The sequence below is a fragment of the Variovorax sp. 01N429 genome, from assembly GCF_056399425.1.
In genome coordinates this window covers 54513-165011 of record NZ_JBFTRG010000010.1, presented here as the reverse complement: position 1 = coordinate 165011, position 110499 = coordinate 54513, and the positions used below count along the sequence as shown (strand labels likewise).

At 64.1% G+C, this 110499-nt stretch carries 111 protein-coding genes (2 of these 111 running past the window's edge); 64 read left to right on the top strand and 47 right to left on the bottom strand.

Going from position 1 to position 110499, the window contains the following annotated elements; translation table 11 throughout:
- From AC1DSF_RS18980 to AC1DSF_RS18920, 13 genes are all read right to left on the bottom strand, one after another.
- Positions 1 to 768: the 5' portion of a LysR substrate-binding domain-containing protein gene (locus AC1DSF_RS18980; protein WP_478143557.1), read on the bottom strand. It extends 69 nt beyond the left edge of the window; only the first 768 of its 837 coding nucleotides appear in the window; it begins with the start codon at positions 766 to 768; its stop codon lies off the left edge, out of view.
- Between the two features lie 110 nt (positions 769 to 878).
- Positions 879 to 1616 (bottom strand): ABC transporter ATP-binding protein, encoded by a 738-nt coding sequence (locus tag AC1DSF_RS18975; protein ID WP_478124165.1) that lies wholly within the window; start codon positions 1614 to 1616, stop codon positions 879 to 881.
- Positions 1594 to 2346 carry an ABC transporter ATP-binding protein gene (locus AC1DSF_RS18970; RefSeq protein WP_478124164.1) on the bottom strand — a complete coding sequence of 251 codons (753 nt, stop codon included), beginning with the start codon at positions 2344 to 2346 and terminating at the stop codon, positions 1594 to 1596. The genes AC1DSF_RS18975 and AC1DSF_RS18970 overlap by 23 nt, the downstream gene beginning before the upstream one ends.
- Positions 2343 to 3278: a branched-chain amino acid ABC transporter permease gene (locus AC1DSF_RS18965; protein ID WP_478124163.1), complete on the bottom strand. Its 936-nt coding sequence runs from the start codon at positions 3276 to 3278 to the stop codon at positions 2343 to 2345. Before AC1DSF_RS18965 ends, AC1DSF_RS18970 begins: the two co-directional genes overlap by 4 nt.
- Positions 3279 to 3352: 74 nt before the next feature.
- Entirely contained in the window at positions 3353 to 4222 is an 870-nt protein-coding gene (locus AC1DSF_RS18960) for a branched-chain amino acid ABC transporter permease (protein WP_478183237.1), read from the bottom strand.
- Positions 4223 to 4237: 15 nt separating this feature from the next.
- The gene (locus AC1DSF_RS18955; protein ID WP_478124161.1) at positions 4238 to 5557 is read right to left on the bottom strand and encodes an ABC transporter substrate-binding protein; all 1320 of its coding nucleotides are present in this window, start codon (positions 5555 to 5557) and stop codon (positions 4238 to 4240) included.
- A complete protein-coding gene (locus tag AC1DSF_RS18950) occupies positions 5508 to 6149 on the bottom strand; it encodes an isochorismatase family protein (RefSeq protein WP_478124160.1) in 642 nt (213 codons plus the stop codon). The genes AC1DSF_RS18955 and AC1DSF_RS18950 overlap by 50 nt, the downstream gene beginning before the upstream one ends.
- The gene (locus AC1DSF_RS18945) at positions 6146 to 7189 is read right to left on the bottom strand and encodes a 2,5-dihydroxypyridine 5,6-dioxygenase NicX family protein (protein ID WP_478183236.1); all 1044 of its coding nucleotides are present in this window, start codon (positions 7187 to 7189) and stop codon (positions 6146 to 6148) included. The genes AC1DSF_RS18950 and AC1DSF_RS18945 overlap by 4 nt, the downstream gene beginning before the upstream one ends.
- 23 nt (positions 7190 to 7212) lie before the next feature.
- On the bottom strand, positions 7213 to 8208 hold the full coding sequence (locus tag AC1DSF_RS18940) for an amidohydrolase family protein (protein ID WP_478124158.1): 996 nt from the start codon (positions 8206 to 8208) through the stop codon (positions 7213 to 7215).
- Between the two features lie 17 nt (positions 8209 to 8225).
- Positions 8226 to 8741: an aromatic-ring-hydroxylating dioxygenase subunit beta gene (locus AC1DSF_RS18935; RefSeq protein WP_478124157.1), complete on the bottom strand. Its 516-nt coding sequence runs from the start codon at positions 8739 to 8741 to the stop codon at positions 8226 to 8228.
- On the bottom strand, positions 8738 to 10048 hold the full coding sequence (locus AC1DSF_RS18930; RefSeq protein ID WP_478124156.1) for an aromatic ring-hydroxylating oxygenase subunit alpha: 1311 nt from the start codon (positions 10046 to 10048) through the stop codon (positions 8738 to 8740). Before AC1DSF_RS18930 ends, AC1DSF_RS18935 begins: the two co-directional genes overlap by 4 nt.
- 27 nt (positions 10049 to 10075) lie before the next feature.
- On the bottom strand, positions 10076 to 11329 hold the full coding sequence (locus AC1DSF_RS18925) for an NAD(P)/FAD-dependent oxidoreductase (RefSeq protein ID WP_478124155.1): 1254 nt from the start codon (positions 11327 to 11329) through the stop codon (positions 10076 to 10078).
- Entirely contained in the window at positions 11326 to 11643 is a 318-nt protein-coding gene (locus AC1DSF_RS18920) for a non-heme iron oxygenase ferredoxin subunit (protein WP_478124154.1), read from the bottom strand. The genes AC1DSF_RS18925 and AC1DSF_RS18920 overlap by 4 nt, the downstream gene beginning before the upstream one ends.
- A 388-nt stretch (positions 11644 to 12031) precedes the next feature.
- Here AC1DSF_RS18920 and AC1DSF_RS18915 point away from each other — a divergent pair, with 388 nt between their 5' ends.
- The 5 genes from AC1DSF_RS18915 to AC1DSF_RS18895 all read left to right on the top strand — a co-directional run bounded on the left by AC1DSF_RS18915 (position 12032) and on the right by AC1DSF_RS18895 (position 17922).
- Positions 12032 to 14413: a xanthine dehydrogenase family protein molybdopterin-binding subunit gene (locus AC1DSF_RS18915; RefSeq protein ID WP_478124153.1), complete on the top strand. Its 2382-nt coding sequence runs from the start codon at positions 12032 to 12034 to the stop codon at positions 14411 to 14413.
- A complete protein-coding gene (locus AC1DSF_RS18910; protein WP_478124152.1) occupies positions 14410 to 15261 on the top strand; it encodes an FAD binding domain-containing protein in 852 nt (283 codons plus the stop codon). The genes AC1DSF_RS18915 and AC1DSF_RS18910 overlap by 4 nt, the downstream gene beginning before the upstream one ends.
- Before the next feature lie 5 nt (positions 15262 to 15266).
- A complete protein-coding gene (locus AC1DSF_RS18905; RefSeq protein WP_478124151.1) occupies positions 15267 to 16484 on the top strand; it encodes a xanthine dehydrogenase family Fe-S subunit in 1218 nt (405 codons plus the stop codon).
- A 17-nt stretch (positions 16485 to 16501) separates the two neighbouring features.
- Positions 16502 to 17308: an alpha/beta fold hydrolase gene (locus AC1DSF_RS18900; protein WP_478124150.1), complete on the top strand. Its 807-nt coding sequence runs from the start codon at positions 16502 to 16504 to the stop codon at positions 17306 to 17308.
- A gap of 83 nt (positions 17309 to 17391) precedes the next feature.
- Positions 17392 to 17922: a MarR family winged helix-turn-helix transcriptional regulator gene (locus tag AC1DSF_RS18895; RefSeq protein ID WP_478124149.1), complete on the top strand. Its 531-nt coding sequence runs from the start codon at positions 17392 to 17394 to the stop codon at positions 17920 to 17922.
- 429 nt (positions 17923 to 18351) lie between these two features.
- Here the strand turns inward: AC1DSF_RS18895 and AC1DSF_RS18890 are convergent, their stop codons facing one another.
- Positions 18352 to 19290 carry a LysR substrate-binding domain-containing protein gene (locus AC1DSF_RS18890; RefSeq protein WP_478124148.1) on the bottom strand — a complete coding sequence of 313 codons (939 nt, stop codon included), beginning with the start codon at positions 19288 to 19290 and terminating at the stop codon, positions 18352 to 18354.
- 100 nt (positions 19291 to 19390) lie between these two features.
- Between AC1DSF_RS18890 and AC1DSF_RS18885 the strand changes: the two genes are divergently transcribed.
- From AC1DSF_RS18885 to AC1DSF_RS18875, 3 genes are all read left to right on the top strand, one after another.
- Positions 19391 to 20557 (top strand): mandelate racemase/muconate lactonizing enzyme family protein, encoded by a 1167-nt coding sequence (locus AC1DSF_RS18885; RefSeq protein WP_478124147.1) that lies wholly within the window; start codon positions 19391 to 19393, stop codon positions 20555 to 20557.
- 50 nt (positions 20558 to 20607) lie between these two features.
- Positions 20608 to 21582, top strand: a complete 975-nt coding sequence (locus AC1DSF_RS18880) for a tripartite tricarboxylate transporter substrate-binding protein (protein WP_478124693.1) — start codon at positions 20608 to 20610, stop codon at positions 21580 to 21582.
- A gap of 490 nt (positions 21583 to 22072) precedes the next feature.
- Positions 22073 to 22654 (top strand): YdeI/OmpD-associated family protein, encoded by a 582-nt coding sequence (locus tag AC1DSF_RS18875; RefSeq protein ID WP_478124146.1) that lies wholly within the window; start codon positions 22073 to 22075, stop codon positions 22652 to 22654.
- A 33-nt stretch (positions 22655 to 22687) separates the two neighbouring features.
- Here AC1DSF_RS18875 and AC1DSF_RS18870 read toward each other — a convergent pair whose 3' ends face one another.
- Positions 22688 to 23596 carry a LysR family transcriptional regulator gene (locus AC1DSF_RS18870; protein ID WP_478124145.1) on the bottom strand — a complete coding sequence of 303 codons (909 nt, stop codon included), beginning with the start codon at positions 23594 to 23596 and terminating at the stop codon, positions 22688 to 22690.
- Between the two features lie 377 nt (positions 23597 to 23973).
- Here AC1DSF_RS18870 and AC1DSF_RS18865 point away from each other — a divergent pair, with 377 nt between their 5' ends.
- From AC1DSF_RS18865 to AC1DSF_RS18840, 6 genes are all read left to right on the top strand, one after another.
- Positions 23974 to 24627, top strand: a complete 654-nt coding sequence (locus AC1DSF_RS18865; protein WP_478124144.1) for a hydrolase — start codon at positions 23974 to 23976, stop codon at positions 24625 to 24627.
- Positions 24628 to 24644: 17 nt separating this feature from the next.
- Positions 24645 to 24917 (top strand): DUF1427 family protein, encoded by a 273-nt coding sequence (locus tag AC1DSF_RS18860; RefSeq protein ID WP_478124143.1) that lies wholly within the window; start codon positions 24645 to 24647, stop codon positions 24915 to 24917.
- 107 nt (positions 24918 to 25024) lie between these two features.
- On the top strand, positions 25025 to 26917 hold the full coding sequence (locus tag AC1DSF_RS18855; RefSeq protein WP_478124692.1) for an amidohydrolase: 1893 nt from the start codon (positions 25025 to 25027) through the stop codon (positions 26915 to 26917).
- A 1-nt stretch (position 26918) separates the two neighbouring features.
- Positions 26919 to 27314 (top strand): DoxX family protein, encoded by a 396-nt coding sequence (locus AC1DSF_RS18850; RefSeq protein ID WP_478124142.1) that lies wholly within the window; start codon positions 26919 to 26921, stop codon positions 27312 to 27314.
- Positions 27307 to 28932, top strand: coding sequence for an MFS transporter (locus AC1DSF_RS18845; protein WP_478124141.1), 1626 nt, complete (start codon positions 27307 to 27309; stop codon positions 28930 to 28932). The genes AC1DSF_RS18850 and AC1DSF_RS18845 overlap by 8 nt, the downstream gene beginning before the upstream one ends.
- Before the next feature lie 33 nt (positions 28933 to 28965).
- On the top strand, positions 28966 to 29787 hold the full coding sequence (locus tag AC1DSF_RS18840; RefSeq protein WP_478124140.1) for an alpha/beta fold hydrolase: 822 nt from the start codon (positions 28966 to 28968) through the stop codon (positions 29785 to 29787).
- A 31-nt stretch (positions 29788 to 29818) separates the two neighbouring features.
- Here the strand turns inward: AC1DSF_RS18840 and AC1DSF_RS18835 are convergent, their stop codons facing one another.
- Genes AC1DSF_RS18835 through AC1DSF_RS18825 form a run of 3 tightly spaced genes read right to left on the bottom strand, consistent with a single transcriptional unit; the run spans position 29819 to position 31917 of the window.
- Positions 29819 to 30535, bottom strand: coding sequence for a YoaK family protein (locus AC1DSF_RS18835; protein ID WP_478124691.1), 717 nt, complete (start codon positions 30533 to 30535; stop codon positions 29819 to 29821).
- Positions 30536 to 30549: 14 nt separating this feature from the next.
- Positions 30550 to 30918, bottom strand: a complete 369-nt coding sequence (locus AC1DSF_RS18830; protein ID WP_478124139.1) for a nuclear transport factor 2 family protein — start codon at positions 30916 to 30918, stop codon at positions 30550 to 30552.
- Between the two features lie 48 nt (positions 30919 to 30966).
- Positions 30967 to 31917: an AraC family transcriptional regulator gene (locus AC1DSF_RS18825; RefSeq protein ID WP_478124690.1), complete on the bottom strand. Its 951-nt coding sequence runs from the start codon at positions 31915 to 31917 to the stop codon at positions 30967 to 30969.
- A gap of 116 nt (positions 31918 to 32033) precedes the next feature.
- Between AC1DSF_RS18825 and AC1DSF_RS18820 the strand changes: the two genes are divergently transcribed.
- The 5 genes from AC1DSF_RS18820 to AC1DSF_RS18800 all read left to right on the top strand — a co-directional run bounded on the left by AC1DSF_RS18820 (position 32034) and on the right by AC1DSF_RS18800 (position 37480).
- A complete protein-coding gene (locus tag AC1DSF_RS18820) occupies positions 32034 to 33266 on the top strand; it encodes an MFS transporter (RefSeq protein ID WP_478124138.1) in 1233 nt (410 codons plus the stop codon).
- 13 nt (positions 33267 to 33279) lie between these two features.
- Complete coding sequence (locus tag AC1DSF_RS18815; protein WP_478124137.1) at positions 33280 to 34314, top strand: NADP-dependent oxidoreductase; 1035 nt, start codon at positions 33280 to 33282, stop codon at positions 34312 to 34314.
- Positions 34315 to 34455: 141 nt separating this feature from the next.
- Positions 34456 to 35442: a tripartite tricarboxylate transporter substrate binding protein gene (locus AC1DSF_RS18810; RefSeq protein ID WP_478124689.1), complete on the top strand. Its 987-nt coding sequence runs from the start codon at positions 34456 to 34458 to the stop codon at positions 35440 to 35442.
- 28 nt (positions 35443 to 35470) lie between these two features.
- Positions 35471 to 35944 carry a tripartite tricarboxylate transporter TctB family protein gene (locus AC1DSF_RS18805; RefSeq protein WP_478124136.1) on the top strand — a complete coding sequence of 158 codons (474 nt, stop codon included), beginning with the start codon at positions 35471 to 35473 and terminating at the stop codon, positions 35942 to 35944.
- A gap of 36 nt (positions 35945 to 35980) precedes the next feature.
- Entirely contained in the window at positions 35981 to 37480 is a 1500-nt protein-coding gene (locus AC1DSF_RS18800; protein WP_478124135.1) for a tripartite tricarboxylate transporter permease, read from the top strand.
- Between the two features lie 19 nt (positions 37481 to 37499).
- Here AC1DSF_RS18800 and AC1DSF_RS18795 read toward each other — a convergent pair whose 3' ends face one another.
- Positions 37500 to 38444, bottom strand: a complete 945-nt coding sequence (locus AC1DSF_RS18795) for an AraC family transcriptional regulator (RefSeq protein ID WP_478124134.1) — start codon at positions 38442 to 38444, stop codon at positions 37500 to 37502.
- A gap of 162 nt (positions 38445 to 38606) precedes the next feature.
- Here AC1DSF_RS18795 and AC1DSF_RS18790 point away from each other — a divergent pair, with 162 nt between their 5' ends.
- The 11 genes from AC1DSF_RS18790 (at position 38607) to AC1DSF_RS18740 (ending at position 49079) form a co-directional block, all read left to right on the top strand.
- Complete coding sequence (locus tag AC1DSF_RS18790; RefSeq protein WP_478183235.1) at positions 38607 to 39455, top strand: phytanoyl-CoA dioxygenase family protein; 849 nt, start codon at positions 38607 to 38609, stop codon at positions 39453 to 39455.
- Complete coding sequence (locus tag AC1DSF_RS18785; protein ID WP_478183234.1) at positions 39452 to 41026, top strand: class I adenylate-forming enzyme family protein; 1575 nt, start codon at positions 39452 to 39454, stop codon at positions 41024 to 41026. Before AC1DSF_RS18790 ends, AC1DSF_RS18785 begins: the two co-directional genes overlap by 4 nt.
- Complete coding sequence (locus tag AC1DSF_RS18780; protein ID WP_478183233.1) at positions 41023 to 41955, top strand: phytanoyl-CoA dioxygenase family protein; 933 nt, start codon at positions 41023 to 41025, stop codon at positions 41953 to 41955. Before AC1DSF_RS18785 ends, AC1DSF_RS18780 begins: the two co-directional genes overlap by 4 nt.
- A gap of 8 nt (positions 41956 to 41963) precedes the next feature.
- Positions 41964 to 43175, top strand: a complete 1212-nt coding sequence (locus AC1DSF_RS18775; RefSeq protein ID WP_478183232.1) for a serine hydrolase domain-containing protein — start codon at positions 41964 to 41966, stop codon at positions 43173 to 43175.
- A 51-nt stretch (positions 43176 to 43226) separates the two neighbouring features.
- Complete coding sequence (locus AC1DSF_RS18770) at positions 43227 to 44492, top strand: ABC transporter substrate-binding protein (RefSeq protein WP_478124129.1); 1266 nt, start codon at positions 43227 to 43229, stop codon at positions 44490 to 44492.
- The gene (locus tag AC1DSF_RS18765) at positions 44465 to 45454 is read left to right on the top strand and encodes a branched-chain amino acid ABC transporter permease (protein WP_478183231.1); all 990 of its coding nucleotides are present in this window, start codon (positions 44465 to 44467) and stop codon (positions 45452 to 45454) included. Before AC1DSF_RS18770 ends, AC1DSF_RS18765 begins: the two co-directional genes overlap by 28 nt.
- On the top strand, positions 45454 to 46455 hold the full coding sequence (locus tag AC1DSF_RS18760) for a branched-chain amino acid ABC transporter permease (protein ID WP_478183230.1): 1002 nt from the start codon (positions 45454 to 45456) through the stop codon (positions 46453 to 46455). The genes AC1DSF_RS18765 and AC1DSF_RS18760 overlap by 1 nt, the downstream gene beginning before the upstream one ends.
- Positions 46452 to 47171: an ABC transporter ATP-binding protein gene (locus AC1DSF_RS18755; RefSeq protein ID WP_478124126.1), complete on the top strand. Its 720-nt coding sequence runs from the start codon at positions 46452 to 46454 to the stop codon at positions 47169 to 47171. Before AC1DSF_RS18760 ends, AC1DSF_RS18755 begins: the two co-directional genes overlap by 4 nt.
- Entirely contained in the window at positions 47168 to 47875 is a 708-nt protein-coding gene (locus tag AC1DSF_RS18750; RefSeq protein WP_478124125.1) for an ABC transporter ATP-binding protein, read from the top strand. Before AC1DSF_RS18755 ends, AC1DSF_RS18750 begins: the two co-directional genes overlap by 4 nt.
- A gap of 145 nt (positions 47876 to 48020) precedes the next feature.
- Positions 48021 to 48806: a COG4705 family protein gene (locus AC1DSF_RS18745; protein WP_478124124.1), complete on the top strand. Its 786-nt coding sequence runs from the start codon at positions 48021 to 48023 to the stop codon at positions 48804 to 48806.
- 126 nt (positions 48807 to 48932) lie between these two features.
- Positions 48933 to 49079 (top strand): hypothetical protein, encoded by a 147-nt coding sequence (locus tag AC1DSF_RS18740; RefSeq protein WP_478124123.1) that lies wholly within the window; start codon positions 48933 to 48935, stop codon positions 49077 to 49079.
- A gap of 26 nt (positions 49080 to 49105) precedes the next feature.
- On the opposite strand, the gene pdeM is transcribed toward AC1DSF_RS18740, so the two are convergent.
- The 3 genes from pdeM to AC1DSF_RS18725 all read right to left on the bottom strand — a co-directional run bounded on the left by pdeM (position 49106) and on the right by AC1DSF_RS18725 (position 53003).
- Positions 49106 to 49789 (bottom strand): ligase-associated DNA damage response endonuclease PdeM, encoded by a 684-nt coding sequence (gene pdeM, locus AC1DSF_RS18735; RefSeq protein ID WP_478124122.1) that lies wholly within the window; start codon positions 49787 to 49789, stop codon positions 49106 to 49108.
- A 15-nt stretch (positions 49790 to 49804) separates the two neighbouring features.
- Positions 49805 to 52468 (bottom strand): ligase-associated DNA damage response DEXH box helicase, encoded by a 2664-nt coding sequence (locus AC1DSF_RS18730; RefSeq protein WP_478124121.1) that lies wholly within the window; start codon positions 52466 to 52468, stop codon positions 49805 to 49807.
- A gap of 142 nt (positions 52469 to 52610) precedes the next feature.
- Entirely contained in the window at positions 52611 to 53003 is a 393-nt protein-coding gene (locus AC1DSF_RS18725) for a hypothetical protein (RefSeq protein ID WP_478124120.1), read from the bottom strand.
- Between the two features lie 93 nt (positions 53004 to 53096).
- On the opposite strand from AC1DSF_RS18725, the gene AC1DSF_RS18720 reads away from it, so the two are divergent.
- Together AC1DSF_RS18720 and AC1DSF_RS18715 are read left to right on the top strand one after the other, a co-directional pair.
- Positions 53097 to 53540, top strand: coding sequence for a DUF1801 domain-containing protein (locus AC1DSF_RS18720; RefSeq protein WP_478124119.1), 444 nt, complete (start codon positions 53097 to 53099; stop codon positions 53538 to 53540).
- Positions 53541 to 53654: 114 nt separating this feature from the next.
- Entirely contained in the window at positions 53655 to 55124 is a 1470-nt protein-coding gene (locus AC1DSF_RS18715) for a catalase (protein ID WP_478183229.1), read from the top strand.
- 22 nt (positions 55125 to 55146) lie between these two features.
- Here AC1DSF_RS18715 and AC1DSF_RS18710 read toward each other — a convergent pair whose 3' ends face one another.
- The 4 genes from AC1DSF_RS18710 to AC1DSF_RS18695 form a co-directional block, all read right to left on the bottom strand.
- On the bottom strand, positions 55147 to 55536 hold the full coding sequence (locus tag AC1DSF_RS18710; protein ID WP_478183228.1) for a nuclear transport factor 2 family protein: 390 nt from the start codon (positions 55534 to 55536) through the stop codon (positions 55147 to 55149).
- A gap of 100 nt (positions 55537 to 55636) precedes the next feature.
- Entirely contained in the window at positions 55637 to 55822 is a 186-nt protein-coding gene (locus AC1DSF_RS18705; protein ID WP_478124116.1) for a hypothetical protein, read from the bottom strand.
- Between the two features lie 141 nt (positions 55823 to 55963).
- Positions 55964 to 56542: a DedA family protein gene (locus tag AC1DSF_RS18700; protein WP_478124115.1), complete on the bottom strand. Its 579-nt coding sequence runs from the start codon at positions 56540 to 56542 to the stop codon at positions 55964 to 55966.
- 78 nt (positions 56543 to 56620) lie between these two features.
- The gene (locus AC1DSF_RS18695; protein WP_478124114.1) at positions 56621 to 57340 is read right to left on the bottom strand and encodes an adenylate/guanylate cyclase domain-containing protein; all 720 of its coding nucleotides are present in this window, start codon (positions 57338 to 57340) and stop codon (positions 56621 to 56623) included.
- A 227-nt stretch (positions 57341 to 57567) separates the two neighbouring features.
- Between AC1DSF_RS18695 and AC1DSF_RS18690 the strand changes: the two genes are divergently transcribed.
- From AC1DSF_RS18690 to AC1DSF_RS18665, 6 genes are all read left to right on the top strand, one after another.
- Positions 57568 to 58251, top strand: a complete 684-nt coding sequence (locus AC1DSF_RS18690) for a response regulator (RefSeq protein ID WP_478124113.1) — start codon at positions 57568 to 57570, stop codon at positions 58249 to 58251.
- Positions 58251 to 60023, top strand: a complete 1773-nt coding sequence (locus tag AC1DSF_RS18685) for a sensor histidine kinase (protein WP_478183227.1) — start codon at positions 58251 to 58253, stop codon at positions 60021 to 60023. Before AC1DSF_RS18690 ends, AC1DSF_RS18685 begins: the two co-directional genes overlap by 1 nt.
- Before the next feature lie 44 nt (positions 60024 to 60067).
- Positions 60068 to 65605 (top strand): GMC family oxidoreductase N-terminal domain-containing protein, encoded by a 5538-nt coding sequence (locus AC1DSF_RS18680; RefSeq protein WP_478183226.1) that lies wholly within the window; start codon positions 60068 to 60070, stop codon positions 65603 to 65605.
- Positions 65499 to 66092 (top strand): SLOG cluster 4 domain-containing protein, encoded by a 594-nt coding sequence (locus AC1DSF_RS18675; RefSeq protein WP_478183225.1) that lies wholly within the window; start codon positions 65499 to 65501, stop codon positions 66090 to 66092. Before AC1DSF_RS18680 ends, AC1DSF_RS18675 begins: the two co-directional genes overlap by 107 nt.
- 125 nt (positions 66093 to 66217) lie before the next feature.
- Positions 66218 to 66622: a DUF3224 domain-containing protein gene (locus AC1DSF_RS18670; RefSeq protein WP_478124109.1), complete on the top strand. Its 405-nt coding sequence runs from the start codon at positions 66218 to 66220 to the stop codon at positions 66620 to 66622.
- Positions 66623 to 66691: 69 nt separating this feature from the next.
- Entirely contained in the window at positions 66692 to 67033 is a 342-nt protein-coding gene (locus AC1DSF_RS18665) for a hypothetical protein (protein WP_478183224.1), read from the top strand.
- Between the two features lie 9 nt (positions 67034 to 67042).
- Here the strand turns inward: AC1DSF_RS18665 and AC1DSF_RS18660 are convergent, their stop codons facing one another.
- Positions 67043 to 68494, bottom strand: coding sequence for a SulP family inorganic anion transporter (locus AC1DSF_RS18660; protein WP_478124107.1), 1452 nt, complete (start codon positions 68492 to 68494; stop codon positions 67043 to 67045).
- Positions 68495 to 68621: 127 nt separating this feature from the next.
- On the opposite strand from AC1DSF_RS18660, the gene AC1DSF_RS18655 reads away from it, so the two are divergent.
- Positions 68622 to 68903 (top strand): hypothetical protein, encoded by a 282-nt coding sequence (locus AC1DSF_RS18655; RefSeq protein WP_478124106.1) that lies wholly within the window; start codon positions 68622 to 68624, stop codon positions 68901 to 68903.
- 14 nt (positions 68904 to 68917) lie between these two features.
- On the opposite strand, the gene AC1DSF_RS18650 is transcribed toward AC1DSF_RS18655, so the two are convergent.
- Entirely contained in the window at positions 68918 to 69316 is a 399-nt protein-coding gene (locus AC1DSF_RS18650; RefSeq protein WP_478124105.1) for a VOC family protein, read from the bottom strand.
- 116 nt (positions 69317 to 69432) lie between these two features.
- Here AC1DSF_RS18650 and AC1DSF_RS18645 point away from each other — a divergent pair, with 116 nt between their 5' ends.
- From AC1DSF_RS18645 to AC1DSF_RS18625, 5 genes are all read left to right on the top strand, one after another.
- Positions 69433 to 69669, top strand: coding sequence for a hypothetical protein (locus AC1DSF_RS18645; RefSeq protein ID WP_478124104.1), 237 nt, complete (start codon positions 69433 to 69435; stop codon positions 69667 to 69669).
- Between the two features lie 182 nt (positions 69670 to 69851).
- Complete coding sequence (locus tag AC1DSF_RS18640) at positions 69852 to 70481, top strand: hypothetical protein (RefSeq protein ID WP_478124103.1); 630 nt, start codon at positions 69852 to 69854, stop codon at positions 70479 to 70481.
- Positions 70482 to 70613: 132 nt separating this feature from the next.
- A complete protein-coding gene (locus AC1DSF_RS18635; protein WP_478183223.1) occupies positions 70614 to 70796 on the top strand; it encodes a hypothetical protein in 183 nt (60 codons plus the stop codon).
- Positions 70739 to 71482, top strand: a complete 744-nt coding sequence (locus AC1DSF_RS18630) for a murein hydrolase activator EnvC family protein (RefSeq protein WP_478183222.1) — start codon at positions 70739 to 70741, stop codon at positions 71480 to 71482. The genes AC1DSF_RS18635 and AC1DSF_RS18630 overlap by 58 nt, the downstream gene beginning before the upstream one ends.
- A 374-nt stretch (positions 71483 to 71856) precedes the next feature.
- A complete protein-coding gene (locus tag AC1DSF_RS18625; protein WP_478124100.1) occupies positions 71857 to 72084 on the top strand; it encodes a hypothetical protein in 228 nt (75 codons plus the stop codon).
- Between the two features lie 10 nt (positions 72085 to 72094).
- On the opposite strand, the gene AC1DSF_RS18620 is transcribed toward AC1DSF_RS18625, so the two are convergent.
- Positions 72095 to 73066, bottom strand: coding sequence for a LysR family transcriptional regulator (locus tag AC1DSF_RS18620; protein WP_478124099.1), 972 nt, complete (start codon positions 73064 to 73066; stop codon positions 72095 to 72097).
- A gap of 90 nt (positions 73067 to 73156) precedes the next feature.
- On the opposite strand from AC1DSF_RS18620, the gene AC1DSF_RS18615 reads away from it, so the two are divergent.
- The 4 genes from AC1DSF_RS18615 to AC1DSF_RS18600 are packed head-to-tail and all read left to right on the top strand — an operon-like array spanning position 73157 to position 78464.
- Positions 73157 to 74365 (top strand): CoA transferase, encoded by a 1209-nt coding sequence (locus AC1DSF_RS18615; protein WP_478124098.1) that lies wholly within the window; start codon positions 73157 to 73159, stop codon positions 74363 to 74365.
- Positions 74366 to 74390: 25 nt separating this feature from the next.
- Positions 74391 to 75683 (top strand): DUF1254 domain-containing protein, encoded by a 1293-nt coding sequence (locus tag AC1DSF_RS18610; RefSeq protein WP_478183221.1) that lies wholly within the window; start codon positions 74391 to 74393, stop codon positions 75681 to 75683.
- 46 nt (positions 75684 to 75729) lie between these two features.
- On the top strand, positions 75730 to 76707 hold the full coding sequence (locus tag AC1DSF_RS18605) for a Bug family tripartite tricarboxylate transporter substrate binding protein (RefSeq protein ID WP_478183220.1): 978 nt from the start codon (positions 75730 to 75732) through the stop codon (positions 76705 to 76707).
- An 8-nt stretch (positions 76708 to 76715) separates the two neighbouring features.
- A complete protein-coding gene (locus tag AC1DSF_RS18600) occupies positions 76716 to 78464 on the top strand; it encodes a carboxylesterase/lipase family protein (protein ID WP_478183219.1) in 1749 nt (582 codons plus the stop codon).
- Here the strand turns inward: AC1DSF_RS18600 and AC1DSF_RS18595 are convergent.
- Complete coding sequence (locus AC1DSF_RS18595) at positions 78458 to 78940, bottom strand: hypothetical protein (RefSeq protein ID WP_478183218.1); 483 nt, start codon at positions 78938 to 78940, stop codon at positions 78458 to 78460. The genes AC1DSF_RS18600 and AC1DSF_RS18595 overlap by 7 nt on opposite strands.
- Positions 78941 to 78956: 16 nt before the next feature.
- Between AC1DSF_RS18595 and AC1DSF_RS18590 the strand changes: the two genes are divergently transcribed.
- A complete protein-coding gene (locus AC1DSF_RS18590; protein WP_478143514.1) occupies positions 78957 to 79226 on the top strand; it encodes a solute carrier family 23 protein in 270 nt (89 codons plus the stop codon).
- Complete coding sequence (locus AC1DSF_RS18585) at positions 79223 to 79756, top strand: nucleoside deaminase (RefSeq protein WP_478183217.1); 534 nt, start codon at positions 79223 to 79225, stop codon at positions 79754 to 79756. The genes AC1DSF_RS18590 and AC1DSF_RS18585 overlap by 4 nt, the downstream gene beginning before the upstream one ends.
- Positions 79757 to 79801: 45 nt before the next feature.
- On the opposite strand, the gene AC1DSF_RS18580 is transcribed toward AC1DSF_RS18585, so the two are convergent.
- On the bottom strand, positions 79802 to 80017 hold the full coding sequence (locus tag AC1DSF_RS18580) for a hypothetical protein (protein ID WP_478124087.1): 216 nt from the start codon (positions 80015 to 80017) through the stop codon (positions 79802 to 79804).
- A 267-nt stretch (positions 80018 to 80284) separates the two neighbouring features.
- Here AC1DSF_RS18580 and AC1DSF_RS18575 point away from each other — a divergent pair, with 267 nt between their 5' ends.
- Together AC1DSF_RS18575 and AC1DSF_RS18570 are read left to right on the top strand one after the other, a co-directional pair.
- Entirely contained in the window at positions 80285 to 80971 is a 687-nt protein-coding gene (locus AC1DSF_RS18575) for a DUF2628 domain-containing protein (protein ID WP_478124086.1), read from the top strand.
- Positions 80972 to 81162: 191 nt separating this feature from the next.
- Positions 81163 to 82383, top strand: a complete 1221-nt coding sequence (locus AC1DSF_RS18570) for a cytochrome P450 (RefSeq protein ID WP_478183216.1) — start codon at positions 81163 to 81165, stop codon at positions 82381 to 82383.
- Between the two features lie 15 nt (positions 82384 to 82398).
- Here AC1DSF_RS18570 and AC1DSF_RS18565 read toward each other — a convergent pair whose 3' ends face one another.
- Complete coding sequence (locus AC1DSF_RS18565) at positions 82399 to 83085, bottom strand: TetR-like C-terminal domain-containing protein (RefSeq protein ID WP_478183215.1); 687 nt, start codon at positions 83083 to 83085, stop codon at positions 82399 to 82401.
- Between the two features lie 118 nt (positions 83086 to 83203).
- Between AC1DSF_RS18565 and AC1DSF_RS18560 the strand changes: the two genes are divergently transcribed.
- The 3 genes from AC1DSF_RS18560 to AC1DSF_RS18550 all read left to right on the top strand — a co-directional run bounded on the left by AC1DSF_RS18560 (position 83204) and on the right by AC1DSF_RS18550 (position 86762).
- Positions 83204 to 84643 (top strand): carotenoid oxygenase family protein, encoded by a 1440-nt coding sequence (locus tag AC1DSF_RS18560; RefSeq protein WP_478183214.1) that lies wholly within the window; start codon positions 83204 to 83206, stop codon positions 84641 to 84643.
- Positions 84644 to 84669: 26 nt separating this feature from the next.
- Positions 84670 to 85230: a hypothetical protein gene (locus AC1DSF_RS18555; RefSeq protein ID WP_478124082.1), complete on the top strand. Its 561-nt coding sequence runs from the start codon at positions 84670 to 84672 to the stop codon at positions 85228 to 85230.
- Positions 85231 to 85328: 98 nt separating this feature from the next.
- Positions 85329 to 86762 carry a cytochrome P450 gene (locus AC1DSF_RS18550; protein WP_478183213.1) on the top strand — a complete coding sequence of 478 codons (1434 nt, stop codon included), beginning with the start codon at positions 85329 to 85331 and terminating at the stop codon, positions 86760 to 86762.
- 21 nt (positions 86763 to 86783) lie between these two features.
- Here AC1DSF_RS18550 and AC1DSF_RS18545 read toward each other — a convergent pair whose 3' ends face one another.
- Positions 86784 to 87254, bottom strand: coding sequence for a MarR family winged helix-turn-helix transcriptional regulator (locus AC1DSF_RS18545; RefSeq protein ID WP_478124080.1), 471 nt, complete (start codon positions 87252 to 87254; stop codon positions 86784 to 86786).
- A 113-nt stretch (positions 87255 to 87367) separates the two neighbouring features.
- On the opposite strand from AC1DSF_RS18545, the gene AC1DSF_RS18540 reads away from it, so the two are divergent.
- Positions 87368 to 88567, top strand: coding sequence for a 3-hydroxybenzoate 6-monooxygenase (locus AC1DSF_RS18540; protein ID WP_478124079.1), 1200 nt, complete (start codon positions 87368 to 87370; stop codon positions 88565 to 88567).
- A 15-nt stretch (positions 88568 to 88582) separates the two neighbouring features.
- Here the strand turns inward: AC1DSF_RS18540 and AC1DSF_RS18535 are convergent, their stop codons facing one another.
- From AC1DSF_RS18535 to aspA, 4 genes are all read right to left on the bottom strand, one after another.
- Complete coding sequence (locus AC1DSF_RS18535) at positions 88583 to 89245, bottom strand: ATPase (protein ID WP_478124078.1); 663 nt, start codon at positions 89243 to 89245, stop codon at positions 88583 to 88585.
- Between the two features lie 21 nt (positions 89246 to 89266).
- Entirely contained in the window at positions 89267 to 89638 is a 372-nt protein-coding gene (locus AC1DSF_RS18530; protein WP_478124077.1) for a hypothetical protein, read from the bottom strand.
- Positions 89639 to 89745: 107 nt separating this feature from the next.
- Positions 89746 to 91185 carry an MFS transporter gene (locus AC1DSF_RS18525; RefSeq protein WP_478183212.1) on the bottom strand — a complete coding sequence of 480 codons (1440 nt, stop codon included), beginning with the start codon at positions 91183 to 91185 and terminating at the stop codon, positions 89746 to 89748.
- A 30-nt stretch (positions 91186 to 91215) separates the two neighbouring features.
- On the bottom strand, positions 91216 to 92637 hold the full coding sequence (gene aspA / locus AC1DSF_RS18520; protein ID WP_478124075.1) for an aspartate ammonia-lyase: 1422 nt from the start codon (positions 92635 to 92637) through the stop codon (positions 91216 to 91218).
- 147 nt (positions 92638 to 92784) lie between these two features.
- Here aspA and AC1DSF_RS18515 point away from each other — a divergent pair, with 147 nt between their 5' ends.
- Positions 92785 to 93480 carry a nitroreductase gene (locus AC1DSF_RS18515; protein ID WP_478124074.1) on the top strand — a complete coding sequence of 232 codons (696 nt, stop codon included), beginning with the start codon at positions 92785 to 92787 and terminating at the stop codon, positions 93478 to 93480.
- A gap of 21 nt (positions 93481 to 93501) precedes the next feature.
- Here the strand turns inward: AC1DSF_RS18515 and AC1DSF_RS18510 are convergent, their stop codons facing one another.
- The 3 genes from AC1DSF_RS18510 to AC1DSF_RS18500 all read right to left on the bottom strand — a co-directional run bounded on the left by AC1DSF_RS18510 (position 93502) and on the right by AC1DSF_RS18500 (position 96635).
- Complete coding sequence (locus tag AC1DSF_RS18510; protein WP_478124073.1) at positions 93502 to 94419, bottom strand: ornithine cyclodeaminase family protein; 918 nt, start codon at positions 94417 to 94419, stop codon at positions 93502 to 93504.
- A gap of 63 nt (positions 94420 to 94482) precedes the next feature.
- The gene (locus tag AC1DSF_RS18505; protein WP_478124072.1) at positions 94483 to 95133 is read right to left on the bottom strand and encodes a M23 family metallopeptidase; all 651 of its coding nucleotides are present in this window, start codon (positions 95131 to 95133) and stop codon (positions 94483 to 94485) included.
- A 317-nt stretch (positions 95134 to 95450) separates the two neighbouring features.
- Positions 95451 to 96635, bottom strand: a complete 1185-nt coding sequence (locus AC1DSF_RS18500; protein ID WP_478124071.1) for a glycoside hydrolase 100 family protein — start codon at positions 96633 to 96635, stop codon at positions 95451 to 95453.
- A 214-nt stretch (positions 96636 to 96849) separates the two neighbouring features.
- Between AC1DSF_RS18500 and AC1DSF_RS18495 the strand changes: the two genes are divergently transcribed.
- The gene (locus AC1DSF_RS18495) at positions 96850 to 97947 is read left to right on the top strand and encodes a lipocalin family protein (RefSeq protein ID WP_478183211.1); all 1098 of its coding nucleotides are present in this window, start codon (positions 96850 to 96852) and stop codon (positions 97945 to 97947) included.
- Positions 97948 to 97956: 9 nt separating this feature from the next.
- Here the strand turns inward: AC1DSF_RS18495 and AC1DSF_RS18490 are convergent, their stop codons facing one another.
- Positions 97957 to 98742 (bottom strand): AraC family transcriptional regulator, encoded by a 786-nt coding sequence (locus AC1DSF_RS18490; RefSeq protein ID WP_478124069.1) that lies wholly within the window; start codon positions 98740 to 98742, stop codon positions 97957 to 97959.
- 112 nt (positions 98743 to 98854) lie between these two features.
- Between AC1DSF_RS18490 and AC1DSF_RS18485 the strand changes: the two genes are divergently transcribed.
- On the top strand, positions 98855 to 100102 hold the full coding sequence (locus tag AC1DSF_RS18485) for an MFS transporter (protein ID WP_478124068.1): 1248 nt from the start codon (positions 98855 to 98857) through the stop codon (positions 100100 to 100102).
- A gap of 5 nt (positions 100103 to 100107) precedes the next feature.
- On the opposite strand, the gene AC1DSF_RS18480 is transcribed toward AC1DSF_RS18485, so the two are convergent.
- Together AC1DSF_RS18480 and AC1DSF_RS18475 are read right to left on the bottom strand one after the other, a co-directional pair.
- Positions 100108 to 101424: a sulfatase family protein gene (locus AC1DSF_RS18480; protein ID WP_478183210.1), complete on the bottom strand. Its 1317-nt coding sequence runs from the start codon at positions 101422 to 101424 to the stop codon at positions 100108 to 100110.
- Positions 101425 to 101452: 28 nt separating this feature from the next.
- Entirely contained in the window at positions 101453 to 102439 is a 987-nt protein-coding gene (locus AC1DSF_RS18475; RefSeq protein WP_478183209.1) for a Bug family tripartite tricarboxylate transporter substrate binding protein, read from the bottom strand.
- Positions 102440 to 102565: 126 nt separating this feature from the next.
- On the opposite strand from AC1DSF_RS18475, the gene AC1DSF_RS18470 reads away from it, so the two are divergent.
- The gene (locus tag AC1DSF_RS18470) at positions 102566 to 103075 is read left to right on the top strand and encodes a MarR family winged helix-turn-helix transcriptional regulator (protein ID WP_478124065.1); all 510 of its coding nucleotides are present in this window, start codon (positions 102566 to 102568) and stop codon (positions 103073 to 103075) included.
- A 35-nt stretch (positions 103076 to 103110) separates the two neighbouring features.
- Here the strand turns inward: AC1DSF_RS18470 and AC1DSF_RS18465 are convergent, their stop codons facing one another.
- On the bottom strand, positions 103111 to 104115 hold the full coding sequence (locus AC1DSF_RS18465) for a Bug family tripartite tricarboxylate transporter substrate binding protein (RefSeq protein ID WP_478124064.1): 1005 nt from the start codon (positions 104113 to 104115) through the stop codon (positions 103111 to 103113).
- Between the two features lie 160 nt (positions 104116 to 104275).
- Between AC1DSF_RS18465 and pcaQ the strand changes: the two genes are divergently transcribed.
- Genes pcaQ through AC1DSF_RS18445 form a run of 4 tightly spaced genes read left to right on the top strand, consistent with a single transcriptional unit; the run spans position 104276 to position 108172 of the window.
- Positions 104276 to 105217: a pca operon transcription factor PcaQ gene (gene pcaQ / locus AC1DSF_RS18460; protein WP_478124063.1), complete on the top strand. Its 942-nt coding sequence runs from the start codon at positions 104276 to 104278 to the stop codon at positions 105215 to 105217.
- 41 nt (positions 105218 to 105258) lie between these two features.
- Positions 105259 to 106662, top strand: a complete 1404-nt coding sequence (locus tag AC1DSF_RS18455; protein WP_478183208.1) for a sensor histidine kinase — start codon at positions 105259 to 105261, stop codon at positions 106660 to 106662.
- Complete coding sequence (locus AC1DSF_RS18450) at positions 106659 to 107243, top strand: GAF domain-containing protein (RefSeq protein ID WP_478183207.1); 585 nt, start codon at positions 106659 to 106661, stop codon at positions 107241 to 107243. Before AC1DSF_RS18455 ends, AC1DSF_RS18450 begins: the two co-directional genes overlap by 4 nt.
- Positions 107240 to 108172, top strand: coding sequence for a nucleoside hydrolase (locus AC1DSF_RS18445; protein ID WP_478183206.1), 933 nt, complete (start codon positions 107240 to 107242; stop codon positions 108170 to 108172). Before AC1DSF_RS18450 ends, AC1DSF_RS18445 begins: the two co-directional genes overlap by 4 nt.
- On the opposite strand, the gene AC1DSF_RS18440 is transcribed toward AC1DSF_RS18445, so the two are convergent.
- The 3 genes in view from AC1DSF_RS18440 to AC1DSF_RS18430 are tightly spaced (at most 18 nt apart) and all read right to left on the bottom strand, a layout consistent with a single transcriptional unit that may run on beyond the window.
- Positions 108173 to 108868: a phosphoribosyltransferase gene (locus tag AC1DSF_RS18440; protein WP_478183205.1), complete on the bottom strand. Its 696-nt coding sequence runs from the start codon at positions 108866 to 108868 to the stop codon at positions 108173 to 108175.
- 18 nt (positions 108869 to 108886) lie between these two features.
- Complete coding sequence (locus AC1DSF_RS18435) at positions 108887 to 109720, bottom strand: ATP-binding cassette domain-containing protein (RefSeq protein ID WP_478183204.1); 834 nt, start codon at positions 109718 to 109720, stop codon at positions 108887 to 108889.
- Positions 109717 to 110499 carry the 3' portion of an ABC transporter ATP-binding protein gene (locus AC1DSF_RS18430; protein ID WP_478183203.1) on the bottom strand. It continues 237 nt past the right edge of the window, so the window shows 783 of its 1020 coding nt (coding positions 238-1020); its start codon lies beyond the right edge, outside the window — the gene reads right to left on this strand; its stop codon occupies positions 109717 to 109719. The genes AC1DSF_RS18435 and AC1DSF_RS18430 overlap by 4 nt, the downstream gene beginning before the upstream one ends.

The window sequence follows — 110499 nt, the reverse complement described above, 5'->3', positions numbered from 1 at the left end:
GACCAAGTAGTAACCTGACTCCGTTCTGGCAACGTGATCCACGGCCACGACGAGCCGACCACTGCGGATGTCGTCGTCAACGTAAGCTCGCTGGGCGATGGCAACGCCCAACCCGTCAGCCGCAGCCTGGTAGCACAACGCCGCATTCGCCAAAGTGATTCCATGCAGGCGCGGGGGATCTACCAGGTGAGCGGAACTGAACCATAGCGACCAGGCTTCTGGCCGCATCATCGAGTGCAGCAGGTTGGCTTCCAGCAGGTCTTGTGGTGTCTGCAAATGCCTGGTCAGGTTTGGTGCGCAGACAGGAAGAAATTCGTCGTCGAAGAGGTGGTCCAACTCAACATCGGTCCACTCTCCCATGCCATGCCGGATCGCGCAGTCTGCACCCTCGAGCCGGATATCGTCGGCCATTGCGATCGTTGCGATCTCGAGATCAATGTCGGGATGCTGCGCGTAGAAGCCGCGCAAGCGAGGTACCAACCATCGGATAGCGAGGCTTGGCGTCACTTTCAGGCGCAGCCGCTTGTCCGGTTGGTGGTCGGCCACATCATTTAGCGCATCGTTCAGGCGATCGAAAGCATCCGAGACGCGGTGGGCGAGTCGTTCGCCCACCGCAGTGAGTTGGATCTCCCGGCCAGACTTCTGAAACAGCTGCGCCCCGAGCCCGACTTCCAACTGCTTGATCTGCTGGCTAACTGCACCGGGCGTCACATGAAGCACCCGAGCGGCGCGCGTGACACCTTTGGCGCGACACACTGCATCGAACACCCGCAGCGGGCCTATTAGCGCACGGAGGCTTTGCATTGCGACCAAACTGGAGGCTGAGCGAACTCAGCTCTCCCTCTTGCCGCATAAACGCAGAAGCACAGGCATCGTCTTCAGCACTTCTGGATTCCGATGGTGCGATTCAACAGCGCCTCTTCGCCGCGCAGCGCCGCCGCTGAGCCGGAGTAGGCGGCGACGCCGCGTTCCAGCACGATCACGTTACTGGAAAATTCGAGAACGACATCCACGTGCTGCTCCACGAGGACACAGCCGACGCCGAGCTGATCGCTCATTCGAACGATGGCATCCATCAACTCCTCTCTCACCATGGGTGCCAGCCCTTCCAACGGCTCGTCGAGCAACAGGATGCGCGGCTGTCCGACGAGTGCTCGTGCCACCGAGAGCATTTGCTGCTCACCGCCCGACAACTGCGTGCCTCCGTTGCGTCGCCGCTCCTTGAGCCGCGGAAACAGTTCGTAGATCGGCGGTAGGGCAACGCTCGCCGAACGTCCCTGCAAGCCTGACAGCAGGTTCTCCTCAACCGTCAGTGAGGGGAAGATGTCGCGGCTCTGCGGTACGTAGCCGAGGCCGGCTCGCGCGCGCGCATACGTGCTTGCGTCGCTGATGTCATCGGCGCCGAAATGAATGCGCCCCGTCATCAGGTCGGCAAGGCCCACCGCCGTCGCAAGCGTCGTGGTCTTGCCGGCGCCATTGCGCCCAATCAGACCAAGGCGCTCGCCTTCGCGTACGCCAAAGCTGAGATGCTCGACGACCGGCAGGCCGCCATAGCCTGCCGTCACGTCGTCAAACCGGAGTTCAATAGCGGGCTTAGGCATGACCGTCTCGTCCAAAGTAGATCTGTTTGACTTGTTCGTTGGCGGCGACTTCCTGAGGCGATCCCTCGACCATCACCGCACCGGCGACCAGGACGATGATGTGCGAAGCGAACCGGAACACCAGGTCCATGTCGTGCTCGATGAGCAGGACAGACAGTTCCTTCGGCAGGCTATCGATGGCGTCCATGATGCGGCCGCCCTCTCCTTGTGGTACGCCTGCGCCCGGCTCATCAAGGAGCAACACCCGGGGCCTCATCGCGAGTGCCAGAGCGATCTCTGCAAGCCGCTGCTCGCCAAGTGCCAGTTGCCCCACCACCCGATTGGCATAGGGGTGCAGCCCCAGCATGCCGAGGGTCTCGTAGACCTCTTCGTGAACTCGTGCGGAACGCGCTGGCGAGGGCCACCACTGCATGGAGGCCTGGTGTCGCTGCAACACGGCGACCTTGACGTTGTCCGCCACGGTCAGCTCTTTGAACAGGCGGCTGATCTGAAAGGTGCGAACGATGCCGCTGCGCACGCGTGCGTACTGCGGCAGCTGAACGATCGATCGGCCGTCCAGCTGGATGTCGCCGGACTGTGGGCGCATCGCCCCGCTCAGCAGGTTGACCAAAGTCGTCTTTCCGGCGCCGTTCGGACCGATCAATGCGGTGCGGGCTCCCTCGGGGAGGGATAGCGTGACGTTCTGCGTGACGGCCAGGCCGCCAAAGGAGTGACAGAGATTCCGGGTTTGCAGTCGATGGGTCATTTGGCACGCCCGCTGCCGCCAAGCCACTTGGCATACATCACGGCCCGGTCCAAAAGGCCGATCAAGCCCTCGGGCAAAACGACGAGTACGACGATCAGCATCGACCCGATGAAGAACAGCCAGTGATAGGGGTTCAACGTCGATGCGATGTGGTGGATGGTCATGTACGCGACGGTGCCGAGAACGGCTCCCGACAGACGGCGCGTGCCACCCAGAACGATCATGACCACGACACCCGCCGACGTCGTGAAATCCAGCATGAAGAGATTGGCCACTTTGCTGGTCTGTGCTGTCAAGGCGCCAGCGAGCCCCGCCACAATGCCGCCAACGGTGTAGACGGCCAGCAGGTGCAAATAGACGCGGCCTCCCAGCGCCTGAACCCGTCCGGGGTCCTGCCGGATCGCGCGGGCCGTCAGACCGAACGGCGATTCCACCACGTTGCGCACGATGAAGTACACCAGCACCAGCGCACCCAAGGCATAGAAATAGCCAGTGTGACCAAGGAAGTTGAATTCCCAAACGCCGAACAACGGGCCGATGTTGAAGCCCGCAAGACCATCGTCACCGCCGGTGAGCCATCTCGCCCAGTTGGCCAGCTCAAGTAGAAGTTGGGCTACTGCAATGGTCAGCATGACCAGGGTGAGCTTTGTCGACCGCAGCATCACGGCACCACTCAACAACGCGATCACGCCACCACCCAGACCGCCAAGCAACAAGCCGAGAATGGGATCCGCCGTCAAATACAGGGCAGTCCAACCGGCTACGTAAGCGCCGCTGCCGTACAGCGCGGCCTGACCCAAGGTCGCGATGCCGGCCTGGCCGAGCACGAGACTCAACGACAGCGCAAAGATGGACATGGTCGCCATGTTGGTCAGCAACCCGAGATCCTGCGGGAACAGCACGAATCCCAGCAGCCCCACCAGCATCAGCATCAGCTCTACGCGGAGGTGCATCCACGGTCGGGCGCTCGACGATGCGGACACCCTCATTGGCGCACTGATTGCGCTCATGCGTGTCTCCCGAACAGCCCTTGCGGCCGCACCAGCAAGACGATGATCATCGTCAGGAAAAACGCAGCCGATGCGAGCTGCGGAACCATGTATTTCATGGAGGTCTCCACAATACCAAGCAGCAACGCTGCGAAGAATGAGCCAAACAGATTTCCGTTACCTCCGACGGCGACAACCGCCAGGAGGATCACCAGATATTTGGAGGCGTAGGTCGGCTCCATCGGAAGCAATTCCGCACCGGCGATGCCCCCCAGCGCAGCGAGCGCTGCACCAATTGCAAAAGTTGCTGCGTAGATCTTGGTCGTGTCGATGCCGATGGCGCGTGCGATGGGCGCGTTGTCGACTGCGGCGCGCACCCGAATACCAAAGGATGATCTGTCCACAGCCAGCCAGAGAACGATGACGACAACCAGTCCGCAAGCGACGACGATGAGCCGGTGCCGAGGGATGGAGCGAAAACCAAGGTCCACCGTGCCGTTGAATGCTTCTGGTAGCGCGACGGGGGTCACTGAGGATCCAAACAACAGGTTCACAGCGGCAGTCGCGACAAACATCAGCCCGATCGTCACCAGCATCTGATCAAGATCGTCGCGCCGGTAGAAGCGGCGCAGCAGGATGCGCTCGAACAGCACCGCCACGAGCCCGACCAGGGCGATCGCAAGCACAAAGCTCAACCAGATGGGCAAGCCCAGGCGCTGCGGAATACTGGCCGCGAGAAATCCGCCAAGCATCGCGAAGGCGCCATGCGCCAGATTCACAACCCGCATCAGACCCATGGTCATCGACAGGCCCACTGTGATCATGAACAAGATCATCGCGTACGCGATCCCGTCGACCAAGATGCTGCTAATGAGCGCAAGAGACATGCTGCAGCCTCTTCCTTACTTGGACACGTTCTGAGTGCGTCCGTAGTCGGGTTGCATCTCAAAGGTTCGGAATTCCCGATTCACGTATCTTCCAGACCGATCCTTTTCGACCACGCGCATATAGACGTTCTGTACAAATTCGCGAGAGACCGGGTCGATCTTCACCGGGCCACGCGGGCTTTCCCAAGAAAAGCCCTTTGCGCTGGCAAGGGCCTTGGTGCCATCCCTCTTCCCGTCCGTCGCCTTGACCATGTGATAGATCACATGCAGTCCGTCAAACGCGTTCGCAAGCTGAACGGTCGGAATGGCCTTGGGATCAACTTCGCTCAGGGTCTTGACGACAGCATCGTTCAGAGCCGAATTGTGTGATGCCGAATAGAACATGCCAGTCTCGATGCCGAGCAGATCCGGGCCGATCGCTCGCAGTTGATCCTCATCGGTCTCGGCAGTACCGAGAAAGCGCACGCCAGCCGCCCTTAATCCGGCCTCGTTGTATGCCTTGACCATTGCGTAGGTCGCGGGACCGCCGGGGGCAAAGACGTAGAGCGCATCGGGCTTGAGTGCCTTCACGCGCTGCATCAGGGGGCCGAAGTCAGTCGTCTTCAGCGGAGCGCGGATGCCCTCAAGCAACTTGCCTCCACCGCTGACGAACGCTGTCGTGAAGGCCTTCTCGGCATCGAGACCGGGACCAAAATCGCTGACCAGGGTGACGACGCTTTTGACATTTTTCTCCAGCGCATACTTGGCCACTGGGACCGCCATCTGCGGCAAGGTGTACGAGGTGCGCAACAGGTAGTCCGACTTGTCGAGAAGCGACGATGTGGATGCGTTGAAGATCACGACCGGCACCTTGGCCTCTTGCGCGAGCGCAGCGACGGCCAATGTGTCCGGCGTGAAATAGAGGCCGGCGATGTACTGGGCGCCTTCCTTGATGACAAGCTCCTGCGCCAGTGCCTTGGCTTGTGCGGGGTTGATCTCCGGAAGGTCGCGGTAGATGACCTCGATCGTGTGCCCTCCCGCTGTTGTGCCGTTGAGTTTCTGGTACGCCTTCGTCGCACCCTCCCAAGTTTGACCTACTGCAGAGAACGGTCCGGACATTGGTGCGATGACACCAACCTTGATGACGTCGGCGCGGCTTTGAAACGCGATCGCCGCAAGTGAGACCGCCAGTGCGGCAACGAGTTTGATGGTCATTTGATTCTCCAGGTGGTGGGGTTGCTGGCACGCTGTGCGTTGGGGCTGTGACGGAAGTGAAGGACGGAACTTTTGAGTGAGTGGATGGGTGTCAGTCCGACATGCGGTGTTCTTTCGCAGCGGTTGCTCCCAGGGCCACATCGCAGGGCATCAAGGTCGCGTACTTCTGGTTCATGTCGAAAAGATTGGCTTCGTGCGCCTGCAGCGAGCGGTCGCCCACGCAGTCGGTGACAACGAGGGGACGGAAACCGTGGCACATGGCGTCAACCACGCTGGCGCGAACACAGCCGCTGGTCGTGCATCCCGCAATGAGCAAGGTCTGCACGCCACGTTGATTGAGCCAAGCCGCCAGTGAAGTGCCGAAGAAGGCCGAGGGGTTGGTCTTGCGCAGCACCAGCTCGCCGCCGATGGGCTGAAGCTGCGGCACGATCTGGCTTTCCGGCGCGTCCTCGCGCAGGGCGAGGATGGGTGGCACTTTGAGCGCGAAGATGTTGGCGTCGGCTCCATCGTCCTGGTACACGACCCGTGTGTGCACGACCGGCCATTTGCGCGTGCGTGCTGCCGCCAGAAGGCCGCGCGTGCATTCGATGGCCGGTTCGATGTTGCCGCCTCCGAAGGTGAGCGGATCAGCGAATCCATTGACGAAGTCGATGATCAGCAGGCCGTACGGCGCTTTGGGCGCGAGGGTATTGCCGAAGCCCTGCTTCTGGTAGATGTCTTGATCGGGACTCATTGAAAAGCCTCGTCAATGACCTTGCCAGCTCGAACCACGACGATGTCATCGAGCTTCACCGTGCAGTTGCGCAACGGAATGTCGAGGTGACAAGGCGTCGTGCGAGGGCCTCCGGCCTCATTGTTTGGTCCCAGGGAGAAAAGGAAATTGCCTTCGAACGCACGCGCATCCTGGCCGGATGTCGCCTCGCGATCCATCAGCGATAGCGTGTGCCAGTAGCAACGTGGCTGCATCCCCCAGCCGATGTGCGCGATCGCGTAGGCTTCTGGGTCTTTGTAGGCCTCCATGAACTCGCGCAACATGGCCGCGTCAACGTCACCCTCGATGCTGCGCACGAAACCTTCGCGCAGATTCAATGTGATCTTGTTCGAGACGTAGTTCTTCTGCGGCAGCAGAATATCGCCGCGATCAATCACGATGGTGCCGTCGCTACCGCCCTCGTTGGCGAAGGTAAAGAGGAACCCGCTCGGCCAGTGATCCCAGCGCCCCGGTTCCTCGCAAAATCCGTACTCGCTGATGGTCGGGAAATCGCCGAGTTGGAAGGTCACATCTGTGCCGGCCGGCGACGTCACGTGCATCTTCCTCGCTTTTTTAAGCAGCTTCGATGCCTCCAGGACCCGCTTGCGATCGGCCTCGGTGGGCACCGCCCGCACCAGTACCTCGGGCGGTTCCACGGCCAGGAGAATCTTCGTTCCAGACTCGAGAATCTCCATCTGTTCGGGCGAGAAAAGCAGCAGCATCAAGTCGAGGACGAGGTCGCTATTCTTCATCGCCGCGAGTGCGACTGGGTTATTGGTAAGGGGTGTTTCGCCCAGGTAGTTCATCAGGTCGCGGCTGGGGGCTTTCTCCGCATTGATGGGCTGCAGCTCGATTTTGGTGACGACCGCGCCGGCGGCCTGAGCTGCAATCGTTGCCGTCTGAAGTGTCTGCGGATGGGTGTGAGGGCCGCACAGGATGGAGACCTTCTGTCCACGCTCCACCTTGCTGAGCTTCAGAACCTCGTCCCAAGCCTTGACCATTTGATAATCGCTGACTGGCATTTTTCGTCCTTTTGAGTGAAGTGTCAGAACTGCAGGAGCGCAAGCTCTTCCGGGCTGCCTAGCTTGAAGAGCCGGCGAGCATTGCCATGGCACACCTGGGCACGGGTTTTTTCGTCCAGCGGCGCCTCCTCGATGAACTTGCAGGCCTCGGCGGTTGACTCGTAGGGGTAGTCCACCGAAAAGAGCACAGCCTTTGCCCCGAGCTCGCCAATCGCACCCAGCAGTGACGGTGCGGAGCACACGCCAGACGTGGTGATCAGAATGTTGCTGCCGATGTACTCGCTGGGTTTGCGCGCCAACTTGATGCCCGATGGATACGCGGCGAATCGGCTGTCCATGCGCCAACGCTGGTACGGCAGGGCTTCCCCCATGTGGCCCAGCAGCAGGGTCAGGCGCGGGAATCGGTCGAACACCCCGCCGAACAGCAGGCGCAACGCATGACCCGCCGTTTCGACGCCCCATCCCCAGGTGGCTCCTTGGAGCACCGGCATGCCTTCCAGCAGAGCCGGTGGTTGACTGAACGCGTTGGGATGCAGATAGATGGGCACGCCGAGCGCCTGCGCGCGCTCCCAGAACACATCGAACTCGCCGCCTTCGTAGTAGCGACCCAATGTGTGGCCGTTGATCATCGCGCCTTTGAAGCCATGTTCGGCGACGGTGCGTTCCAGCTCTTTGGCTGCGGCCAGGGGATCTTGCAGTGCCACGTGCGCAAAGGCGCCGAAGCGTCCCGGATGGCGTGCCACGCGCTCAACGAGGAACTCGTTGTTCTCGCGCGCACGGCGGATGGCGATGGCGCGATCCACCTCAGCCTGCACACCAGGCATCGTTTGCGACAGCACGACGTACTCGATGTTTCCTGCATCCATCTCCGCAAGGCGCTGGTCGTCGAAGTCGGTCAGCTTGGAGTCGAGCTTTGCGACGAATTCGGTTGGCAGCGCTCGTGTGTACTTGGCAGAGTACTCGTCGAAGCCGGGCGCAGAGAAGTGCTCCTCCAGCGCGATTTTTGGGGTTTGGTTCATAGTCGTCCTAAGTGGCCTCAGACTGGATATGCCAAGGCGGTGTCAAGAATTTCCGTGTCGTGCACCACTTCGCGGCTTGCAATAAGTAGCCGGTCGCCTTCTCGCACGAAATGGTCGTGATAGACGCCAGCCAAATGCACTGTGGAAGGGCCCTCGACCAGGGTCTGCATCAAGATGAAGGGCGTTTGGGAGCTGATCGTCTTTCCTGCCTCCTGCAGTACTCGCGTGATCCCCAATACATGCAGCATGTGCCGTGGCGCGAACATCTGCGAGTGCGCGACGGCAAGGGCGCGGTCGATGATCATGTTGTGCCCCTCGCAGTAAACGAGTCCCACGGGCATGTTCAGAAGTGCGTTCTGGCGCGAAGTAATGCGATACGTCGCTTCCTTGCTGAAAAAGTCGGGCCACCGTTCGACGTCGTTCGCGTCCAGGGCGGCGCAGTACTCGGCATTGAAGGACTCGATCTCGGCGCGCAGCTCGGCCGCGCGTTGAGGCGAAATCGCGGACGTGGCGTAGGCGAGTCGCTCCTTCATGCTGCTTGCTCCGCAACACGGATGCCCATGACGCCCCGGTAGTATTGGTAGAGCGAGCGGATGCAGGACTCTGAGATGAGATTGCGTGCCGTGCCTTGATGGCCCGCATCGAGCTTGACGACGTTGTTGTCCGTGGACGAGTTGCGCAGGCCTTCCTGCACGAACTTCAATGCCTCGTTGTCCTCAAGGCCCAGGAAGCCGGAAGGGCCCATCAAGTTCCCCTGGCGAAGGCGGTGCCGCGTCATTTCCGCGGTGTCATCTTCATAGCCGAACATGGTCCACTGCATCACCATGCTGTTCGGACCGTTCGGGATGATCTGGCGCACACCCATCGTGTTCATCTGGCGTTGAACGATCAGGTTCGGCCACATGGTCATCATGTTGGCGGACCAGGGCGACTTGAACTCTCGCACGTAGTCCAGGAATCGTTCGTCGCGCAGCCTGAGCTTGTCGCTGAACGATCGCATCTCCGCCTTGTCGTCAGCGGCAACAGTGGCATAGATCTCGTCCGGCTTGGCCGAAGCCATGAAGCCGTGGCGGCCATGCTCCTTGTCTGCAAACACGATCGATTTGATGCCCGGCACCAGCAGGCCAAACACCACGAGAAACGAATGGAGCAGCGTTGCGTGGTACGGATCCTTGAGGTTCTCGTGGTACATCTTCCAGTTGCACGGAAGCTCGTTGCGGCAATAGCCCAGGATCTTGAGTTTCTTGCCCGAGAAGGGGACGTCGAACTCCTCGACGATCTCCTTGGTCATGTACTCTTCCAGAGGGGGCGTCTTGTCGGAGTAGGTTGCGAACACCACGCCGTTGCGTGTGGCCACGCGCAACTGGCGGGTGCCGTGGTCGGCGTTCTTGAAGTCCGCGGGCATGCCGCCTACCTTGTTGATGCCGCGCTTGAACGGAACGCCCTGCAGGTTTCCCTTGAGGTCGTATGACCATTGGTGATATGGGCAGACAAATTCCTTCGTATTCCCCTGGCTGGAGCGGCAGAACTCGGCGCCGCGATGGGCACAGCGATTTTCGAAGACGGAGATCGTGTTGTCCTCCGCACGAACGATCACCACGGCCGTGGCGCCGACATAGCCACGCTTGTAGTCGCCCGGGTTTGGAATCTCCGCTTCCAAGGCCACAAAGTTCCACGTGTCCCCCCGAAAGATGCGTTCGATCTCCTGGTCATAGATGGCTTGACTGGTGTAGACCCAGTCCGGAATGTTGTTCAGGGCGTCCGCTGGCCAGACACACTGCTCCAAGGGCGGATTCTTTCGGGCATTCGTAATGCCGATGACCGCCTGCGATTGATACATGGAATCTCCTGAGGCTTTGAAGGTTGGTTAAACGGTCGCCGCGGCGTCGGCTTGCATCTGCTTGGCCCATGCGCGCAGATTGATGGCGTCCAGCTGAAAGTCCTCCAACTGCACGGGCCGCCCACGTTCGAAAAGAGGGCGAATGGCTCGCAAATCAGAGCCTGCATTGATGGCCACGCCGTGTAGCGGAACAGAACCCCGATGGCCAATCCACAGCGCCTTGTCATTGGACGGGTCACCGCGGCGCACATATTCAAGATCGGGAGCCGGCAGGCCAAGCACCTGAATGTTGTGCTTTCCCTGATCGGTCCAGAACCACGGTATGGCCGGCACCGGAAGAGGAGCGCCGAGCATGGCGGCGGCGGCAGTGCGCGCCTGCTCATTCGCGTTCTGCCATGATTCCAGGCGCGTTGGCGCAGCCTGGCCAGGGCGCTGTTGACTGGTGCAGTCCCCGCACGCGAACACGTGTTCGTTGCTGGTGCGGCAAGCCGCGTCCACCAGAATGCCGCCGCCTGCCGCGACCTGGAGGCCCGCATTGCGAGCTAGAGCGTCATTGGGCGAAAGGCCGATTGCGACGATCACCTCATCAACTTCCAGATCGGCGACGTCGGTGATCAAGCGCATGCGACCGCTTGACAGTGACTGGACGTCGCGGAGGGAGACTCCGAGCAGGATCCGTGCGCCTGCATCTTGCATGCCAGATTCCAGCCATGCCGACGCCTCGGGTGGTAGAAAGCGATCGAGCAAGGACGTTGCGCGCTCGAGAACTGAAACCTCGGCTCCTGCCGAGAGTGCGGAATTGGCAACTTCGAGCCCCAGGAAGCCGCCGCCCAGAATTGCGATTTGCGGCTTGACCTGAAGGGCCGCTCGCAGCCTCCGCGCGTCATCAAGGGTGCGGATGTAGTGCACGCGGGGATTGGCGGGCGGGGCGGATGCAAGTGTGTTTGCCTCACCGCCTGTGGCGATCAGACACATCTCGTACTCGAGCACCTGACCGTCGGCAAGACGTACATGCTGCTGCCGAAGATCCAATGCAACGGCGTCACTGCTGCTCAGCAGGTCGATATTGCTGCGCGTCCAGGAATCTTCCGCCAGTACATCGAGCCTGGGCTCTTCAGCAGCCACCAACACGGCCTTGGACAATGGCGGGCGCTCATACGGTCTGTGGCGCTCCCGACCCAGCATCGTGATCCGGCCTCGGTAGCCCTGCTCGCGCAGAGCGTGTGCCGCGACGGCCGCCGATTGACCCGCACCAACGATAACAACGCCGGGCGACATCATTTGCCGACCGGTGACAACACATAGATGTCGTCGCCATCTCGTTTTACGGCATGCGTGCGCAGGTCCACGGTGACCGGCGCACACATCGCCTTGCCTGTACGAACATCGAAGCGGCCTTGATGCAACGGGCATTCAACACAGCCGTCTTCCACGAAACCTTCTGACAGCAGAGCAGTGGCATGCGTGCACATGCTGTCGGTGGCGAAGAACTCATCTTCGATTCGGTACAGCGCGACGCCGTAGCCGGCGACGTTGACGGTCTTAGCTTCGTCGTTCATCAGCTCCTCCGCCGAGGCAACCTTGATCCAATCCATGACTCCATCCTGTGACTTCGGGCATCCAAACAAATACTCAGTGAACTGTCATATTAGTCCGCTTGATGTTTATGTTCAAGTGCGGGTTTGTACTTGATAGGGTCGCACCAGGTTGGGCACGGAGATCGTTAATTCGGAGCCATGATGGGGCATTTATCGCTGGAAGAATGCACCTCAACAGGTGGCTATCTATGTTCGGGTTTGCGCTGATGAACTTCGTCTTCCAATATCCATCTGCCAGTCATATACTTGTGACAGTACACGTCGTATTGATGGCGCGGCGGTGCGCTGAACGCAGTCTCGGACTTCGCACCACAAAGGCTGCGCCAGGCGGTTGCACAACCAGTGCGAGCCCGGGCGGACAAGGTAGTTAAGTAAAAGGAAACGCATGGACCAAGCAGACATTCCGGCGAGACTGCTAAAGCGCGAAGGCATTGGAGCCCGATTGCCTCGCAAGGAGGACGCCCGTCATATGGTGGGCAAAGGCAATTTCGTTGGTGACTTCGTATTGCCCGGCCTTCAGGAAGTTGCGTTCTTGCGCAGCCCTTTGGCGCACGCGACCATTACTGGAGTTGAGATTCCTGAAGAGCTTGCCGGGAAGGTGTTCCTGCGCGAGATGATGACCGATGCGGCAGATATCGGCTCGCCTTCTTCGCTGCCCACATACCAATACTCAGCGTTGCCGCCGCTGGCCTCGGGCAAGGTTCGCCACGTGGGGGAGGCCATCGCCATGGCTGTCGCTCCGACTCGTGCAGTGGCGGAAGACCTGCTCGAAGAGGTGCAGGTCTCGTATGACGAACTGCCCGTCTACCATAGTGCTGAGTCCTCGCTCGCTGCCACGGGGGAATTCCTGCACCCTGGGTGGAAAGACAATGTGTTTCTCACACTGCAGGCCAATCGTGACTTCGATGAGCTTTCCGCGAAGGCTGAGGTGAAAGTCAGCCGCACGGTCGAGCTGTCACGTCAGTGCATCGTGCCTCTAGAGGGAAAGTCGGTTTTGGCCTACTGGGATTTCCAGACCGATCAGCTCGTGGTCGTCAGCGCGACTCAAGTTCCGCATTTGCTGCGCGTGGGGATTGCTCAGCACCTTTCGATGGATGAAGGGGCTGTGCGCGTCGTGTCCCCTGACGTCGGCGGCGCGTTTGGCTACAAAGGTCAGCTCTACCCTGAGGATCTGTGCATAGCCTGGCTGGCCAAGACCTATCGGACGCCATTCCGCTATCTCGAAGACCGACGTGAGCATCTGATAGTCGGTGCCAACACGCGGCAGCATCACTATCAGCTCACGGCCTATGCTGACCGAACGGGAAAGCTCCTGGCGTTGGACGCTGTCATCACCATCGATGGCGGCGCATATTCCTACTATCCTTTCTTTGTCGGTCTGGAGCCTGGCCAGGCAATCGGCAACCTGCCTGGGCCGTACGCCTTTCGCGGCTATCGGTGCGAGACCCTGTGCGTTGCAACCAACAAGCCAGGGTTCATGGCCTATCGGGGAGTGGCTCGCACCGGCGTGTGCTTCGCGATCGAACTTCTCATGGATGCCGTGGCGCGTGAAGTTGGGCGCGAGCCTTGGGAGGTCCGGATGGACAACTTGGTCCCGGCCGCCGCGATGCCTTACGTCAATGTGGCCAACAAGCACTTCGACAGCGGCGACTTTCCAGCGAGTCTGCGCCGCGCCGTGGAGATGATCGGACTCACAGCTGTCCGTAAGCGCCAAGCTCGAGGAGAGCCGGACGGTCGTCGGATCGGGTTCGGTACGGCAACCTATACCGAGCAATCTGCCCACGGCACGACGGTGTTCGCCAACTGGGGTTTGCCGGTGGTGCCAGGTTTCGATCAGGCGCTTGTCAGGATGACCGCGGATGGCGGGCTCGAAGTGCGCGTCGGCGTGCACTCGCATGGCCAGGGCATGGAAACCAGCTTCGCGCAGATCGCCAATGACGTACTCGGAATTCCTGTTGCGAGAATTCGGGTTGTGCATGGCGATACAGCGCTCACCCCCTTCTCGTCCGGGACCTACGCCTCTCGGGCCACGGTCATGTCAGGGGGGGCTATCTCGACCGCCTGCAAGGAACTTTTGCCTCGGATTCAGTCAATCGCAGGCTATCTCATGGGCGTGGACCCGCACACGGTCGCATTGATCGAGGGGCGTGCTATCGCAGGGGAAAAGTCGATTCCCCTGTCTGAAGTGGGTGGCGCGTGGTACCTCACGCCACAGGACTTGCCGGCCAACGTTCATCTCGGTGGCCTGGAAGTCTCACGTGCGTACAAGCCCAAGGTCGACACCGGTACCTTCACGTACGCGACCCACGCTGTGGTTGTTGCGGTCGACACGCAGACGGGTGAGGTGGAGATCCTCGACTATGTAGTGGTTGAAGATTGCGGCACGATGGTCAATCCGATGATCGTGGAGGGGCAGACTATCGGCGGCATCGCACAGGGTATTGGTACTGCGATGTACGAAGAGAGTCCTTACGACGACCAAGGCCAGCCGTTGGCTTCCACGCTGGCTGACTACATCTTGCCTGGCGCCACGGAAGTGCCGCGCATCCGTATCGAGCACTTCGAGACACCGTCGCCACACACCGAGTTCGGTGCCAAGGGCGTGGGAGAAGGTGGCGCAATTGCACCACCGGCTGTGATCTTCAATGCCGTGAACGACGCGTTGCGAGGCACTGGTGCTGCCGAGGTGCTGATGACGCCTTTGACGCCGCGTCGCTTGCTCAAGGCCCTCGAAAGCTCGAAGCTGGAACAGGAGCGCGTCAAGTGAAGGCGCCGAAATTTGCATATACACGCATCCTCGACGTGGATGAGGCGCTGGCGGTGCTGGCCAAGGGAGGCGGCACTGCGAAGGCGATGAGCGGAAGCCAGTCCCTTGGTCCAATGCTCAACCTGAGATTGGCGCGGCCGGCGCAAGTGGTCGACGTCGCAAACATCCCCAGTCTGCGCGCTGTCAGTCGCAAGGCTGAATGGGTTGAGATCGGCGCTGCCGTGACGCACGCCGAGATCGAGGATGGCATACACCAGGCGTTGGCTGGGCATCCGATGCGTCAAGTCGCGAGCGGGATCGCCTACCGCGCGATTCGTACCCGCGGCACCGTCGGAGGTAGCTTGGCGCATGCCGATCCTGCGGCTGACTGGGTGGTTACGCTCGCGGCACTTGGTGCGCGCATCGTGGCTAGGTCGCCGCGCGGTGAGCGCACGATCGAGGCCGACGCGCTCATGCTCGGCGCCTATACAACCGTGCTTGAGTCCGACGAGTTAATTGTGGCCATCAACGTGCCTTCCGAGACGCCGACGACGCACTGGGGGTATCACAAGGTCTGCCGCAAGCCTGGCGAATTCGCTGAAGCCAGCGCGGCGGTTTACTTCGATGTCTCGCGCAAGTGTGCGCGAATTGTTCTCGGCGCCGCGGACGGTCCGCCCATTCTGCTGAATGAATTGGCGGCTGAGATTGCCAGCAAGGGCGCCGGCGCTGCGCGGCGTGAACTGCTGCAAGAGGCCGTCAGCGTCGCGCTCCCCGAACGCGACGCCATCGATCTGAAGCTTTTCACAGCCTGTGTGGAACGCGCACTCGAGCAGTCCGGCGTTTTCGCCGACCTAAAACAAGCGGAGTAAAAGACTTGGACCCGATTTCTATTCAAGTAAATGGCCGCAGCTTCAGCCGGGAGGCGGAGCCAAGGATGCATCTTGGCGACTTCCTGCGGAACGAACTGCGCCTGACCGGGACTCATCTCGGCTGCGAGCATGGGGTCTGCGGCGCATGCACAGTGCTTGTCAACGGCCAGCCCACGCGTTCGTGCATCACTTTCGCGGTGGCATGTGAAGGCCAAGAGGTCACCACCATCGAGGGCTACGACGATGATGCCGTGATGCAACTGCTTCGGCCGGCGTTCACGCGCCACCACGCGCTGCAGTGCGGCTTCTGCACACCTGGAATGCTCACGACGGCGCGCGACATCGTGCTTCGCTTGCCCGACGCTGACGAAGCGCGCGTACGGCTCGAGCTATCTGGGAACTTGTGCCGTTGCACCGGATACCAGGGGATTGTGGATGCCATCCTGGACGTATTACAACAGCAGCGCGACGCTCCCGACGTGCGATTTGAAAAACTGCGGGAAAGACTGAGCTCGTCACCAGCTGTTGCGATGAGTCGAATCTCTACGCCAGGACAGACCGAACAGTCCTCTCGCTCCCCAAGCAAACCAACAAGCGCGGATTCGATCGCTCCTGCGGAGATGGCGGAAGTCGACCCGGTGGCGATGGCTAGGGCTAAGGCCAAGGGCAACGCGATCCAAGTCTATTTCGATGTACCTTATCCGGTGAATCGGGTGTGGGAATTCATGGGCGACCTGCCGGCGGTTGCGTCCTGCTTGCCCGGTGCGACCATCGACTCGCACGAAGGCGAGAGGGTCAAGGGCACGATCGCCATCAAGTTCGGCCCGATGTCGGCGGCTTTCGCTGGCGCAGCGCGGCTGGAGCGTGACGACGCTGAAAAGCGGGCCGTCCTTCGCGGTGCCGGCCAAGACAGTCTGAGCAAGTCGCGCACGCAAGGAGACATTACTTATCGGCTGGAAGCACTGTCGGCCGATAACACCCGTGTGCACGTAGACATGATTTATGCACTGCAGGGCCCACTCGCCCAATTCTCCCGCTCCGGACTGGTAAAGGATTTCGTGCGCCGCATGGTCGCGGATTTCGGCAAGCAGATCACGCGAAGGCTGGGCGGGCAAACGGTTGCTTCCAACGAACCACAGCCCACGGTCTCGATCGCCGGGATGATGTGGAGCGTGCTTTGGAATCGCGTACGTGGCTGGTTTGGAAAGAACCCGCAGGTCTAGCTCGGCTCGGAGTCGCGATGAGTTCCTTTCTCTATGGCTATCACGTACGCGCTAACGGGGTGCGCCTGCACCTCTTGCGCTATGGAGGGCAGGGCCCTCGCTTACTCCTGTTGCCCGGCATCACCAGCCCAGCCATTACGTGGGGCTTCGTCGCCGAGCGATTGGCTCGGCACTTCGACGTCCATGTCCTTGACTTCCGGGGCCGCGGCTTGTCCTTCAGCGCACCTGGGATGGTCGCAAGTCTTGATGCAATGTCGGCCGACGTGCTCGATCTGCTGGATGTTCTGGGATGGTCATCCGTGACGCTGCTGGGTCACTCGATGGGCGCCCGAGTTGCGATTCGCGCCACCGCGCGCGACCCACAGCGCATAGCCAAGCTGCTGCTTGTGGACCCCCCAGTGTCAGGCCCTGGTCGCCGGGCCTATCCAGTACCTCTGTCCTGGTACATAGAGTCTATTCATCTGGCCGTCCAAGGCATAACGGCCGAAGAGTTGCGCCTCTACGCCCCAACCTGGACAGATGAACAACTGCAACTGCGCGCCGAATGGCTCCATACGTGCAATGAGGATGCGATCGTCCAAGCGCATGTTGGCTTCCACGAGGACGATATCCACGCCGATCTGTCCAAGCTGCATAGGCCCGGACTTCTAATGGCTGCGGGGCGTGGAGGAGTGATGCTCCCGGAAGACTTGGCTGAGATCAAAGCGCTAGCGCCTGGCTTGGAGCAATGTACGGCCTCCAGCGCTGGCCACATGATCCCGTGGGATGACGAGGAAGACTTTTATAGCCTTCTTGGCGGGTACCTGAATGTCGACTTGCTGTAGCGCAAGTTGAGGCGAAGTTGATCTCCTATTCACAAGCGAGGGAGTCGATACACTCACCGGATGACACTATCGGCGACCTAGAGATGACGACAAAGCGTGCTCCCGCTCGGAAAAAGACAGGCCGCTCAACTGATGTAGCCAAGCCCTCAGGCCCCGAGCCTTTTAATCCGCTGCGCCAAGTAATGTGGCGTCGTCCGGGTTTCCTGATCCGTCGGCTGACTCAGATCGGCCAGGCGATTTTCTTCGATTTGTGCAAGTCCGAAAGCATCACGCCGCTTCAGGTCGGTATGCTGACGGCGCTTTCGATGAACCCTTGGCTTGATCAGAAAGCAATTGGTCGAGAGCTTGCCCTGGACCGCACGACCACTGCAGAAGTGCTGAAGCGTTTGAGCGACAAAGGATTGGTTGAGACTCGAGTAAATCCAGACGATCGTCGCTCAAGACTTTCAGTGATCACCAAAGAGGGCTTAAAGCTGATCAACGATTTGCAAGAAAGCATATACCTTTCTCAAGAACTGTTGGTCGAGCCTCTTCCTCCAGAGGATCGCGCCGTTTTCATGAAACTGCTTAGTCAGCTTGTGGATGCTCATGAACGAATGGACAAACGGAGCTAAACCGTCTGATGCAGATTTTCGCTTTAGTCGGGATCTGCAAAGAGTCATCATCAAGACGGTAACTGTGCGCTGCCCGCAAGGATTGCGACGGCGATTGTGCTTTCAGCAAGCGCCGCTGCTGATGTTTCGCAGGTGATGGGCGCCGCAGCGCTGGCGGCACTGGGCGGGGCTTCCGCAGCAGGGCCAGGCGACGCGGGGAGGGTGCCAATGGCCCTGATGGCGCCATGACTGCCCCCGCCACCACATCCACTGAGAAGGGATGCGGCCAACGCGATGGCCAAGATGTGTCCTTTATGCATTGCTGTCTCCGTTTGACCTATCACGGAGACCATTGCTAACTGGCCCGCATCGCGCCAATGCCGGTTTTTATGCATTTGATGCTTTCAAAGACCACACGTTGCCATCAGTTCCAACAGTGCCGGCACGCCGCTATCGGCCAGCGCCGGGACTCCCGAGCGGCGTCGCACCAGCCTTGACTGCCGCAGCCCAAAGCGCCTCTCCTGCAGCACCCGCAGGCTGTCTCGCGCGATAAAGGCATATCTGCAGTTGAACGTCAAAGCTATCGTCCTGAGTCGCTTTCACCAGCCGATGCGCTTCCAGGTCTTCTTCGATCAAGGTCCGGGGCAGCCACGCAATCCCACGGCCGTCCAACGCCATGGTCCGAAGAACCGAGGCCAGATGAGCAGTGAAGACGACCTGAACTTTCAACGCCGCCAGTTTCGGGCCAAGAACGGCGCGCTTGATCTGTCCAATGCCCGACTCCACGCTGTATTGCAGGATTGGCACCACTTGATTGGCGCCTGTCTCAAGCCAATGAAGCGGCTTGCCACTTGCATCAGGCGCACACACCGGCAGAAGCTGATCGTTTCCAACCACCATCGACGTGTATGCGTCCGACTGCAATGAACCGTGGGTCGTGGGGTGCGCGTGGCTCAGCACGAACTGAACCTTGCCTTGATGCAGCAGCGCTTCGCACTTCGGCAGTACGTCGGACATGAGTTGCACCGGCCCCAATGTGGCGTGGGCTTCAAGGGTTCGCAACCAGCGCGGCAGGAACGTGAATGAAAGCGCGTGTGTGGCAGCCAGCCGCAAGGTCGCAGAGTGCATCTGCGCAACTGCCTTTGCCTCTTCGGGCAGCGAAGCTACGCGCTCCAGCAGCTTCTCGGCCACTTCGCCGAACCATTCGCCCGCGACAGTCAGCTTCGCGGGTTGCGAAGTGCGATCGAAGAGATCGACGCCGAGCCAGGTCTCCAGGGCCCTGATTCGCCTGCTGAATGCCGGCTGCGTGACATTACGCTCATCCGCGGCGCGGGAGAAGTTGCCCGAGGTTGCCAGCACCTTGAAATCTTCAAACCATACGAAATTCATCGGCAGTGCTTTCAGAGCATCAGAGGCAAGAAAAAGAGCATTGTTCAAACGGGCGGCAGGCCGTCAATATCACGCTTTTGCATACACATCAGGAGTCAGAGTGAAGATTGTCGAGATCCGAGAGAAGACGATGCCGATCAGTTCGCCGATTCGAAACGCGTACATCGACTTTAGCAAGATGACGCTGAGCCTCGTCGCAGTCGTCACCGACGTGATCCGCAATGGCAAGCCAGTGGTCGGCTATGGCTTCAATTCAAACGGCCGCTACGGCCAAGGCAAGCTGATGCGCGAGCGCTTCATCCCTCGGATCATGGAAGCGGATCCTTCTTCGTTGATCGATGCGACGGGCGACAACCTCGACCCGCACAAGATCTGGAACACCATGTTCACCAACGAGAAGCCCGGCGGCCATGGGGAGCGATCGGTCGCCATCGGCACGATCGACATGGCCGTCTGGGACGCTGTCGCGAAGATTGAAGGGAAACCGCTTTTCCAGCTCCTTGCGGACCGATACGGCAACGGCAAGCCCAACCGCAAGATCTTCGTCTATGCCGCGGGCGGCTACTACTATCCGGGGCAGGACCACAAGAAGCTGCAGGACGAGATGCGCAGCTACGTCGACCGCGGCTACACGGTCGTGAAGAAGAAGATCGGTGGCGCCTCCCTCGACGAGGACCTGCGTCGCATCGACTCCATCATGGAAGTGCTGCAAGACGGGCAGAAGCTCTGCGTCGACGCCAACGGCCGCTTCGACCTGGAGACGGCGATCGCCTACGCCAAGGCCCTGTCGCAATACGACCTCTTCTGGTATGAGGAGCCGGGCGATCCGCTCGATTTCGAGCTGCAAGCCGCCCTGCGCAATTTCTACAAGAACCCGATGGCCACCGGCGAGGACCTGTTCTCCATGCAGGATGCGCGCAATCTGATCCGCTACGGCGGCATGCGCCCGGATCGCGACTGGCTGCAGTTCGATTGCGCCCTCAGCTATGGACTGGTGGAGTACCTGCGCACGCTCAACATGCTCAAGGAGCACGGCTGGTCGGCAAGCCGCTGCATCCCGCACGGCGGCCACCAGATGTCGCTCAACATTGCCGCGGGCCTTGGCCTGGGGGGCAACGAGTCGTACCCCGATCTTTTCCAGCCCTTCGGTGGCTTCCCGGACGGCGTGAAGGTGGAAAACAGCTTCGTCACGCTGCCCGACCTCCCCGGCATCGGCTTTGAAGGCAAGGCCGATCTGTATCGCGAGATGCAGGCCCTGTCGGCCTGAAGTTCAACAAAAAATACAGGAGACAAGACATGATCAATTCAACGCGTTCAATGCGCTCAATGCGCTTCATTGCCGGCGTGGCATTGGCCAGCGCCGCTTCCGTGGCCCTCGCTGAATTTCCGGACAAGCCGATCACGCTGGTTGTGCCGTTCGCCGCGGGCGGCCCGACCGACAAGATCGCTCGCGACCTTGCCGAGGCGCTCCGCAAGCCGCTGGGCCAGACCATCGTCGTCGACAACGTCATCGGCGCGGGCGGCACGATCGGTTCGGCCAAGGTAGCCAGAGCCACTCCGGATGGCTACACCCTGCTGGTCAACCACATCGGCATGGCGACTGCGCCTGCCCTGTACCGGAAGCTGAGCTACAAGGTGCCCGACGATTTCGAGACGCTGGGCCTCGTCAACGAAGCGCCCTCGGTGGTGATTGGCAAGCCCTCGCTCCCGGCCAACAACTTTGCCGAGCTTCGTCAATGGATTGCAGCGAACGGGAACAAGGTGAACATCGCCAATGCGGGACTGGGATCCGCATCGCACCTTTGCGGCCTGATGTTCCAGAACGCGCTGAAGACCACCATGACGACGGTCCCCTACAAGGGAACGGCTCCCGCCATGACCGACCTGATCGGCGGCCAGGTCGACCTCATGTGCGAGCAAGCCGTCAACGCGGTGCCGCAGATCGAAGGCAAGAAGGTCAAGACCTATGGCGTGACGAGCCTGCAGCGCTTGCCGCTGCCGGCTCTCAAGGACACCGCGACGCTTTCGGAATCGGGCCTCAAGGACTTCGATGTGCAAGTCTGGCATGGGCTCTACGCACCCAAGGGAACGCCGCCGGCCGTGGTCGCCAAGCTGAACACTGCGCTCCGCGCCGCGTTGAAAGACCCTGAGTTGATCAAGCGCGAGGAGGCGCTTGGCCTGACCGTTGTGACCGACGACCGGCTCGAGCCGGCAAATCACAGGAAGTTCTTGGAAGCGGAGAAGAACCGCTGGGCGAAGGTGATCAAGGACGCTGGCGAATACGCGGACTGAATCCGACAAGAGCGAACCCTCGTTTGCTCTACACGGCAGGTGGACGTCTTGGCGTCCACCATCGCGCGGCTTTGGCATCGTACGAGCTTGGTTCAATTTCAATCGCCGAAGGCCGTCTTCGATGAGCCGCCAAGCCATTTCGTCTCCAGTGCTTTTCGCAAGACTGACGTCGAAGATCCGCCTGCGGCATCTTCAGCTGCTGGTCGCGGTCGATGAGTTCAAGAGTCTGCGGCGACGCGCGCGCTCGCGAGGTGGAAGCACTTCTGGACGGAGAGCTTTTCGACCGCCACCATCGAGGTATGTCACGGATCCGCAGACTACTGGACCCATTATTGGAAGTCATATGCGAAGAACGAATGAGGTATTCGCTATTTGAATGCGGCTTTCCGAAACCGGGATTCGAGTGCGGTTCCAGCCTAGGAGTTAAGAATGACACCTCTTCCCAAACTCTCCTCCGTCAGTGCGACACGTACACTTCCCGAGATAACCGATGAAACCTCCAGTGCAGCCCGATCCATGTCGATTTGCAACTCAACGCGCCTTCGAGTCTTGGCTGCGGAAGAACTGTTCGACATCCGACGGCATTTGGCTGCTCATTGCGAAAGCGGGTGCCGAGAAGGCGACCGTCACTTACCCGGAGGCACTGGAAGTGGCGCTTTGCTTCGGCTGGATCGACGGGCAGAAGAAGTCTGTTGACGCACAGCACTGGCTGCAGCGCTTCTCACCGCGACGTGCGCGGAGTTTGTGGTCGAAAGTCAACCGCGCGAAAGCGGAGGCGTTGATCGAATCGGGTCGAATGCAGCCCACTGGAATGGCCGAGATCGATCGAGCGAGAGCCGACGGGCGATGGGACGCAGCCTACGCCGGCGCGCGAACGGCGGTGGTGCCGCCTGATCTGCAGACTGCACTCGACGCCCAGCCCGAAGCACTGGGTTTCTTCACCCAATTGGACAGCGCGAACCGCTATGCAGTGCTGTGGCGGATCGAGACTGCCAAGAAGCCCGAGACACGTTCCCGTCGGATCGAAAAGCTCGTGGCGATGCTGGCACGAGGCGAGAAGATCCACGGCTAGAGCGCGTCCCGCAGTCCCGCAGGCACCTTGGCATCACACTGATTTCGGCAACAAGGCGGGCACCAACTGCCGGTTGAGCTGCTTCACCCACCATTTGAGGGCCTCCCCCATCACGCCGTTCTTCCAGCCGAGCCAGAACGCTTCCGGCGGGCGCGGTTCCTCGGTCTGCAGCTCGACCAGCGTGCCTCGTGCCAGTTCGCCGCCGATGCAGGCGCGCGGCAGAAAACCATGTCCGAGCCCGGCGACCTGGCAGGCCACCTTGGCGGCCATCGAGGGCACGGCGATCCGTGGCTGTCCCGCGAGCAGTCCGACCGTGCGTTCGGACAGCGTTCGCGCGCTGTCGCTAACCACGATGGCGTTGTGCTCCAGAAGGTCGCCGCGCCCCAGTGGCCGCTTGACGCGCGTCAGGGCATGGGTGGGCGCGACACAGAAGGCGAAGTCGAGGCTGCCCACCATCACTGCCTCGTAGCCGCCGCCCGCAGGCCCTTCGCCCGCGGCGATGACCACGTCGGCACGGCCCTCGCGCAGTGCCTCCCAACTGCCGGTGAGCGCCTCGCAGCCGATGCGCAGCCGCGTGCCGCAGCGCAGGGCCTCGAAGGCGCGCACATCATCGATGAGCGCCACTGTCGGGATCAGCGAGTCGTGCACCAGCCGCAGCTCCGATTCGAACCCGGTGGCGATCTGCCGCATGCGCGACTCGAGCTCGCTCGCAGCTCCCAGCAGCCAGCGCCCCTCCTTGAGCATTTCGCTGCCGGCGGCGGTCAGCGTCACGCGTGGGCCGTTGCGCTCGAACAGTTGCATACCGAGTTGATCTTCGAGCTTGCCGACCGCATAGGAAATCGTGGAGGGCACCTTGTTCAGGCGCACGGCGGCGGCCGCGAACGAGCCGTGGCGGTCGATGGCGTCGACCACCTCGATGGCTTCCAGGCTGAGCTTGAGCACGCGGGGGTTCCTTGGCGATGAACAGGTTTGTCGGGCGATGTTCGAAAAATTCGCTCATAGAGGCCTAAAAGTTTCGCCGAAGGGCCACGCCTCCGGCCCGAAGATTCATTCCGTCGCTCGGAAGTCCTTCGGGCGGCAAGAGTGAATTCAATCGAACTCGAACATCGCAAAGGAGCGAATCATGCCGGAAATCCGCCGCGGTGGCCTCCGCACTTGGGCGCACCGGCACATGAAACTGTCTGCCCTTCGAGGGTCGGCAAACGTCCAAAACATCTGATTAATCGACAAGACAGGCACCCCTCTCCGAAACGAGGATGCATGCCCCACCAGCAAGCCCCATCCCTTCCTTTCTCACCCAACCCAACACGAGTCACTGCATGTCCATCCAAGCCACCCCGACCGCCGGCGCCAAGCTCCTCACCCCCAGGGACCACATGCTGGTCATGATCGACTTCCAGTCGCAGATGGCCTTTGCCACGCATTCGATCGACGCGGTCAACCTGCGCAACAACGCGGCGCTGGTCGCGAATGCCGCTGCCGGCTTCGGCGTGCCGACCATCCTCACCACCGTGGCCGAGAAGAGTTTCTCGGGCCCGATGTTCAGCGAAATCACCGATGCCTTCCCGGGTCAGAAGATGCTCGACCGCACATCGATGAACACCTGGGAAGACGCGGCCGTCATCGCACGCGTCAACGAAATCGGCAAGCCGCGCATCGTGCTGTCGGGCCTGTGGACCGGCGTGTGCATCGTCGGGCCTGCGCTGTCGGCCATCGACCAGGGCTTCGAGGTGTTCGTGATCGCCGACGCGTGCGGCGACGTGTCCGCCGAGGCGCACAACCGCGCGATCGACCGCATGGTGCAGGCTGGGGCGCGGCCCATGACCTCGCTGCAGTACCTGCTCGAACTGCAGCGCGACTGGGCCCGCACCGACACTTACGAGCTGACCACCGGCATCGCGAGGAAGTTCGGCGGCGCCTACGGCCTGGGCGTGACCTACGCCAAGACCATGTTCGGCGCGCACGAAGGCTGAGCGCGTTGGTGATCAAGATGAAGCCCTACGTTCTGTCGCTTGCGCTCGGCCTGCTGGTCGGCGTGATCTATGCGCTGTTCCAGGTGCGCTCGCCGGCCCCGCCGGTCATTGCGCTTGTCGGACTTCTGGGGATCCTGCTCGGCGAGCAGATCCCGCCGCTCATCAAAAGCGTGCTCAAGCCCGACGCGGTGACCACCTCGTGGCTGCACCACCAGGTCAAGCCGCATGTGTTCGGTGAGCTGCCGCAATCCGAGAAGGCGGCCCCGGCCGCCACGGCACGCAAGACGTGATGAGCGATTCTTTCGACGAACAACGCCGCCGGCTGTGCCTGGGCACACTCGGCGCTGCCATTGCTGGAACGGCGATGGCCCTACCCGATGCTTCAAGGAAATCCGACATGGCGGGAGATGACACACCCGATCTGATTCTTCACAACGGACGCTTCACCACGCTGGACCGGGCCAACCCCATGGCCAGCGCCGTGGCCATCAAGAACGGGCGCTTCCTGCGCGTCGGCCGCCGTGAAGACGTGCTGCCGCTGGCTGCCAGCGGAACCCGCGTGATCGATCTGCAAGGCAAGACCGTGTTGCCGGGCCTCATCGACAACCACCTGCACATCATCCGCGGCGGACTCAACTACAACTTCGAGTTGCGCTGGGACGGGGTGCGCAGCCTGGCGGACGCCATGGGCATGCTCCGGCGCCAGGTTGCGATCACGCCGGCGCCGCAATGGGTGCGCGTGGTGGGCGGCTTCACCGAACACCAGTTCGCCGAGAAGCGCCTGCCGACCATTGGCGAGCTCAACGCGGTGGCGCCCGACACGCCCGTGTTCATCCTGCATCTGTACGACCGCGCGCTGCTCAACGGTGCAGCGTTGCGCGCCGTGGGCTACACCAAGGACACGCCGGCGCCGCCCGGCGGCGAGATCGTCCGCGACAGCACAGGCAACCCCACGGGCCTGCTACTCGCAAAGCCCAATGCGTCCATCCTCTACGCCACGCTGGCCAAGGGACCGAAGCTGCCGCTGGACTATCAGGTCAACTCGACCCGCCACTTTATGCGCGAGCTCAACCGGCTGGGCGTGACCGGCGCCATCGATGCGGGCGGCGGCTTCCAGAACTACCCCGAGGACTACCAGGTGATCCAGCAGCTGGCCGATGCCGGCCAACTCACCATCCGTCTGGCCTACAACCTGTTCACGCAGAAGCCCAAACAGGAAAAGCAGGACTTCCTGAACTGGACGGCCACCTCCAGGTACAAGCAGGGCGACGACTACTTTCGGCACAACGGCGCGGGCGAGATGCTCGTGTTCTCCGCGGCGGATTTCGAGGACTTCCGCCAGCCGCGTCCCGACATGGCGCCCGAGATGGAAGGCGAGCTCGAGGAGGTCGTGCGCGTGCTCGCGCAGAACCGCTGGCCATGGCGCCTGCACGCCACCTATGACGAGACCATCGACCGCGCACTCGATGTATTTGAGAAGGTCAACCAGGACACGCCCCTGGCGGGCCTGAACTGGTTCTTCGACCATTGCGAGACCATCTCCGAGAAGTCGATCGATCGCATTGCGGCACTCGGCGGCGGCATCGCCGTTCAGCATCGCATGGCCTACCAGGGCGAGTACTTCGTCGAGCGCTACGGCGCTGGCGCGGCCGAGGCCACGCCGCCGGTCAAGCGCATGCTGGAGAAGGGCGTGAACGTTTCGGCTGGCACCGACGCGACGCGCGTGGCCTCGTACAACCCGTGGGTGTCGCTGTCGTGGCTGGTCACGGGCCGCACCGTGGGCGGCATGCAGCTCTACCCGCAGCGCAATTGCGTGGACCGCGAGACCGCGCTGCGCATGTGGACGGAAAAGGTGACCTGGTTCTCCAACGAGGTCGGCAAGAAGGGCCGCATCGAAGCCGGCCAACTGGCTGACCTGATCGTGCCCGACCGGGACTACTTCGCGTGCGCTGAATCGGACATTGCAGACACCACGGCGCTGCTGACCATGGTGGGCGGCAAGATCGTCTACGGCGCCGGCCCGTTCGCCTCACTCGACGAAGGCACACCGCCCGCAGCCATGCCCGACTGGTCGCCCGCACGCACCTTCGGCGGCTATGCAGGTTGGGCCGACACGAAGGAGGGCGCACCGATGCAGAAGGTGCTGCGCAAGGCTGCAGCGGACTGCGGCTGCGCCAACAACTGCAACGTGCACGGGCACCGGCACGCCACCGCATGGAGCAGCAAGCTGCCGATTGCCGACCTGAAGAGCTTCTGGGGCGCGCTCGGTTGCGCCTGCTGGGCGGTCTGAGATGCGCTGGACCTTTTCACCCGCGCTGCGCTGGATCGCGTTGCTGCTGCTGTGCGCTGCCTACCTGCAGGGCGGCTTCAACAAGGCCACCGACTTCGCGTCCGCCGTTGCCGAGATGAACCACTTCGGCGTGTCTCCCGCGGCGCCGATGGCCATGGCCGTCATCGTGCTGGAACTGGGTGCCTCGGCCCTCATCCTGACGGGCTTCTACCGCTGGCTGGGCGCCCTGGCGCTGGGCGCGTTCACGCTGTTCGCCACGTTCGTGGCGCTGCGCTTCTGGGAAATGCCGCAACCCGAACGCTTCATGGCCGCGAACTCGTTCTTCGAGCACCTCGGGCTGGTCGGCGGCTTCCTGCTGGTGGCGTGGCATGACTTGAAGGCGCGCGCGAATGGCTGAGATCACCGACTCCCCGACTCCTGCAGTCTCTGCAGAACCCGCAGGTTCCGCGAAGGCTGCGAGCGGCTTTGCGCCGCTGCGCCAGCCGGTGTTCGCCGTGCTGTGGACCGCCACCGTGCTCGGCAACATCGGCAGCTTCATGCGCGACGTGGCCAGTTCCTGGCTCGTGACCGATCTTTCGGCCAGCCCCACCGCGGTGGCGTTGATCCAGACGGCGGCCACGCTGCCGATCTTCTTGCTCGCCATTCCGGCGGGCGTGCTCTCGGACATCCTCGACCGCCGCCGCTTCCTGATCTTCGTGCAGCTGGTGCTCGCGAGCGTCAGCGGCACGCTGCTGGTGCTCTCGCACACGGGCTCGCTCACTGTCCAGTACCTGATCGCGCTGACCTTCGTGGGCGGCATCGGTGCGGCGCTGATGGGGCCGACGTGGCAGTCGATCGTGCCCGAACTGGTGCCCAGGTCCGACCTGAAGAGCGCGGTGGCATTGAATTCACTGGGCATCAATATCGCGCGATCGATCGGGCCTGCCGCGGGCGGGCTGATCCTTGCGAGCTTCGGCGCAGCCCTGACCTACGGCGCCGATGTGCTGAGCTATGTCTTCGTCATTGCCGCGCTGATCTGGTGGAAGCGCCCGGCCGCGGTGGACAGCGGGCTGTCGGAGAACTTCCTGGGCGCCTTCCGGGCCGGCTTGCGCTACACGCGCGCCAGCAAGGAACTGCACCGCGTGATGCTGCGTGCGGCGGTGTTCTTCCTGTTCGCGAGTTCGGTTTGGGCGCTGCTGCCGCTCGTGGCGCGTCAGATGCTGGGCGGAACGGCCGGCTTCTACGGCGTGCTTCTGGGGGCGGTGGGCGCAGGCGCCATCGCAGGCGCGCTCGTCATGCCGCGCCTGCGCGCGCTGCTCGACGCCGATGGCCTGGTGCTGCTGGCGTCGGTCATCACTGCCAGCGTTATGGCTGCGCTGGTGTTCGCGCCGCCGAAGTGGCTGGCCTTGCTGCTGCTGTTGCTGCTGGGCCTGGGCTGGATCATTGCGCTGACCACGCTCAACGGCGTGGCGCAGGCGATCCTGCCGAACTGGGTGCGCGGTCGCGGACTGGCGGTGTACCTCACCGTGTTCAATGGCGCGATGGCGGCTGGCAGCCTCGGCTGGGGCCTTGTGGCGCAGGCGATCGGGGTGCCGTACACACTCGTGGCGGGCGCTGCCGGCCTCCTGGTCGTGGCGCTGCTGTTCCATCGTGCGAGGCTGCCTGCGGGCGAGTCGGACCTGCAGGCATCCAACCACTGGCCCGAGCCGCTGGTGACCGAGCCCGTCGCGAACGACCGTGGCCCGGTGATGGTGCAGATCGAGTACCGCATCCGCAAGGAAGACCGCCCCGCATTCCTCGACGCGATGAAGCGCCTGTCCCTGGAGCGCCGCCGCGACGGTGCCTATGCCTGGGGGGTGACCGAGCACACAGGCGACGCCGAGCGCGTGATGGAGTGGTTCCTGGTGGAATCATGGGCCGAGCACCTGCGGCAGCATCACCGCGTCTCGCACGCCGATGCCGATCTGCAGAGCGAGGCTGTGCGTTTCCACATCGGGCCCGAGAAGCCGGTGGCGCATCATTTTCTTTCGCTCTGATCCTTCGTTCCCCTTCACTTCACAGAAAAATCCATGACCACTCTCACCTTGCGCGACGGCACCGAGCTCTACTACAAGGACTGGGGCTCGGGCCAGCCCATCGTCTTCAGCCACGGCTGGCCCCTGAGCGCCGACATGTGGGATGCCCAGATGCTGTTCTTCGCGGAGCGCGGCTACCGCACCATTGCCTTCGACCGCCGCGGCTTTGGCCGCTCGAGTCAGCCCTGGACCGGCTATGACTACGACACCTTCGCCGACGATATTGCCGAGCTGATCGAGAAGCTCGACCTGAAGGATGTGGTCCTCGCGGGCTTTTCGATGGGCGGCGGCGATGTCGCTCGCTACATCGCACGCAAGGGCTCGGCACGCATCGCCAAGCTTGCGCTCATCAGCGCCGTGACGCCGCTGTTCATGAAGACTGCCGACCATCCCGTGGGCCCCGATGCCTCGCTGTTCGCCGGCATCCGCGCCGGGCTGGCCGCCGATCGTCCGCAGTTCCTGGACGACTTCAGCACGCTGTTCTACGGCACCAACCGCCCTGGCGCGAAGGTGTCGCAGGGCGTGTTCAAGCAAACGCTGCAAATCGCGCTGCAGGCTTCGATCAAGGCCACCATCGACTGCGTGACGGCGTTCTCTGAGACCGACTTCCGCCCCGACATGGCAAAGATCGACGTGCCCACGCTCGTGATTCACGGCGACGATGATCAGGTGGTGCCGGTCGAGGCGACGGGAAAGCTCGCAGCGGAAATGATCAAGGGCGCCCAGCTCAAGGTCTACGCTGGTGCGCCGCACGCCACCTGCAATACCCACGCCGATCAGGTCAATGCCGACCTGCTGGCGTTCATCCAGGGCTGACGCTGCTTGCGCCCGTAAGGGCGCGCCGGCTCTACAGGTGAGGCACCGAAATCGGCGGCGCCGCTGCCGCCTCGCCCTCGTGCGTGCCGCGTTGCAGCAGCACCGAACATGCGGCGAGCACAGGCGGCACCGCAAAGCACCACACGTTCCACCGCATGAAGATGAGCGCGGCTGCCGCGCAGCCCGCGGCGAACCAGGCCACCGCCGCGGCCATGCGCCGCATGCGAGCTTGCGCGGCGGCGGCTTCTTCCGGTGGCTTCCCGCCGCGCAGCAGGTCGGCCAGATCGATCATCACCTGTGTCGTCGTGCCGGTCATCAGCGTCGTGGGGGGCGCGCTGCCGAAGTGGATGCGGTGCACGGCGTTCTGGATCGCCATGGCTGATACCAGCACAAGGCCAGCGAGCATCGCCATCGCGCTGTCGCCATCCGGGAAAGGGCCGAAGCGAATCGCGAGCACACCGCCCACCAGCAGCAGGGCCGTTTTGAGCACCAGCATCGTGCGCAGCACGGGGAGCCCCAGCCCCGGGAGGCCATAGCTCAGCCAGCGCGCGAGCACCACCACAGCGCAGAACACGGGCAAGGCCAGCAGCTTGGTGAGGGCGCCCGAGCTTCCATGCACAAATGCCGCGCCGATGGTCACGAAGTTGCCCGTCACATGGGCCGTGAACAGGCCATGCAGCGCGAGGAAGCCGGCCGTGTCCACGAAGCCGCCGTTGAGGCTCATGAGTTGGGGCAGGGTGGGTTTCATCAGCACGAGACGCTCTACTTGGGGATTCTCTGCGCGGGGTCGTAGAAGAAGGTTTCCTCGACGATGCGTTCGTCCTGCCAGCGCTGCCATGCGACTTCCTCCATGTGGGTGCGCGTGCCATCGAGCCAGTCGAACTCGAAGATCCAGCGAATGGCCACGTGGTCGCCGCTCACCATCACGGGTCTGACGCAGTGGGAGTGAATGGCCTTCGCTTTCTTGAGAATCGCGCGTTCGTTGGCGATTGCCTGATCGCGGCCGACACGCGGCGCGGACTGGTTTTCGTACATCACGACGTCGGGAGCATAGAAGGCCTCGACGGCCTCCGCGTGGGTGTTGGCCTCGACGAGTGCGACGAAGCGTTCAATGGTGTCTGGCGTAGGCATCGGCAGGTCTTTCGATGAAGAAGGGTAAGAGCGAAAAGCTGAAGGCGGCTAGAGCCCGCGTGCCGCGCTCGGGGAGTGCCCGACGATGCGCTTGAACGCGCGGCTGAACGATGCCTCCGAGTCATAGCCCAGCCGATCGGCCGCCACGGCCACGCGCACCCCGTCGTTGGCAATCCAGCGGCGGGCTTGCGCCATCTTCAGCTTGGCGACGTACTTTGCCGGACTCTCGCCTACCGTGGCGCTGAACGCTTCGGCAAAGCTCGAGCGTGACGCGCCCATCAGCTTGGCGAGCACCGGCACGCTCCAGTCGCGTGCGGGATCGGCATGGATGGCGGCCAGCACCTGGCCGACCTTGGGGCACTGCACGGCGGCGATCCACCCCGTGGAGTCGCTGCATTCGCACTCGACCCATGCGCGGATGATGGTGGCGGCCAGCACGTCCGCCATGCGCGCGAGGATGCCGCAGGCGCCAATGCGGTCCAGCGCGATCTCGCGCTCCATGGCGTTCAGCAGCACGGGCACCGTGGGATCCTTCTTGGCAAGGTCGCCCGCGCGCATGACGTCCGGCATCATCGCCAGCAGTGGGTGCAGCGGGTCCAGGTTGAAGCGCATGGCGCCGCAGAACATCACGTCGGCGGGCGCTGCGTCGTTGCGTTCGTCGGCTCCGCGCACCAGGTAGATGTTGTCGGAAACGGGCACGCGCCCCAGCGAATCGATGTCCAACGCGGGCACCTGCGGGTCGCTGGCCAGCACATGGGCGCTGCCTCTGGGCAGCAGCACCGCGTCGCCCGGGTTGAGCTGCAGCCAGCCAGTCGACGCGGTGTGCAGCCAGCAGGCGCCGTGCGCGACGAAGTGAAACCGCGCATCGCGCTGCGCCGGGAATGCGATGGCCCAGGGCGCGTGCATCAGGCAGCGTCCGTATTCCACACCGTCCAGGCGCAGGTCCAGCAGGATGCGCGTGAGCATGTCGAGGCTTCCGGTGGAGTCGGATCGGTCCATCGGCGCATCACGCGATGAGTTGGAGAAATCGTCAAGCATTTCGGATATTCAGGTATGGGATCGCCGGGATGGTATTCCTACACTTTCTGGTCTGCTTCCAACAACCGAATGACCTTGTGCCCTCTTCATCTTGCTCAGAATGCATCGCAGCCGGCGCGCAAGCGCCAGGGCTTCTTGCCACCTCTCCCAACACCGAAGCGTCGGCTCGTTGGCCCGCAGTGGCTTCGCTCGCGCTCGGCGTGTTCGGGCTCGTCACCGCAGAGTTCTTGCCCGCGAGCCTGCTGACGGCCATCGCGAATGACCTTGGGGTAAGCAACGGTGCCGCGGGCCAGGCGGTCACCGCCACCGCGCTGGTCGGTGCCGTGGCCGCACCTGCCATCCCGTTGCTCACCCGCCGCTTCGATCGCAAGTCGGTGCTGCTGGCGTTGATGGTGCTGCTGGTGATCTCCAACGTCCTGGCGGTCACGGCGCACAGTCTGCCTGCGCTGCTGGTCGCGCGCGTGCTGCTCGGCGTGGCGCTCGGCGGTTTTTGGTCGATGGCCGCGGCGCTTGCGATGCGGCTGGTTCCCGAGAACCTCTTTGCGCGTGCGATGTCGCTGGTGCTCACTGGCGTCTCCGTGGCCACTGTCAGCGCCGCGCCAATCGGTGCGTGGATGGGCGCGATGTGGGGCTGGCGCAGCGCGTTCATGGCTGCAGGCGTGGTCAGTGTGCTGACGCTCCTCGTGCAGGTCCTCACGGTGCCGTCGCTGCCTCCACGCGACAACCCGAACCTGCGCGTGCTGGGCCAGTTGCTGCAGCGCTCCGGCGTGCGCGTTGCGCTGCTGGCCGTGCTGCTGGTGATCTCCGGCCACTTCGCGGGCTTCACCTACATCCGCCCCTTGATGGAGAACGTCACGCATCTGTCGGTCAGCGCGATCTCCGGCGTTCTGCTGGCCTATGGCATCGGCGGCTTCTTCGGCAACTTTGCGGGCGGCTTCATCGCCGAACGCAGCGAACGCCGGGCGATTGTGTCGGGTGCGGCGCTGATCGTGGCGATGGCCGCGAGCTTGTGGGTGGCCGGCGATTCGTTTGTCGTCACGGCAGGCGCCATTGCGCTGTGGGGCTTCGCGTTTGGCGCGTTCCCCGTGGGATTCCAGACCTGGATCGTGCGTGTCGCGCCGGACCAGGCCGAGGGTGCGGGCGGCTTGCTGGTGGCAGCGTTCCAGATCGCCATTGCGATCGGCGCGATCGGCGGCGGCATGCTGGTCGACCATGTCGGAGCGCTCGGTGGGCCGATCTTTGCAGTCGTGGCTGTCGCTTTGGGTCTGCTGCTGACGCTGCGTTTTGGACCTCGGCCGGCGATCGCTTGATGTCGCACTCGGCATGTCATCCATGAATTCAATCAACCGTCGCATCACGCTGGCTGCTCATCCAAGCGGCCTGCCGACACCGCAAGACTTTCGCATTCAAAGAGAGGCTGTACCGAAACCAGCCGAGGGCCAAGTGCTGCTGCGGACGCTCTACCTTTCCGTCGACCCCTACATGCGCAACCTGATGGAGGCCGTTGGGCCCGGCTACGCGCCGCCCGTCGCGCTCGGCGCCACCATGGTCGGCGGCACAGTCAGCCGCGTGGTGGCGTCGCGCAACGCAAAGATGCCGGTGGGTGAACTGGTGCTGGCGAATGCCGGCTGGCAAGACTATGCGCTGTCCGATGGCAGCGACCTGCTGACCCTAGGCGACATGGCGCAGCCTTCGCTCGCGCTGGGCGGACTCGGCATGACGGGCTTCACGGCCTATGTGGGCCTGCTCGATATCGGCAAGCCCAAGGCGGGCGAGACGGTGGCCGTGGCGGCGGCGACCGGTGCCGTTGGGGCTGTGGTCGGGCAACTGGCCAGGTTGAAAGGCGCGCGCGTGGTCGGCATCGCGGGCGGCGCGGACAAGTGCCGCGCCGCGGTGGAGGTGCTTGGCTTCGATGCCTGCGTCGATCGGCATGACCCGCGCTTCGCAGAGCTGCTGACCCTGGCATGCCCTGACGGCATCGATGTGTACTTCGAGAACGTCGGCGGAGCGGTGTTCGACGCCGTCTTGCCGTTGCTGAACATCGGCGCGCGCGTGCCCGTATGCGGCTTCATCTCGCACTACAACGATGCCGACAAGCCGACGGGCCCTGATCGCCTGCCGGGCCTGATGTCCAAGCTGCTGGCCCGGCGCATCCACATGCAGGGCTTCATCATCCTCGACCACTACGGCGAGCGCTTCGACGCATTCCGGCGCGAGATGGGCGGCTGGATCGCCGCCGGCCGCGTGAAGTTGCAGGAAGACGTCGTCGACGGACTGGAGCAGGCACCCGACGCACTCATACGGCTGCTGCAGGGCGGAAACTTCGGCAAGGTGGTCGTGCGCGTTGCCCAGGATTGACCTTGCCTCATTTCCGGGGGCCCGCGATCCTGACCACAGGCTGATCACGGCCGCAAGGCGTAATTCGCCCTAGTGCTCTTTGGGGAAAACAGTGCGAGAAATGGGTTGCCTAGGCTCAAAAAGGAGACACCCAAGATGACGATGCACGTCCGTTCTCGCCGTTCCCTTGTCCTGCATGCGCTTGCCGCTGGAATGATCGTGCTGGCTTCCGGCACGTCCGCGCTGGCCCAGACCTATCCGACCCGGCCGATCACGCTCATCGTGCCTTGGGGCGCTGGTGGCGGCACGGATGCCACGGCTCGCATCGTCGCGAGCCTGCTCGAGAAGGAGCTGAACCAGCCGGTGACCGTGGTGAACCGCACCGGCGGAAGCGGCGTGGTGGGCCATGCCGCCATTGCCTCGGCACCGCCGGACGGCTACACGATCGGACTCGCAACGGTCGAAATCGGCATGATGCACTGGCAAGGCTTGACCGAGCTTTCGGGTGCGTCGTACACGCCCATCGGGCTGGTCAACGCCGATCCGTCGGCGATCGAGGTCCGTGCCGACGCACCCTACAAGAGCGTGACTGACCTGCTCGCGGCCATCAAGGCGAATCCGGGCAAGCTCAAGGCATCCGGGACAGGGCAGGGCGGCATCTGGCATCTCGCGATTGCCGGCCTGCTGCGCGACCAGAAGATCGACCCGGCGGCCGTTGCATGGGTACCCAGCAATGGCGCGGCGCCCGGCCTTCAGGACATGGTGGCCGGCGGCATCGACATCGCGCCGGTCTCCCTACCCGAAGCGCGGCCGCTGATCGACGCGGGCAAGGTCAAGAGCCTGGCCATCATGAGCGACAAGCCGTCGGCGCTGTACCCCAACATCCCGACGCTGAAGTCCGTCACGGGCAGCGACTGGACGATGGCCGCCTGGCGCGGCATCGTCGCTCCCAAGGGCATCCCGCCGGAGGTGCGCGATCGCCTGGGCGCCGCGGTGAAGAAAGTCGCCGCCAGCAAGGAGTATGGGGACTTCATGGCTTCGCGCGGATTTGGCGTCGTCTACGCGGATCCCGAGGCTTTCGGAAAATACATGGCCAAGTCGGACGCCGAACTCGGCGCGACCATGAAGGCCGTCGGTATCGCGAAATGATGCGCCCTGGCCTCTGCCCGGTGACGTCATGAAATTGAACGACGCGGTTTTCGGCTGCGTCCTGCTGGCGCTGGGGATCGCGGTACTTCTGGTGGTGCAGAGCTATCCACCCATCCCCGGCCAGCAGGTCGGACCGGCGCTGTTCCCGGGGCTGATCGCTTTCGCCCTGTGCGTGTGCGGCGCGGCGTTGACCATCAGTGGCTGGCGCAGGCGCCATGACACTGGCTGGTTCAAGCCCGGGGATTGGGTGAAGTCGCCCAGGCATGTGGTGGCGTTCTGCGCAGTCATCGGCAGCGTGCTGTTCTACATGGTGGCCGTCGACAAGCTCGGCTTCCTGATCACGGCCACCTTGCTGCTGACGGCTGTCATGTCGGCATTGCGCGTTCCGCCGTGGCGCTCGTTGCTGGTGGCGGTCATTGCGACGCTGCTCATCCACGCCGCGTTCTACAAACTGCTTCGCGTTCCGCTGCCATGGGGCCTGCTCACGCCCTACGCCTGGTAGGCCGCCCGCAACAACGCCACCGAGGATCGAACACGCATGTCGACAGCTCTCGCGCAGGCTTTTGCCATGGTGTTCGACCCGTACACCGTGCTGGTCATGATCGCTGCATCGCTGTACGGGCTCTTCGTGGGCGCGGTGCCGGGGCTCTCCGCGACCATGGCCGTGGCCTTGCTGGTGCCGGTCACTTTCTTCATGGCGCCGATTCCTGCCATTGCCGCGATGGTGACGTCCACCGCGATGGCCATCTTCTCCGGCGACATTCCCGGTTGCCTGCTTCGCATCCCCGGAACGCCTGCCTCGGCGGCTTATACCGATGAGGCTTTCGCCATGACCCGCAAGGGCCAGGCCGAAGTCGCTCTTGGTGCGGGTCTGGTGTTCTCGGCCGTCGGCGGTCTCTTCGGCACCGCGGTGCTGATCGTGGCGTCGCCTGCGCTGGCCGACTTCGCACTCAACTTCAGTTCCTTCGAGTACTTCTGGCTCGTGTTGCTGGGCCTGACCTGCGCCGTGTTCATCACGTCGGACCGGCCGCTCAAAGGCGTCGTGACGCTCTTGCTCGGCTTGCTCGTGGCGTGCGTGGGCTTGGGCAACCCGGCTGGCTTTCCGCGCTTCACTTTCGGCAACGCCGAGATGACTGGCGGCATCGGCATGATCCCGATGATGATCGGCATGTTCGCGATTTCGGAGGTGATCCGCTATGCCGTCGACACGCTGCCGCCGGCCGAGTTGGTGGTCGAGAAGGTCGGCAGTGTCCTGGCGGGCCAATGGGCGCTGGCAAAGAAATACCCGCTTCAGATCTTGCGCGGCAGTGCGCTGGGCACGGTCGTCGGCGCATTGCCTGGTGCCGGTGCCGACATCGCGGCCTGGATGTCCTATGCGATGAGCAAGAAGTTGTCCAAGGAGCCGGAGAAGTTCGGCACTGGCCACGTCGAGGGCATCGTCGAATCGGGCTCTGCGAACAACAGCGCCTTGGCGGGTGCGTGGATCCCGGCATTGGTGTTCGGCATTCCGGGAGACTCCATCACGGCGATCGTGATCGGTGTGCTCTACATGAAAAACCTCAACCCCGGGCCGACCCTCTTCACCACGAACCCGCAGAATATCTATGCGGTGTTCATACTTTTCATCGTGGCCAACCTCATCATGATCCCGCTCGGGATCCTGTGCATCAAGGTGTCCAAGCGCATCCTTCGGGTGCCGCGCAACCTGCTGATGCCGCTCATCCTGATCTTCTGCATCGTCGGCGCGTTTGCCATCAACAATTCGCTCTTCGACATCGGCGTGATGCTGGTCGCCGGCATCGTTGCCTACTTGCTCGAGGAGAACGATTTCCCGATCGCTCCGGCCATTCTGGGCGTGGTGCTGGGCGGCATGCTCGAAGAGAACTTCATCACGTCAATGATCAAGTCCGACGGCAATCTCCTGGGCTTCGTCTCGCGTCCGATCGCTGCTTCGCTGGCAGTCTTGTCGGTGCTGATCTGGGTTGTTCCGGTGCTTCGAGGACTGCGGCGCAAGCGTTCAGTCCAGGCTGCGGCCTGACAGGAACGTACGCCTACTATCAAATGCACCCGCGGGCCTGGCTAGGCGTCTGGCCAAAGCGGGCGCGATAGGCCCGATTGAAGGTGGAGACTTCGTCGAAGCCCCAGTCGGCGGCAATGTCCGCGATGGGCCGCTTCGGTTGTTCCTTGAGCACTCGATGGCATTCATCGAGGCGGCATTGCCGCAGGTAGCCGCTGAAGGTGTGACCGAACTCGCCGAGGATCTTGAAGAGATAGCTGCGCGAAATGCCGAGTTCGGCGCACGCCGCGTCCGGCGTGAGGCTGCGGTCGGACAGGCGGTTTCTCATCAGCGCGAGGATGCGGTCGCGCATCTCGCACCGGAGCCTGTCGGCGCGGGTGTCCGGTTTTTCCGACACTTGTGCGCGGGACAACAGGTCGCTGCAGTGCCCCACCATCAGTGACTGCACCTGCAGCAGGTCCTGCGAGGGCAGTTCGTGCACCAGCCGCATGTAGTTGGCCAGAATGCGCCCCGTGCCGCCGTCGCCCGTCAGCACGGGCGACACAAGGCGCCCACGACGGCCGAGTCGCGGCCGCAAGAGCGCGTCATCGATCTCGATGCAGAACATGCTGAAGCTCGAGCGGAAGTCGACTTCCCATGTGGACGCGCAGTCGACCACGTAGATGTCGCCGGGTCCGGCCCGCAGCGCGCGGCCATCTTGTCGGACCACCACCTCGCCGGCGCGCATCAGGTTCACGAAGAAGGGCGCGCTTTGCTGGCGCGCGAGGCCGCTGCTCGAGAGCCGGACTTCATGCGCTTCGGCCGTGATGGTCGAACTGCGCAACTCAGGAAGCATGAGGCCGTCGATGCGGCCCTTGAAGCCGGGCGCTTCGGCGCGTTCGGGCTCGAGGGGTACGTAGGCGTCGCAGATGGCATCGCGCCAGTAGGCGAATTGCTCGCCAGGCCGGACGATCTGAGTGCTGCGGTGATAGGACGAGTCGTTCATGGGTCAACTGAAGGAGCGCGCCGATCATGCCAGCACCTGCGCTCATCGTCACGCATGGGCTGTGGACGCTTTGCACGTTCGCCGTGGACGCTGCGCTCTGGCTCTCGCGGCCGGCCCGGGCAACGATAGGCACCCTGTTCGACAACGATGGAGACAACGCCGATGGCGACATCCGAGCAAATGGACGAGTGGCTCGCCTCATTCGAGCGTGAGGGCTTCGTCGTGCTGCCCGAGATCATTCCGAGATCCCGTGTGCTCGCCCTCACCGAGGCCTTGCTCCGGGTGGAGGCCGAGCACGGCTTCGGCTATGCCAAGACTTCATTCGAAGGGCTCAAGACCGTCCGCATCAACAACCTGCTGGTGCACGACGAACTGTTCTGGACGGTGCCGCTGCAGCCCGAAGTGCTCGGGCTGGCCGAGCGGCTGCTCGACCGCGAGTTGCTGCTGTCGTCGCTGTGCTCGCTGACGCTCGGCCCCGGCCAGGAGGCACAGCCCCTGCACGAGGACACGCAGCAGATCCCGCTGCCGCGCCCGCGCGCACCGCTGGCCATCAACGCCATCTGGGCACTGAGCAATTTCACATCGGACAACGGTGCCACGCACATCGTGCCCGGCAGCCACAAGCAGCCCAGTTCGCCGCCCTACGGTGCCGAGATCGAGACGGTGCAGGCGACCATGGAGGCAGGCAGCGTCATGCTGTTCGACAGCGCGCTCTGGCACAAGGGCGGCGCCAACACCACGTCGATGCGGCGCTATGCGCTCTCGTGCTATTACTGCGCGGGCTGGCTGCGCCAGCAGGAAAACCTGCAGCTGGGCATACCCGCAGACGTGGCGCGGCGTCTCCCGCGTCGGCTGCAGGAGCTGTGCGGCTACAGCATCTACAAGGGCCAGTACGGGCACATCGACAACAAGGACCCGATCACCCTCCTGGGCAACGAAAGCGGCCGGCGCACGGTGTGGGAAGCCAGCGACCTCAAGAAGCGGCGCGAGGCCGGCCCGGACTGCAAATGACGCGAATCGATGGAGAGACGGCCGGCTTGCCGTCTGTGCCGGAATCGGTCGTGCACTTGCTGCGCGATGCCGCCGCCGAAGCGCCTGAGCGCCCGGCGCTCAGCTTCGAGGGCGTGCGCCTGAACTATGGGCAGTACGCCGGACTCGTGGGCGCGGTCGCGCGACGGCTCGGCGCGCGGGTGCGGCCCGGCGACCGGGTCGCGCTGGTCATGCGCAATTCGCTCGACCTCGCGGTCGCCACGTTTGCGGTGCATGCGTTGCGCGCGCAAGTGGTGCCGCTGAATCCAGGCTACAGCGTGCGCGAGATCGCCCACATGCTCGGAGACGCGGACCCTTGCATGGTGCTGTTCGACCAGAGCGTGACGATCGACCTGCAGGCACTGCGGCCGGCGCTGCCCCGCGAGGCCCTGTGGTGCACGGGAGACGGCAGCGGCTTCGTCGCACTGCAGGCAGAGGCCTGCGCGCTGCCGGCCAAGCTTCCCACGCACCAGGACTTGGCCACCCTGCAGTACACCGGCGGGACGACCGGGCTGCCCAAGGGCGTGAACATCCTGCATCGGCAGCTCGCCTTCAACATCGCGCAGCGCGAAGCGTGGCTGCCGACCCGGCGGGGCGCCGAGATCGTGCTGTGCACCATGCCGCTGTTTCATGTGTCCGCGGTGTCGATGTCGCTGCACCTGTGCCTGTACGCGCGCGGCGAATTGCTGATCCATCGCCGCTTCAACGCCAAGGCGGCGCTGCAGGCGATCGCGGACCATCGCGTCACGCTGATGTCCGCAGCACCCACGATCTTCTACGACATCCTCAAGCAGCCCGGCCTGCCGCGCGAGGCGCTGGCCAGCCTGCGGGCTTGCTTCTCGGGCGCCGCACCTTTGCCGCGCGAGACGCTGATGCGCTTCGAGCAGGCGACCGGCTGCGCAATCTACGAGGGCTATGGCATGAGCGAGGCCGGCCCCTGCCTGGCCTTCAACCCGATGCACCGCGAACGCCGGCCGGGTTCGGTAGGCCTGCCGGTGCCCGCCTGCGAGCTTGAAGTGGTCGACGTGGAAGACGGCGCGACGCCGTTGCCGTCGGGGCAAGCCGGAGAGATCCGCGTCCGCGGGCCACAGGTGATGGCCGGCTATCGCAACCTGCCCGAGCTGACGGCCCGCACGCTGCGCGATGGCTGGCTCTATACCGGCGACGTCGCACTGAGGGACGACGAGGGCTACGTCTACATCCAGGGCCGCAAGCACGACACCATCAACGTCGCAGGCTTCAAGGTCTACCCGATCGAAGTCGAGCAGGTGCTGCTGTCGCAGCCCGAGGTGGGCGAGGCGGCCGCGTTCGGCGCACCCGACGAGCGCATGGGCCAGGTGGTGCATGCCTGGGTGACGCCGGCTCCCGGCCATCGGCCCGACGTGGAGCGTCTGCTCGAACACTGCGCCGTGCAGCTCGCGGCCTACAAGGTACCGCGCCGCGTCGGCATCGTCGAGCGGCTGCCGCGCACCAGCGTCGGCAAGCTGGCGCGCAACACCCTCGAACCCGTCGCGATCTCCCCCCTTCCTTCCAGGACTCAAAGGACACCATGAAGACCGAACTGAATCTGCAGGCCCTGCAAACCCAACTCGCCGAAGAAGGCTACGCCGTGATCGAGAACGTGCTCGATGCCGCGCAGCTCGCGCAAGCGCGCGAACGCGTGGCCGAGGTGATGGCCCATGAGCTTGCAAATCCGCTGGCTCCCGACAGCGAACAGCACGACGACGACGCGGAGATCCTCGCCTACTACAAGAAGCACTACACGGTGAGCGACGCCGAGGCGCAGCGCATGGTGGCGCGCATCCACCAGTACCGCTGCGACAACGCCGACACGCGCTGGCCCGTGCCGATCCACAGGGTGTCTAAGAACTTCCTGCACCTGCCCACGCTGTTCGACAACGACCAGTCGCAACGGGTGTGGAACCTGCTCGACAAGGCGCCCGACCTGATCCCTCTCATCGAGCACCCGGTAGTGCTGCCGATGGTGCGCCACGTCATGGGGCAGGACTGCAATCTGCATGACTTCCAATCCACCAGCATCGGGCCGCGCACCGGCGGCGGGGCCTGGCACGTCGATGCGCCGCTGGGCCAGATCGCCGAGCCGCTGCCCGAGTTTCCGCTGACGCTGCAGAACGTTTGGATGCTCGACGACTTCACCGCCGAAAACGGCGCCACCCGTGTAATGCCGCGCAGCCACAAGCTGCGCAAGTCGCCGCCCTGGGGCAGCGATCCGCTCGAAGGCGAAGTGACCCTCACGGCGCCGGCAGGCTCGGTGGCGATCTGGCTGTCGAACACCTGGCACCGCTCCGGGCCGAACCACACCGATGGCCAGCGCCGCGCGATCCTTTGCAACTACAACGTCTCGTGGCTGCGCCTGTTCGCCGACTTCACCAGCACGCTGCCGCCTGAAGTGGTGCCCACGCTGTCGAACGACGCGCGCTACCTGCTCGGCTTCGGCGCCCGCGCGCCGCTCACGCGCTGATCCGCACCATGTCCGACTTGAAAGCCTTGCCGCCCAGCGCCGGCCATTGCGCACCTGCGTTCGACGCGGTGCGCGCGGCCTTCGAGCACAACCTGGTCCACGGTGGCGAACTCGGCGCGTCGCTCGCCATCGAGATCGACGGCGAGTGCGTTGTCGACCTCTGGGGCGGCTGGGCCGATGCCGAAGGCGGCACGCCGTGGCAGCGCGACACGATGAGCGTGGTGTTCTCGAACACCAAGCCGGCGACCGCGCTGTGCATTCATCTGCTGGCCGAGGCCGGCGAGCTCGACCTCGACCAGCCGGTCGTGCGCTACTGGCCGGCTTTCGCCGGCGCCGGCAAGGAATCGATCACCACGCGCATGCTGCTCGACCATTCCGCGGGACTGCCGGCGCTGCGCGAGCGCCTGCCTGATGGAGCGGCCTTCGATTGGGAATTCATGGTCGAACGGCTCGAACGGGAGGCGCCATTCTGGGCCCCAGGCACGCGCGTGGGCTATCACGCGCTGACCTATGGCTGGCTGCTCGGTGAACTGGTGCGGCGCATCGGCGGCTGCTCGCTTGGCACGTTCTTCCATCGGCACGTGGCGCAGCCGCTCGGCCTGGACTTCTGGATCGGGCTGCCGTCGAGCGAGGAGTCGCGAGTCGCTACCATTGCGCCGCCCGCGCCGATTTCGGTGCCCGGCAACGCGTTCGAACGCGCGCTGATGCAGGAGCCGCAAAGCCCCACCGCGCTGTACATGAAGAACACCGGCGGTTGGCGCCCGAGCGGCTTCAACAGCCGGGCCGGCCACGCGGCCGAAATCGGCGCGGCCGGTGGAATCACCCACGCACGAAGCCTGGCGCGCTTGTACGGCACGCTGGCTTGCGGCGGTCAGCGGGGCGGCTTCCGGCTGCTCCGGGAAGACACGCTGGCCAAGGCCACGGCGGTGTCTTCCGCCACGCACGACGATGCCTGCCTGCGGGTGCCGACGCGCTTCGCGGCCGGCTTCATGCGCCAGATGGACAACCGGGCACGGGGACTGGACAGCGCCTGCTTCGGCCGCGACGCGTTCGGCCACGTCGGTGCGGGCGGCTCGCTGGCCTTCGCCTCGCCATCGCGCCGGCTGGGCTTCGGCTACACGATGAACCGGATGGGCCCGGGCGTGCTGCTCAATGCGCGCGCGGACCGGCTGGTTCAAGCGGTCTATGAAGTCCTGGATGGGGCGCCGAGCGACCGTTGAGTTTTCGAGACGCCATCCGGCACTTTCTTTTTCTACAAGGAGACAGACACCATGAACAACCACCGCCGTCGTCATCTGAAAGCCGGCCTTGCCGGCGCACTGGTCGCCAGCAGCCTGCTCGGCGCCAGCCTCGTCCACGCCGCCGATCCAGTGAAGATCGGCTATCTCATTCCTTTGTCAGGCAGCGCCGCGGCATCGATCGGCAAGGACATGTCGCGTGCCACGCACCTGGCCGTCAAGCACATCAACGAAAGCGGCGGCATCAAGTCGATGGGCGGTGCGCCGCTCGAATTGATCGAGGTCGACACGCGCGGCGATGCCAAGGTGGCCATCACCGAGGTCGAGCGCCTGATCACGCGCGAGAAGACGCCCGTGCTGCTGGGCGCCTTCCAGAGCGGCGTGACCTTCCCGGCGACCGCAGTGGCCGAGAAGTACCGCACGCCGTGGGTGGTCGACCTCGCGGCCAAGGCCGACATCACCGAGCGTGGCTTCAAGTACGTGTTTCGTCCGACGCAGGTGCCGGCCTCGTCCAACGCTGAAAGCATGGCCGACTTCGTTTCGTTCGCTGGCAAGGCCACCGGCAAGCCGGCCAAGACGGTCGCCATGGTCTACGAGAACACGGACTGGGGCCAGGACATGGCCAACACGCTCCGCGCCAAGTTCAAGGCGGCCGGCATCGAGGTCGTGCTCGACGAAGGCTACCCGCCGAACTCACCGGACCTGCGTCCGCTGGTGCTCAAGATCAAGGGCAAGAAGCCGGACGTGGTGACGGTCACCGCCTACTCGGCCGACGCCGTGCAACTGCACAAGCTGCTGGCGCAAATGCAGGTGGGCGCGATGGCCTACGTCGGCAGCGCGGGCGGGCAGATCGACAGCAACTTCATTCCGCTGGTGGGCAAGGGCATCGCGAGCCAGGTGTTCACCACCAATGGCTGGGCCGGCTACGAGTCTTCGATCACGACGCCTTTCGCGAAGAAGTTCTGGGATGAGTTCGTGGCTGCGAACAAGGTCGAGCCCAACGAGCTCTCGGTGAGCGCCTACGTCGCCACCTGGGTGATCAAGGATGCGCTGGAACGCGCCGGCAAGGCCGACCCCGAGGCCATCCGCAATGCGCTCGCGAAGACGCGGATCGAAGGCACGGATCTCACGAAGCTGGTCGGCTATGACATCGTCATCGACGAGAAGGGCCAGAACCCGAAGAAGCGCTATGTGATGCAGCAGATCACGCCGGCCGGCGAGTACCGCACCATCTGGCCGGAGAACCTGGCGTCCAAGACCTACCGCATGGTGTGGCCGGCGAACGCATCCGCGCCCTGAACGCCGCGCGCGCCGCGTGCGCCGCGACCGGCCGCCCCGCAAAGGCGGCCGGCTTTCATTTCTTCCGCAAGGAGCACTTCTTGTCGAGCACCTATCTACAGGCCCTGCTGAGCGGTATCGCCAGCGGGGCCATCTACGGCCTCATCGCGCTGGGCCTGAGCCTGCAGTTCGGCGTGATGAAGATCATCAATTTCGCGCACGGCTCCTTCCTGATGATGGCCATGTACGTGTCGTACGCGCTGGCGACCCAGGCCGGGCTGCACCCGCTGGTCACCGCGCCGCTGACCGCGGTGGTGTTGTTCGTGGTCGGCTACGCGTGCCAGCGCTGGCTCATTGATGCGATCTACCGCAAGGAGATCGCACGCGAACCCATCGGCGTGCTGATCTTCACCACCGGGCTGTGGATCTTCATGGACTACGGGTTTCTCGCGCTGGTGGGCCCCGACAGCCGCTCGGTCGACAGTCCGTGGGCCAACGAGGTCTTGGTCATCGGCGACTTGATCTTTACCTACCCGCAAGTGGCCGGCCTGGTGTTTGGCGCGTTGATCACGGGCGGGCTGGTCGCGTTCCTGCGCTACACGCGCACCGGCCGCGCGATCCGCGCCACGGGTCAGGATCGCGAGGCAGCCGGGGTGCTGGGCATCGACAGCGCCCGTGTCTACCAGCTGTCCTTCGCCATCGGCCTGGGCGTGCTCGGCGTTGCCGGCGCGCTCCTGCTGCCGCTTTATCCGGCGAACCCCTTCGTCGGCGACACCTTCGGCATGCGGGCGTTCGTCATCGTGGTGCTTGGTGGCATCGGCTCGGTGGCTGGCGCCTTCTGGGGCGGCATCATCGTCGGCGTGCTCGAATCGGTGGGCAGCCAGTTGATTCCGGTGACTTACGCCGAAGCGCTGATCTTCCTGTTGTTCCTCGGCGTGATGTACTTCCGCCCGAGCGGGCTCTTCGGTGTGGAGAACGAATGATGAGCACCCGCACTTTCCCTGCCGGCGCGAGGGTGGCGCTCATTGCCGCCGCGGTCGTCGTGCCGCTCCTGGCCGACAGCCAATACCTGCTGTCGATCGCCGTCCTCACGCTGCTGTACGCCTATCTTGCACTGTCGTGGAACATCCTGGGCGGCATTGCCGGTCAGCTTTCGCTCGGCCACTCGGCCTACTTCGGCATCGGCGCCTACACGTCGACCTGGCTGTTCGTGCACCTCGGGCTCAGCCCCTGGCTCGGCATGTGGGCCGGCGCCGCCATCGCCGTCGTCGCCGCCGTGGTGGTGGGTCTGTCATGCATGCAACTGCGCGGCGCCTACTTTGCGCTGGCGACCATCGCCACCGCGATGGTGCTCAAGACGCTGGTCGAGAACGCCGACAGCCTGCTGGGCGGGCCACGCGGCATGGAAGTGACCCTGCTGCGCGACGCGCCGCTGTATTTCCAGCACACACGCAAGGAGTTCTACTACGTGATCGCCCTGGTCTTCACGGTAGCCGCCTGGTTCATCAATCGCCAGATCCTGCGCAGCCGCTTCGGCTATTACCTCGCAGCGGTGCGCAACGACCAGGAAGCGGCGCTGGCTCTGGGCGTGCCCATCTTGCGCTACAAGATGCTGGCCGCGATGCTGAGTGCCGCGCTGACCGCGCTGGGGGGCACCTTCTACGCCCAGTTCGTGCTCTACATCAGCCCCGACAAGGTGTTCGGCGCCAACCTCGGCGTGGTCATCGCGGTGGTCTGCATCATCGGCGGACGCGGCACGCTGTGGGGACCAATCATCGGTGCGCTGCTCTTGCTGCCGGGCGAGGAACTCGCGCGCACCGTCTCGGGTGGCCTCGTCGGCGTCGACATGATGCTGTATGGCCTGCTGCTGATGCTGGTGATCCGCTGGGAGCCGCGCGGGCTGATGGCGATCTTCGAGCGCTGGTGCGAGCGCAGGCGCGCGACTCGGGCCGCGGCCCTCGGCGCCGCGGAGGGCGCACCATGAAGCTGCTCGAATTCCGCGGTGTCGGCAAGAGCTTCGGCGGCCTGCGGGCCTCCGACAACGTCAGCTTTTCGGTCGATGAAGGCGAGATCGTCGGCCTGATCGGTCCGAACGGCGCCGGCAAGACCACCCTGTTCGCCATGGCCTCCGGCTTCCTCGCGCCCACGGACGGCGAGATCTGGTTCGCTGACAGGCGGGTCGATGGCCAGAGCGCCGCGTACATCTGCGCCGCTGGGCTGGTGCGCACCTTTCAGATCGTCAAGCCTTTCGGCGAGATGACGGTTCTCGAGAACGCCATGATCGGCGCCTTCCTGCGCTATCCGCGCCGCGACGAAGCGGCGGAGGTGGCAACGAAGGTGCTGCGCCGCGTCGGCCTCGGTGGACGCGAGCAGCAGGTCGCCCGCACGCTCACGCTGTCGGGACGCAAGCGGCTGGAGGTCGCGAAGGCACTCGCCACGCAGCCTCGGCTCCTGCTGCTCGACGAAGTGATGGCCGGCCTCACCGGCGTGGAAACGGCGGAGATGGTGTCGCTGGTGCTGGACCTGCGCCGCACCGGCGTCAGCGTGCTGGTCATCGAGCACAACATGAAGGCGGTCATGCAGATGTCGGACCGCATCGTGGTCGTGCATCACGGCCGCAAGATCTCGGAGGGCGAGCCGAATGCGGTGGCGAACGACCCTGAAGTGGTGAAGGCGTATCTCGGGGAGGCTCACGCATGATGCTGGAAGTCAAGGGACTGGACGCCGGCTACGGCGACGTTCAGGTGCTGCGCGGCGTGGACATGAACGTCAGCGAAGGCGAGATCGTCTGCATGGTCGGCGCCAATGGGGCCGGCAAGACCACGCTGATCCGCACGGTGATGGGCACGCTGCCGGCCTTCGCCGGCGAGGTGCGCTTTTGCGGCGAACGCATCAGCGGCAAGCCATCGCACCAGATCGCGCGGTTGGGCATGGCGCAAGTCATGGAAGGCCGGCGGCTCTTCGGACACATGGAGGTCGAGGACAACCTGCGCGTCGGCGGCGATGTGCTGCGCGACGAGCGCCGCAGCCGCGACAACCTCGAGTGGGTCTACTCGCTCTTCCCGCGCCTGCGCGAGCGGCGGCGCCAGCGGGCGCGCTCCTTCAGCGGCGGCGAGCAGCAGATGCTGGCCATCGGCCGCGCGCTCATGACGTCACCCAGGCTCCTGCTGCTCGACGAACCCTCGATCGGCCTCGCGCCCATCATGGTCAAGGACATCTTCGAGAAGTTGCCGCATATCAATGCCCGCGGCATCACGATCCTGCTGGTCGAGCAGGACGTGCACCGTTCGCTCAGCCTGGCGCAGCGCGGCTATGTGCTGGAGCATGGCGAGGTCGTGATGTCGGGACCCGGCAGCACGCTCCTGGCGGACGAGGGGTTGCGTCGGGCGTACCTGGGGCTTTGAGGGCGACGCGCCGGTGGAGATTCCTCTCAGGGGCTCAGCACCTGACGCCTTGAAGGGAGTCTGTCTGGCAGCAGCCATCCCGCAGGCATTCAGATTGGGATCAGGTCCGAGCGATATCGTCGAACCCACTTCCAAGGAGAATGCGATGCAGGATGCGACTGCGGCAAGCTCACATGTGGACTTCCGGCTGAGCAAAGTCCCGGCAGTCACACTGGGCTTCTGGATCATCAAGATCGCCGCGACCACGCTGGGCGAGACTGGCGGCGACTGGGTAACCATGTCACTCAAGCTCGGCTACCTCGTGGGATGCGTGGTCTTTACGGCAATCTTCGTGGGGCTTGTCGCTGCCCAGGTCAAGGTCAAGCGCTTTCATCCGGCACTGTACTGGGCGACCATCGTCGGCACGACGACCCTGGGCACGACGATTGCGGATTTTGCGGACCGCTCGATGGGTCTCGGCTACCCGGGCGGCGTGGCCCTGCTTGCCTGCCTCCTGCTTGTGAGTTTGGGCGCCTGGTATTGGTCCGAGCGCACGGTTTCGGTCGAGAGCATCACCACGCCGAAAGCCGAATGGTTCTACTGGGTCACGATCCTGTTTTCGCAGACGCTCGGCACCGCACTGGGCGATTGGACGGCCGGCGCCGACCGGGGCGGCCTCGGGCTCGGCTACGAGATCGGCGCGCTGATTTTTGGCGGAGGTCTGGCGGTTGTCGCCGCTCTCTATTTTTGGACGCGGATCTCGCGCACGCTGCTGTTCTGGGCTGCGTTCGTGCTCACGCGGCCTCTTGGAGCGACGCTCGGTGATTTCCTGGACAAACCGATCAAGGAAGGCGGCTTGCACCTGAACCGCCTCTACGCATCTTTGCTGCTGCTGGTTTTCATGGCTCTCTGCGTGCGATTCGTTCCCCAACGGGCTGCTGTCCGGACGTGAGTTCGTCAGATAGGCCCGGTCGCACATCCGTCCCTCTGGCTGGCTGACACGCGCCGCGCTTTGCGGCTCCCACAGTGGCTCGATGCAGCAGGCAGCTTCGCCGCTGCGCATTTCAAGGAGTCGTCGATGAACGCAACTGCCCCCAGCGGCCCGGCGCCTGCGAAGCCGCCGCCTCCCAAGGTCCCGGACGCTGACATGGAGAACGAGGAAACGGACAGCAGCGACGACGAAGAAGGCGGTGAGAAGGAACAGGGTGGGAAGGACGGGGGCTGATCGGGCAGTTGCTTCCCGTGGCCACCTCATCGGATGGTCTGTGCCGGAACGGCCCAGACTGCTCCGCCGCCGACGGCGTAAAAACTGCGCTCCGGTGCAGGCTCGATCATCCATCCACCGGTGAATTCGCCGAACGCCGGGAGCACGGCTTGCCTGCCTTCGGCCAAGAAGCAGGGCAGCTTCACGCTGTCCCGCCCGCGCCCCTGCAATCGGCAGACCGGATGCACATGCCCCGCCAGCACGAAGTGAGTCGGATGCTGTTGAGGATGATGGCAGCAGGCAAAGGGCCCGAGCAGCCATGGCTCGTCGACGATCTCGATGTCGAGCGAAGGGGGCGGGTCCCCGGCGCGGCTGTCATGGTTGCCGCGCACCAGCGTCATCGCCGCTGAGCGGCGCCGCGTCCGCCATTCGGCCAGCGCATCCAGCAGACGCGCGGTTCGCGCCTCCCGCGCGTGCAGGAAGTCGCCAAGGAAAACAACGGCCGACGCTTCGAGGCCGCCAATGAGCGCGTCGAGCCGATCGAGGTTGCCTCCTGTCGTGCCTGAAGGCACGGGCTGGCCGAGCGCGCGGAAAGCGGCGGCCTTGCCCAGATGCAGGTCCGCCACAAAAAGCGTGCGCCGTGCCGGCCACCACAGCGCGCGCTCCGGCAGAAGATGCAGTCGCTCATTGGCCCAGATGACTTGGCATGAGGGCAGTGTGCTGGAAGCCATGTCAGGTTAGGTTCTCTAGTTTGCGCGTCTTCTTCGCTCTGGCGAGCGGCGCGGCTTGCCGCCTTCGCCTTCGCTGGTGGTCGGCGACATCGCATCGACGGCATCTACACCGAACTGCAGATTGGCGGACACCGCTTGCACATTGCTCACCTCCGAACGCGCTTCATCGCCCGCCGCCTTTTCCAGTTGCGCCACCATGCGCGCGATGCGGTCCGCGACGTTTTCGTTCGACAGCTTCTCGCGGAACAGTTCGACCATCAGCGGGAAGGCGAACGGCGTCGGCCTTGCAAGCGGCCGCAGCACCAGCCGCTGCGCCGCCATGCGCCGCAGGCTCGCCTGCATGCGGTTGATCTCGAGTTCCTGGGACAGCAGTTCCTGCTCCGCCTGTGCGAGCAGCCGATTGGCCGGGTCGTACTTGCGGAAGACCTCGTAGAAGAGCGACGACGAGGCCTGCAGTTGCCTATTGCTGCGCCGCTCGCCGGGATAGCCCTGGTAGATCAGTCCGGAAACGCGAGCGATCTCGCGAAAGCGTCGGCGCGCGAGTTCCGTTGCGTTGAGGCTCGCGAGCACTTCGTGCAGCAGCGCGATCCGTTCGCCTTCGTCGGCGCCATGCAAGGCGATGGCTTCGCGGGCTTGCGCGTCATGTCCCGGCTGCAGGAGCCCGGGCAGCAGCGTGGGCCAGTCCACGGGTTCGGCGCTGAGCAGTTCCAGGCCATAGTCGTTGACTGCGATCGAGAAGGTGCCCGGTGCATGCTGCGCGGCGCGCCAGGCGATGAGGTTCGCCAAGCCCATGTGTACCGGACGGCCCGCGAAGGGGTAGAGAAACAGGTGCGTGCCTTCGCGCGTCACGAGAGTCTCCGCCAGCAGCGTTTGCGGCGTGGGCAGCGCCGACCATTTCTGCTGCAGCTCGAGGAGCGGGCGGACACGCTGCATCTCGGACGATTCATAGCGTCCCTCGCCTGCCAGCGCCAGCTGCTGGACCATCGCGTCAGCCAGTGTGCTGCTCAGGGGCATGCGTCCGCCGTTCCAGCGTGGCACGACCGGACGGCGCCCGCTGGCTCGGCGTACCAGTGCAGTCATGTCGTGCACGCGCACCAGTTCCAGCATTCGGCCGCCAAAGAGAAAGCAATCACCCGGCTTCATGCGCGCGATGAAGCTTTCCTCGACACTGCCCAACTTTGCGCCTCTCAGGTACTGCACAGTCATGCTGGAATCGCTCACGATGGTGCCGATGTTCGAGCGATGGCGGCGCGCGAGTCGCGCATCGGGGACGCGCCAGATGCCGTCATCGCCCGGCAGTGCGCGCCGATAGTCCGGATACGCCGCCAGAGAGGCGCCTCCCTGCGAGACGAAATCCAGGCACCACTGCCAGTTCTCGCGTGAAAGGTCGGCATAGGCCACCGTGTCGCGGACTTCGTCATAGAGCGCATCCGCTGCGAAGCCGCCGCCCAGCGCGACCGTCACCAGGTGCTGCACCAGCACGTCGAGCGGCTGAATGGGTGAATGCCGATGTTCGATGTGCCCTTGCGCGATGGCGGCGCGCGCGGCCGCGCCTTCCACGATCTCGATGCTGTGCGTGGGCACCAGCGTGACGCGCGAAGGGCGGCCGGGCGCGTGCCCTGAGCGACCCGCCCGCTGAAGAAGGCGAGCGACACCCTTGGCCGAGCCGATCTGCAGCACACGCTCGACCGGAAGAAAGTCCACTCCGAGGTCGAGGCTCGACGTGCACACCACCGCGCGCAGCGAGCCGGCCTTGAGTCCGAGTTCGACCCATTCGCGCACCGCGCGATCGAGGGAGCCATGGTGCAGCGCAATCTCGCCGGCCCACTCGGGGCGTGTCTCCAGCAGGGCCTGATACCAGATCTCCGCCTGCGAGCGCGTGTTGGTGAAGACAAGGGTCGTTCGGCTTGTGGCGATCTCGTCGGCCACTTGCGGCAGCATCGTGATGCCGAGGTGTCCGGCCCAAGGAAATCGATCGGCGTGCGCGGGCAACAACGAGTCGACGACCAGGGTCTTCGGCACGTCGCCCTGCACCAGCACGCCCTGGCGCCCGCCGAGCAGTGTTCGCATGGCTTCTTCGAGGTTCCCCAGCGTCGCGGACATGCCCCACACCTGCAAGCCTGCATTCCAGCGCCGCAATCGCGCGAGCGCGAGTTGCACTTGCACGCCCCGCTTGTTGCCCAACAGCTCGTGCCACTCATCGACGACCACGAGACGCAGCGAACCGAGCGTTTGCTCGGCATCGGCACGCGACAGCATCAACGACAGGCTCTCGGGTGTCGTGACGAGGACGCTGGGAAGCCGTCGGTCTTGCGCGGCGCGCTCGGCTGAAGGCGTATCGCCGCTGCGCGCCCCGGCGCTCCAGGGTTGCATCGAAGGCGCGAGGGCTTCGAGCGACTGCCGAAGCGAACGCAGGGTGTCCGCTGCGAGCGCCCGCATCGGCGTGAGCCAGAGCACGCGCAAAGGGGCCGGCGGGCGGATGCGAGGACCGGCTTGGGTGGGTGCTTCTTCGGCCAGGGCCAGCAAGGCGCCGAGCCACACCGCGTAAGTCTTTCCCGCGCCGGTGGTCGCATGCAGCAGGCCCGAGTGCCCATCGGCGATCGCCTGCCACACGGTGCGCTGGAAGCCGAAGGGCACCCATCCCAGCTCGGAGAACCAGGCTTCTATGGCCTCCCTCATGAGAATTGGGCGGGGCGCTTCGGATCGTTCATGGCTATTTCCTCGTGCCGGTTGCGAGTCGAAATGCCAGTCTCCCGTCACCTCCGGGAATTTGGGCAGTCCTGCGCTCCGCCTTCACGTAGGCGGAGCGCCGAACCAACAACTAACGTCTTACGGTCGACATGACGGTGGCGCGGCACCGTGGCTGCTCGGCAGGCGCCAGCAGGCGGCAGTTGTCGAGCGCGCGCTGCTGCATGTCGCTGAGCCGCGGTTGATTGCGCCGCGGCGGCGAGTTGTTCCAGTGATTTGGCGGAGGGCTGTGCCAGTTGGGATTGTTGGGCGCGCGATGCCAGTTCTGGTTGTGGTTCCACCGCTGGCCGGGGCCGCCGCGCTGCCAGCCTCGTTCCCACATGCATCGATCGAAATTCACGCCGCGGCGGTCGCAGGCCCTGAGATCTCGATCGAACTGGGGGCTGTTGTGCCATTGAGCCATTGCGGATCCGGACGCCGTCAGTCCCGTGATCGCCAGGAGCATTGCCGAGATCAGTTTGTTCATGGCCCGCAATATTGCACTCGCTTGCGCATTGCGCAAGGCGAACGTCTTGGGGCTATCCTCCGTTGCCGTGCGAATGAAAACCAAGGCAAATGCATGAAAAAGTCGGAAGCCACCCAAGGCCAGCCACCATCACCGTCACCGTCATCATCAGCATCCGAGCTCATCTCGACCAAGATCGCCGAACTCGGCGGCTGGCGTGGGGCGACGTTGGGCAGGATGCGCGAGCTGATCAAGGAAGCAGACCCCGAAGTCCTCGAAGAGGTGAAGTGGATGGGGACGCCGGTCTGGTCGCACGACGGCATCATCTGCACGGGTGAGTCCTACAAGGACAAGATCAAACTGACCTTTGCCAAGGGTGCTTCATTGAAGGACCCGGCCGGTCTCTTCAATTCGAGTCTCGACGGCAACGTGCGACGCGCCATCGACATCCTCGAAGGAGAGGCAGTCGATGCGTCGGCGTTCAAGGCGCTCGTTCGCGAAGCTATCGCCCACAATCAGGCGAGCAAGGCCAAATCGTCGAAGAAGGTCAAGCCCTGACCGAAGACCGACGTTCGGCAAATCACCCTCCGAACGACGCAGTTGCGCTTTGGCCGTGAAGGTGCCAGATTTGCTGCCCTTGTGCGTACAACCAATGACACCCGAGAGGAAACCATGAGCGACTCCAGCGACGCCCCCAAGAAAACCCCACTGACCACTGCCTTCGGCGCCCCCGTAGTCGACAACCAGAACAGCATGACCGCTGGCCCGCGCGGCCCGCTGCTGATGCAGGATGTCTGGCTGATCGAAAAGCTCGCCAACCTGAACCGCGAGATCATTCCCGAGCGCCGCATGCATGCCAAGGGCTCCGGCGCTTTCGGCACCTTTACGGTGACGAAAGACATCACTGCGTATACCCGCGCCAAGCTCTTCGGCACCGTCGGCAAGAAAACCGAGATGTTCGCCCGCTTCACGACGGTGGCCGGCGAGCGCGGCGCGGCCGATGCCGAGCGCGACATCCGCGGCTTCGCCCTCAAGTTCTACACGGAAGAAGGCAACTGGGACATGGTGGGCAACAACACGCCCGTGTTCTTCCTGCGGGACCCGCGAAAGTTTCCGGATCTCAACAAGGCCGTCAAGCGCGATCCCAAGACCAACATGCGCAGCGCGACCAACAACTGGGACTTCTGGACGCTGCTGCCCGAAGCGCTGCACCAGGTCACCATCGTGATGAGCGACCGGGGCATTCCGGCGAGCTACCGCCACATGCACGGCTTCGGCTCGCACACCTACAGCTTCGTCAACGCCAAGAACGAGCGCTTCTGGGTCAAGTTCCATTTCAAGACCCAGCAGGGCATCAAGAACCTCACCGATGCGGAAGCCGCCGCCATCGTTGGTGGCGATCGGGAGAGCCATCAGCGCGACCTGTTCGACGCCATCGGCCGCGGAGATTTTCCGAAGTGGACGATGTATGTCCAGGTCATGCCCGAGGCCGACGCCGAGAAGGTGCCCTACCACCCATTCGATCTCACCAAGGTCTGGCCGAAGAAGGACTATCCATTGATCGAAGTGGGTGTCGTGGAGCTCAATCGGAATCCCGAGAACTTCTTCGCCGACGTGGAGCAGAGCGCCTTCGCGCCGAACAACCTGGTGCCTGGCATCGGCGTGTCTCCGGACAAGATGCTGCAGGCGCGGCTGTTTGCCTACTCCGACGCGCAACGCTACCGGCTGGGCGTGAACCACCACCAGATCCCCGTGAACGCAGCGCGCTGCCCGGTGCACAGCAACCACCGGGACGGGGCGGGGCGTGTGGATGGCAACTATGGCGGACTGCCGCACTACGAGCCGAACAGCTTCAATCAGTGGCAGGAGCAGCCCGACTACCGCGAGCCGCCGCTGAAGATCCGGGGCGATGGAGACTTCTGGAACTTCCGCGAAGACGACGCCGACTACTACAAGCAGCCGGGCGACCTGTTCCGCCTGATGGCGCCCGCGCAGCGGCAAGTGCTGTTCGACAACACGGCCCGCGCCATGGGCGATGCGCCGGACTTCATCAAGCGCCGCCACATCGCCAACTGCACCAAGGCCGATCCTGCGTACGGTGCAGGCGTCGCCAGGGCGCTGAACCTGCCTCCCGCGGATTGAGGGTGGGGCCGCAGACCGTGCATCACCGATTCGCCTGAAGCATGGCCCTCATCTTCTGGTGAATCAGGTTCACGGCTTTCAGGGGGCGCAGCATCACCTTGAACTCGGTGATCCTGCCTTCCTCGTTCCACTTGATCATGTCGACGCCATTGACGCTGATGCCGTCCAACTCGACCTGGAATTCGAGCACGGCGTCGCGCTCGCCCGTGAGCTCCCGAACATAGCGAAAAGACGGATTGAAGAAGACGCTGAAGGCGGCGGCGAGATAGGCCTTGGTGATGGCTTTGCCGACCTGAGGGGTGTGGACGACGGGCGAATAGAAGACCGCGTCGTCGGCAAGAAGTGCGTCAAGGCCCCGAACATCGCGCTCCGTGACGAGCCGGTGCCAGGTTTCGATCGGGCTGGATGACATTGCTTGGGCTCCCAAAAAGTCGCCCGACTCTGCCTCGGCCCGCGTTGAAAGACAAGCCCGCGCGCGACCCCGCTTTCTTGCCTTGTCTTTCCTGCCTTGTTTACTGGGCCGAAGCGACGGACGCCACGCCGCCCGTCAGCCACGCGAATGCGTTGGGGCTTGCGCTCACGGCCGTGGCCGCCTCGGCCAGGCGTAGCTCACCCTTTGCGGCTTCGCCAGTGACGATTCCGGCCGCAGATGCCAAAGTCACTGCGCCGGCCAAGATGAAGTTCCATGTCGTTTTCATTGCTGCCTCTGTGTGAAGAGGAGTTTGGGGCAAATTACCCGGGCAGAACCGGTGCAAAAAGAACTGCAGTGTTCGTTCGGGGGAAACAATGGCGCACTTGCGCCGCCCGGTGCGGTACTTCTCCGCCGCTACGACGGGCGTTCAGGCGTTGGGCGGCTTGCTGGCTGTGCGGCGCGCGTGCCAGCGGTGCGCCAGGGCGATCAATACGGCAAGCGTGACGATCACCGCCAGCGCAATCACCTCGTAGCGCGCCAGGTCGACGACGAGCCACTTCAATGTGTGCCCGAACATGTATCCGAGGCCGGGAATGATGAAAGCCCAGATTGCCGCCCCGATGAGGTTGAACATCAGAAAGCGTCGTGCCGGCACATCGCTCATTCCGATGGCGATCGGGCCAGCGATCCGCACCCCGTACATGAAGCGGATGCCGACGATCAGCCAGGCATGGTGCCGCAGCAACAAGCGGTTGATCCGTTCGGCATTGGGCGCCATGCGCGGCAGGCGCCGCAAAAGCGCATCGCCGTAGCGCCAACCCACGAAGAAAAAGATCTGATCGCCCAGCGTCCCACCGAAAAAGGCGACCGCCATGACCCACGGCAGCGACAGATGCCCCTGATGCGCGGCGAACCCCGCCAGGATCAGAATGGTTTCACCCTCCAGCAAGCTCCCAGCCAGCACGGCGACATAGCCGTAGTCAGCGAGCAAGTGGTGCAGAGACATCGATGTTGGCAATCATTCGTTTCCGCATCATCCCGCCAAATGCACCACGTTGAAAGGGCGGCTTGCAATGCATGGCAATCAGCCGTGCAGCCGCAGACCGTCGCCGGGCTGAGCCGGCCGGTCGCCGCAGACCCGGTACAGCCGCCATGGCTCGCACAGCCCCTTGAGCGCATGGCACTCGCCGCCGGAAAAGCACAGGCCCGAGCCCATCACCAGGTCGCGCACCGTCCCCGACACCATGATTTCCCCAGCGGCCGCTCCGGCCGCGATCCGCGCCGCCACATGGACGGCAAGCCCGGCGACCTTGTTGCCCAGGCGCTCGCATTCGCCGGTGTGCAGTCCGACACGAATTTCGATGCCGAGCGCATGTAGCGCGCTTCGAACGGCGAGGGCGCAACGCACCGCGCGCGTGGGCGTGTCGAAACTGGCGAAGAAGCCGTCGCCGGCCGTGTCCAGCTCGCTGCCGCGCCAGGTGGCGAGTTGCGCACGCACGATCGTGTGATGGCGCTCCAGCAGCCGCGACCAGGCCTCGTCGCCCAGTCGCTCGGCATGCCCGGAAGAATCCACGATGTCGGTGAACATGAGCGTCAGCAGGGCGCGGTCGCCCTCCATCGCTTCGCTGCTCGGCTTGCGCACGGAAAAGAGCAGCGCCTCGACTTCCTCCAGCAGATGCGCGAAGCGCTGCGGCGAAAGACCCAAGGGCAGGGCCTCGTCGCCCAGCAGCGGCCGGGGCGCGAAGAGCCGCCGCGCATTGGCGGCGTGCGGCCGCGCAACGGGTGCTTCGATGCTGAGGTTCATGCTCGGCTCCTTGTTGTTGGGGATGCGACGCAGGGGTCGGTCGGTGCAATGCAGTGTCTGCCGGCGGGGTGCCGCGTTCAATTGCGCGCCCGGGCTAGTCGAGGCCGAAAGCCGCTAAGCGCGCTGACTAGGCCGTTGGTATAGGCGCCAATCGCTGGTCTTTGGACTACCCTTCGGGCCGGAATGCGGGAGATCGCGTTCCAGCGTCGCAAGACAACGAGGTGCCCATGCGAGTCCTGCTTGTCGATGACCACGAGATCGTTTGGAACGGCACGCGCCGCCTGCTCGAGCAGCTCGCCGCGGAGATCGAGCCCGGCCAGCCCTTTGCCTTCGAGGCCAGCCGCGATGTCGAGAGCGCATGCCAGCACACCGCAGCCGACTTCGACCTGGTGCTGCTCGACTATCACCTGCCCACTCTCTCGGGCCCGGACGCGCTGCGTGCGGTCAAGGCGCATTTCGAGGCCACACCCGTGTGCATGCAGTCGGCCGAGAGCTCGCCGCAGCGCGTGCGCGAGGTGATCGACGCCGGCGCGGCCGGCTTCATTCCCAAGTCATACCGGCTCGCCGACATGGAGGCCGCGCTGCGGGTCGTGCTGCGCCATCGCATCTATCTGCCTGCCGAGTTCGTGCTCAGCGATGACGTGACCCGTGCGCGCGAGCCCGACGAGCTGCCGCGCGAGGACCTGGCGCGCTTTCTGCGCAACGAGCTCTCGCCGCGCCAGCGCCAGGTGCTGGCCCTGGCCATTCGCGGCACGCCGGTGAAGCTGATCGCGCGCCAGCTGGCCATCGCCGAAGGCACGGTGAAAGTGCACCTGTCCATGGTCTATCGGGCGCTCGGGGCGCGCAATCGCACCGATGCGCTGTGCCGCGTCTTCGACGCCCAGGCCGCGGCCACGCTGGACCTTCAATGATGAAGAACCCGAATGCCAACGCCGAGGCCGCCGCCCTGATGGATGGCGCATCGATCGAACTCGACGAGCGCCGGCTCCAGGTCGTGGCCGATCAGGCAGTGGGCCTGCGCTGGCAGATCCTGCTGACAGCGACCATCGTGGCGGCCATCGTCTGGCAGTCGGTGCCGACCGCGGTCGTGCTGGCTTGGTTCGCCGCCGTCATCGGCAGCCGCGAGCTGCGAGCGTCGGCACTCGCGCACATGGCAAGCGACCGGCAACAGCCCATTGCCGCGCGACTGCACGCGACCGTGCTGTGGAATGTGCTGATCGGCGCATGCAACGGTTCGGCCGCCTTGTTCATGAGCTGGCTCGATCCATCGCTCGACGCGGTGCTCACGATGATCCTGGTGTCCTGGGGCGCCGGCGCGGTCTCCACCAGCGCCACCATCAGGCCCGCCTTCCTCGCCTATGCCAGCCTCCTCTTTGTGCCAACGGCGCTGATGTGGGCGTTGTCGGGAACCCGGCTCGGCCTGGGCATCGCGGCGCTGGTGCTGATGTTCTTTGGCGTGCAGTCCCGCTTTGCCAGGCGCAACCTGGAGACCTTCGAGGAGTCATTCCGCATCCGCCTCGAGAACGAGGCACTGGCCACCAGTCTGGAGTTCGAGCGGGCGCAACTGGCGGTCGCTCGGGATGCCGCGGTGAAGGCGAACCAGGACAAGAGCCGCTTCCTCGCCGCCGCGAGCCACGACCTGCGCCAGCCACTTCAAGCTATGGCACTGAACGTCGGCGCGCTGCGGCACCTGTCGATGAGCGGGGAGGCCCGGCAAGTCTCGGAAGTGGTCGACACCAGTCTTGAGCAGCTTTGCTCCATGCTCGATGCCCTGCTGGACGTCTCCAAGCTGGACGCCGGCGTGGTCGTGGCGCAGCCGCGCCGCGTGCAGCTCGATCGCCTGGTGGCCGCGGTGATGGGCGGCTTCGGCGCCGCGGCGGCCGGGCGCCAGCTGCAGCTCGACTGGCACTGCCCGCCCGAGCTGGCCGTGCATTCCGATCCGGACCTGCTGCGCCGGATCCTCGCCAACCTCGTCGACAACGCCATCAAGTTCACGCCGGCCGGTGGACGGGTCGAGCTGCAGGTGCTGCCGCATGAAGGCGATGTGGAGCTCACGGTGCGCGACACGGGCCCCGGCATCGCGCCCGAGCATCACCAGCTGATCTTCGAAGACCTGGTGCGGCTCGGCGCGGACGGCCCCGCAACCGTGAGCGGCCATGGCCTCGGCTTGGGGATCGTGCGCCGCATGGCGGACCTGATGAAGCTGCCCATCACCGTGGAGTCTTCACCCGGTGCCGGCGCCACCTTCTCGTTGCGGTTGCCGCTCGCCGATACGGCGCAGGTGGCGGCCCTGGTCTCGGAGCCCGCCTGGAGCCTGGCCGGCCGGCGCGTGCTGGTGCTGGACGACGATTCGATGGTGCGCGGCGCCTATGTCAATGCGTTGGCCGCCATGGGCTGCCGCGCGCTCGCCGCGGCCACGCTCGACGACGCGCTGGCTCAGCTCTCGGGCGCCAGCTGCGATGCCGCGGTGGTCGACTTTCGCCTAGGCGGCGGCGTCGAAGGCCTTGAGGCCGTCGAGCGCCTGCGCGGGCTCGAACCCTCGCTACCCGTCGTGATGGTGAGCGCCGACAAGGACGACGCCGTGGTCGGCGCCGCGCGCCGGCACGCGTTGGCCTTGCTGCGCAAGCCGGTGGACGCGCCCACGCTGGGCCGCACCATCAGTGCGGCCATCGCCGCCCGGTAGAGCAAGAAGAAAAACCGGCGGGCTTCCCCGCCATGGAGGTTGCGATGAACGAGCAAGCGAACGACCGCTGGTTGTCCACCGGCGCCGAGGTGCTGGTCGACGAGATCGCGCAAGATCCCGATGGCTGGCATTGTGAGGTCCTGATCGTCGGCAGCGGCTACGGGGGCGCGGTGGCCGCGGCGCGTCTGGCGGGCGCAAAGCGGGCGGCTGGCGGACCCGCGATCAAGGTCTACGTGCTCGAGCGCGGCAACGAATACCTTCCGGGCGAGTTCCCCGCCACCTTCGGCGAAATCCCCGGGCACGTGCGCTTCAGCAAGCAGGACGGCAAGCCAGCGCGCGGCCGGCCCACGGGCCTCTTCGACCTGCGCCTGGGCAAGGTCGCCGTGGTGCTGGGCAACGGGCTGGGCGGCGGCTCGCTCATCAATGCCGCGGTCATGGAGAGGGCGACCGCGGATGCCTTCACCGACAAGCGCTGGCCCGAGGCGCTGCGTGTGCCCGACGCGCTCAAATCCGACTACGGCCATGCGAGCGCCATGCTGATGCCCGAGCAGATCCCGGGCAGTGTCGCCAAGCTCGATTCATTGATGGAGGCGGGGCGCGCCATGCACGCCAACACCGCGCGCAAGGCTTGGCTCGCCGTGGCTTTCAAGGACGGCACCAGCCCCGCGGGCGTCGACACGCGAGCCTGCATCAAGTGCGGCGACTGCGTGAGCGGCTGCAACTTTCGGGCGAAGAAATCGCTGGACGCGAACTACCTGGCCATGGCGCAGGCCAATGGCGCCAGGCTGTTTTGCGGTGCCACGGTGCACCGCCTGCGCACCGTTGATGACGGCATTGATGACGGCTACGCAGTCGACTTCTTCCTGACCGACCCTGACAAGGCGCGTGCCGACCGCAAGCGCTGCTACACAGTGCGCGCGCGCCGGGTCATCCTGGCGGCCGGCTCGCTCGGCTCGACCGAGATCCTGCTGCGCTCGCAAGGCGACGAACTGTCCGTTGGCGGCATCGAGAACCTGGGCCACCGCTTTTCCACCAACGGCGACCTGATCGCGGTGGCCCATCGCCAGAAGCCCCTGGCGCACGCCTGCGCGAGGGAAGGCGACGCGCCGGATCGGCGCAACGTCGGTCCGACCATCACGGGGCTGCTGCGCAAGAAGGGCCGAGTCGGCCGGCCGGTGGTGATCGAGGAGTTCGGCATTCCAGCCGCGCTGCGCCGCGCGTTCGCCGAAGTGGTGACTTGCAGCGAAGCCCTGCACGGGCTGTTGGAGGACGACTCGCGCCTCCACAGCGAGAACGATGCCATGGACGATCCGCTGGCGGTCAGCGACGCCGCACTCGAGTACACCGCGGTGTACGGAATGATGGGCGACGACGGTGCCGACGGCCTGATCGAGTTCAAGCCTGGCGACGCCGACACGCCCCTGAGCGATGGGCAGGTGGGTATCTCATGGCTCGGCGTCGGCGACCTGCCCGTCTTCGCGCAGCAGATGGACGCCCTGCACCATGCGCACGGCGGGCTCTTCGGGCTCGGCGGCCTGGGCGGCCGGGTGCTGCCCAATCCGCTGTGGCAGCCGCTGCCCGACGTCGGTCCGCTGGGTGCCAAGATCGGTGCTGCTACCGTGCATCCGCTGGGTGGCTGCCCGATGGCCGACGCCGTCGACGCTGGCGTGGTCGACTCGTATGGACGCGTCTTCGCCAAGGCGGGTCTGCTGCCCGGCCTGGCGGTGCTGGACGGCTCGATCATTCCGGTGGCTTTGGGCATCAACCCGGCGCTGACCATCGCGGCGCTCGCCGAGCGCTCCATTCCCATGCTGTCGAAGGACTGGGGCCTGGTCCTGCGCGGCAGTTCCAGGCTGCAAAGCGTGCCGCGCCCGGTGCGGCGCGACCGAAGGCATGCGGCCGCACCCTTGCCCACCCAGTTGATCATTCGCGAGTGCCTGCGAGGGGACATTCACGTCAATGGCAAGCCCTTTGCGCTGGAAGCCGTGGCCGAGTTCGCGCCCTTCGCCGCGTCGGACCTGCGCCGCCTGCCGCGCACGGTGGCTCAGCGCGCAGTGACGCTGCGCTTCACCGCCGCGGACGGCACGCCCTCGACCGCCGCCTGCACCGGCCAGGTCCAGCTGCTGGTGCGCGAATCCTCCAACCGCGAGGATCGCATGCTGCGCGTACTTGGCCTGGTACGGCGCAAGCTGGCGGATCTGCTGGGCCACAGCCCGGGCGCCGAGTACATCCTGGGCGTGTTGTGTACGCACTTTGGCGAAGCGCGCCTGCTGCGCTACGCATGGACCGTGACCAAGGCCGACAAGGACGCGCCGGTGCGCAAGGGCCGGACGATGCACTTCACCAAGCGGTTGGCCCTGACGGAGGACGCCAACCCGTGGCGGCAGCTGAGCGAAGGCCGACTCGACATGGGTGCGAGCGACGGCGGTGTGCTGCGCCTTGACCTGGACTTCTTCGTGCAGCAGTTCATCCCGCTGCTCAAGATCACGGCGCAGCAGGATGCGCCCAATGCATTGGGCGATCTGGCCGAACTGGGCCTGTGGTTGCTGCGCGTGATCTTGCACATTCACCTGGTCAGCTTCCTGCCGCCGGACGACCACCACAAGACCGCGCGCGAAAACGGCCGAATGCCGGGAAAGGTGGATGGCGTCGACCCTGTCGTGTATGACGTGCCGCACTTCGATCTCACGAAGTACACGACCACGGACGCGCTGCCGTTGCGGAAGCTGTCGCATTACCGCCCCCGGAAAGACACCCCGGGCGCGCGGCCCGTGCTGCTGATCCACGGCTACGGCGCCAGCGGCTCCACTTTCGCGCACGTCATGCTGCCGAACAATCTGGTCAGCACCCTGATGAACGCCGGGCGCGACGTCTGGGTGCTGGACCTGCGCACCAGCATCGGCCTCAACCTGGACCATCGCCGGTACTGGTCCTTCGACGAGGTCTCGCGCGAAGACATCCCCGACGCGATTGCGCATGTGAAGGGCCTCTCCGGCGCGGCGCAGCTCGACGTGGTGGCCCATTGCATCGGCTCGGCGATGTTCTGTGTGGAACTGCTGCGCAATGAAGAGAAGCTGTACAAATCCATTGGCGCCGTGGTGCTCTCGCAGGTCGGCCCGTTGCTGCGCGCCAGCCCGATGAACCGCTTTCGCGCTTACCTGGCCAGCTACCTGGAGCAGTACCTCGGCACCGAGCAGTTCGACGTGACGCCGGCAGAGCGGACACCCGCGGTGCTGCTGGCCGACGCAGTGCTGGCCACCTTCCCCTATCCCGACCATGATGGCGAGAGCGGGCGCCTTCACAAGGTCCCCGGCTTCGCGGCCGTGCGCCATCGCGCAGACGGCATCTTCGGCCAGACCATGCGTCTGGCGAACATCAGCGACAAACTGCTGCCCTATCTTGGCGACATCTACGGTTGGGTCATGGCAAAGGGACTCGCCCAAGTCAGCCACTATGCGCGCGAGCAGTTGCTGACCGATGCGCAGGGCATGAACCGGGTGGTGACGCAGAAGCACATTGCCGAGCGCTTTGCCTTTCCCGTGATGCTCCTGCACGGCCGCCAGAACGCGGTCTTCGATTGGCGCGGCGCCTGGGACAGTTTCATCCTTCTGCGCGCCGTCTTCGGCAACAAGAAAAAGGACTGGTTCGAAAAGCCGCCTCGCGAGGGCGGTGACATCGTGCGCGAGGACGATCATCACCATCGGCTGGTGGTGTTGGACGCCTATGGGCACCAGGACTGCCTGATTGGCGAGCATGCGGACAAGGAGGTGTTTCAACACGTGGTTCGCTTCCTCGACGAATGCAGCCGCCTGGACCCCGAGCCTCCCGACCCGGAGGAACCGGCATTGCGTGTCGAACTGCCCTGGAAGGGGCCTGTGCTGGGGCGCGTTGGTCCAGCCGATGACGGCAAGCTGCTGCACTGCCGGCTCGCAGTGCTGCCGCCGCCGGCGCGTGCCACGAGCTTGGGGGTGGTCTACGTCCCTTTGAAACGCGATGGCGCGCAGCTGTGCTTCTGCTTTGACGAAATGGTGATCGACCCAACGTCCAATCACGAGCTGCGCCATCGTGCATTGGAAGTGATGCTGGTCGCCAGCGAGCTGCCCAAGTACGCAGGCTTCGCGGTCGTCACGGTGCACAACGATCTGCCGCTGCTGCGCGTGTTCGACATCTCTGATTGGGAGGAGGTGAACGCGCTGTTTCATTCGCCCAGGCGATCTGTCGTCGGCGAGACGCGAAGGAAGGTGATGCAGCTGTTGACGCCGCAGTGCTGCGAGCGGCTGCCGGACGCCCTCGACGCGGCAGTCGTGCGCCTCGATCCGGCCTGGATCGAGGCGGCGATGGACACCTCCGGTGCCCGGAGCCCCCTCAGTTTTGCGCTCGCCAGTTGCCAATACCCGCCCGGGCTGTTCGACGAAATCCCGGCTCAGCGCTCCTGCGCGCGGCTGGTCCAGCAGGTGGACAGCGCGTCGGCCGGTGAACGACCGCAATTGCTGCTGCTCGTGGGTGATCAGGTGTACGTGGACGAGACCGCCGGCCTGTTCGATCCGGCGGGCAAGGATTCTGTCGAGCACGCCTACTTCCAGGGGTTCGGGCTTGCCTCCTGGCGTGCCGCGACGCGCCGGCTGCCGACCTATCCCATGCTCGACGACCACGAAGTGGGAGACAACTGGGAGCCAGGTTCCCTGAATGGCGGGCTGGAGAGGGCGGCCCTGCGCGCCTATCGCGCCAACCAGCACAAGTGGGTGGAGGACCGGGCGAAGGACCCGGCGCTCGACGAACTGAACTACGACATCAAGGTCGCCGGCCGTCTCTTCAAGGTGCTGGATACGCGCAGCCAGCGCCAGCGCCGCGTGCTGCGTCCCACGACCGGCGCGCACCTGTTGGGTGACGCGCTCATCCAGGATGGACTCGATCTGGCGAAGATCGTGAAAGACCTTCCTTCCGATTCACCCGCTTTCATCGTGTCGTCGGTCGCGCTGCTGCCGCTCCCACGCGCCGCGGTCTTCGGCAGGGGGCCCGAGCGCATCGGCCTGGACGACTGGAGCGGCTATCCGAAGTCGCAGTTCGACCTGCTGGAACTGCTGCGCGACAGCCCGGTGCGACAGGTCATCCTGCTGGCCGGCGACCGCCACATGTCCAGCGTGTCCAGCCTGTGGATGACGGGGCGGCACGGGCCGGTGGAAGTGATCTCCATCGTCTCGTCGGGCCTGTATTCGCCCTGGCCCTTTGCCAATTCGCGGCCGGAAGAGTTCTGGCTGGACGGGCCGGTCGACATGAGATTCGGAGGTCGCGAGATCAAGGGCCAGGCCGTTACGGCGGCTGTCGGTACCGGCAACGGTTATGCGCTGGTGCGCGTCGAGCCTGACAAGACCGGCAGTGGATGGACGCTGCACGTGAAGCTCGACCTGGACGATGGCAGCGTTGTGTGCCGGCGGGCGCTGGGTGGGACCGGTCCGCAGGCGGTGTGGAACATCGATGGCTTCGAGGGCGGCCCGCGGATCAAGACCTTCGATATTGGTGCGCTTTCCGGCGGGCTACAGTCAGATCATGACGACACCATTCATTCGCCGGCCTCAAGTTAGTGTTCTTGGCAGTGCCGAACCCGGCTCCTCGGCGTTTGAGAGGGCCGGCGAAGCGGGGGCGCTCCTCGCTTCGCTCGGCATGACTTTGGTCAGCGGCTGCGGTAGTCCCGCAACCAGAGTTGCTGCCGAGCGTGCGATGGGCGCAGGCGGTCTGGTGTTGAGCATCGTGCCACCTGACCAGATGCCGCCGCCGGATTGGCCAGCAACGGTAGTTGTGCCCTGCGGCATGGGTGACGCGCGCAACTTGCTCATGGCCTTGTCTGGTGATGCCTGCATCGTCATCGGGGGCAGGGCCGGCACTATTTCCGAAGTTTGTCTTGCGTGGCTGCACGGCCGGCCATTGCTGCCTCTCGTCGGACATGGGGGATGGTCTGATGGCCTGCCGTCAAATCCACCGGACGAGCGAAAGAACTCGGAAATCCTGCCTTGGACCACGACAGCCGAACTCGAGACGCAGCTGCGCAAACTCGGATTGGTGCGAGCATGAATGAGTAAAGGTCGTCATCGCGACGCGGACCGGCTTCGCTGGCGTAGCATGAATACCGACTGAAGGTTGCGTTCGCCACCATTTGACTCTCGCCGTGGCTACTCCGCGTGCACATGAAAGCCTCAATGACCGAAACAGCAAAAGGTACATTCGCCGTCACTCTCCTACCGATGCCCTTCGAAGGGGACGACGTAGAGCCGAAGCTACTGGGTCGTTTGACCATCAACAAGCAGATATCAGGTGACCTCGTAGCAACGACACGCGGCCAAATGCTGAGTGCCGGGACGAGCATCAAAGGTTCAGCCGCCTACGTTGCCATTGAGCGGGTCACTGGCGTTCTGGCGGGAAAGAACGGCTCATTCGTTCTGCAACACACTGGCACCATGAATCGCGGCCTGGCCTCGTTATCTGTCACCGTCGTGCCGGACTCAGGAACGGAAGATCTGACTGGTATCGAGGGTGAGTTCAAGATCAGTGTCGCGGATGGCACTCACATTTATGAGTTTTCCTATTGCCTCCCGGGCAACTGAAAGCTGATCACACTCTCGAATAGAAGATGACGGGAAATGCAGAATGCGAGCCAACTCAAGGAGTCAACGATGTCGAGAGCCTTGTGCAGAACCATTGCGGCCGCGATGAGCGTCATTGCAATGAGCGGCGCTGCGGCGCAGGCCAGCGAGCAAGCCCCGGTGTTCACGCGAGCGCGACTCTCATCATCGTACGAAGACTCCGGCGGCAAGCTCTACGTTCGGTTGAGGCTGTTGCCCAGGTCCAAGATTCCCTTCGCGACGCAGACCTTCAGGCTGCCCGACCGCTCTCTGCTCGCCGATATCCCGGAAGGATCATGGGTCAAGTTCACCTCGATGCACATCGATGGCGAGAACACCGTGACATCGATTCACGCCACCGCCGAGTGCAAGCGCTTTCAGCCATGCGACTGAAGATGCCGGCTACTCGATACCGAGGTCCAGCTTCGACACCAACATTCGGCCTTGTTCATTCAAGCCGACAACCTCCACCGGGCTTCCATGTTTACGCAGCCGTTGACACACCTTGTCCAACGCGTTCACGGCGGTGATGTCCCAGAAGTGGGCTTCGCTGACGTCGATGCAGACGGGTTTGCCCTCGACGTCCCGCACGTCGAACGCATCGACCAGCATGTCCGCTGATGCAAAGAAGACCTGTCCGGAGACCCGATAGGTCAAGCTTTCGGTTCCTGTCTTCACGACAACAAGCAGACGCGAGACCTTGAAGGTGAAGAACAAGCCGCTCAACAGCACGCCGACAGTCACCCCGGCGGCCAGGTTGGCAGTGGCAACGGTCACCGCCACAGTTGCGCCCATAACGACACTCGAAAGCTTCGGGTGCTTCAAGAGCGCACGCGCAGAACCCCAATCCAGCGTAGAGACAGACACCATCACCATGATGGCGACCAATGCGGCGACGGGCACTTGAGACACCCAGGGTTTCAGAAGCACCATGAGGATCAGCAGGAAGGCGCCCGCGAACAGCGTCGACAAACGTCCGCGTCCGCCATAGCGAACGTTGCTCACCGTCTGCCCAATCATTCCGCAGCCAGCTATTCCTCCGAACAAGCTCGCGGCAACGTTGGCGATACCGAGGCCGGTGGACTCGCGGTTCTTGGAGCTCGGAGTGTCCGTGAGCTCGTCGACAACGCTGGCCGTCATCATGGATTCGAGCAGTCCCACCATCGCGATGGCCACAGCCGGCAAGGCGATGAGTTTCAAAGTCTCCAAAGACAGCGGTACCTGAGGCAAGCCGAACGTCGGCAAGCCGTCGGGCAGATGGCCCAGGTCGGCCACCGTCTTCAATGGCAGATGCATCCAGTGCGCAACGAGGGTGAGCACGACGATGCAGACCAGCGGCGACGGCACGATGGTCGTCAGCCTTGGCAATCCGTAAATGATCAGCAGGCCGACAGCGACCATCACCCATGTGGCGCCGTTGGCGCCGATGAGGTGCGGCATCTGCGCCGAGAAAATCAGAATCGCCAACGCGTTGACGAAGCCGGTGCGAACGGAGCCCGACACATATCGCATCAGTGCGCCGAGGCGCAGCCACCCGAACAGGATTTGAACAGCGCCCGCGAGGATGCCGGCGGCAAGAAGGTACTGCACGCCGTGTGCATGTACGAGTGGAGCAGCAACCAAGGCAACGGAGCCTGCTGCGGCAGAAACCATTGCCGGCCTTCCCCCGGCAAAGGCGATCACGATGCTGATGACGAAAGAGGCGAACAGTCCGACAGCAGGATCGACACCTGCGACGAAGGAGAAAGCAATGACCTCTGGAATGAGGGCGAACGTGGCGACCGCGCCGGCCATGAGCTCGCGTGGAATGCTGGGCGCCCATTCAGCGCGAAACGGGTGTGGGTGTTTGGACATGAAATATCGATGCTCTGCATCGAGCGGTTCGTACAGGGGCGTGGAGATGCCAAGCCTGAAGCCATGCTCCAGGTCCGGACGCAGGGTGGCTGTCGGCTACTCTAATCCCGTGCGATCATCCACCTTCATGCGTAGTCGCGACATCTTCGCAATGCTCGTGCTTCTTCACGTGAGCGGCTTTCTGTTTCCGCCGGGGCCGTTTGCCTCTTTCATCGGGAACTCGGTCTATTTGCCTCTCACGCTCCTGAAGGTGATAGGGCTGCCTGTCTACGCCTCCGCGCAAGCGTGGGGCTGGGCAAGTCCTTCACCCTTTGGATGGCTGGCGGTCATCATCGTTTGGGGGCTGATCTGGTGGCAGGTCGCCAGCCTCGCCGCCTGGGCGTTGCGCGCCAGGACCTCACAAAGCTAGACGAACCGTACAGCCTAGGAACGCACCCGATGAATGGCACAAAGCTTGTTGCCGTCCGGGTCGCGTACGTAGGCGAGGTAGTACTTGCCCAACGCATCGTCGCGCAGTCCTGGTGGATTTTCGATAGATACGCCGCCATGCGCCACGGCCGCGTCGTGAACCGCTTTCACCAGTTCGGGGCTCGCGCACTTGAATGCGATGGTTCCTCCGTTTGCGCACGTGGCAGGTTGATCGTCGATGGGCTCGCTGATCGCCAGCGTGTTTCCGTCATGGCGATAGAACAGACGAACATGACCTGTCGCCGAAACGTTGCGAACAGGCGCGCCCTCCGCGCCAATCACACGAAGAACCGCATCGTAGAACCGTTTGGAGCGTTCGATGTCGTTGCTGCCAATCATGACGTGATTGAACATTCATTTTTCCTTTCTGGTTTGCCAAGAATGCGAGTCAAGCAAGCGCGCGAAGCTCGCGCGCACTCACTCGTGTAGATTCTCGATCTTGCAGCCCGCTTTTTTTCGATCATCGATTCATGTCCGCCATACCCTCCAGTGAAGAACTCGCCAGCCTCGACGAAGAAGCGCTGGCAGCCTATGCAACGGAGTGGCGCGCCCGCGCCTCGCGTGGAGAGAAGTCGGCCTACGGCGTCGCACATGCGCTGGAGGTCGAATTGCGCCGCCGCGTCAGGACCAGCCTGATGCACCAGCTTGCCGAAGAACCGCCGGCGCCGCCTCGTCCGTGGTGGAGACGCTGGGTCTTCGGAAGCTGATTCCCCTTCCGCGGCAACGTGCGTCTTCCCTGTGGAACGCGGCTTCGCAGGTAACATGCGTTCCGCGAGACGTTCGCACCTATACGTTTCGCGCTTGAACGACTTTCGATGACCGACTCCGACTCCGACCCCGACCCTCTCTTCACGGCCTGTCGCCGCTTTCGTTGCCCGAGGACTCGGTCTTGATATTTACGGGCGACGATCTCTTCGCGATCAAGGTATTCGCAGCTGCTTCGCCGGTGGCCGGGCTTGCAGCTTTCGCACACGTCAAAGCTCGGCGCCGGCGTGCCCGCGCCATGGTCGCGGAAAGCGCGAGGCACACTGCACGAACGGCAATCATCGAAATCCGGCCTTCCCCGACGACGGATTCCGGTTCGGTCAGCATCGAACTCACGCCGCACTTGCTGGCATGTCTTGCCGCTGCCGATAGCGCGCATCTTCCTCGCTATTCGACACCCGACGCGGTCATGATGGCGCCGGCGGTCACGGCCGTCTGGAGGACCCGTCGACTGCTGGAAACGGTCGAATTCGAGGCGCCGAGCAAGCTCGTCGTGTCACGGGAATTCGTGAAGGTGCGGTCGTCGTCGAAGTCGGTCGAAAGCATCCAGGTGCCTTTGCGCGAGCTGCTGGAGGCTCACCGCAGGACCGAGAGAAGCCTGCCGCTGTACTGCGGAGCCGATGAAGAGATCCGGTCGGTGCCTCGGCAGGTGCTTCGGGTCGGCCCTGCGCGGGCGGGCAAGGATTTTTACTGGGTGCGCGCCGCCAATCTCGCCGAGCGGGACGCGCATGCGAGACCGCGGCACGATTCGTGAAATTTGCACTCATTCGATCGCCCTCCGATGTGCAGACCGGTCCAAACAGCGGATTGGCAATGCAGCGGGGGAGCATGCAGACTGACTCCGAACTGGAACAAGGAGTCGAAGTTGGAATTGCATTGGATTTACATGGTCATCCCCATCGTCGTCGCAGGCGTGGGCTCATTGGTGGTGCTGCCGATGTTTCGCAGCGCGAAGAGTCTCAACGATCGCATGACGCACCAAGTCACGCGCTCATTGGCGCTGTTGAAGGAATGCTCGAGCATGATGGGCGCCGAGACGCGCTTCAGCCCTCCGCCCGCGGGTCGTTGATCGGCCGGCTCGGCCGGCTCGGCCGGCTCGGCCTTGGCGCGATGCTTTGCGCCCTTGTCGTTGCATGCGGTACATCGCCCAAGGAAACATCGAGGACGCGCACAGCGTCGCCGCCGTCGACCTCGTCGACCACGCGCGCTGACGGCGCTTCTTCTTCGTCCAAAGCGTCGTCGGCCCCATCGACCGCGGCCAAACGCAAGGCGCAGCGCCAGGCGAAGCGCAAGGCGCCCACACGTTCTGCGGCCGCGGGCAAGGGCGCTTCGACCAAGTCTGCCAAGGTCACAGCCTCGCCGGGCCCGGGCGCCGCGGCGGGAACCTTTCTGTGGCCGGCGGCGGGGCAGGTCAGCGGGCGATTCAATGGCGGCTCCAACAAGGGCATCGACATTCGCGGAAATCCTGGCGACCCGGTCGTAGCGGCGGCCAAGGGGCGGGTGGTGTATGTGGGCTCGACGCTCAGGGGTTACGGCAATCTCGTCATGGTCAAGCACGACAAGGACTTGATGACCGCCTACGCGCACAACCGCAAGATCCTGGTTCGGGAGAACCAGCAAGTGCAGGCCGGCCAGCAGATCGCCGAGATGGGAAACACGGATTCGAGCGTGACCCGGCTGCACTTCGAGGTTCGGCGCGGGGGCCATGCCGTCGATCCGATGCCCTATCTGAAGGCCGGTCCCTCGGCGCCCTGAAAACGCATCGCAGGGTGCGAGGGAGGTCCACAAAGGCGGGATCACCCAAATCAACGCAGCGTGCAGTTTTGCGCAATTCGCGCATCGCGAGCGGTTGTAGGTCATTTGGATTCAGTCGACCCAGTCACACAATCGCGCCATCTTTTTTCAGCTGGTCCGCCATGGAAGCATCCCTATCTTTCGGCACGTTCACTCGAATCCTTCACGGCCTTTGGGCTGTGCTGACGAAGCCTGTGCCGATGCGTCCAGCTCCGCGAGCCGCGGCGCGAAGGGTGGTTCCGATGCCGTCGCGAATCGAAACCCGGCGAAGTGAATTGCCTGCGGCGCCGGCGGCGCGGATTGCACCTGCGGCATCTGTTGCCGCGGCGGCTCCAATGGTCCAGCAGCCTTCGGCCGATCCGGTGAAGGCTGCAGTTCGCGAATCGGTCGCACCCGCATCCGCCAAGCCGATGCGCACCCTGGAAGAGGTGCGAGCCGACCTGGCCCGTCTGCGCGAGAAGTCGAGGGAGCGTCAGGCCCAGGCGCCGGTGCGTGCGGACATCGGCTTTGCGCCGACCGATTTCATGGACTTCGGCAATCTGAAGCTCCGCAGCGCCCACTGAATCGCTGGCACTACTTCCCGGTCAGTCGCCTCTTCGGCACCGTGTTCCCGCTGACGCGGCGTATTGCATCCGCGAACTCTGTGACGATCGCAGGCCTTTCCGTTCCGTCTCGTCGAAAGAACAGGCCGAACGAGGGAAGGATCATCCGGGGCAGCACCTCGAGCCTCTGCACACCACCTCGGGCCATTTCGTCCAGCGCATGCTCCAGTCGCACCGCGCACACCAGCGAAGGATCCTTGCGAAGCACGGTGCCGATCGTCACCGATGACATCGCCTCGATGACCGGCACGGGCGGCGTCACGCCACTGTTGAGGAAGGCGGTCATGAATGCCTGCCTGACCAGCGTTTCCTTGGGCGGCACCACCCACGGCGCGGCTTGCAGGTCGGACCATCGCAAGCGGCGGCCGGTCACGCTCTCGTTCGCACTGGACGCAAGCACACACAGCTGATCTTCCAGCAGCACGACAGGTTCCAGCAAGCCGATCACGTCACTGGAGATGAGCTCAGGAGTGATGGCTCCAAAAACACAGTCGAGTTCGCCGTCCAGCAGGCGATGGATGAGCTCATGGACGCGACCCTCCCGCAACTGAACAGCCGCGCCGGGCATTCGCCGCCGCAGCTCGACGATGGCCGCTGGAATGGTCGCGGTGACCGACGGAGCGCCCACGCGCAGCACCGCAGTGATACCGCTCTGCATGGCATCGACGTCCTCGGTGGCGCGGGCCAGCTCATTCAGCACTGCTCGGGCCCGGAAGACGGCGCTTGATCCCACGGCGTTCGCGTGGATCCCTTGATGACTGCGCTCGAAGAGTTTGGCCCCGAAGCAGCTCTCGATTTCGCCGAGCATCTTGCTGATCGCCGGCTGACTCAAATGCAGGCGTGCCGCCGCGCCGCGCATGGTGGACGCTTCGGAAAGTGCGACAAGCAGTTCGAGGTGTCTGAGGCGCAGCGTGCGGATCAAGCGGTCGGTTTTCGTGTGCATTCCAGGTTCCGTGGGGTATAGCGATCCGTGATCACTCCTTCACGATTATCGAATTTTCAAGAATCGCGAAACTCGATAACGTCGCTGTCAATGAACTCAGAACCAAGAAAGACATCCGGGCCCGCGGCGCCGTTGAAGAACGTGCGCGTGATCGACATGGGGCAGTACATCGCCGGACCGGGCGCAGCCATGGTGCTGGCCGAACTCGGCGCACAGGTGATCAAGATCGAACCGCTGGCGGGCGACCAGGCCCGACACATCGGCCGCTATGGCGAATCGATGATCCGCGCCTACAGTCGCGGCAAGCAGTCGATTGCGCTCAATCTCAAGAGCGAGGCGGGCCGGGAGATCGCCTGGCGCCTCATCGCCAACTGCGACGTGGTGATCCAGAACTTGCGCCCGGGTGCCGTCGAGGCGCTGGGTCTGGGACCATCGGCCGTGCGTGAGCGGTTTCCCAAGGTCATCTATCTCTCGATCTCGGGTTTCGGCGATTTGGGTCCGTCCAGCGAACGCCCCGGCTACGACATCGCTGCACAAGCGGAGAGTGGCTTGATGTCGGTCACGGGTGAGCCGGACCGCCTCCCTCAGAAGGTGGGCGTACCGATCATCGATGCTGCCGCGGCGCACCTGGGTGCGCAAGCGGTGCTCGCCGCGCTGTACGGCCGCGCGCAGACCGGCGTGGGCGAGACGCTGCGCACGTCGCTGCTCGAGGTGGCCATGCATCTGCAGGCCACCACGTGGTGCGACTACCTGGGCGGCGCGCCCGAGCCGACGCGCATCGGCGACGGCCAGCCGAACAACGCCCCCGCGGCGGAGGTGGTGCCGACGCGCGACGGGCATATCGTGCTGTCCGCCTACGCGGACGAGCATTGGGCGCGGTTTTGCCGCGTGGTGGGGCGCGAGTCGCTCGCGACCGATCCTCGATTTCGCACGAATGCGCTCCGGGTGCAGCATCGCAGCGAGCTTCGCATCGTGCTGCGTGAATGCCTCTCGTCATTGACCAGCGAAGAATGCGTGGCGCTGTTGAGCCGGAACCAGATCGTCGTCGGCTTCGTGCGCAGTTACCGGCAGGTGCTGCAGAGTGCCGACGTTCAGGCGAGCGGACTGTTGGTCGACGCCATCGGCACGGACGGTCAGAGATACCCGTCACTGGCGCTGCCCTATCGGCTCGGTGACGCGCCGCGCGCCAAACCGCCGGCGGCTCCGGCGTGCGGGGCCGACACGGACTTGCTCCTGGGTGAGCTCGGACTCGCTGCGAACGAGATCGACGAACTTCGCCGCGCCGGTGCGGTGGCCTGATTGGCCTGATATCAACGAGAAAACCATGGATTCGAAGACGACCTTCACCACCCGCACCCCCATGGTCACCGACGCCTGCGAAGACGCGGTGATCCAGACGCTGCCGCTGTTCGAGATGATGCGCATGCGCGCCGCAACAACCGCGCGCCGCCACCCGGTTCTCGGCTTTGCTGCGCCGGACCCTGCATCGACCATGCGATGGGTCAATCAGTTCACTCACACCCACCGTCGGCTCGGTCCGAACGACAAGGAAGTGGTCAGCCCGAACAATGACACGGTCTACAGCAACGCCTGGCTGGACCTCTCTGAAGGACCGGTCATCATCGAGACGCCCGACATGGGCGAACGCTACTGGACCCTGGGGCTGCTCGATGCGTGGACGAACCCGTTTGCCTATGTGGGACGCCGGACCACCGGCAACCGGGCCCAACGCACGCTGGTGCATGGACCCGGCTGGCACGGGGCTGTTCCGTCCGGTATCACGCTGACGATTGCCGCACCCGGCGACGACGTATGGCTGATCGGGCGCCATCTGGTGGAGGACGATGGCGAAGACGCCGATCGCGTCCGCGAGTCGCAGCGCTCGATGCGGCTCGTCCGCCCCGATGGCGCCGATGCGGCCATGCGCGTGGACACATGGATGGACGGCCGCGATGCGGGCACACCGGCTGCCGACCTGTACCTGTCCATCGTGAGCGCAGCATTGCTGCGCAATCCGCCGCTGCCTGGGGAAGCCCTGGCATGGCCTCCTGAATCGATCGGGTTCGCGGCGACGCTCGCCATGGTCTACGAGCGTCTGCGCACGAGCAACCAGCCGCACGATCTGGGCGGAGGCTGGGCTATCCCGGTGATGGTCAAGACCCATTGGGGCGACGACTATCTGACGCGCGCCCGTATCGCCCGCAACTTCATCGGCGCGCTCGGCGTAGAGGAAGCGATGTACCCCACGGCGGAAGTGGACGCGCGAGGCGCACCGCTGGATGGATCGCGGTGCTACGAGTTGCGCTTCGCGCCGGGCAGGGGCCTGAAAGTGGGTGCCTTCTGGTCGCTCACGATGTACCGCCGCAGCGACTGCCTCTTCGTTGCGAATGCCATCAACCGGTATTCGATCGGCGATCGCACGCCGGGCCTGCGCCACGACGCCGACGGGGGTCTTGCGATACGGCTCCAGGCGGAGGATCCAGGGCCGGGCGTCAACTGGCTTCCCGCGCCGAAAGGCGACTTGTTCTACGTCGTGCTGCGGCTCTATCAACCGCATGCCGACCACCTGGAGTTGCGGTTCGACTATCCGCCGATCCAGCCTATCGAGCCGATCTGATTGCCGAGACAAAACGCAAAGACAAAATCAACGGAGACAAGCAAACATGACAACGAACCGCAGACACTTTCTCACATTGGCCGCAGCCGGCCTTGCAACGCCCTGGTGCCTGCCGAGCCAGGCGCAAGCATGGCCAGCACGGCCGATCCGCATGATCTCCCCCTATGGCGCAGGCGGGTCCAACGACATCCTGACGCGCGTGCTCGGCGAATTCCTCGGCCACAAACTCGGGCAGGGCGTGGTGGTCGAGAACAAGGCCGGTGCCGGCACGCGCATCGCCAACGAATTCGTGGCCAAGGCGCCTCCGGATGGCTACACGCTCCTGCATGCGGCAGCACCGATTGCGATCGGCGAGGCGCTCTACAAGGATCTGCCCTACGACGTGCACAAGAGCTTCGCGTCCATCTCCAGCACGGCCATCGCTCCCTTGTTCCTGGTGGTCAATGCCAACGCGCCCTACAAGACGCTTGCGGAGTTCATCAAGCATGCAAAGGCGAATCCCAACGGAGCGACGTTCGGATCGCCTGGCGCCGGCTCCGCGCCTCATTTGACGGCCGAACTCCTGCTGCGTGCCGCCGGCGCGAAAGGCATCGTCGTGCAATACCGCGGCGATGCGGCCGCCTACACCGAGCTCCTTGCCGGGCGGATCGACGCCACCCTGACAGCCATCACCACGGCCGTACCTCACATTCAGGCCGGCAAGCTGCGAGTCCTGGGAGTCGCCATGGAAGAGCGCACGCCGCTTTACCCGGAAGCGCCGACCTTCCGCGAGCAGGGACTGCCCTCCGTTGTCGGCTATGGCTGGTACGGCATGCTCGCGCCCGCAGGAACACCGGCGAACATCGTCGCGCGATTGAACGCCGAGATCAATGCCGCGGTGGCCGACGCGGATGTCCGTCGCAAGGCCGAGGCCGCCGGACTGCAGCTGCGCGGAAGCACGAGCGCCGAGTTCAGTGCCTTCATCGCCAGCGAGACGCGCAAGTGGGCGCAAATCATCAAGGCCGCCAACATCACGGCTGAATGATGGGGACGATGCCACCCGCCAAGCGCGGGGTCGCACGCGCAGGAGTGGTTTTGCTCATGGTGCTGATGGCCGGATGCGCGATGATCGCCGGACCGAAGCCAGCCATGCAGCGCAACACCACATCCGGCCCTGTGATCGGCAGCGACGATTCGACTGGCAGCGGAACCTGGAGCTGGAAGGGCGTTGCGTATGCACGAGCCCCAGTGGGCGATCTGCGCTGGCGCGCGCCGCGCGAGCCCGAGCGATGGACCGCCGCGCGGCCCGCCACCGCGTTTGCGCCTGCCTGCGTTCAGACCGGCCGCCTCTATGGTCCCGGCCTGCACAACCGCTACGACGACACGATCGGCACGACGCTCGGCAAAACCGTCGGTTCGGAAGACTGCCTGTACCTCAACATCTGGACGCCTGCCTCGGCGGCTACCAAGCCCAGGCCTGTGGTCGTGTTCGTTCATGGGGGCAGCAACATCACCGGCTACACGGCGGACCCGGTCTACGACGGCGCCGCGCTCGCGCGCAACGAGGATGTTGTCGTGGTCACAGTCAACTACCGGCTCGGCGTCTTCGGTTTCCTGAACCAGGCTCAACTGAAGATCGGAGAACGCGAGCAAGACTCGGGTAACTTCGCGCTGCTCGACATCGTCAAGGCGCTGGATTTCGTGGGCGCCAACATCGCGGAATTCGGCGGCGATCCTCGCCGCGTGACGCTGATGGGCCAGTCGGCAGGCGCCGTGAACGTCTACGCGTTGCTGACATCACCGATGCTGCTGGCCCGCGACAAGCCGCCTTTCCAGAGGGCGGTCGTTCTCAGTGGCGGTATCTCGACAGCGGCATCCCTGCCGAAGGGCGCCATTCCCGGCATGTTGCCGGCCGCGCTGTGGGCGAAGCGCGGCGATGCGCTGCTTGATGAAATGCTCATGTCGCAAGGCCGTGCGACCGACGAGTCGGATGCACGTCAGCTGGTTTCGAAGGCCAGTGCGGCGGCCATGGCGGACTGGATGCGCTCCAGCTCGGCCGATTCGATCCTGGACGTGGTTCGCGCGCGCCTTGCCCACCGCGGCATGGCCGCTTCAAATCCGATTCCGGACGGTTGGGTCGTCGCCAAGGACCCGATCGCTGAAATCCGCGCGGGCCGCTACGTTCATGTGCCGGTACTCGCAGGCCTCGCCCGCGACGAAACGAAGCTCTTTCCGCAGTTGTTCGCGTTGCGTCCGGATCTCGGCGGCATCAGCGGCCGCCTTCTCGACGATGCGGCCGTTTTCGCGCTGGCTGCGCACTACGATCCGGAAGCTGCACCGCAGACCTCGATCCAGCAATGGGTGCCGCCAGCTTATCTGCCTGCCGCTAAGCCCGTTACCGGCTTCGACGCGCGTGCCGCCGAACTCAATCGGGTCTGGTTCGAGGCGATTCGGGACGATGCGTTGAATGCGCTGCGCACGCAACAGGCTTCTGTCTGGGCCTACGAGTTTGACTGGGATGAACTGCCGGCGCCATTCGACAAGATATTCGGCGCTGCGCACACATTCGACCTGCCGTTCGTGTTCGGAAATTTTGGGCCGTCGCTGTACTCGCGTATCTCGTTCACGCACGGGAATGAGCCCGGGCGGCTGGCGCTTTCAGGCGTGATGCAGGGCGCGTTGGGAGCTTTCGCCCGCAGTGGCGATCCGAGTCACGCAGCCATCGGGACGGCGTGGCCAGCCTGGCCGAGCACGCTTCATTTCGACGCGGATGCAAATCGAGCGCACGTCGTCATTCAATGATCGAGGACTTCTTTACGGAGATTACTTGGCGCGCTCTTGCCGGCAGCGCAAGCTGCGTTCGCGGGTACGAGAAGCGGCACGGCAAGCACGGCGCAGCCGCTTGCCGCAAACCATACCAGCGCCCATCCCTGCATCGCCAGCATGTGCGGGATCAAGAGCGGTGTCAAAAAGCACACCACGAAGACACCTGTATTGGCCATGCCGAGCGCCGTGCCCGTGCGTCCCGCACCGGACAGCACCGCCAGTTCCGTGTAGGCGACGCCGTGCCAGGCGGACACGCACGCGCCGCTGATGACCAGCAGGCCCATCAGTCCCGAACGAAAGAAGGAAGAGCCGACAAGTCGATCCTCGCCCAACGTGGCAGCGGCACCCAGCGCCGCGAACAGCAGCGCGGCCAAGACGCCGCACACGCGCAGGTACGCGGGCCTGTTCTTCCGGCGGCCGGTCCAGCGACCGCTCCAGACGCGCATCACCATCGCGCCAACCTGTCTGATGGGGCTGTTTCCCAAGCTCGGGGCGCTGATCGCGTCGGTGCCGCGCCCTGTTCTGGGCGGCTGTGCGATCGTGATGTTTGGCATGACCACCGTGGCCGGCATTGAGTTGCTGTCGCGCGTCAAATTCGAGGGTACGCGCAATGCGATCATCGTGGCAGTGTCGGTCAGTGTGGGTGTGTTGCCGATGTCGTTTCCGCCCCTCTTTGCGCACGCCAGTGGAAAACGCGAGCGCCTGAGCGCCCTGTCCCACCTCTTTCAAGCAACATGAAGCCATCCCTCTCCTCGACAATGAATTCCTCCACGCCAGAAACACTGTCGGCGCGCGACATTGAACTGCTTCGCCTGTCGATCAGACTCTCCAGCGAGTCTCGTGCACGCGGGCGCCATCCCTTTGCGGCGCTCGTGGCCGATGCCAATGGCGAGGTCGTCACGACAGCCGGCAACAACTCGATGCCTCCCGAAGGTGATCCCACACAGCACGCCGAGCTCGTGGCGGCCGCCCAGGCCGCCCGCCGACTCACGCCTGAGCAACTCGCGCGATGCACCTTGTTTACCAGTGCCGAGCCCTGCTGCATGTGCGCCGGCGCGGTTTACTGGACCGGCATTGGTCGCGTGGTCTATGCGCTGTCCGAGCATTCGCTGCTCGGGCTCACGGGGGACCATCCGGAGAACCCGACCTTTTCGCTGCCCTGCCGGGAGGTCCTTGCGCGCGGGCAACGCCGAGTGGAAGTGATCGGCCCGCTACTTGAAGACGAAGCGTCCGTGCCACACCAGGGGTTCTGGCATAGGGATGCGTGAATTCGCTCTCGGCTCCGGCAACTCGCGCTTGCCGGATCTGCGCGCCTACCAGAACCGCCAGAAGGGGCGCTTGCGCTGAGAAGGCTCCAGCGAAGCATTCATCGTCGTGCTGCTGCCAAATCGTCGCCGGACTTCCCGTTCATGAACGTGTGCAGGTCCGCGGGCTTCCGCGTGCCCGCGCAGCGCCAGAAGGCGCAACTGGTGTGCGCGGTCAAGGAGGTCTTCGTCGGAAAGTTTTCCTGGCTCGGTCATCATGATCACGCGATTTTGCAACGGCGGCGAGAGCCTGCGACGAAAATTTCTGCCTTCGAATCAGGCGAGATCGGACCGGCCCCTTTTCCTTTCCCTTTCCCTTTCCCTTTCCCTTTCCCTTTCCGTTTCCCTTTCCGTTTCCCTTTCGCGCTCCACGGCAAGTCGGGATTCACAGCGAGTTAACTCCCTGTTACGCTTTCGGGGCTCATTTTTTGCCTGCTCCCGAAAGGACCGCCATCCATGTTTTGCGCTGAATGCGGCACGTTGAACGGACCCATGCATGCCCTCTGTCCAGGTTGCGGCATCAGCGTCAAAAAGGAGCCCACCGGGCGCGGCGGCACGACGCAACGTCCAAGCCTGCTCGGCCGGCTCGACAGCGACCGCGACGCCCAAGAGGGTCTGCAGGAACTCTACGCCGCTGCGGTCGGGCCGAAGAACCGGGAACACTACCTCGCCCGGTTCGCGCTCTTCGATCACCGGCGCAAGACATCGGCCGGCTGGCACTGGCCGGCTTTCTTCGTGACGCTCTATTGGCTGCTCTACCGAAAGATGTGGGGCAAGGCCGCCATCTACTTCTTCCTGCCTTACATGCTGTTGGTCCCAGCGGCAGCCCTCGGGCGGGCGGTGCCGGTGGTCGTCATCGTCGGCTACTTCGTCTATGTGCTGGCCATCTTCATCTTGCCGCCGCTCTTTGCCGACGCGGCCTATTACCGCCACTGCGAGCGCGTGATCGAGAATGCGCGGGCTGTGAACCGGAGCCAGGAAGGGCAGCTTGTGCTCGTCGCCCAAAAGGGTGGAACAAGCAGCGTCGTGCTCATCGTCGCTTGCGTGCTCGGTCTGTCGATGGTCCTTGGCATTTTTGCCGCTCTGGCGATGCCTGCGTACAAGGACTACGCCTCGCGTGCAAAAGCGCCGCGAACTGTCAACACCGAGATTGGCCAGTCGTTGCGTCATTCCGCGTGACTCCCCCACGCTCGACGGCGTGCGGCCATGTCTTCCTCAAGAAGGATGAGCCCTCGCGCGACGCCGAAGTCTTGACAAGCCCCCGGGTGCGGCCGATTCTCGGCATGACCCTAATTGAGGGCACATGGAGGTCGATGATGGAGGAGAAACCGGAAATCGCCTGTGCGGCGAAAACATCGCGAGCGAGCATCATGTCGATGCCGCTCGATGCGCTCAATCCGTCGGATCCGCAGTTGTTCGTCGACGACACGATCGGCGACGTCTTCGCGCGGCTTCGTCGCGAAGCGCCGGTGCACCGTTCGCACAGTGGCATCGAAGGCATTGGCGACTTCTGGTCGGTGACGCGCTATCGCGACATCATGCATGTCGAGACGCACCACGAGATCTTCTCGTCCGACTGGTCCAAGGGTGGCATCACACTGATGGATTTCCCGCCCGGCGAGCAGCAGTTGCAGATGTTCATCGCCATGGACCCGCCCCGGCACGACGAAGAACGCAAGGTCGTGAGCCCGATCGCCGCTCCGTCGAACCTGGAGACCTGGGAGGGCCTGATCCGTGAACGCACGCGCAAGGTGCTCGATGAATTGCCACGCAACGAGCCCTTCGACTGGGTCGACCGCGTGTCGATCGAACTCACGACGCTGATGCTGGCCACGCTTTTCGATTTTCCGCTGGAGGATCGGCGTCTGCTGACGCATTGGTCGGACATGTCCACCGCTAACAAGCGCACCAACCCCGATGCGCCTGAGCCTGACGTGCGCATGGCCGAGTTGCGCAAGATGCTCGCTTACTTCACCGGACTTTGGAACGAGCGCGTCAACGCGCCGCCGCGGCCCGATCTGGTGTCGATGCTGGCCCACAGCCCGACGACGCGCAATATGGGGCCACTGGAGTACATGGGCAATCTCGTCTTGCTCATCGTGGGCGGCAACGACACGACGCGCAACTCGATGACGGGCGGCCTCCTCGCACTGCACGAGCATCCCGCGGAAATGGCCAAGCTGCGCGCCAACCCTGCCTTGATCGACAGCCTCGTGCCGGAGATCATCCGCTGGCAGACTCCCTTGGCATACATGCGGAGAACTGCGACAGAGGACACCGAACTCGGCGGCAAGCAGATCCGCAAAGGCGACAAGCTCGCGATGTGGTATCTCTCGGCCAATCGCGACGAGGAAATGATTGCCGAGCCGGAGCGCTTCATCATCGATCGCGAACGCCCGCGCCAGCACCTGTCGTTCGGCTTCGGCATTCATCGCTGCGTGGGCAGCCGGATCGCCGAACTTCAGCTCAAGATCTTGTGGGAAGAATTGCTCGGGCGGTTCAGTGCGATCGAAGTGGTCGGCCCGCCCACGCGCGTGCGATCGTCATTCGTGCACGGGTTCTCGCAGTTGCCGGTGCGCGTGGTCGACTGAGCGCGGTGCATTTCATCATTGAGGAGGGCGGCGCGCATTGAATACGGCGCTCAGCAGCGATTGCCAGTTGGTCTCGTCCGGCCAGCGCGACATCACCGCGTCCAGGCGGCCGTCGATCAGCAACATCGCAAAGCCATGCACCAGCGCCCATCCGGCAATCATCGTGGCCCCCTGTTCGGGCGTGACTTCGGCATCCGTTGTCGGCGCAAGGCCCAGCCGGTCCGCTGCCGCGCCGGCCAGTGCCGCGCGAGCCTGGTCGGCGGCCTCGCGCAATGCGGGGCGCGTCATGTCGAGGCGTTCGCCGCGAAACATGAGCAAGAACAGGGCGGGGTGCTCCCGCGCGAAGGTGACATAGGCGAGGCCGGCCGCGTCGAAGCGTGCGCCTGGGGACGAGCCCTCGTTGCCCGCTGCGCGCAGGGCCTCGGCAAACTGCCGAAAGCCCACCGCGGCGAGCTCGCTCAAAAGGCCGGTCAGATCGCCGAAGTGATTCTTCGGCGCGGCATGCGAGACGCCTGCGGCGCGTGCCGCGGCGCGCAGCGTGAGCGCTTCGAGTCCCTGGCTTTCGATGATGTCCTGTGCGGCCGCAAGCAGCGTGGCGTGCAGCGCGCCGTGGTGATAGGGTGCAGGCGCTTCGGCGGCGGCCTTGCGGCGACTGCGTGAGGCGAGTGGGGCGGCGCTCCGGCGCTTTGGCGATGCAGGCATGGAGTTCTCGAAGGTCAAAAGTCAGATGTTGACGACGTCAATTTTACTTGACTTTCATCTTCGATCGTCTTTCAATGCCGGGTATTGACAGCGTCAATATGAATTTCGAGGAGTCGATATGTCCGCTGAGAGTCCCGCACGCACCAATGTCTTCACGCCGCCACGCCGCGTGAACGGCAGTCCCATTTCTTTTGAAGCCGATGCCGCGATCCTCCCGATCGTTGGCGAGTTGCCTCCAGGACTCAACGGCACGCTGTATCGCAACGGCCCCAATCCGCAGTTCCCGAGTGCCGATGCACACCTGTTCGGCGGCGACGGGATGCTGCATGCCTTCGATCTGTGCAATGGCCGCGCCAGCTACCGTAACCGCTGGATCCGCACCGCCCATTGGAAAGCCGAGCATGCCGCCGGCCGTCGCTTGTTCGATGGATTCGGCCGGCCGATGCCCGACGGCGGGCCCGCCGCCGGAGTGGCTGACGAAGGTGTCGCCAACACGCACGTTGCATGGCACGCCGGGCGTTTGCTCGCGCTGGAGGAGGCGCACCTGCCGATCGAGATCGAGCCCGGCACATTGGCAACGCGCGGACCGTTCGATTTCGGCGGCGCGTTGAAGGGGCCTTTCACCGCGCACCCGAAGACCGACCCGGTGACCGGTGAACTGGTTTTCTTCGGCTATGGGACGAGCGGCCCGCTCTCCAGTGGCATGACCTACGGCACCATCGATCCGGCGGGTACCGTGACGCGCTTCGATCGCTTCGAGGCGCCCTTCGCGAGCATGGTGCATGACTTTGCAGTGACGGCGCGGCATGTGCTGTTCCCGGTGCTTCCTCTGACGGCAAGCATGGCACGCGCCGAACGCGGCATGCCGCCGTTTGCGTGGGAGCCGGAACTCGGCGCGCGCGTGGGCGTGCTGTCGCGCAACGACCCCATCGAAAACATCCGGTGGTTCGAAGGCGAGGCCGGCTATGCCTTCCACGTGATGAACGCCTGGGAAGAGCAGGATGCGTGGGGCGGCACCCGCATCGTCGCCGACGTGATGCGCTACGACGAGCCGCCGCTGTTTCCGCACCCGGACGGCCGACCGACGGACCCCCGGCGCAGCGTGGCGCGAATGTGCCGCTGGACCTTCGATCTGGCTGGTGCGAGCAACCGCTTCGAGCAACGGCAACTCGATGATCTCGCGGGCGAGTTTCCGCGCATCGACGAGCGCCGCGCCGGCCTGCCGTATCGCCACGGCTGGTATGCCTGCCAGCGCGAGCCCATCTACGGCGCGGGAAACGAAGGTCTGGCGCACTTCGACGCCGTCACCGGCCGCCGCACGCTGCACTACCTTCCGCCGGGCGACCGCGCCTCGGAGCCGGTGTTCGTCCCCCGCAGCCCAGACGCGAAAGAAGGCGACGGCTGGTTGCTGGCGACCGTCTACCGCGGCGCCGAATGCCGCAGCGACCTGGCGGTGTTCGATGCGCAATCATTGGCCGATGGACCGATTGCGACCGTTCAGCTTTCGCATCGCGTGCCGTCGGGATTCCACGGCAGCTGGCTCCCGGCTGACCACTGAGCCGTTTGCTCTTTTCAGGAGAAATCATGAGCATCCTCTGGAGCTTCTCGCCCTTCATCGTCTTCGCGCTGTTATCGCGGCAGGTGCCGGTCACCACGGCCCTCTTCGTGGCCGCCGCTGTAGCCGTTGCCATGATCGTCCGCGACCGCTTTCGCCATGCGGGCAGCATCAAGATCCTCGAAGTGGGCACCGCGATTCTTTTCGCCGGCTTGGGCTTCTATGTGCTTGGGATGGGCGGGGACTGGAACATCATCGAAGTGCGACTGGCCGTGGATGGCGGCCTCTTCGCGATCGTCCTCATTTCGATCCTGATCGGCCAGCCCTTCACCATTCAATATGCCCGCGAGCGCGTTCCGCCCGGAGTCGCCGCGCTGCCGCAGTTCAAGACCATCAACTATCTGCTGAGCGGCGTCTGGGCATTGGCCTTCCTGGTAATGACGCTCGCCGATTTCGTGATGGCTCGCGTTCCGTCGGTACCTCTGTGGATTGGCATTGCGGTGACGGTGGCGGCAATGGCAGGCGCGATCTGGTTCACGAACTGGTATCCGCAATATCGGCGCCGTCAGGCCTCAAGCGTGGCCTTGTGAGTGCCGTCCGGAGCATAGGCAGTCAGAGTTGATCGCGCTATGCTGCCCGGATCATGGAACGCACCACGCTTGATCGCACTGCGCCGCCGAAGTCTGCGATGCCAGGTGCCACCCGCCGCCTGGAAGACTTGCCGGGTCCGCGCGGCATTCCGCTGCTTGGCAATCTCCTGCAGATCGACGCGCCCCGCATGCACCGGCAGCTCGAAGACTGGTGCGCCGAGTTCGGTCCTTTCTTCAAGCTGAAGCTTGGAAAGGCGACGATGCTCATCGTCGGCGACCATCAGGTGGTCGCCACGATGCTCCGCGATCGGCCGGACGGATTTCATCGCACCAGCAAACTCGAGGGCATTGCCAAGGAGATGGGGCTGAAGCCCGGCCTTTTCGGTGCCCGGGGTGACGACTGGCGCCGCCAACGGCGCATGGTGATGTCCGGCTTCGATCCGGCGCACGTCAGGGACTACTTCCCATCGCTACAGAAAGTCGCCGAGCGGCTCGGCAGGCGTTGGTCGAAAGCAGCGCGCGATGGCGTTGCCATCGACTTGCAGTCCGACCTGATGCGCTACACGGTCGATACCATCGCCGGGCTGGCGTTCGGTGCGGAGGTCAAGACGCTGGAGTCCGATGGCGACGTGATCCAGAAGCACCTCGACAAGATCTTCCCGGCCTTGCTGAGGCGGCTGACGGCGCCGTTGCCGCTGTGGCGTGTGTTCCCCACAGCGGCGGATCGCGAATTGGCGCGAGGCGTGGTCGCAGTGAACAAGGCGGTGGACGGGTTCATCGCTCAAGCGCGGCGGCGGATGGAAGCGAATCCCGATCTCCGCGCACATCCCCGCAACCTGCTGGAAGCCATGATCGCGGCGGCAGACGAGCCCGACAGCGGCATCAGCGACATTCAGGTCGCCGGCAACGTCATGACGATGTTGCTGGCGGGTGAGGACACCACCGCCAACACCATCGCCTGGATGATCGATCTGCTGTGGCGCCATCCGGCAACGCTGGCGCGCGCGACTGACGAGGTGCGCCGTGTCGTACCCGACTCGGGGATCCCGACCTTCGAACAGGCCGGGGAACTCGACTACATCGAGGCTTGCGCGCACGAGACCATGAGACTCAAACCGGTGGCACCGATGATCGGGCTGCAGGCCGTGAATGACACAGTCATCGGCGACGTGGAGGTGCCGGCGCGTACTCCGATCTTCAGTCTCATGCGGCGTGACAGCGTGAGCGACAGCCACATGCCCGACGCGGCTGCATTCAAGCCGGAGCGTTGGCTGGACGGTGCTGGCCCCGGCGCCCTTGCCAGCAGTGCCAAGCGAACGTCGATGCCCTTCGGCGCCGGGCCTCGTATCTGCCCGGGGCGCTACCTGGCGTTGCTCGAAATGAAGATGGCGATGGCGCTCCTGCTCGGCCGTTTCGACATCGAGCGCATCGACACGCCCGACGGTCAACCGGCGCGCGAACGTCTTTCGTTCACGATGACGCCCGTTGGCTTGACCATGCGGCTGCACGAACGCATGGCAGCGACGGCCTAGCTCCGCCGTATCGAGCCTTCATCAGCCGTCGCTCGGCGCTCGGCTCAACTCGTTGTTGGCAGTGACGACCGACCGGATCATGCGCATGAATTCCTGCTGATCCTTCTCTGACAAGGGCTCCAGGATGCGTCGTTGGGCGCGCATCATTGCCGGCTGCACGTCATCGAGCAGCGCCAACCCCTCGTCCGTCAGGGTCAGCAGGCGCACGCGGCGATCGTCGGGGGACGCACTGCGCATCATCAAACCCCGGGCTTCCAGTCTGTCGATGACGCCGGCAACCGTTGAAGTGTCGAGCCCGATGGACCGTGCCAACGTTCGCTGGTCGATGCCCGGCGATCTGCGCACGGCCTGAAGTCCGGCGTATTGAACCGGCGTGATGCCATGAGCTTCGGTTTCCTGCAGAAAGATCGCAACGGCGATCTGTTGCAGCCGTCGGATGTAGTGGCCGGGAAGAGTCTCCAGATCAACAGGTGCCGCGTCGGTTTTTTTCATGCAATTGAAATGGGCAAGAGGCTTAGGGTTAACCCTTTAATGTTCGAAATTATTCTATGTCTACACTAATGATCAGTGTGCTGATGATCAGTACACCAGATCAGGAGATGAACATGAATGCAGGGCAGTCCACGCTTCCGGTACTGGTTGCCGGCGGCGGTATCGGCGGCATCGCGGCTGCCTTGGCTTTGGTACGGCAAGGGTTTTCAGTGAAGGTGCTGGAACAGGCCAGTGAGCTTGGCGAAATCGGGGCAGGCATCCAGCTCGGCCCCAATGCTTTCGCCGCGTTCGATGCCTTGGGCATCGGCGAGATCGCCCGGACTCGCGCGGTCTATACCGATGAAATGGTGATGCACGACGCGCTCGACGAGACGCTGGTCGGGCGCATCCCCACCGGCGAGGCGTTCCGGCAGCGCTTCGGCAACCCGTACGCGGTGATCCATCGGGCAGACGTTCACAAGTCGCTGCTCGAAGGCGCGGAGGCTTCCGAGCGCATCGAGGTGCTGACTTCAACCTCGGTGCAGCGCATCGAGCAGGATGCGGATGGCGTGATCGTGCACGACGCCAGGGGCAACACTCACCGCGGGATTGCATTGATCGGCGCGGACGGCGTCAAGTCCGCGGTGCGCCGGCAGTACGTGGGCGACGAGGCGCGCGTGTCGGGCCATGTCGTGTACCGGGCGGTCGCGGACAAGAAAGACTTCCCGGCCGACCTGCAATGGAACGCCGCCAGCATCTGGGTAGGTCCCAACTGCCATCTCGTGCACTACCCACTGCGCGGCGGCGAGCAATACAACGTCGTCGTGACCTTCCACAGCCGCGAGAAAGAAGAGTGGAGCGTGCGCGAAGGCAGTCGTGAGGAAGTGCAGAGTTATTTCGAGGGCATCTGCGCCAAGGCGCGCCAACTGATCGATCTCCCCAAGGACTGGAAGCGCTGGGCGACGGCCGATCGCGAGCCGATCGGCCAATGGACCTTCGGCCGCGCCACGCTGCTGGGTGACGCGGCGCACCCCACGCTGCAATACCTGGCGCAAGGCGCCTGCATGGCGATGGAGGATGCGGTCACTCTGGGCGAGGCTCTGCGCGTCAGCGGCAATGACTTCGGCAAGGCCTTCGAGCTTTACCAGCGCTCGCGTGTCGCACGCACCGCTCGGGTCGTGCTGTCCGCGCGCGAGATGGGGCGCATCTTCCATGCGAAGGGCGTCGAGCGTCTCGTGCGCAACGACCTCTGGAAGGGCCGCACCCCGGAGCGCTACTACGACGCCATGGAGTGGCTGTATGGCTGGACCGTCGACAACTGCCTTGCCGCCTGAAGATGTCCGGCTTTTTCAGGAGCGCCGTGGATTCGGCGCCTTGGTCTTTCTGTCGGCAAGCTCGAAGGCCGCAGCAACGATGGCCTTTGCCCAGTGGGGGACCTTGTCGAGCTCCGCGTGCGAAACGATCCCGCCGTTTTCCATGTGCAGCACGAGAACCGGCTGCGGTCTGATCCCCGCTTTCGGGTCGCCGTCGATGCTGTTGTCGTACACGCGCAGGCTCGCCAGGTGCGGCAGCAGCCTGATCAGGTTGGCTCGGCTGCTCGTGTAGCGCTCCCTGATCTTGGCTTCCGGAATGGCGTGGCCACCGGCTTTCACCCTTTCCTGCACGCGCTCGATGTGCTTTTCGGGCGAACTCAGGCCCGCATACCAGATATGGACCTCGGCGCCGTTGCGGGCCCCTGCGAGCAGCAGATCGGGAATGGTTCGGGCGCCGAGCGTCGTCTCGAAGGCAAAGTTGAGCCCTTCGGCAAGCGCGCGTTCGAGGCCGATGCGGCCCATTTCCCACGCTTGCCCGTTGGCCGACTCGAGCGTGAGCGCCGGATTGGCGTCCCGCAGCGTGCGTGCTGCGAGGTCGGGATTGAAATAGGGGACTTTGCGAGCCTGGAGCGCCGCGCCGCCGATGCTGCTCTTGCCGGCGCCATTCACGCCGGCGAGAACGAAGATGCGGGCGACCATCTACCGAGCGACCTCCAACAGCTACTTCTTCGCGGGCTTGCCGCCGGCCGCGCGGACGGCGGCCTTGCCGAGTTCGGACGGAGGCATCGAGAATGCGTCTTCCATTGCCTGGGCGGCTGCGTCGCCCTGCATCCGGGCAAACATGTCGTCGAACTGTTTTGTGAGGGCATCCAGGTCGGGCTCGGCCGCCTGCTCCAGGGCCAGATATCGGTCAATGGACATGAGCACCATGGACGGCTCGTCATGTCGGGTGACCACCACGGCACCATGCGCCATGACGGCGCTGGTTACCTTTTGCATGCCGGCGACCAACCGCGTAGCCGAGAAGGCGGGCAGGCCCCGCGTGAAGCGATCGATGGCTTCGGGTCTTGAAATGGCTGCACTGCTGGACATGAGAAGCTCCGATGGATGTCTGGTTTACCCAATTTGGGCATTTTAGGCATTTTCCTTAAAACCTGAACAGTCGCCTGAGTTTGCCAGAGGATGACAGTGGCATTCGATCAGTTTCGCCGCGACACGGCCACTCCGGCGAGAGGGTCGAGCCGTATCGTCATGAGCGTGGCGGCGGCCATCAGGAGGCCGATCGCAAACCAGCCGTGCCGGAAATCGACGAGCGCCAGGGTGGAGGCATCGCGCAATGCCTGCGATGCACCGAGCACCGAAGCGGCCAACGCCACCGCAAGTGCCATCGACACCTGCTGCAGCATGGTGGCCAAAGCGCTCGCGCCGGCGCGCAGGTCGTCCGGCACGTCGGCAAAGGCAAGCGTGGTGATGGCGGTGAAGTTCATCGATCGGACCATGCCCGCAACGAACAACAGCACGCATACCACTGGCAGCGGATCGCCGGGCGATATCAGTCCGCACGCAAACAGCGTGATGGTGCACAGCGCGCCGTTGACCCACAACACGCGCCGGAAGCCGAAACGCCGGAGCACGGTGGTGGTCGCGCTTTTCATCGCGAGATTGCCGGCCATGTAGACCAGCAGCATCGAGCCCGCCTGAAAGGCATTCATGCCGAAGCCGATCTGGAACATCAGAGGAAGCAGAAAAGGCGAAGCGTTGATCGCCACTCGCGACATGAACCCGGCCGTCGCAGAGGAGAGCATGAAGGTCGGGACGCTGAGCGCTCGCAGATCGAGCATCGGATGCGTGGCGCGTCGGGCATGGCGTACGGACGCTATCGCGGCCAAGGTGCCGACGGCAAGAAGGGCGGCGGTGAAGCCGTTGCCATCGTGGACTTCGCCCAAGCGCGTGAAGCCTTCGACCAGCATTCCCAGGGCCAGCGCCGTCAAAAAGAAGCCCAGCGCATCGAAGCGCGCCTTGCTATCAGCCGCCCGGCGTGGAAACAAACGCAGGATCAGCCATACACCCAGCATGCCGATCGGCACGTTCAGCAGGAAAATCCAACGCCACGATGCATGCGTGGCGATCAATCCTCCCAGCGGCGGGCCAATCACCGGTGCGATCAGCCCAGGCCAGGTGATCATGCCGATGGCTTCGATAAGCCGGTGCCTGGGCGTTTCGCGCAAGACCACCAGGCGCCCTACGGGAGACATGAATGCCGCCGCAAATCCTTGCAACGCGCGCGCGGCGATAAATGCCGCAAAAGACGGTGCGAGGCCGCAGACGAGCGACGCGAGCGTGAAGATCCCAATGGCCGTGGCGAACACCGTGCGCGCTCCGTAACGCGCTGCGCACCACCCCGCGGCAGGCACGAACATCGCCATTGCGATGAGGTAGACGGTGACGCCCATGCTGGCATCAAGCGTGTCGACGCCAAATCCCGCGCCGATGGCCGGGAGCGCCGTGACGATGATGGTGGAGTCCAGCGTTTCCATGAAGAACGCCGCGGCCACTGTGAGCGCGATGCGGGAGGAAGCGGAGCCGGTCGAATCGTCTTTTTCTTGCGCGCTGTCGTTCATGACGACAGTGTCGTCCACCGGCATGAAGCCTGCATAAGGCTTGGCGCTTTAGCTCGCGCGCCGGGTTTCCTCGTAAATCCGCGGCTGTGTCAGGACCTCATGGCGAAGCGCGTGCTCCAGTTCCGCTTCGGTCATGAGCTTGCGCCGCAGCACGACCTCGCGCACGTTGGTGCCGTTGGCATAGGCTTCAGCAGCCACTTCGGTCGCTTCCTTGTAGCCGATGATCGGATTGAGTGCCGTGACCAGCGCAATGGATCGCTCGATGCTTTCCTTCAGGCGATCCGGATTGGCCGTGATGCCTTTCACGCACAGGTCAGCCAATGTGGTGCAGGCATTGGTCAGATGCTTGAAGCTGCGGAACAGCGAGTTGGCGATGATCGGCTCGAAGGCATTGAGCTGCAATTGCCCGGCTTCGGCCGCAAAGGTCACCGTCACGTCATTGCCGAACACCTCGAAAGCCACTTGGTTGACGACCTCGGGGATCACCGGGTTCACCTTGCCCGGCATGATCGACGAACCCGCCTGCATCGGCGGCAGATTGATTTCGCCAAAGCCCGAGCGCGGACCACTGGAGAGCAGCCGCAGGTCGTTGCAGGTCTTCGACAGCTTCACCGCCACCCGCTTGAGCACCCCCGAGAGTTGCACGAAGGCGCCGCAGTCCTGCGTGGCTTCGATAAGGTTGGGCGCGGTCGAAAGGTCCAGCCCCGTGATCTCGCGCAAGGCGGCGAGTGCCTTGCCGGCGTATTGCGGATGCGCCGTGATGCCCGTGCCGATGGCAGTAGCGCCCAGATTGATTTCAAGGATCAGTTTCGAGGCCTCGTTCAGCCGTGCGATGTCTTCCTCGACCATCACGGCATAGGTCGAGAACTCCTGCCCGAGGGTCATCGGCACGGCGTCCTGCAACTGCGTGCGCCCGATCTTCAGAAGATGCGCGAACTCTTCGGCCTTGGCGGCGAACGCCCCACGCAGATGTTCCATGGCCTTGAGCAGGCGTTCGATCGCAAAACAGGTGGCAATGCGAATGGCTGTCGGATACACGTCATTGGTGCTCTGCGCCATGTTGACGTGCTCGTTCGGGTGCAGGTATTGGTACTCGCCGCGTCGATGGCCGAGGATTTCAAGCGCGCGATTGCAGATCACCTCGTTGGCGTTCATGTTGGTCGAGGTGCCGGCGCCACCCTGGATGACATCCACCACGAACTGGTCATGCAGCGAGCCGCGCCGGATCTCGCGGCAGGCGCCGACGATCGCGTCGCGCAGTTTGTCAGGAAGCAGGCCGAGCTCTGTATTGGCCGCTGCCGCCGCCTGCTTGACAGAGGCCAGTGCATTGATCAATTCAGGGTAAGCGGAAACCGTGGTGCCTGAGATCTGGAAGTTCTCCTTGGCGCGCAGCGTGTGCACGCCGTAATAGGCATCGTCGGGAACCTCGCGGTCACCGAGCAGGTCGTGTTCGATCCGTACGTTGCTCATGTTGGCTCCTGATCATGGATGAATGGAAGCATGGAAGCGCGGGCGAAAGAGGCCAGGCTCATCCTACGCGCGCCGCATGCGTTGGTGAAGCAAGGCGTTTCGATGGGCTCCCTAGAATGGTCGGCCAAGGTCCAATCAGGCTCCGACATGAACACAGCGATACCCGACCCGTCCCTTGCGTTGGCTTTCGATGCCGTACTCGATGCGCGCTACAGCTGCCGCGGCTACCTGTCCGCGGCAGTGCCTCGTGACACCATCGAAGCGATCTTGCGCAGCGCCCAACGTACGGCTTCCTGGTGCAACTCCCAGCCTTGGCAGGTCGCCGTGACGAGCCCGAGTGCCACCGATCGGCTGCGCGAGGCAATGGCATCGCCCGAAGGTCTGGCCGATCAGGGCTTCGACATTGCGCCGCCGGCTGAATACCGCGGCGTCTATCGCGATCGGCGACGCGAATGCGGATTCGGCCTCTATGACAGCGTAGGCATCGCGCATGGCGACCGGGTTGCGTCCGCAAGACAGGCGGAACTGAACTTCAGTTTCTTCGGTGCGCCGCACATGGCGCTCATCACGACGGAATCCGCACTCGGTGCATACGGCGTACTTGATTGCGGCGCCTACGTCAGCAACTTCATGCTCGCGGCGCGCAGCCGCGGCGTGGCCTGCATTGCACAGGCGGCCGTCGCTTCACGCTCGAAGTTCCTGCATCGCTGGTTCGGCATTCCGGACGATCGGCAAGTCGTTTGCGGCATATCGTTCGGCTACGAGGACCCGGAGCATCCGGCCAACCGCTTCCGGACTTCGCGCGCCGACCTCGAAGAAGCCGTGCGTTGGATCGAGGATTGATGCGGGGACCGAACCTGCGTTTCAGGACGTCGCGGAGGGTACCTTCTCTGCATCCATCAAGCGCTCGTACACGAGGCCCGCGCTGACGATGTCTTCGACGGCGACGCCGACCGATTTGAAAAGGGTGATGTCGTCGGCCTGCTGTCTGCCTGGGTGGGTGCCGGCGATGACTTCGCCAATCTCAGCAAAGATGCTGCCGGCGGCGATCACGTCGCCCGATTCCCGAGACGCCGCTTCATGCGACTCGACATAGAGCCTGCAGCGCGACAGCACTTCATCATCGAGTTCACGCCATTCAGGGCGCGGTGCGCCCACTGCATTCACGTGCGTGCCGGGTGAGAGCCACCGCCCCGACAACACCGGTCTGCTGGAGGTGGTCGCGACGACCACCACGTCGGCGCCGCGGACAGCGTCCTCCGCGGATGCTGTTGCACGGGCCCCATGCTCTTGCGCAAAGGCCGCAGCGTTGTGCGGGCTCCAGACGCGGACATCGTCGATCTGCCGAACCATCCTTATGGCCTCCAGATGGCTTCGGGCCTGAACGCCGGAACCCAGAATGGCCAGGGAAGAGGCCTCCGGGCGCGCAAGGAGCTTGGTCGCGACAGCCGAGACCGCTGCCGTGCGCATCTCGGTGATCAGGCGGCCATCCATGGCGGCCAGGGGCTCGCCGGTCTCTGGCCGAAACAGCATGATCAAGGCGTGATGGGTTGGGGTGCCCCGGTTCTGCGGATAAAAGGTGACGAGCTTGGCGCCAAGCTGGCCGGATGCATACGCAGGCATCGAGAAGAAAAATCCGTGGTGCGCATCAATGGGCAGCACATTGCGCAATGGCTGAACGGCATGTCCGGCCGACAGCGACAGCAAGGCTTTCTCCATGGCCGGGATCAGCGCGTCCATGCGCAAGAGCCGGTGCACCGTCTGTTCGTCGATGATTCTCATGGATCCGAAGTTGGCTACGGCGGGGCGGCAATGTCAACGTGCAGCCCGTCCGATCGACTTGCGTCACGCGGAAAGCTCGCGGCTGTTGGCGTCCTTGGCAAAGGCTTCAAGGTAGGCGGCGGGATCGATGTGCTCCCCGTTTTCGAGAAGCTCGAAGTGCAGATGCGGTCCGGTCGATCGACCGGTGGATCCAACGTCGGCGACATGTTGGAGCGGTGTCACCTCATCACCCCGACGCACCACCAGGCGCGAAGCATGCGCGTAGCGCGTGACAAGCCCGTTGCCATGATCGATCTCGACGAGCTTGCCGTAGCCGGGCTTTCTGCCGGCGAAGCTGACACGCCCGCTTGCGGAGGCGCGAATGGGCGTGCCCTTGTTGGCGACGAAATCGATGCCCGAATGAAAGCGCGTGCGGCGCTTGAATGGATCGACTCGATTGCCGTATGAAGAACCAATGCGTGCGTCGTGAACTGGCGGGCGTCCTGGAGTTGATTCCCAGGCGACGGTGGTCTGTGCCTTGGCCTTGAGCTTGCGCATGGGCAGCATCGCGTCGAGGGTATCTCTGGCCGCCAATTCGGGACCGCCGCTGTCCTGATGATCAGCGTGGTGCGAGCAATGATGGTCGAGTTCGTCGAGTTCAGTGTGGGCGAGCCTGATGCCCATCGCGATCCCTGCTGCAAAGGCGATGGCGGAGATTCCTGTGGTTGCCAACATGGCAATCGTCAGCAGCCGGCGCCGCCTTGCCGCGCGAAGAGGTCGGTGATGCAGATGGCTACCAGTTTTGAATTCGGACAGGCGGCTGACCTGCATACAAACCTCCAAGAAATCATTGAAGGCCGATGTAGGACCCTCCCTAGATGGATGAGAGGGCATCAGGGCGCTATATCTCTCGCTGACGTTGGATATGCGCTCTTCGCCCGGTTGACTCCATTGTTTGCGGCCACCGTCGCAACCGAAATGGGAAAGCTCTGAGTGCCTTCAGATACGTCCTGTACAACGGGAAAATTCCACGAAGCTCAAAGAAAGGGATCTCACCAAGCCGTTCCCTCGCCGAGAAGAGCCCGCCTGGCGAGCAGAAAGGTCGCCGCATTCCAGCTCTGGCCGGCCATGCCCATCGGCGCGAGCGTGCGCCCATGAAACCATTCGGTGAAGCGCCAGCCGTCCAGTTCGTTCGTGCGCGCAAGTTTGGCAAGCTCGGCCCATGCCATCTCGTGCATGCCCAGCCGAGCCAGAGCCATCACCCAGAAGCCACCGACGAAAGGCCAGATGCCGCCGTTGTGATACTGGTGCACGAGGTTCTGCTGGTGGCGCGCCATGTAGGCCCGCCAGAGCGCGTGGTGATGCGACATCGGATGCAGCACCACGCGCACCGGATAAGGTTCGCATGCATGCGCGGCGACGATGGACTTGACGATGCGCTTTGCCATGGAAGCATCGGCCAGCCCACTCTGGATTGCGAGGATGTTGCCGAACACGTCGCCTTCGTCGCCGACGAACGAGAGATTGACGAAGCTGAGATAGAGCCCCGGGTCCCGCCGGCCACGGCGCGCATAGTGCCGAAGCAGTCGCGCGCGGTGGTATTCAGGCAGGTCGCGTTGGAATGGATTGAACAGGTGATTGAAGTGGCGCTGCGTGGCCTCGGCGTTGTCGAGCGCGTAGCGGTGCTTGACGTCATACCAGAGCGCATTCGTATAGAGAACGTAGCCCGAGCGCGGCATGATGTCCGCCCAGTCGCTGGCCTCGTTCTGCTGCAGCAATCGGAAATGCTGGTGCTCTTGTGCGAGCAGCCATCCGATCGCGCGATTCACCTCGCCATCCCAGCGTGACGACTCGACTCGGCCATGGCGCCGCACATGGTCCACGGCGATGAGCCACCATAGAGTTGCGTCGATACAGCCCAGGTACCAGAAGTCCGCGTCCAGACCTTCCGGATCGACGTACTTGGGGATCTGCCCGTTGCCCGCCTGCTGCGCCGCGAGCGCATCCAGGCTGGCGGCAGCGCCGTCTTCCAGCGCCGGCACGCCGCTGCCGCACATGGCCATCACGCAAATTGCGGCGTCGCGGCCGAAGATGCGCGTATAGCGCCTGGCCTCGGCTGCCTCCGTGCGGCTTGCCGCAAGAATGCCGTGCCGCGTGAGGTTGCGTGCCAGGAGATCGAGCGATGCCTGGGTGCAGGCTTCGATGAGCGAAAGAGCAGGGGCGTCGAGGCTGGTCATGGGTGTCTATGGTCGCGCAAGAATGCCGCCAGGGCGATTTTCCTCAGTGCTTGGCTAAGATGTCGGCCGATCGAGTGCACGCCAAAAGACGCGCAGGACGCGCAAGACGAAAGGACGCCCGAGCATGAACGCGAACGATCCCGCTCCAAGACGCCGTAGGCATTCCACCTCCGGCGGTTCGCGCTCTTATCGGAAGCGATCGCACAAGAAGGGATTGCTGGTCTTCTTCGCGACGGTCATTGTGGTTGGAGCGGTCATCGCAGCGGGCGTGCTGTATCTCTCGGACACCGAACCGAGTCCGGTTGCCGCCGCAGCCATCGCGCCAACGGCCGAAACCCGAAAACCCGCCGAGCGGACTTCCGCACTTCCCCCGCTCAACCTGCCCGCCGACGATGCACCCCACGGCTCGGCCATGGAATGGTGGTACTACAACGGCTTTCTCGGAGCGAAGGGCGGCCCTCGCTATGCGTTCCACATGGTTGTCTTCGTGGCCAATGGCCTGGTCAAGCACACGGCCATGCATGCGGCGCTGACCGACCTTCAGACCGGCAAGCGCTACGTAAGCCAGACCCGCACCGCTGGCATCCCCACGACGAGCGTTCCGAACGGTTTCGATTTCAAGCAGGAAGGATGGCAGGCGTCGTCGTCGCCTTCGTCGCAGATGCTGCATGCTGACTTCGACGGTGCATCCATCTCGGTCGAGCTGAAGGAGTCGGGCCCGACAGTCGCGCATCGTGCCCCAGGCTCGGAAACGCCGGGCGTGCTCGATTTCGGCAACAGCGGGATCAGCTACTACTACTCGCGCCCGCGGCTTTCGGCGCAAGGCACCGTCGCCGTCGGCGCGAAGTCGCTCCCAGTGTCCGGCGAAGTGTGGTTCGATCACCAGTGGGGTGAATTCGACGTCTTGTCCCTGGGCTGGAACTGGTTCGCGCTTCATCTCTCGGACGGGTCGGACCTGATGCTCTATGAGCTTTTCGACATGGACGAGCGGAAAGTCATGACCGCAGGCACMTTGTCGAATGCCAAGGGATCGGTGCCGATCAAGCCGGGTGAGATTGAACTCACGCCGGGCGCGACGTGGACCAGTCCGAAGACAAACATCAGGTATGTGCTCGACTGGAACATCAAGCTTCCGGCTGGCGTCCTGAAGGTGCAGCCCTTCGCGTCCAACAGCGAGTTTGATTCGGGCGGAACGACCGGGAATGTCTATTGGGAGGGGCCGGTGAAGGTGACCGGCGATCTGCAAGGCGAGGGGTTCCTGGAGTTGAGTGGCTATGACCGTCTGAGCGCGAAAAAAGCAAGGGGCAAATGAGGGCCGACTTCAGCGGAAAAATTCGCTCGGCGGAAGGCCGAACTGACGCTTGAACATGGTCGCAAAAGCGCTCGGGCTGTCGTAGCCCAGTGCGAGCGCGACGTCGACCACCTTGGCGCCGGTGGCGAGCCGCTCCAGGCCGTGCAGCAAGCGCGCCTGCTGCCTCCATTTGCTGAAGGTCATGCCGGTCTCGCGCGCGAAGACGCGCTGCAAGGTCTTGGCGTCGACGGACAACAGCCCGGCCCATTCGCCGAGCGTTGTCGCGTCGTGGGGCGCTGCCAGCAGGCGCGCGCAGATGCGATGCAGGCGTGCGTCGGTGGGCTGTGGCAGGTGCAGCGGCAACACCGGCAGCGCGTGCAGTTCATCCAGCAGCAAGCGCATCACCCGACCGTCGCGCGAATTCTCCGTATAGCCTGGAGCCACTTTAGTGGCCGCCTGGATCAATTCGCGCAGCAGCGGCGAAATGCCGACCGCATGCGAATGCGTGGGCAGCTGCGGTGCCGCTTCCGGACGCACGTAGATGCTGCGCATGCGGAGCTCGCCGATGCAACGAATGGCGTGCGGAAGGCCGGCCGGCATCCAGATGCCGCGCGTGGGTGGGACGATCCACCGCCCCTTGCCGGCGCTCACCATCATGACCCCGTGCACTGCATAGATCAGTTGGCTTTTGGTGTGCGCATGCGGCGCGATCATGTGACCAGCCGGATAGTCGGTGGCCCTGCAGCTCACGGGTGCCGGGTGGCTGTCGACTTGCGCCAGGAAGTCCGGGTCCGGTGCCCGGGCGGTGCGGCTCATGCGGGTGTCCTTTTCGCGAAGATCGCAGCCCGAATGGCGTGCGACAGGCTCTGATGCTAGCGTTACGATCCGCTTTTTTCGCAAGCCTCGCGCGGAATTTCGCGCCCACACCATGTCTTCGACAGCTACTGCCCACACATCACCCGGTTCCGCGGCATCGACATCGAGCGGTGTCTCCTTCGGCATCCTGGGAGCCATCAGCGCCTCTCACCTGATCAACGACATGATGCAGTCGCTGATCCTCGCGATCTATCCGGTGTTGAAGGGGGACTTCCACCTGAGCTTCGGCCAGATCGGGCTGATCACGCTGACCTACCAACTGACCGCCTCGCTGTTCCAGCCTTTGGTCGGGCTCTATACCGACCGCAAGCCGGTGCCGTACTCATTGCCGGTTGGCATGGGTTTCACGCTGTGCGGCCTGGTGCTGCTGGCGTTTGCGCCAAATTACGCCATGCTGCTGCTGGCGGCCGCGCTGGTGGGCACCGGCTCGTCGATCTTTCACCCGGAATCTTCCCGCGTGGCGCGCATGGCTTCCGGTGGGCGGCACGGGCTGGCGCAGTCGCTGTTCCAGGTTGGCGGCAACACCGGCAGCGCGCTCGGACCTTTGGTGGCCGCGGCGGTGATCGTGCCCTTCGGCCAGCGCAGCGTGGCGTGGTTCGGGCTGGCGGCCCTGCTGGGCATCGTGCTGCTGTCCCAGGTGAGCCGCTGGTATGCCGCGCATCACGCCGCCGCCAGCGCGCGCGCTGCGCGAAGGCCCGCTGCCGCGCCACTGCCGCGCGGCAAAGTGCTCGGCGCCATTGGCGTGCTGCTGTTGCTGATTTTTTCGAAGTACTTCTACATCGCAGGCATCAGCAGCTTCTACACCTTCTATCTGATAGAACGCTTCGGGCTCTCGGTTCAGAGCTCTCAATATCACCTGTTCGTCTTCCTCTTTGCCTCGGCGCTGGGCACGCTCGCCGGCGGGCCGATCGGCGATCGCATCGGACGCAAGCCGGTGATCTGGGCATCCATCCTGGGTGTGGCGCCGTTCGCATTGCTGCTGCCGCATGCCGACCTGTTCTGGACAACCACGTTGACGATCCTGATCGGGCTGATCCTGTCGTCGGCGTTCTCGGCGATCCTCGTCTATGCGCAGGAACTCATCCCCGGCAAGGTGGGCATGGTTTCGGGGCTCTTCTTCGGCTTTGCCTTCGGCATGGGTGGCCTGGGCGCTGCGCTGCTGGGGCTCCTGGCGGACCACACCAGCATCGACTACGTGTACCGTGTCATCGCGTACCTGCCGCTGCTGGGCGTCGTCGCCGTGCTGCTGCCGAACATCGAGCGGCCGCGCCGCACCTCCGGGGCTGCCGTTCGCACCTGAGCACTTCAGCGTTGCGGCATGTCCTTGGTGGAATAGCCGAGGCTGACCGTCGCGTCTTCCGGAATGGGCGGCATGGTCGCATTCCATGCCTGCCAGGCCGCACGCATCGCGGCCAGCCGCTCTGGGTCGCGCTTCGCCTGATTGGCGCGCTCGCGCTCGTCGGCCGGGATATTGAAGAGATATTCGTTGCCGTCCACCTGCAGGTACTTCCAGTCGCCGTCGCGCATTGCGCACTGGCCGCGATGGTTCATGCGCCAATGGAGAGGCCGCCGGAAGCTGGAGGCCGCGTCACGAAGAACAGGCATCAGCGAGATTCCATCGAGCGGATAGGCCGGGTTCGCCGAGACGCCCGCTGCATCGAGCATGGTGGCCGACCAGTCCATCGTCATGCAGTGCTGCGCGCTTTCGCCGCCGGGGCCAATGACATCCGGCCAATGCGCAATCCACGGCACGCGGATGCCGCCTTCAGTGAGGTCCATCTTGCCGCCAACCAGCGGCCAGTTGTCAGAGAAGCGTTCGCCGCCGTTGTCGCTGGTGAAGACGACCAGGGTGTTGTCGGCCATGCCGTGCTTGTCGAGCGCATCCATGATCCAGCCGATGCCTTCGTCCATGTGATGGATCATGCGGCGGTAAACGTGGATGTTTCCCCCGGCGAGATCGAACAGGTTGTCCTTCACCTGGGGCCCCCGGCCTGCGTCTTCGCGGGTTTCCCAGGGCCAGTGCGGCGCGGTGTAGTGCAGGCTCAGGAAAAACGGCGCGTCCTGCTGCGCCATGCGGTCGACATAGTCGACGGCACGGCGCGAGAGCAGGTCGGTCAAGTAGCCCTCCTGCTGACAGTCGTCCTCGCCGAGCCACAGATCGTGCCGTCCGGTCGAGTCGCAATGGGTGAAGTAGTCGACGCCCCCCGACATCGGCCCGAAGAACTCCTCATAGCCCGAGCGCAGTGGCCCGAATGAAGGCAACGAACCCAGGTGCCATTTGCCGATGAGCGCCGTGCGGTAGCCGCCGTCGCGCAGCATCGAGGGCAAGGTCGGGTGCTCCGGGGGCATCCCGAGCGTCGTGCTTCCCCGGCTTTTGCTGTTGATCGGCTCTTCGGCCGCGCCGCGCAGGCGGTACTGATAGCGCGCCGTGATCATCGCGAAGCGCGTGGGCGAGCACACCGGCGAGTTCGAGTAGCCTTGCGTGAACTTGATGCCGCGCGCTGCCAGCCGGTCGAGCACCGGCGATACAGGCCCGAAGTCGGCCTCGCGACCGCCGTAGCAGCCGAGATCCGCATAGCCGAGGTCGTCGGCGACGATGAAGATGATGTTGGGTCGTTGCATGGATTTCAGGGTTGGTAGCCGGATTTCATTAGTCATTCGCCTGGAAATTCACGGCCTTCATGATCACGGCCCAGCGGGCGGTGTCTTCGCGCATTGTCTTCAGGAGTGCGTTCGCGTCGTCGCCGGTGACATACATGCCGTTCTGCAGCAGTTGCTGCTTCACCTCGGGCGAATTGACCGCGCGGGTGAATTCGGCGCGCAGCTTCTCGACGATCGGCTTCGGCGTCTTCGCGGGCGCGTAGTAGGCGAACCATGCGGTCGCGACCACATCTTTCAGCCCGGCCTCGACGAAAGTCGGAAGATCCGGCATCAGCGGCGAGCGCTTTTCGCCGCTGGTCGCGAGCACCTTCACGCGGCCGCCGGGCTGCATCTGGAGCGCACCGCCGACGGTGTCGAAGTAGACCGGAATCTGCCCGCCCATCACGTCCTGCCGCGCAGGAGTAGAGCCTCGGTAGGGCACATGGACCATCTTGAGCCCCGCCGAGCGATTGAGCATCTCGCCGAGAAAATGCGATGGCGTGCCCGCGCCGTACGAGCCGAAGCTGACTTTGTCGCCCTGCGCCCTGGCCCACGTGATGAACTCGGCCAGCGTGTTGGCCGGCACGTCCTTGCTCACCACCAGCGCGAGTTCGAAGCGCGCTGCATTGACGATCGGGACGAAGTCCTTGATCGGGTCGTACGACAGCTTCGCGTACGCGCTCGGGTACATCGTCATCATGCTGGCGGTGCCGAGCAGCAGGGTGCGTCCGTCGGGCGGCGCGGTCTTGACCGCCTCGACCGCAATGCGGCCCGATGCGCCCGAACGGTTGTCGACGATCAGCGGGCCGAGCGAGTCGCGCACCTCCTGGGCGATGGCGCGCGTCAGCACGTCCTGCGTGCCGCCGGCCGGAACGCCGATCAGCACCTTGATCGGCTGGCCGGGCGTGAAGACCGCTTCGGCGCTTGCCAGGGGCGAGAGCGCGAGGGCGCAGAGGCCGGCAACCAGGCTGCGGCGGTCGAGATCGGTGCGGGGCATGAATGTCTCCTGGAATGGGTTCGAACTGCAGGCCTTCGGGAGGAACCGGCCTCGGATCACTTTAGATTTGCGACACTCGATTGATCTAATCAACCATTCTCCGGACTAACCCCAGATGAACCCCAGATGAACCCGACGCCAGCACCGCGCCGACCGCTCGACGACCTGCTGCTGTATCGGCTGTCGCGGCTTCTCTCGGTCGCGGGCAGCATGGTCATCAGGATCTGCGAGGGGCGCTTCGGCATCACGCGGCGCGAGTGGCGGCTGATTGCCACGCTGGCGAGCCATGGCGAACTGAGTTCGTCCGGTCTCGCCGAGCATGCGCAGCTCGATCGCGCGCGTACATCGAAAGCCATCGGTTCGCTGGTGGACAAACAACTGATCGCTCGCTCGCGTCCGGCGGGTGACCGGCGGCAGGTGCTCTTGTGTCTCACCGAGCGCGGCCGGGAGGTGTACGACGAACTGTTCCCGCTGGTGACCCGCATCAACACCGACCTGCTCGGCGCACTCGACGCCGACGCCGCCACGCAACTCAACCAATCGCTCGCACGCCTGCAACTGCATGCGGAACAGATGGTTGCCGAGGCAGTGCTGCCCAAGGCGGACCGCCGGCGGCGCGGCGCCAAGGCGGATTGAGCAGCAACGGGTGCGCACATCATGTCGTGCCAGCTTCAATCCAGCTTCATGCCGGTCGACTTGACGATCTTGCCGTAGCGGGCGCGGGCGCTCTCGAGGTGCTGCGCGGCTGCATCGCCGGTTTCGCCGAGCGCCACCATGTCGAGCGCGGCGAGGCGTGCCTTGACCTCCGGCGTCGCGAGGGCAGTCTGCAGCGCCTTGCGCAGCGTTGCCATGACAGGCTCCGGTGTTGCGGCCGGGACCATCGCCATGTAGAGCACCTCGAACTCCAGGTCCTTGAGGCCCAGTTCGCCCACTGTGGGCACCTGCGGAAGGAGCGGCGCACGCTGGCGTCCGGTGACGGCCAGGGGCGTGATCTTGCCGGTCTGGATTTGCGGCAGCAGCCCCGGCGTCGCGAGGATGCCCGCCTGGACCTCGTTCGACAGCAGCGCCATCACGGCCGGCGCATTGCCCTTGTAGGGCACGTGGACCACCTTCGCGCCAGTGACGGTCGAGAAGATTTCCGAAGCGATGTGGCCGGGGCTGCCGTTCCCGGCAGAGCCGAAGGTGATCTCGCGTGTCTTGCTCTTGGCAACGAAGTCGTTGAAGTCCTTGGCCTGGACGGCAGGGTTCACGGCAAACGTGAGCCCGGATGAACTGAAGATCATCAGCGGCTTCAGGTCCTTCGGCGCGAAAGGCATGCTCTTGTAGAGATGCGGGTTGATCGTGAAGGTGGTGTCGATGCTCAGCAGCACGGCGTAGCCGTCTGCGGGGCTCTTGGCAACCGCGTCGGCGCCGATGTTGCCGCCTGCCCCAGGGCGGTTGTCGACGACGAAAGGCTGCCCGAGTTCGTGTTGAAGCGGTACGGCAAGCGCACGCCCCAGGATGTCCAGCGGGCCGCCCGCCGGAAAGTTGGTGATGAGTTTGACGGGCTTGTCAGGGAATCCCGCCTGGGCGGCGGCCGTGACCGCGCAAAGGCTGGCGGCAATGACGAGGGCGGCCTTGGCAATCAGGCCGCCTCGGCGTGGCGCGCTGCGCGCGCGATCAAAGTGCAGGTTCATTCGTTTTGTCTCCAGTCCGTTCGTGACGCTCGGAAGGCGGCGTCGACATGCGGCCACTTTAGGAGCGCGATGGCCGCCGCACAAATGAAAGCTCTTCTGCGTGGTATTCCTGATCGTTATATTTGGATCTCGGCTCTGCTCAAGCGCCGCGCAACAAGCCATGAATTTCTCCCGCCTGAAACTGCGTCACCTCCAGTGCCTGGCCATCGTCGGCCAGGAGCGCAACCTCGTTCGCGCGGCCAAGGCGCTCGCGCTGACGCAGCCTGCGGTGTCCAAGACCATTGCCGAACTCGAGGACATCGTCGGGCGGCCATTGCTCGTGCGCCGTCGCCGCGGCGTGGATCTGACGCCCGCAGGCGAAGTGCTCGTGCGGCACGCGGTCGTGATGCTGCGTGGACTGCGGGAGGGGCTGTCGCTCGCGCTCGACCAGCCGGAAACGGACCATGTCCGCCTCGCCGTTGGCGCGCTGCCGAACATGGCGGCGAGCCTGCTGCCCGCCTCCATTGCGTTGTTGACTGCTTCGCATCCCGTCCTGCGCGTGCGCGTGGTCAGCGGCACAAATGCGCAATTGATGACGCAGCTTCGTCAGGGGGAGATCGACGTGGTGCTCGGACGGCTCGCGCAAGCTTCGGCCATGGTGGACCTGGCTTTCGAGCAGCTCTACAGCGAGCCTCTGATGCTCGTCGCCCGGGCCCATCACCCCCTTGCCAAATCCAGGCAACCGGCATTGGATGCCTTGGCGGACTTTCCGCTCATCTTGCCGGTGCAGGGCACATTGGTTCGCGACACCGCGGACGGCTTTCTCTACGCACGGGGCGTCGCGCCGCCCCGGCAACTGATCGAGGCCACCGATACGACCTTCGCGTTGGCGCTGCTGGGTCGAACCGACGCCGTCTGGTTTGCGCCGAAAGGAGCGGCCGAAGCAGCGCTGGCGCTCGGCGACCTGTGCAGGCTTCAGTTCGATACAAGCAGTACCGATGGGCCCGTCGGCATGACCGTTCGACGTGCCGGCGAAACCAGCGCGGGAGTGCAGTTGCTGGTTCAAGCGGTGCGCACCGTGCTCGAAAAGAACCCTTCAGAAATCCTGTCCGCCTGCCGATAACAGTTCGACGCCACCGCTGACGTCGTCTCGAACTTGTTGCTATGGAAACCGAAAATGAAGGGCAGGGCAGTACGGGTACTGCCGTCGAACAGCCAAAGCGGCAGTTGGATCTGACCGTCGAGCGTTCGCAGTGGATCGGCGCACAACTGATGAAGAGCCTGATGAATGTGACGCCGGGCAGGGGCGTCATAAGCGTGACGTTGATCCCGCTCATGGTCGGCTTCTGCTGGGACAACGCCAATCGAATGGCATTGATCCTTTGGCTCTTCTCTGCGCTTCCGATCACCGTGGCGAGGCTCTTCGTGTGTCGGACCTACAGACGGACATACCGCGACGCACCTGCCGAGATCAAGGCGGAATTCGTCCGTCGGTTGCTGCCATTGGCGATGGTGGAGGGCGCCTTCTGGGGAATATCGGTTTGGATATTCTTCCAGCGTATTCCGGTCGTGGACCAGTTCGGGTGCTGGGTCATCCTGACGATTCAAGTCGTTGGCCCGCTCACGAGACTGGCTTTCGTGCCCCGGTTGATGCAGGGATACATCGGCACTCTCTTCGCGGTCGCGCTTTCGGGCATTGCATACACGCTCGTGGCGTATCCGGACGATCATCGCTTCCATCTTTGGTTTGTCGCGCTGATTCTTTTCCAGTGGTTCTCTATCCAATATCAAGCGAAATCCTTCCTCCGGAACCAGACCGAGCATTTCGGGCTTCAATACGACCTGGCCGAAAAAGAGCGCCAGGCCCTCGAATCGCTCGACCTCAAGAGCCGCTTCCTGGCCGTCGCCACACACGACCTTCGGCAACCCGTTGCGGCATTGAGGCTCTACGTCGATTTTCTCAATGACGATCCGGAGGCGAGCCACGAACTGGCGCCGAAGATTGCAAACGCAACTGCCGCGGTGAGTCATCTGTTCGACTCTCTCTTCGACTTGTCGAGCCTGGACAGTGGCCGTGTGCGCCTGACAGTGCAGCCTGTGCAGATTGCCGAACTCATGCGCGACTTGCAGCTTCAACATGAACCTTTGGCCACCGCCAAGAACATCAAGCTGCGTGTCCGCGCCTGCAACGCATTGATTCATTCCGATCGCGTGCGCTTGAAAAGGATGATCGGCAATGTCCTTTCGAACGCCATCAAATACAGCATGCCGGGCAAGCAGATTCTCCTGGCCGCGCGTGTTCTCAGGACCGGTGTTCGCATCGAAGTGTGGGACCAGGGCATCGGCATTCCCGCCGACCAGATCGACAAGGTGTTCGACGAGTTCTACAAGGTGGCCGAAGGCGCGGCCTTGTCGAGCGACGGCGTCGGGCTGGGACTGTCGCTCGTCTCGCGCCTCGCCAAGACGCTCCAGTCGGAGGTTCGCCTCCAATCAATCGTCGGGCAGGGCACCCGTTGCTCTATTCGATTGGGCGATCTGAATTCCGCAATTCGAGGTGACTGGCGATGAAGTCTTCGTCTGAAAACAGGGATGCAGGGTTGAACGAATGGGCGGCGCGCGTGGCCAGCATCGCAGCCGGAGCGAGCACGCGTCCCGGCAGTGAAATCGTCGAGCGCTCCATCGGAAGTCTTCTGCGCATCGTGCGCGAGCACCTCAAGCTCGACGTCGTGTTCGTGGGAGAGTTCGTCGACGGCCATCGCGTGTTCCGTCAGATCTCATCGAGCGCACGCGAACTCTTCCAGGTGGGGCAGTCTCATCCTCTCGAAGAAAGCGTGTGCCAACGGATCGTCGATGGCAGGCTGCCGCATCTCCTGCATGACCTGTCGGGGGTGCGGATGATGTACGGCATGCCCGAGTATTTCAAGAACATCGGTGCGCACATCGGTGTGCCGGTACGGTTCGCCGACGGCACGCTGTACGGCGTCTTGTGCGGGTTCAGCCGTGAAGCGTGTCCTCATCTGGGCGAGCGCGACGTGAGGCGCCTGGAGATGGCTGCTGCTGCCACGGCCCGGCTGCTGGCGCAAGCGGATGGGTATGAAGTCAGTCCAGCACAATATGCGTTCCACCTGGATTCGCGACTGACTCAATGAACAGCATCTGGATCGACACCGACATGGGCTTCGATGACCTCGCGGCGGTGCTGACCGTGACGCAGACGCCTGGTTGGCGTGTGAACGGCATGTCGCTGGTCGCCGGCAACGCGCCGCTCGACGTGGTGATCGACAACGCGCTGCGTTCCGCCGCATTCTTCGAGTGGGCCTTTCCGATTCACGCAGGCAGTTCGGGGCCGATTGCGAGCGAACTGGTAACAGCGCAGAACATTCTCGGCATGGATGGCATGGCGTCAGCAGGCCGCAGCTTGCCGATGGCTCGCGGCTCGTTGGCATCGCGCGATGCCGTGGCTGCGTTGATTGACTATCTCGATTCGTCACGCGATCCGGCGACTGTGCTGGCGCTGGGTCCGCTCTCCAACATCGCCGCCGTTCTGCAACGCCGACCCGAGCTTGCAGCGCGCATCGGGCGCCTCATGTGGATGGGTGGCAGCGCAGGGCCGGGCAATCACACGGCAGCGGCGGAGTTCAATGCGGCGGTCGATCCGGAAGCGATCAACGTGGTGCTCGAAGCGGGCGTGGTGCTGCACATGGTGGGTCTCGACGCCTGCCGGCAGGTGCGCGTACATGCAAGCGATGCCGAGGCGTTGCGCGCGCTCGGCTCCGACAAGGCGCAAGTGTTGGCCGACCTGCTGCTCGGCTATGTTCGCATTGCAAGCCCGGCCGGCACGCTGCCGATGTCGCTGTACGACCCCACGGCCGCGGCGGCGCTGGTGGCTCCCCAAGGGATGACGTTCAGGCCGGCGCACGTGCTGGCCGAATGCAAGGGGGAGTACACGCGCGGCATGACGGTCGTTGAATGGCGCGTGCCTAAACGGGCTCAGCCGAATGCGCAGGTGGCGAGCGTCGCGGACGAGGCGCTTCTGAGGCAGGTGGTGCTCGAAGCTCTTGCGCGCGCCGCTGGCTGATCAGTCCCGCAGGACCCATCCGCCGGGGACGGCCTTCAGCAGGGGGCTCTCGAACACGCCGACCACTCGAGTTGCGCGTTCTGCGCCGAGCCGGTCAACCCAGCGGCTGCCCTGCAGCATGGCGACTCCGCAGGCCACCACATGGCCCCCGAGCGATTCGATCAGGTCCCATGCCGCAAGCAGTGTGGTTCCGGTACTGATCGCGTCGTCGACCAGCACCAGTCGCTTGCCTTCGACAAGGGGGCGGAGATTCGGGTCGAGGTAGATGCGCTTTCCCGGTGTGGGAGAGGTGATCGAATGCACGGGCGCGGACAGCGCTTCGTCATACCAGAACTTGCGCGAGTAGCCCATCGGCACGTACCGCGCGTGGCCCAGCGCACGCGCGACGACGGGTGCGAGCGTGAGCCCCAGCGTGGGCAGTCCGATGACCACATCGGGCGCATGCGCAGACAGACCTTGCGCGAGCATGGTGCCCAGCGCTTCAACCACTTCGAGCGAAGCGTGGTTGACCAGCAGCGAAGCAACGGCGTGCGACGGCTCGCTCGGCAACTGCCGGATGGGCAGCATGAGAACGCGGCCGTCCGGCAGGCGTGCCGGATAGGCGAACTGCCATGGTGCTTCGGGCTGTTCAACCGCATCCGCTGCGACGATGCGCTGCCAGTAGTCGGTGGTGGCTTCAGTGAAATGACGGGTCATGATCATGTCGTCGCCGACTCATTGCACTTCGAGCTGGCGCGAAGGATCGGGCACCGGCGTGGCGGCGAGCAGGCGCTGGGTGTAGGGGTCGCGGGGTGAGTTCAGCACTGCGTCGGCATCGCCGCTTTCGACGACACGGCCCTGGTGCATCACCATCACGCGATCGGCCATGGCGCGCACGACGCCCAGGTCGTGCGTGATGAAGAGGTAAGACAGTTTCCTTTCGCGCTGCAGATCGAACATCAGCTTCAGAATCTGCGCGCGCACGGAGACATCGAGCGCCGACACCGGCTCGTCGGCAATGATCAGTGCAGGATTGGACGCCAGCGCGCGTGCAATGCCCACGCGCTGGCGTTGACCGCCGGAGAGCTCATGCGGAAGCCGATCGCGGAAGTGCGCGGCTGGCAGGCCGACCTGATCGAGCAGCGCATCGACTTCGGCTGCGGCGGCGCGACGGTCGAGGCTGCGGTGATAGGTCAATGGGAGTGCAACGCTCTGGCCGATGGTGCGGCGCGGATTGAGCGAGCCGCCGGTGTCCTGGAACACCACTTGAACTTCGCGGCGAAAGATGCGCGCCGCTTCGCCGGAGCGCGTGGCGAGGTCCATGCCCTTGTAGAGAATGCTTCCCTCGCTCGGCGCCGTGAGGCCCAGAAGCATGCGACCCAGTGTGGTTTTGCCGCTGCCGCTTTCACCGACGAGCGCCAGCACTTCACCGGGATGAATGGAGAGCGACACGCGATCTACCGCGCGCTGCATCTGCCGGGCGCGAAACAATCCTCCGCTCCCGCGCACTGGAAAGAGCCGGCTCAGGTCGCGCGCTTCGAGCAGCGGGGTGGTCGTGACTGCGTTCATGGCGATGTCGCCTTGTTGCGCTGCCACGCGTCGGCGGCGAGCGGCTCATCGCTCAGGAGGCAGCGGTCGGCGCCGAGTCCATGCGCCGTCAGTGCGGGTGCGACGCTGTCGCAGAGGCCTCGGCGCGCCATCGGACAACGCGGATGAAAGCGGCAGCCTTGCGGCCAATGCCCCGCAATCGGCACGCTCCCCGGAATGGAGAACAGCGAATGCGCGCGCGACTGCGGACTCAGGATGCTCCCGAGCAGCCCTTGCGTGTAGGGATGGCGCGGCGCCGCGAAGAGCGCGGCGACTTCATTCGATTCGACCACCTGTCCCGCATACATCACGTTAACCCGCTGGCAGGTCTCTGCGACCACCGCGAGGTCATGGGTGATCAACAGGATGCCCAGGTCAAGCTCTTTGCGAAGCCGCATCAGCAGCTTCAGGATGCCCGCCTGCACAGTGACGTCGAGTGCTGTCGTGGGTTCGTCGGCGATCAGCAGCGCCGGCCGCATCGCCAATGCCGTTGCGATCAGGATGCGCTGGCGCATGCCGCCGGAGAGCTCGTGAGGATATTGACGCGCGACCCGCTGTGCGTTGGGCAGTTCCATCATGTCGAGCAATTCGAGCACGCGCGCTTGCATCCCGTCGGTTCGCCCATGCGCACGGAGTGGTTCTGCAATCTGCCGTCCGACAGGCATGAGCGGATCGAGGTAGCTGGTCGGGTCCTGAAAAACCATGCCCGCGCGCGCGCCGCGCACGGCACGCAAATCGGACGCTTTCAGTTGCGCCAGGTC

Bases quoted from the DNA above. Each gene is read 5' to 3' on its own strand.
- AC1DSF_RS18970 (WP_478124164.1), bottom strand. From the start codon at position 2,346: ATGACCCATCGACTGCAAACCCGGAATCTCTGTCACTCCTTTGGCGGC.
- AC1DSF_RS18965 (WP_478124163.1), bottom strand. From the start codon at position 3,278: ATGCTGATGCTGGTGGGGCTGCTGGGATTCGTGCTGTTCCCGCAGGAT.
- AC1DSF_RS18960 (WP_478183237.1), bottom strand. From the start codon at position 4,222: ATGTCTCTTGCGCTCATTAGCAGCATCTTGGTCGACGGGATCGCGTAC.
- AC1DSF_RS18955 (WP_478124161.1), bottom strand. From the start codon at position 5,557: ATGTGGCCCTGGGAGCAACCGCTGCGAAAGAACACCGCATGTCGGACT.
- AC1DSF_RS18950 (WP_478124160.1), bottom strand. From the start codon at position 6,149: ATGAGTCCCGATCAAGACATCTACCAGAAGCAGGGCTTCGGCAATACC.
- AC1DSF_RS18945 (WP_478183236.1), bottom strand. From the start codon at position 7,189: ATGCCAGTCAGCGATTATCAAATGGTCAAGGCTTGGGACGAGGTTCTG.
- AC1DSF_RS18940 (WP_478124158.1), bottom strand. From the start codon at position 8,208: ATGAACCAAACCCCAAAAATCGCGCTGGAGGAGCACTTCTCTGCGCCC.
- AC1DSF_RS18935 (WP_478124157.1), bottom strand. From the start codon at position 8,741: ATGAAGGAGCGACTCGCCTACGCCACGTCCGCGATTTCGCCTCAACGC.
- AC1DSF_RS18930 (WP_478124156.1), bottom strand. From the start codon at position 10,048: ATGTATCAATCGCAGGCGGTCATCGGCATTACGAATGCCCGAAAGAAT.
- AC1DSF_RS18925 (WP_478124155.1), bottom strand. From the start codon at position 11,329: ATGATGTCGCCCGGCGTTGTTATCGTTGGTGCGGGTCAATCGGCGGCC.
- AC1DSF_RS18920 (WP_478124154.1), bottom strand. From the start codon at position 11,643: ATGGATTGGATCAAGGTTGCCTCGGCGGAGGAGCTGATGAACGACGAA.
- AC1DSF_RS18915 (WP_478124153.1), top strand. From the start codon at position 12,032: ATGGACCAAGCAGACATTCCGGCGAGACTGCTAAAGCGCGAAGGCATT.
- AC1DSF_RS18900 (WP_478124150.1), top strand. From the start codon at position 16,502: ATGAGTTCCTTTCTCTATGGCTATCACGTACGCGCTAACGGGGTGCGC.
- AC1DSF_RS18895 (WP_478124149.1), top strand. From the start codon at position 17,392: ATGACGACAAAGCGTGCTCCCGCTCGGAAAAAGACAGGCCGCTCAACT.
- AC1DSF_RS18890 (WP_478124148.1), bottom strand. From the start codon at position 19,290: ATGAATTTCGTATGGTTTGAAGATTTCAAGGTGCTGGCAACCTCGGGC.
- AC1DSF_RS18880 (WP_478124693.1), top strand. From the start codon at position 20,608: ATGCGCTCAATGCGCTTCATTGCCGGCGTGGCATTGGCCAGCGCCGCT.
- AC1DSF_RS18875 (WP_478124146.1), top strand. From the start codon at position 22,073: ATGAAACCTCCAGTGCAGCCCGATCCATGTCGATTTGCAACTCAACGC.
- AC1DSF_RS18865 (WP_478124144.1), top strand. From the start codon at position 23,974: ATGTCCATCCAAGCCACCCCGACCGCCGGCGCCAAGCTCCTCACCCCC.
- AC1DSF_RS18860 (WP_478124143.1), top strand. From the start codon at position 24,645: ATGAAGCCCTACGTTCTGTCGCTTGCGCTCGGCCTGCTGGTCGGCGTG.
- AC1DSF_RS18855 (WP_478124692.1), top strand. From the start codon at position 25,025: ATGGCGGGAGATGACACACCCGATCTGATTCTTCACAACGGACGCTTC.
- AC1DSF_RS18850 (WP_478124142.1), top strand. From the start codon at position 26,919: ATGCGCTGGACCTTTTCACCCGCGCTGCGCTGGATCGCGTTGCTGCTG.
- AC1DSF_RS18845 (WP_478124141.1), top strand. From the start codon at position 27,307: ATGGCTGAGATCACCGACTCCCCGACTCCTGCAGTCTCTGCAGAACCC.
- AC1DSF_RS18840 (WP_478124140.1), top strand. From the start codon at position 28,966: ATGACCACTCTCACCTTGCGCGACGGCACCGAGCTCTACTACAAGGAC.
- AC1DSF_RS18835 (WP_478124691.1), bottom strand. From the start codon at position 30,535: ATGAAACCCACCCTGCCCCAACTCATGAGCCTCAACGGCGGCTTCGTG.
- AC1DSF_RS18830 (WP_478124139.1), bottom strand. From the start codon at position 30,918: ATGCCTACGCCAGACACCATTGAACGCTTCGTCGCACTCGTCGAGGCC.
- AC1DSF_RS18825 (WP_478124690.1), bottom strand. From the start codon at position 31,917: ATGGACCGATCCGACTCCACCGGAAGCCTCGACATGCTCACGCGCATC.
- AC1DSF_RS18815 (WP_478124137.1), top strand. From the start codon at position 33,280: ATGTCATCCATGAATTCAATCAACCGTCGCATCACGCTGGCTGCTCAT.
- AC1DSF_RS18810 (WP_478124689.1), top strand. From the start codon at position 34,456: ATGCACGTCCGTTCTCGCCGTTCCCTTGTCCTGCATGCGCTTGCCGCT.
- AC1DSF_RS18805 (WP_478124136.1), top strand. From the start codon at position 35,471: ATGAAATTGAACGACGCGGTTTTCGGCTGCGTCCTGCTGGCGCTGGGG.
- AC1DSF_RS18800 (WP_478124135.1), top strand. From the start codon at position 35,981: ATGTCGACAGCTCTCGCGCAGGCTTTTGCCATGGTGTTCGACCCGTAC.
- AC1DSF_RS18795 (WP_478124134.1), bottom strand. From the start codon at position 38,444: ATGAACGACTCGTCCTATCACCGCAGCACTCAGATCGTCCGGCCTGGC.
- AC1DSF_RS18790 (WP_478183235.1), top strand. From the start codon at position 38,607: ATGGCGACATCCGAGCAAATGGACGAGTGGCTCGCCTCATTCGAGCGT.
- AC1DSF_RS18785 (WP_478183234.1), top strand. From the start codon at position 39,452: ATGACGCGAATCGATGGAGAGACGGCCGGCTTGCCGTCTGTGCCGGAA.
- AC1DSF_RS18780 (WP_478183233.1), top strand. From the start codon at position 41,023: ATGAAGACCGAACTGAATCTGCAGGCCCTGCAAACCCAACTCGCCGAA.
- AC1DSF_RS18775 (WP_478183232.1), top strand. From the start codon at position 41,964: ATGTCCGACTTGAAAGCCTTGCCGCCCAGCGCCGGCCATTGCGCACCT.
- AC1DSF_RS18770 (WP_478124129.1), top strand. From the start codon at position 43,227: ATGAACAACCACCGCCGTCGTCATCTGAAAGCCGGCCTTGCCGGCGCA.
- AC1DSF_RS18760 (WP_478183230.1), top strand. From the start codon at position 45,454: ATGAGCACCCGCACTTTCCCTGCCGGCGCGAGGGTGGCGCTCATTGCC.
- AC1DSF_RS18755 (WP_478124126.1), top strand. From the start codon at position 46,452: ATGAAGCTGCTCGAATTCCGCGGTGTCGGCAAGAGCTTCGGCGGCCTG.
- AC1DSF_RS18750 (WP_478124125.1), top strand. From the start codon at position 47,168: ATGATGCTGGAAGTCAAGGGACTGGACGCCGGCTACGGCGACGTTCAG.
- AC1DSF_RS18745 (WP_478124124.1), top strand. From the start codon at position 48,021: ATGCAGGATGCGACTGCGGCAAGCTCACATGTGGACTTCCGGCTGAGC.
- AC1DSF_RS18740 (WP_478124123.1), top strand. From the start codon at position 48,933: ATGAACGCAACTGCCCCCAGCGGCCCGGCGCCTGCGAAGCCGCCGCCT.
- pdeM (WP_478124122.1), bottom strand. From the start codon at position 49,789: ATGGCTTCCAGCACACTGCCCTCATGCCAAGTCATCTGGGCCAATGAG.
- AC1DSF_RS18730 (WP_478124121.1), bottom strand. From the start codon at position 52,468: ATGAGGGAGGCCATAGAAGCCTGGTTCTCCGAGCTGGGATGGGTGCCC.
- AC1DSF_RS18725 (WP_478124120.1), bottom strand. From the start codon at position 53,003: ATGAACAAACTGATCTCGGCAATGCTCCTGGCGATCACGGGACTGACG.
- AC1DSF_RS18720 (WP_478124119.1), top strand. From the start codon at position 53,097: ATGAAAAAGTCGGAAGCCACCCAAGGCCAGCCACCATCACCGTCACCG.
- AC1DSF_RS18715 (WP_478183229.1), top strand. From the start codon at position 53,655: ATGAGCGACTCCAGCGACGCCCCCAAGAAAACCCCACTGACCACTGCC.
- AC1DSF_RS18710 (WP_478183228.1), bottom strand. From the start codon at position 55,536: ATGTCATCCAGCCCGATCGAAACCTGGCACCGGCTCGTCACGGAGCGC.
- AC1DSF_RS18705 (WP_478124116.1), bottom strand. From the start codon at position 55,822: ATGAAAACGACATGGAACTTCATCTTGGCCGGCGCAGTGACTTTGGCA.
- AC1DSF_RS18700 (WP_478124115.1), bottom strand. From the start codon at position 56,542: ATGTCTCTGCACCACTTGCTCGCTGACTACGGCTATGTCGCCGTGCTG.
- AC1DSF_RS18695 (WP_478124114.1), bottom strand. From the start codon at position 57,340: ATGAACCTCAGCATCGAAGCACCCGTTGCGCGGCCGCACGCCGCCAAT.
- AC1DSF_RS18690 (WP_478124113.1), top strand. From the start codon at position 57,568: ATGCGAGTCCTGCTTGTCGATGACCACGAGATCGTTTGGAACGGCACG.
- AC1DSF_RS18685 (WP_478183227.1), top strand. From the start codon at position 58,251: ATGAAGAACCCGAATGCCAACGCCGAGGCCGCCGCCCTGATGGATGGC.
- AC1DSF_RS18680 (WP_478183226.1), top strand. From the start codon at position 60,068: ATGAACGAGCAAGCGAACGACCGCTGGTTGTCCACCGGCGCCGAGGTG.
- AC1DSF_RS18675 (WP_478183225.1), top strand. From the start codon at position 65,499: ATGGCTTCGAGGGCGGCCCGCGGATCAAGACCTTCGATATTGGTGCGC.
- AC1DSF_RS18670 (WP_478124109.1), top strand. From the start codon at position 66,218: ATGACCGAAACAGCAAAAGGTACATTCGCCGTCACTCTCCTACCGATG.
- AC1DSF_RS18665 (WP_478183224.1), top strand. From the start codon at position 66,692: ATGTCGAGAGCCTTGTGCAGAACCATTGCGGCCGCGATGAGCGTCATT.
- AC1DSF_RS18660 (WP_478124107.1), bottom strand. From the start codon at position 68,494: ATGTCCAAACACCCACACCCGTTTCGCGCTGAATGGGCGCCCAGCATT.
- AC1DSF_RS18655 (WP_478124106.1), top strand. From the start codon at position 68,622: ATGCGTAGTCGCGACATCTTCGCAATGCTCGTGCTTCTTCACGTGAGC.
- AC1DSF_RS18650 (WP_478124105.1), bottom strand. From the start codon at position 69,316: ATGTTCAATCACGTCATGATTGGCAGCAACGACATCGAACGCTCCAAA.
- AC1DSF_RS18645 (WP_478124104.1), top strand. From the start codon at position 69,433: ATGTCCGCCATACCCTCCAGTGAAGAACTCGCCAGCCTCGACGAAGAA.
- AC1DSF_RS18635 (WP_478183223.1), top strand. From the start codon at position 70,614: ATGGTCATCCCCATCGTCGTCGCAGGCGTGGGCTCATTGGTGGTGCTG.
- AC1DSF_RS18630 (WP_478183222.1), top strand. From the start codon at position 70,739: ATGCTCGAGCATGATGGGCGCCGAGACGCGCTTCAGCCCTCCGCCCGC.
- AC1DSF_RS18625 (WP_478124100.1), top strand. From the start codon at position 71,857: ATGGTCCAGCAGCCTTCGGCCGATCCGGTGAAGGCTGCAGTTCGCGAA.
- AC1DSF_RS18620 (WP_478124099.1), bottom strand. From the start codon at position 73,066: ATGCACACGAAAACCGACCGCTTGATCCGCACGCTGCGCCTCAGACAC.
- AC1DSF_RS18615 (WP_478124098.1), top strand. From the start codon at position 73,157: ATGAACTCAGAACCAAGAAAGACATCCGGGCCCGCGGCGCCGTTGAAG.
- AC1DSF_RS18610 (WP_478183221.1), top strand. From the start codon at position 74,391: ATGGATTCGAAGACGACCTTCACCACCCGCACCCCCATGGTCACCGAC.
- AC1DSF_RS18605 (WP_478183220.1), top strand. From the start codon at position 75,730: ATGACAACGAACCGCAGACACTTTCTCACATTGGCCGCAGCCGGCCTT.
- AC1DSF_RS18600 (WP_478183219.1), top strand. From the start codon at position 76,716: ATGCCACCCGCCAAGCGCGGGGTCGCACGCGCAGGAGTGGTTTTGCTC.
- AC1DSF_RS18595 (WP_478183218.1), bottom strand. From the start codon at position 78,940: ATGGTGATGCGCGTCTGGAGCGGTCGCTGGACCGGCCGCCGGAAGAAC.
- AC1DSF_RS18590 (WP_478143514.1), top strand. From the start codon at position 78,957: ATGGGGCTGTTTCCCAAGCTCGGGGCGCTGATCGCGTCGGTGCCGCGC.
- AC1DSF_RS18585 (WP_478183217.1), top strand. From the start codon at position 79,223: ATGAAGCCATCCCTCTCCTCGACAATGAATTCCTCCACGCCAGAAACA.
- AC1DSF_RS18575 (WP_478124086.1), top strand. From the start codon at position 80,285: ATGCATGCCCTCTGTCCAGGTTGCGGCATCAGCGTCAAAAAGGAGCCC.
- AC1DSF_RS18570 (WP_478183216.1), top strand. From the start codon at position 81,163: ATGTCGATGCCGCTCGATGCGCTCAATCCGTCGGATCCGCAGTTGTTC.
- AC1DSF_RS18565 (WP_478183215.1), bottom strand. From the start codon at position 83,085: ATGCCTGCATCGCCAAAGCGCCGGAGCGCCGCCCCACTCGCCTCACGC.
- AC1DSF_RS18560 (WP_478183214.1), top strand. From the start codon at position 83,204: ATGTCCGCTGAGAGTCCCGCACGCACCAATGTCTTCACGCCGCCACGC.
- AC1DSF_RS18555 (WP_478124082.1), top strand. From the start codon at position 84,670: ATGAGCATCCTCTGGAGCTTCTCGCCCTTCATCGTCTTCGCGCTGTTA.
- AC1DSF_RS18550 (WP_478183213.1), top strand. From the start codon at position 85,329: ATGCCAGGTGCCACCCGCCGCCTGGAAGACTTGCCGGGTCCGCGCGGC.
- AC1DSF_RS18545 (WP_478124080.1), bottom strand. From the start codon at position 87,254: ATGAAAAAAACCGACGCGGCACCTGTTGATCTGGAGACTCTTCCCGGC.
- AC1DSF_RS18540 (WP_478124079.1), top strand. From the start codon at position 87,368: ATGAATGCAGGGCAGTCCACGCTTCCGGTACTGGTTGCCGGCGGCGGT.
- AC1DSF_RS18535 (WP_478124078.1), bottom strand. From the start codon at position 89,245: ATGGTCGCCCGCATCTTCGTTCTCGCCGGCGTGAATGGCGCCGGCAAG.
- AC1DSF_RS18530 (WP_478124077.1), bottom strand. From the start codon at position 89,638: ATGTCCAGCAGTGCAGCCATTTCAAGACCCGAAGCCATCGATCGCTTC.
- aspA (WP_478124075.1), bottom strand. From the start codon at position 92,637: ATGAGCAACGTACGGATCGAACACGACCTGCTCGGTGACCGCGAGGTT.
- AC1DSF_RS18515 (WP_478124074.1), top strand. From the start codon at position 92,785: ATGAACACAGCGATACCCGACCCGTCCCTTGCGTTGGCTTTCGATGCC.
- AC1DSF_RS18510 (WP_478124073.1), bottom strand. From the start codon at position 94,419: ATGAGAATCATCGACGAACAGACGGTGCACCGGCTCTTGCGCATGGAC.
- AC1DSF_RS18505 (WP_478124072.1), bottom strand. From the start codon at position 95,133: ATGTTGGCAACCACAGGAATCTCCGCCATCGCCTTTGCAGCAGGGATC.
- AC1DSF_RS18500 (WP_478124071.1), bottom strand. From the start codon at position 96,635: ATGACCAGCCTCGACGCCCCTGCTCTTTCGCTCATCGAAGCCTGCACC.
- AC1DSF_RS18490 (WP_478124069.1), bottom strand. From the start codon at position 98,742: ATGAGCCGCACCGCCCGGGCACCGGACCCGGACTTCCTGGCGCAAGTC.
- AC1DSF_RS18485 (WP_478124068.1), top strand. From the start codon at position 98,855: ATGTCTTCGACAGCTACTGCCCACACATCACCCGGTTCCGCGGCATCG.
- AC1DSF_RS18480 (WP_478183210.1), bottom strand. From the start codon at position 101,424: ATGCAACGACCCAACATCATCTTCATCGTCGCCGACGACCTCGGCTAT.
- AC1DSF_RS18475 (WP_478183209.1), bottom strand. From the start codon at position 102,439: ATGCCCCGCACCGATCTCGACCGCCGCAGCCTGGTTGCCGGCCTCTGC.
- AC1DSF_RS18470 (WP_478124065.1), top strand. From the start codon at position 102,566: ATGAACCCGACGCCAGCACCGCGCCGACCGCTCGACGACCTGCTGCTG.
- AC1DSF_RS18465 (WP_478124064.1), bottom strand. From the start codon at position 104,115: ATGAACCTGCACTTTGATCGCGCGCGCAGCGCGCCACGCCGAGGCGGC.
- pcaQ (WP_478124063.1), top strand. From the start codon at position 104,276: ATGAATTTCTCCCGCCTGAAACTGCGTCACCTCCAGTGCCTGGCCATC.
- AC1DSF_RS18455 (WP_478183208.1), top strand. From the start codon at position 105,259: ATGGAAACCGAAAATGAAGGGCAGGGCAGTACGGGTACTGCCGTCGAA.
- AC1DSF_RS18450 (WP_478183207.1), top strand. From the start codon at position 106,659: ATGAAGTCTTCGTCTGAAAACAGGGATGCAGGGTTGAACGAATGGGCG.
- AC1DSF_RS18445 (WP_478183206.1), top strand. From the start codon at position 107,240: ATGAACAGCATCTGGATCGACACCGACATGGGCTTCGATGACCTCGCG.
- AC1DSF_RS18440 (WP_478183205.1), bottom strand. From the start codon at position 108,868: ATGACCCGTCATTTCACTGAAGCCACCACCGACTACTGGCAGCGCATC.
- AC1DSF_RS18435 (WP_478183204.1), bottom strand. From the start codon at position 109,720: ATGAACGCAGTCACGACCACCCCGCTGCTCGAAGCGCGCGACCTGAGC.